This window comes from Lysinibacillus sp. KCTC 33748 (genome assembly GCF_002237755.1).
In the GTDB taxonomy this organism is placed as follows: Bacteria; Bacillota; Bacilli; order Bacillales_A; family Planococcaceae; genus Lysinibacillus.
The window spans coordinates 1-115343 of record NZ_MWSJ01000010.1; the positions used below are offsets into that span (position 1 = coordinate 1).

117 protein-coding genes, 5 pseudogenes and 2 riboswitches (1 of these 124 running past the window's edge) are annotated in these 115343 nt (G+C 36.7%); of the genes and pseudogenes, 89 read left to right on the top strand and 33 right to left on the bottom strand.

Translation table 11 applies throughout. The features are described 5' to 3' along the window. Together B1B04_RS13465 and B1B04_RS13470 are read right to left on the bottom strand one after the other, a co-directional pair. The coding region (locus B1B04_RS13465) for a hypothetical protein (protein ID WP_205756644.1) at positions 1-274 on the bottom strand (274 nt) is incomplete at its 3' end. A 12-nt stretch (positions 275-286) separates the two neighbouring features. Continuing rightward, positions 287-626 (bottom strand): annotated as a pseudogene (locus B1B04_RS13470) (IS1595 family transposase); the annotation flags it as partial. A 242-nt stretch (positions 627-868) separates the two neighbouring features. On the opposite strand from B1B04_RS13470, the gene pdxR reads away from it, so the two are divergent. From pdxR to B1B04_RS13490, 4 genes are all read left to right on the top strand, one after another. After that, positions 869-2299 (top strand): MocR-like pyridoxine biosynthesis transcription factor PdxR, encoded by a 1431-nt coding sequence (gene pdxR, locus B1B04_RS13475; RefSeq protein WP_079561967.1) that lies wholly within the window; start codon positions 869-871, stop codon positions 2297-2299. 447 nt (positions 2300-2746) lie between these two features. Then, a complete protein-coding gene (locus tag B1B04_RS13480; RefSeq protein ID WP_079561968.1) occupies positions 2747-3193 on the top strand; it encodes a YfmQ family protein in 447 nt (148 codons plus the stop codon). A gap of 453 nt (positions 3194-3646) precedes the next feature. After that, a complete protein-coding gene (locus B1B04_RS13485; RefSeq protein WP_079561969.1) occupies positions 3647-3931 on the top strand; it encodes a hypothetical protein in 285 nt (94 codons plus the stop codon). A 323-nt stretch (positions 3932-4254) separates the two neighbouring features. Continuing rightward, on the top strand, positions 4255-5382 hold the full coding sequence (locus tag B1B04_RS13490) for a DUF4261 domain-containing protein (RefSeq protein ID WP_170938983.1): 1128 nt from the start codon (positions 4255-4257) through the stop codon (positions 5380-5382). 173 nt (positions 5383-5555) lie between these two features. On the opposite strand, the gene B1B04_RS13495 is transcribed toward B1B04_RS13490, so the two are convergent. Genes B1B04_RS13495 through B1B04_RS13510 form a run of 4 tightly spaced genes read right to left on the bottom strand, consistent with a single transcriptional unit; the run spans position 5556 to position 8654 of the window. Next, the gene (locus tag B1B04_RS13495; protein ID WP_079561971.1) at positions 5556-6116 is read right to left on the bottom strand and encodes a ribonuclease FAU-1 family protein; all 561 of its coding nucleotides are present in this window, start codon (positions 6114-6116) and stop codon (positions 5556-5558) included. Between the two features lie 15 nt (positions 6117-6131). Beyond that, entirely contained in the window at positions 6132-6986 is an 855-nt protein-coding gene (locus B1B04_RS13500; protein ID WP_079561972.1) for an SDR family oxidoreductase, read from the bottom strand. Beyond that, positions 6983-8011 (bottom strand): polysaccharide biosynthesis protein, encoded by a 1029-nt coding sequence (locus B1B04_RS13505; RefSeq protein WP_079562096.1) that lies wholly within the window; start codon positions 8009-8011, stop codon positions 6983-6985. The genes B1B04_RS13500 and B1B04_RS13505 overlap by 4 nt, the downstream gene beginning before the upstream one ends. A 43-nt stretch (positions 8012-8054) precedes the next feature. Then, positions 8055-8654: a glycosyltransferase family 2 protein gene (locus B1B04_RS13510; protein ID WP_079561973.1), complete on the bottom strand. Its 600-nt coding sequence runs from the start codon at positions 8652-8654 to the stop codon at positions 8055-8057. A 295-nt stretch (positions 8655-8949) separates the two neighbouring features. Between B1B04_RS13510 and B1B04_RS13515 the strand changes: the two genes are divergently transcribed. After that, on the top strand, positions 8950-10050 hold the full coding sequence (locus B1B04_RS13515; protein ID WP_079561974.1) for a glycosyltransferase family 4 protein: 1101 nt from the start codon (positions 8950-8952) through the stop codon (positions 10048-10050). Between the two features lie 284 nt (positions 10051-10334). On the opposite strand, the gene B1B04_RS13520 is transcribed toward B1B04_RS13515, so the two are convergent. The 5 genes from B1B04_RS13520 to B1B04_RS13540 all read right to left on the bottom strand — a co-directional run bounded on the left by B1B04_RS13520 (position 10335) and on the right by B1B04_RS13540 (position 16749). Further along, a complete protein-coding gene (locus B1B04_RS13520) occupies positions 10335-13826 on the bottom strand; it encodes a S8 family peptidase (protein ID WP_079561975.1) in 3492 nt (1163 codons plus the stop codon). Positions 13827-14118: 292 nt separating this feature from the next. Beyond that, positions 14119-14955 carry an energy-coupling factor ABC transporter ATP-binding protein gene (locus B1B04_RS13525; RefSeq protein WP_079561976.1) on the bottom strand — a complete coding sequence of 279 codons (837 nt, stop codon included), beginning with the start codon at positions 14953-14955 and terminating at the stop codon, positions 14119-14121. After that, positions 14952-15725 carry a cobalt ECF transporter T component CbiQ gene (cbiQ, locus tag B1B04_RS13530; protein ID WP_079561977.1) on the bottom strand — a complete coding sequence of 258 codons (774 nt, stop codon included), beginning with the start codon at positions 15723-15725 and terminating at the stop codon, positions 14952-14954. The genes B1B04_RS13525 and cbiQ overlap by 4 nt, the downstream gene beginning before the upstream one ends. A gap of 3 nt (positions 15726-15728) precedes the next feature. Further along, positions 15729-16001 (bottom strand): energy-coupling factor ABC transporter substrate-binding protein, encoded by a 273-nt coding sequence (locus B1B04_RS13535; RefSeq protein WP_079561978.1) that lies wholly within the window; start codon positions 15999-16001, stop codon positions 15729-15731. A gap of 1 nt (position 16002) precedes the next feature. Then, positions 16003-16749: an energy-coupling factor ABC transporter permease gene (locus B1B04_RS13540; protein WP_079561979.1), complete on the bottom strand. Its 747-nt coding sequence runs from the start codon at positions 16747-16749 to the stop codon at positions 16003-16005. Positions 16750-16896: 147 nt separating this feature from the next. Next, positions 16897-17081, bottom strand: a riboswitch (cobalamin riboswitch). A 224-nt stretch (positions 17082-17305) separates the two neighbouring features. Further along, a riboswitch (cobalamin riboswitch) is annotated at positions 17306-17488 on the top strand. A 139-nt stretch (positions 17489-17627) separates the two neighbouring features. Between B1B04_RS13540 and B1B04_RS13545 the strand changes: the two genes are divergently transcribed. The 18 genes from B1B04_RS13545 to rnz all read left to right on the top strand — a co-directional run bounded on the left by B1B04_RS13545 (position 17628) and on the right by rnz (position 34390). Then, complete coding sequence (locus tag B1B04_RS13545; RefSeq protein ID WP_079561980.1) at positions 17628-17999, top strand: (2Fe-2S) ferredoxin domain-containing protein; 372 nt, start codon at positions 17628-17630, stop codon at positions 17997-17999. A 4-nt stretch (positions 18000-18003) separates the two neighbouring features. Next, on the top strand, positions 18004-19674 hold the full coding sequence (cobJ, locus tag B1B04_RS13550; RefSeq protein ID WP_079561981.1) for a precorrin-3B C(17)-methyltransferase: 1671 nt from the start codon (positions 18004-18006) through the stop codon (positions 19672-19674). A gap of 14 nt (positions 19675-19688) precedes the next feature. Further along, positions 19689-20573, top strand: coding sequence for a sirohydrochlorin chelatase (locus tag B1B04_RS13555; RefSeq protein WP_079561982.1), 885 nt, complete (start codon positions 19689-19691; stop codon positions 20571-20573). Next, a complete protein-coding gene (gene cobK, locus B1B04_RS13560) occupies positions 20570-21331 on the top strand; it encodes a precorrin-6A reductase (RefSeq protein WP_079561983.1) in 762 nt (253 codons plus the stop codon). Before B1B04_RS13555 ends, cobK begins: the two co-directional genes overlap by 4 nt. A gap of 12 nt (positions 21332-21343) precedes the next feature. Continuing rightward, positions 21344-22003, top strand: a complete 660-nt coding sequence (locus tag B1B04_RS13565; RefSeq protein WP_079561984.1) for a precorrin-8X methylmutase — start codon at positions 21344-21346, stop codon at positions 22001-22003. Beyond that, the gene (locus B1B04_RS13570) at positions 22003-23136 is read left to right on the top strand and encodes a cobalt-precorrin-5B (C(1))-methyltransferase (protein ID WP_079561985.1); all 1134 of its coding nucleotides are present in this window, start codon (positions 22003-22005) and stop codon (positions 23134-23136) included. The genes B1B04_RS13565 and B1B04_RS13570 overlap by 1 nt, the downstream gene beginning before the upstream one ends. Continuing rightward, positions 23093-24313 (top strand): precorrin-6y C5,15-methyltransferase (decarboxylating) subunit CbiE, encoded by a 1221-nt coding sequence (gene cbiE, locus B1B04_RS13575; RefSeq protein WP_079561986.1) that lies wholly within the window; start codon positions 23093-23095, stop codon positions 24311-24313. Before B1B04_RS13570 ends, cbiE begins: the two co-directional genes overlap by 44 nt. Then, positions 24306-25013 (top strand): precorrin-2 C(20)-methyltransferase, encoded by a 708-nt coding sequence (cobI, locus tag B1B04_RS13580; RefSeq protein ID WP_079561987.1) that lies wholly within the window; start codon positions 24306-24308, stop codon positions 25011-25013. Before cbiE ends, cobI begins: the two co-directional genes overlap by 8 nt. Then, positions 25013-25798 carry a precorrin-4 C(11)-methyltransferase gene (gene cobM / locus B1B04_RS13585; RefSeq protein ID WP_079561988.1) on the top strand — a complete coding sequence of 262 codons (786 nt, stop codon included), beginning with the start codon at positions 25013-25015 and terminating at the stop codon, positions 25796-25798. The genes cobI and cobM overlap by 1 nt, the downstream gene beginning before the upstream one ends. Then, complete coding sequence (locus tag B1B04_RS13590; RefSeq protein ID WP_079561989.1) at positions 25791-26912, top strand: cobalt-precorrin 5A hydrolase; 1122 nt, start codon at positions 25791-25793, stop codon at positions 26910-26912. Before cobM ends, B1B04_RS13590 begins: the two co-directional genes overlap by 8 nt. Before the next feature lie 11 nt (positions 26913-26923). Beyond that, a complete protein-coding gene (locus B1B04_RS13595) occupies positions 26924-28291 on the top strand; it encodes a cobyrinic acid a,c-diamide synthase CobB (RefSeq protein ID WP_079561990.1) in 1368 nt (455 codons plus the stop codon). Further along, positions 28284-28922, top strand: a complete 639-nt coding sequence (locus B1B04_RS13600) for a precorrin-2 dehydrogenase/sirohydrochlorin ferrochelatase family protein (protein ID WP_079561991.1) — start codon at positions 28284-28286, stop codon at positions 28920-28922. Before B1B04_RS13595 ends, B1B04_RS13600 begins: the two co-directional genes overlap by 8 nt. Next, positions 28919-29686, top strand: a complete 768-nt coding sequence (gene cobA / locus B1B04_RS13605; protein WP_079561992.1) for a uroporphyrinogen-III C-methyltransferase — start codon at positions 28919-28921, stop codon at positions 29684-29686. Before B1B04_RS13600 ends, cobA begins: the two co-directional genes overlap by 4 nt. 39 nt (positions 29687-29725) lie before the next feature. Continuing rightward, entirely contained in the window at positions 29726-30286 is a 561-nt protein-coding gene (locus tag B1B04_RS13610) for a nitroreductase family protein (RefSeq protein WP_079561993.1), read from the top strand. A 14-nt stretch (positions 30287-30300) separates the two neighbouring features. Continuing rightward, entirely contained in the window at positions 30301-30837 is a 537-nt protein-coding gene (locus B1B04_RS13615; protein ID WP_079561994.1) for a cob(I)yrinic acid a,c-diamide adenosyltransferase, read from the top strand. Between the two features lie 188 nt (positions 30838-31025). Beyond that, a complete protein-coding gene (locus B1B04_RS13620; RefSeq protein WP_079561995.1) occupies positions 31026-32525 on the top strand; it encodes a cobyric acid synthase in 1500 nt (499 codons plus the stop codon). Then, positions 32522-33358 (top strand): class I SAM-dependent methyltransferase, encoded by an 837-nt coding sequence (locus B1B04_RS13625; RefSeq protein WP_079561996.1) that lies wholly within the window; start codon positions 32522-32524, stop codon positions 33356-33358. The genes B1B04_RS13620 and B1B04_RS13625 overlap by 4 nt, the downstream gene beginning before the upstream one ends. 99 nt (positions 33359-33457) lie before the next feature. Beyond that, positions 33458-34390 (top strand): ribonuclease Z, encoded by a 933-nt coding sequence (gene rnz, locus B1B04_RS13630; protein ID WP_079561997.1) that lies wholly within the window; start codon positions 33458-33460, stop codon positions 34388-34390. 129 nt (positions 34391-34519) lie between these two features. Here rnz and B1B04_RS13635 read toward each other — a convergent pair whose 3' ends face one another. After that, complete coding sequence (locus tag B1B04_RS13635) at positions 34520-35059, bottom strand: TetR/AcrR family transcriptional regulator (RefSeq protein WP_079561998.1); 540 nt, start codon at positions 35057-35059, stop codon at positions 34520-34522. Between the two features lie 163 nt (positions 35060-35222). Here B1B04_RS13635 and B1B04_RS13640 point away from each other — a divergent pair, with 163 nt between their 5' ends. Beyond that, positions 35223-36653 carry a DHA2 family efflux MFS transporter permease subunit gene (locus B1B04_RS13640; protein WP_079561999.1) on the top strand — a complete coding sequence of 477 codons (1431 nt, stop codon included), beginning with the start codon at positions 35223-35225 and terminating at the stop codon, positions 36651-36653. A gap of 211 nt (positions 36654-36864) precedes the next feature. On the opposite strand, the gene B1B04_RS13645 is transcribed toward B1B04_RS13640, so the two are convergent. Continuing rightward, a complete protein-coding gene (locus B1B04_RS13645) occupies positions 36865-37203 on the bottom strand; it encodes a hypothetical protein (RefSeq protein ID WP_079562000.1) in 339 nt (112 codons plus the stop codon). A 292-nt stretch (positions 37204-37495) separates the two neighbouring features. Further along, complete coding sequence (locus B1B04_RS13650; protein WP_079562001.1) at positions 37496-37771, bottom strand: hypothetical protein; 276 nt, start codon at positions 37769-37771, stop codon at positions 37496-37498. 277 nt (positions 37772-38048) lie between these two features. Between B1B04_RS13650 and B1B04_RS13655 the strand changes: the two genes are divergently transcribed. After that, positions 38049-38279, top strand: coding sequence for an acyl-phosphate glycerol 3-phosphate acyltransferase (locus B1B04_RS13655; RefSeq protein ID WP_079562002.1), 231 nt, complete (start codon positions 38049-38051; stop codon positions 38277-38279). Positions 38280-38322: 43 nt separating this feature from the next. On the opposite strand, the gene B1B04_RS13660 is transcribed toward B1B04_RS13655, so the two are convergent. Next, the gene (locus B1B04_RS13660) at positions 38323-38751 is read right to left on the bottom strand and encodes a hypothetical protein (RefSeq protein WP_079562003.1); all 429 of its coding nucleotides are present in this window, start codon (positions 38749-38751) and stop codon (positions 38323-38325) included. 230 nt (positions 38752-38981) lie between these two features. Here B1B04_RS13660 and cdaS point away from each other — a divergent pair, with 230 nt between their 5' ends. From cdaS to B1B04_RS13685, 5 genes are all read left to right on the top strand, one after another. Next, a complete protein-coding gene (gene cdaS, locus B1B04_RS13665; RefSeq protein WP_094075106.1) occupies positions 38982-39602 on the top strand; it encodes a sporulation-specific diadenylate cyclase CdaS in 621 nt (206 codons plus the stop codon). A 98-nt stretch (positions 39603-39700) separates the two neighbouring features. Then, a complete protein-coding gene (locus tag B1B04_RS13670) occupies positions 39701-40144 on the top strand; it encodes a MarR family winged helix-turn-helix transcriptional regulator (RefSeq protein ID WP_079562004.1) in 444 nt (147 codons plus the stop codon). Positions 40145-40197: 53 nt separating this feature from the next. Beyond that, complete coding sequence (locus B1B04_RS13675) at positions 40198-41139, top strand: ring-cleaving dioxygenase (protein WP_079562005.1); 942 nt, start codon at positions 40198-40200, stop codon at positions 41137-41139. A 14-nt stretch (positions 41140-41153) separates the two neighbouring features. Continuing rightward, positions 41154-42209, top strand: coding sequence for an LLM class flavin-dependent oxidoreductase (locus B1B04_RS13680; RefSeq protein WP_079562006.1), 1056 nt, complete (start codon positions 41154-41156; stop codon positions 42207-42209). Positions 42210-42221: 12 nt separating this feature from the next. Beyond that, a complete protein-coding gene (locus tag B1B04_RS13685; RefSeq protein ID WP_079562007.1) occupies positions 42222-42788 on the top strand; it encodes an NADPH-dependent FMN reductase in 567 nt (188 codons plus the stop codon). Between the two features lie 72 nt (positions 42789-42860). On the opposite strand, the gene B1B04_RS13690 is transcribed toward B1B04_RS13685, so the two are convergent. Beyond that, a complete protein-coding gene (locus B1B04_RS13690) occupies positions 42861-43886 on the bottom strand; it encodes a DUF2332 domain-containing protein (RefSeq protein ID WP_079562008.1) in 1026 nt (341 codons plus the stop codon). A 123-nt stretch (positions 43887-44009) separates the two neighbouring features. On the opposite strand from B1B04_RS13690, the gene B1B04_RS13695 reads away from it, so the two are divergent. The 14 genes from B1B04_RS13695 (at position 44010) to B1B04_RS13760 (ending at position 54670) form a co-directional block, all read left to right on the top strand. Next, entirely contained in the window at positions 44010-44837 is an 828-nt protein-coding gene (locus tag B1B04_RS13695) for a LysR family transcriptional regulator (RefSeq protein ID WP_079562009.1), read from the top strand. Positions 44838-45291: 454 nt separating this feature from the next. After that, positions 45292-45966, top strand: a complete 675-nt coding sequence (locus tag B1B04_RS13700) for a response regulator transcription factor (protein WP_481817183.1) — start codon at positions 45292-45294, stop codon at positions 45964-45966. Between the two features lie 82 nt (positions 45967-46048). Continuing rightward, positions 46049-46972: an ATP-binding cassette domain-containing protein gene (locus B1B04_RS13705; RefSeq protein WP_079562010.1), complete on the top strand. Its 924-nt coding sequence runs from the start codon at positions 46049-46051 to the stop codon at positions 46970-46972. After that, positions 46965-47747: a hypothetical protein gene (locus B1B04_RS13710; protein WP_079562011.1), complete on the top strand. Its 783-nt coding sequence runs from the start codon at positions 46965-46967 to the stop codon at positions 47745-47747. Before B1B04_RS13705 ends, B1B04_RS13710 begins: the two co-directional genes overlap by 8 nt. A gap of 13 nt (positions 47748-47760) precedes the next feature. Next, the gene (locus tag B1B04_RS13715; RefSeq protein ID WP_079562012.1) at positions 47761-48645 is read left to right on the top strand and encodes a sensor histidine kinase; all 885 of its coding nucleotides are present in this window, start codon (positions 47761-47763) and stop codon (positions 48643-48645) included. Between the two features lie 339 nt (positions 48646-48984). Next, positions 48985-49311: a DUF5713 family protein gene (locus B1B04_RS13720; protein ID WP_276207760.1), complete on the top strand. Its 327-nt coding sequence runs from the start codon at positions 48985-48987 to the stop codon at positions 49309-49311. A 148-nt stretch (positions 49312-49459) separates the two neighbouring features. Beyond that, positions 49460-50053 (top strand): DUF6241 domain-containing protein, encoded by a 594-nt coding sequence (locus B1B04_RS13725; RefSeq protein ID WP_079562013.1) that lies wholly within the window; start codon positions 49460-49462, stop codon positions 50051-50053. 168 nt (positions 50054-50221) lie between these two features. After that, positions 50222-50473 carry a hypothetical protein gene (locus tag B1B04_RS13730; RefSeq protein WP_079562014.1) on the top strand — a complete coding sequence of 84 codons (252 nt, stop codon included), beginning with the start codon at positions 50222-50224 and terminating at the stop codon, positions 50471-50473. Positions 50474-50704: 231 nt separating this feature from the next. Beyond that, on the top strand, positions 50705-50950 hold the full coding sequence (locus tag B1B04_RS13735) for a hypothetical protein (RefSeq protein WP_079562015.1): 246 nt from the start codon (positions 50705-50707) through the stop codon (positions 50948-50950). A gap of 289 nt (positions 50951-51239) precedes the next feature. Then, positions 51240-51746, top strand: coding sequence for an imm68 putative immunity domain-containing protein (locus B1B04_RS13740; RefSeq protein WP_079562016.1), 507 nt, complete (start codon positions 51240-51242; stop codon positions 51744-51746). Between the two features lie 62 nt (positions 51747-51808). Continuing rightward, a complete protein-coding gene (locus B1B04_RS13745) occupies positions 51809-52345 on the top strand; it encodes a hypothetical protein (protein ID WP_079562017.1) in 537 nt (178 codons plus the stop codon). Between the two features lie 231 nt (positions 52346-52576). Then, complete coding sequence (locus tag B1B04_RS13750; protein ID WP_079562018.1) at positions 52577-53437, top strand: alpha/beta fold hydrolase; 861 nt, start codon at positions 52577-52579, stop codon at positions 53435-53437. 272 nt (positions 53438-53709) lie between these two features. Further along, positions 53710-54324 carry an Imm43 family immunity protein gene (locus B1B04_RS13755; RefSeq protein ID WP_079562019.1) on the top strand — a complete coding sequence of 205 codons (615 nt, stop codon included), beginning with the start codon at positions 53710-53712 and terminating at the stop codon, positions 54322-54324. Positions 54325-54391: 67 nt separating this feature from the next. Then, positions 54392-54670, top strand: coding sequence for a YuzB family protein (locus B1B04_RS13760; protein WP_079562020.1), 279 nt, complete (start codon positions 54392-54394; stop codon positions 54668-54670). Positions 54671-54746: 76 nt separating this feature from the next. Here B1B04_RS13760 and namA read toward each other — a convergent pair whose 3' ends face one another. Beyond that, the gene (gene namA / locus B1B04_RS13765) at positions 54747-55757 is read right to left on the bottom strand and encodes an NADPH dehydrogenase NamA (RefSeq protein WP_079562021.1); all 1011 of its coding nucleotides are present in this window, start codon (positions 55755-55757) and stop codon (positions 54747-54749) included. Positions 55758-55803: 46 nt separating this feature from the next. Continuing rightward, a complete protein-coding gene (gene proC / locus B1B04_RS13770) occupies positions 55804-56610 on the bottom strand; it encodes a pyrroline-5-carboxylate reductase (protein WP_079562022.1) in 807 nt (268 codons plus the stop codon). Between the two features lie 715 nt (positions 56611-57325). Here proC and B1B04_RS13775 point away from each other — a divergent pair. The 9 genes from B1B04_RS13775 to B1B04_RS13815 all read left to right on the top strand — a co-directional run bounded on the left by B1B04_RS13775 (position 57326) and on the right by B1B04_RS13815 (position 66285). After that, entirely contained in the window at positions 57326-58273 is a 948-nt protein-coding gene (locus tag B1B04_RS13775) for an MBL fold metallo-hydrolase (protein WP_079562023.1), read from the top strand. A gap of 8 nt (positions 58274-58281) precedes the next feature. Next, a complete protein-coding gene (locus B1B04_RS13780) occupies positions 58282-59037 on the top strand; it encodes an SDR family NAD(P)-dependent oxidoreductase (RefSeq protein WP_079562024.1) in 756 nt (251 codons plus the stop codon). Positions 59038-59641: 604 nt separating this feature from the next. Then, positions 59642-60832, top strand: coding sequence for an argininosuccinate synthase (locus B1B04_RS13785; RefSeq protein WP_079562025.1), 1191 nt, complete (start codon positions 59642-59644; stop codon positions 60830-60832). Positions 60833-60918: 86 nt separating this feature from the next. Beyond that, complete coding sequence (gene argH / locus B1B04_RS13790; protein ID WP_079562026.1) at positions 60919-62292, top strand: argininosuccinate lyase; 1374 nt, start codon at positions 60919-60921, stop codon at positions 62290-62292. Between the two features lie 212 nt (positions 62293-62504). Then, positions 62505-62882, top strand: a complete 378-nt coding sequence (locus B1B04_RS13795) for a carboxymuconolactone decarboxylase family protein (RefSeq protein ID WP_079562027.1) — start codon at positions 62505-62507, stop codon at positions 62880-62882. Between the two features lie 485 nt (positions 62883-63367). Continuing rightward, complete coding sequence (locus tag B1B04_RS13800; RefSeq protein ID WP_079562028.1) at positions 63368-63745, top strand: GntR family transcriptional regulator; 378 nt, start codon at positions 63368-63370, stop codon at positions 63743-63745. 7 nt (positions 63746-63752) lie between these two features. Further along, positions 63753-64832, top strand: a complete 1080-nt coding sequence (locus B1B04_RS13805; protein WP_079562029.1) for a DUF1648 domain-containing protein — start codon at positions 63753-63755, stop codon at positions 64830-64832. Positions 64833-64845: 13 nt separating this feature from the next. Further along, a complete protein-coding gene (locus B1B04_RS13810) occupies positions 64846-66129 on the top strand; it encodes an alpha/beta hydrolase (RefSeq protein WP_079562030.1) in 1284 nt (427 codons plus the stop codon). 12 nt (positions 66130-66141) lie between these two features. Beyond that, entirely contained in the window at positions 66142-66285 is a 144-nt protein-coding gene (locus B1B04_RS13815) for a DUF3784 domain-containing protein (protein WP_079562031.1), read from the top strand. A 494-nt stretch (positions 66286-66779) separates the two neighbouring features. Here B1B04_RS13815 and B1B04_RS13820 read toward each other — a convergent pair whose 3' ends face one another. Together B1B04_RS13820 and B1B04_RS13825 are read right to left on the bottom strand one after the other, a co-directional pair. Next, entirely contained in the window at positions 66780-67661 is an 882-nt protein-coding gene (locus B1B04_RS13820; protein WP_079562032.1) for a hypothetical protein, read from the bottom strand. Beyond that, the gene (locus B1B04_RS13825) at positions 67654-68199 is read right to left on the bottom strand and encodes a DNA topoisomerase VI subunit B family protein (protein WP_079562033.1); all 546 of its coding nucleotides are present in this window, start codon (positions 68197-68199) and stop codon (positions 67654-67656) included. Before B1B04_RS13825 ends, B1B04_RS13820 begins: the two co-directional genes overlap by 8 nt. Positions 68200-68573: 374 nt before the next feature. Between B1B04_RS13825 and B1B04_RS13830 the strand changes: the two genes are divergently transcribed. The 4 genes and pseudogenes from B1B04_RS13830 to B1B04_RS26205 form a co-directional block, all read left to right on the top strand. Then, the gene (locus B1B04_RS13830; RefSeq protein ID WP_079562034.1) at positions 68574-69158 is read left to right on the top strand and encodes a hypothetical protein; all 585 of its coding nucleotides are present in this window, start codon (positions 68574-68576) and stop codon (positions 69156-69158) included. A gap of 4 nt (positions 69159-69162) precedes the next feature. Continuing rightward, a complete protein-coding gene (locus tag B1B04_RS13835) occupies positions 69163-69504 on the top strand; it encodes a hypothetical protein (protein ID WP_139376976.1) in 342 nt (113 codons plus the stop codon). A gap of 129 nt (positions 69505-69633) precedes the next feature. Next, positions 69634-69834 (top strand): hypothetical protein, encoded by a 201-nt coding sequence (locus B1B04_RS13840; RefSeq protein ID WP_079562036.1) that lies wholly within the window; start codon positions 69634-69636, stop codon positions 69832-69834. A 639-nt stretch (positions 69835-70473) separates the two neighbouring features. Further along, a pseudogene (locus B1B04_RS26205) lies at positions 70474-71487 on the top strand (serine hydrolase domain-containing protein); the annotation flags it as partial. On the opposite strand, the gene B1B04_RS13850 reads toward B1B04_RS26205, so the two are convergent. From B1B04_RS13850 to B1B04_RS13880, 6 genes are all read right to left on the bottom strand, one after another. Beyond that, positions 71379-73607: an insecticidal delta-endotoxin Cry8Ea1 family protein gene (locus B1B04_RS13850; protein WP_139376977.1), complete on the bottom strand. Its 2229-nt coding sequence runs from the start codon at positions 73605-73607 to the stop codon at positions 71379-71381. The pseudogene B1B04_RS26205 and the gene B1B04_RS13850 overlap by 109 nt on opposite strands. Positions 73608-74362: 755 nt before the next feature. Beyond that, positions 74363-74887, bottom strand: coding sequence for a hypothetical protein (locus B1B04_RS13860; RefSeq protein WP_079562038.1), 525 nt, complete (start codon positions 74885-74887; stop codon positions 74363-74365). Between the two features lie 1139 nt (positions 74888-76026). Beyond that, the gene (locus tag B1B04_RS13865) at positions 76027-77436 is read right to left on the bottom strand and encodes a type 2 periplasmic-binding domain-containing protein (RefSeq protein ID WP_079562039.1); all 1410 of its coding nucleotides are present in this window, start codon (positions 77434-77436) and stop codon (positions 76027-76029) included. A 180-nt stretch (positions 77437-77616) separates the two neighbouring features. After that, on the bottom strand, positions 77617-78168 hold the full coding sequence (locus tag B1B04_RS13870; protein WP_079562040.1) for a hypothetical protein: 552 nt from the start codon (positions 78166-78168) through the stop codon (positions 77617-77619). A 323-nt stretch (positions 78169-78491) separates the two neighbouring features. Further along, a complete protein-coding gene (locus tag B1B04_RS13875; RefSeq protein ID WP_079562041.1) occupies positions 78492-79148 on the bottom strand; it encodes a hypothetical protein in 657 nt (218 codons plus the stop codon). A gap of 424 nt (positions 79149-79572) precedes the next feature. Further along, positions 79573-79758: a hypothetical protein gene (locus B1B04_RS13880; protein ID WP_079562042.1), complete on the bottom strand. Its 186-nt coding sequence runs from the start codon at positions 79756-79758 to the stop codon at positions 79573-79575. Between the two features lie 270 nt (positions 79759-80028). Between B1B04_RS13880 and B1B04_RS13885 the strand changes: the two genes are divergently transcribed. The 4 genes from B1B04_RS13885 (at position 80029) to B1B04_RS13905 (ending at position 83771) form a co-directional block, all read left to right on the top strand. After that, positions 80029-80475 (top strand): hypothetical protein, encoded by a 447-nt coding sequence (locus tag B1B04_RS13885; protein ID WP_079562043.1) that lies wholly within the window; start codon positions 80029-80031, stop codon positions 80473-80475. 39 nt (positions 80476-80514) lie between these two features. Next, entirely contained in the window at positions 80515-81006 is a 492-nt protein-coding gene (locus B1B04_RS13890; RefSeq protein WP_079562044.1) for a DUF3850 domain-containing protein, read from the top strand. Positions 81007-81732: 726 nt separating this feature from the next. Continuing rightward, positions 81733-82581 carry a MerR family transcriptional regulator gene (locus B1B04_RS13900; protein WP_079562046.1) on the top strand — a complete coding sequence of 283 codons (849 nt, stop codon included), beginning with the start codon at positions 81733-81735 and terminating at the stop codon, positions 82579-82581. An 86-nt stretch (positions 82582-82667) separates the two neighbouring features. After that, positions 82668-83771, top strand: a complete 1104-nt coding sequence (locus tag B1B04_RS13905; protein ID WP_079562047.1) for a C45 family autoproteolytic acyltransferase/hydrolase — start codon at positions 82668-82670, stop codon at positions 83769-83771. A gap of 101 nt (positions 83772-83872) precedes the next feature. Here the strand turns inward: B1B04_RS13905 and B1B04_RS13910 are convergent, their stop codons facing one another. Next, complete coding sequence (locus B1B04_RS13910) at positions 83873-84463, bottom strand: hypothetical protein (protein WP_079562048.1); 591 nt, start codon at positions 84461-84463, stop codon at positions 83873-83875. Positions 84464-84733: 270 nt separating this feature from the next. On the opposite strand from B1B04_RS13910, the gene B1B04_RS13915 reads away from it, so the two are divergent. The 11 genes from B1B04_RS13915 (at position 84734) to B1B04_RS13965 (ending at position 92437) form a co-directional block, all read left to right on the top strand. Continuing rightward, entirely contained in the window at positions 84734-85456 is a 723-nt protein-coding gene (locus tag B1B04_RS13915; RefSeq protein ID WP_079562049.1) for an ATP-binding cassette domain-containing protein, read from the top strand. Then, positions 85453-86202: an ABC transporter permease gene (locus tag B1B04_RS13920; protein ID WP_079562050.1), complete on the top strand. Its 750-nt coding sequence runs from the start codon at positions 85453-85455 to the stop codon at positions 86200-86202. Before B1B04_RS13915 ends, B1B04_RS13920 begins: the two co-directional genes overlap by 4 nt. An 8-nt stretch (positions 86203-86210) precedes the next feature. Further along, a complete protein-coding gene (locus B1B04_RS13925; protein ID WP_079562051.1) occupies positions 86211-86588 on the top strand; it encodes a group-specific protein in 378 nt (125 codons plus the stop codon). Then, a complete protein-coding gene (locus B1B04_RS13930; RefSeq protein ID WP_079562052.1) occupies positions 86569-87102 on the top strand; it encodes an RNA polymerase sigma factor in 534 nt (177 codons plus the stop codon). Before B1B04_RS13925 ends, B1B04_RS13930 begins: the two co-directional genes overlap by 20 nt. After that, complete coding sequence (locus tag B1B04_RS13935) at positions 87095-87343, top strand: hypothetical protein (protein WP_079562053.1); 249 nt, start codon at positions 87095-87097, stop codon at positions 87341-87343. Before B1B04_RS13930 ends, B1B04_RS13935 begins: the two co-directional genes overlap by 8 nt. 467 nt (positions 87344-87810) lie before the next feature. Then, positions 87811-89466: a sensor domain-containing diguanylate cyclase gene (locus tag B1B04_RS13940; RefSeq protein WP_079562054.1), complete on the top strand. Its 1656-nt coding sequence runs from the start codon at positions 87811-87813 to the stop codon at positions 89464-89466. 28 nt (positions 89467-89494) lie between these two features. Beyond that, positions 89495-90280 (top strand): nucleotidyltransferase domain-containing protein, encoded by a 786-nt coding sequence (locus B1B04_RS13945; protein WP_079562055.1) that lies wholly within the window; start codon positions 89495-89497, stop codon positions 90278-90280. 84 nt (positions 90281-90364) lie between these two features. Continuing rightward, on the top strand, positions 90365-90517 hold the full coding sequence (locus B1B04_RS13950) for a YpzG family protein (RefSeq protein ID WP_068984661.1): 153 nt from the start codon (positions 90365-90367) through the stop codon (positions 90515-90517). A gap of 137 nt (positions 90518-90654) precedes the next feature. Next, positions 90655-91533, top strand: coding sequence for a YwqG family protein (locus B1B04_RS13955; RefSeq protein WP_079562056.1), 879 nt, complete (start codon positions 90655-90657; stop codon positions 91531-91533). Positions 91534-91547: 14 nt separating this feature from the next. Continuing rightward, positions 91548-92021: a hypothetical protein gene (locus B1B04_RS13960; protein WP_079562057.1), complete on the top strand. Its 474-nt coding sequence runs from the start codon at positions 91548-91550 to the stop codon at positions 92019-92021. A gap of 77 nt (positions 92022-92098) precedes the next feature. Next, entirely contained in the window at positions 92099-92437 is a 339-nt protein-coding gene (locus B1B04_RS13965; protein ID WP_079562058.1) for a cupin domain-containing protein, read from the top strand. Positions 92438-92483: 46 nt separating this feature from the next. Here the strand turns inward: B1B04_RS13965 and B1B04_RS13970 are convergent. Further along, positions 92484-92952 (bottom strand): annotated as a pseudogene (locus tag B1B04_RS13970) (N-acetyltransferase family protein). Between the two features lie 93 nt (positions 92953-93045). Here B1B04_RS13970 and B1B04_RS13975 point away from each other — a divergent pair. Further along, entirely contained in the window at positions 93046-93474 is a 429-nt protein-coding gene (locus B1B04_RS13975) for an NUDIX hydrolase (protein ID WP_079562059.1), read from the top strand. Between the two features lie 63 nt (positions 93475-93537). Here the strand turns inward: B1B04_RS13975 and B1B04_RS13980 are convergent, their stop codons facing one another. Further along, positions 93538-94701 carry an aminotransferase class I/II-fold pyridoxal phosphate-dependent enzyme gene (locus B1B04_RS13980; protein ID WP_079562060.1) on the bottom strand — a complete coding sequence of 388 codons (1164 nt, stop codon included), beginning with the start codon at positions 94699-94701 and terminating at the stop codon, positions 93538-93540. A 2-nt stretch (positions 94702-94703) separates the two neighbouring features. Beyond that, complete coding sequence (locus B1B04_RS13985; RefSeq protein ID WP_079562061.1) at positions 94704-95819, bottom strand: methionine biosynthesis PLP-dependent protein; 1116 nt, start codon at positions 95817-95819, stop codon at positions 94704-94706. A 200-nt stretch (positions 95820-96019) separates the two neighbouring features. Here B1B04_RS13985 and B1B04_RS13990 point away from each other — a divergent pair, with 200 nt between their 5' ends. Together B1B04_RS13990 and B1B04_RS25700 are read left to right on the top strand one after the other, a co-directional pair. Beyond that, on the top strand, positions 96020-96235 hold the full coding sequence (locus B1B04_RS13990; RefSeq protein WP_079562062.1) for a Rossmann-fold NAD(P)-binding domain-containing protein: 216 nt from the start codon (positions 96020-96022) through the stop codon (positions 96233-96235). A gap of 164 nt (positions 96236-96399) precedes the next feature. After that, entirely contained in the window at positions 96400-96561 is a 162-nt protein-coding gene (locus B1B04_RS25700; protein ID WP_170938984.1) for a Rossmann-fold NAD(P)-binding domain-containing protein, read from the top strand. A gap of 79 nt (positions 96562-96640) precedes the next feature. Here the strand turns inward: B1B04_RS25700 and mscL are convergent, their stop codons facing one another. Continuing rightward, entirely contained in the window at positions 96641-97030 is a 390-nt protein-coding gene (mscL, locus tag B1B04_RS13995) for a large conductance mechanosensitive channel protein MscL (protein ID WP_079562063.1), read from the bottom strand. 171 nt (positions 97031-97201) lie between these two features. Between mscL and B1B04_RS14000 the strand changes: the two genes are divergently transcribed. Continuing rightward, a complete protein-coding gene (locus B1B04_RS14000) occupies positions 97202-97900 on the top strand; it encodes a lytic transglycosylase domain-containing protein (RefSeq protein ID WP_079562064.1) in 699 nt (232 codons plus the stop codon). A 179-nt stretch (positions 97901-98079) separates the two neighbouring features. Here B1B04_RS14000 and B1B04_RS14005 read toward each other — a convergent pair whose 3' ends face one another. Continuing rightward, positions 98080-98337, bottom strand: coding sequence for a GlsB/YeaQ/YmgE family stress response membrane protein (locus B1B04_RS14005; RefSeq protein ID WP_079562065.1), 258 nt, complete (start codon positions 98335-98337; stop codon positions 98080-98082). A gap of 216 nt (positions 98338-98553) precedes the next feature. Beyond that, positions 98554-99099 (bottom strand): cysteine hydrolase family protein, encoded by a 546-nt coding sequence (locus B1B04_RS14010; RefSeq protein ID WP_079562066.1) that lies wholly within the window; start codon positions 99097-99099, stop codon positions 98554-98556. A gap of 424 nt (positions 99100-99523) precedes the next feature. Between B1B04_RS14010 and B1B04_RS14015 the strand changes: the two genes are divergently transcribed. The 13 genes and pseudogenes from B1B04_RS14015 to B1B04_RS14070 all read left to right on the top strand — a co-directional run. Further along, positions 99524-100699: an amino acid deaminase/aldolase gene (locus B1B04_RS14015; protein WP_079562067.1), complete on the top strand. Its 1176-nt coding sequence runs from the start codon at positions 99524-99526 to the stop codon at positions 100697-100699. Further along, a complete protein-coding gene (locus B1B04_RS14020) occupies positions 100687-102009 on the top strand; it encodes a D-arabinono-1,4-lactone oxidase (RefSeq protein WP_079562068.1) in 1323 nt (440 codons plus the stop codon). Before B1B04_RS14015 ends, B1B04_RS14020 begins: the two co-directional genes overlap by 13 nt. 352 nt (positions 102010-102361) lie before the next feature. After that, complete coding sequence (ilvD, locus tag B1B04_RS14025) at positions 102362-104032, top strand: dihydroxy-acid dehydratase (RefSeq protein ID WP_079562069.1); 1671 nt, start codon at positions 102362-102364, stop codon at positions 104030-104032. 466 nt (positions 104033-104498) lie between these two features. Further along, a complete protein-coding gene (gene ilvB, locus B1B04_RS14030; protein ID WP_079562070.1) occupies positions 104499-106265 on the top strand; it encodes a biosynthetic-type acetolactate synthase large subunit in 1767 nt (588 codons plus the stop codon). Further along, positions 106262-106777, top strand: a complete 516-nt coding sequence (gene ilvN, locus B1B04_RS14035; protein ID WP_079562071.1) for an acetolactate synthase small subunit — start codon at positions 106262-106264, stop codon at positions 106775-106777. Before ilvB ends, ilvN begins: the two co-directional genes overlap by 4 nt. A gap of 97 nt (positions 106778-106874) precedes the next feature. Continuing rightward, positions 106875-107909 carry a ketol-acid reductoisomerase gene (gene ilvC, locus B1B04_RS14040; RefSeq protein WP_079562072.1) on the top strand — a complete coding sequence of 345 codons (1035 nt, stop codon included), beginning with the start codon at positions 106875-106877 and terminating at the stop codon, positions 107907-107909. A gap of 31 nt (positions 107910-107940) precedes the next feature. Further along, a pseudogene (locus tag B1B04_RS25405) lies at positions 107941-108081 on the top strand (hypothetical protein); the annotation flags it as partial. 282 nt (positions 108082-108363) lie between these two features. Further along, complete coding sequence (gene leuB / locus B1B04_RS14045) at positions 108364-109464, top strand: 3-isopropylmalate dehydrogenase (RefSeq protein WP_079562073.1); 1101 nt, start codon at positions 108364-108366, stop codon at positions 109462-109464. A gap of 679 nt (positions 109465-110143) precedes the next feature. Beyond that, positions 110144-110527, top strand: a pseudogene (locus tag B1B04_RS14050) (RNA-guided endonuclease InsQ/TnpB family protein); the annotation flags it as partial. Positions 110528-110711: 184 nt separating this feature from the next. After that, positions 110712-112112, top strand: a complete 1401-nt coding sequence (gene leuC, locus B1B04_RS14055) for a 3-isopropylmalate dehydratase large subunit (RefSeq protein ID WP_079562074.1) — start codon at positions 110712-110714, stop codon at positions 112110-112112. 30 nt (positions 112113-112142) lie between these two features. Continuing rightward, the gene (leuD, locus tag B1B04_RS14060) at positions 112143-112733 is read left to right on the top strand and encodes a 3-isopropylmalate dehydratase small subunit (protein WP_079562075.1); all 591 of its coding nucleotides are present in this window, start codon (positions 112143-112145) and stop codon (positions 112731-112733) included. Between the two features lie 350 nt (positions 112734-113083). Next, positions 113084-114250, top strand: a complete 1167-nt coding sequence (locus B1B04_RS14065) for a tetratricopeptide repeat protein (RefSeq protein WP_079562076.1) — start codon at positions 113084-113086, stop codon at positions 114248-114250. Positions 114251-114300: 50 nt separating this feature from the next. Continuing rightward, positions 114301-115343, top strand: the 5' portion of a protein-coding gene (locus B1B04_RS14070) for an MFS transporter (RefSeq protein WP_240518301.1). 136 nt of this gene lie beyond the right edge of the window; only the first 1043 of its 1179 coding nucleotides appear in the window; the start codon lies at positions 114301-114303; the stop codon falls past the right edge of the window.

The following is a 115343-nucleotide window of genomic DNA, read 5'->3' on the forward strand; positions in this document are numbered from 1 at the left end:
TCAGTGAATGTGGATTAGGATTATCAGATAGATATTGTTTCATTTTTTCTAATTCCCAAATAATTAACTTCCAAGTTTCTATATCTATTTCATTGGCATCATAATAATCGAATTTCTTATAGCACTTTTCGAAGGCAGGCATAATATAGCCAAAGTTTTCTTCTGTAAAGAAAATTGAAGATGTATTCCAACATTTTACTTTATACTTATCAGGAAGAATCTCTATATAACAATTGTCTTCCAAGGTACTTAAATCATAAGTTATTTCAATCATTTTATCACCCCTTTAAACAGTAAATCTCAATAATCTGAGCTTTTTATAAGTTGCATCTGTTGAGAATAGGCAACTATCAATCACCCTTTTTGCTTACCGAAATAGAATCATTACGGAATCTGATTACATCTAGGAATTGAAACCAACTCAAATAATGGTTGAGGTATTTTGTTGCCACACCATTAAAACGGTTCATCCAGCCTTTCAGACGGCTATGATAGTTATTGGCATTTTGGAAATGGTAAAGTCCTTTTACTCGTTCCTTTCCATCCGATTTGGAGGGATAATGCTCTAACCCTTTATCTTTTGCATAGGTTTTGAAAGCCCGCTAAGTATCTGTACAAAGGGTATTCGATTAGGATAACTTGGCACTTTTGTCCTTTTTTATATAACCATTATAGAACGAAGGTTCGTTTTATTCAAATATCAACATAAACGAAAATGAGGATTGATTTCTTTAGTGGATGGCTAAAATAACAAAAAAGTGGATGGTACATTACAATTGAAATAATATTAATATATAATTTTTTATCAGGAGTAACACTGTTATAAGAAGAAAATGCAAGTTTTAAGGAACTAATGAGGTGTATATATATGGATTGGAAACCTGATAGAAAAGCGAAAAAGGCGATCTATAAACAACTCGCAGAATATATTGAAAAGGGCATTGCAGATGGTACATTTCCACATGATAAACCATTACCATCAGAGAGATATTTAGCGAGTGCTTTAAATTTAAATAGAAGTACTGTCGTTCATGCATATGACGAATTAGAATCGATGGGGCTAATTGAACGGACTAGAGGAAGCGGTACTACCATTAGTAAAGATATATGGGGTATAACAAAAAAGCGGATTCCTAGTTGGAATAGGTATATTGAGGCGGGTTCTTTTTTACCGAGCCAACCTGTCACGCAAAAAATAAGAAAAGAAGCTGTTGAACATAAAATAATAAATTTAGCTTCCGGTGAATTGTCAGAAGAGCTTTTCCCAAAAAAAATTTTAAGCGAGATAACGTCAACACGTTCTTTTATTGGAAGCCTTGGATACGATCATCCACAGGGGAATGAAATCCTTAGAACTACTATTGCAAAACACGTGAAAAAAAGGCGAGGGATCGAAACTAATCCTTCTTCAATACTTATAACATCAGGAGCGCAACAAGCATTACATTTAATTGTGCAATGTTTGTTAAAGCCTGGAGATGCAATAGCAATAGAAGATCCTTCCTACAATTATAATCTTCCAATTTTCAAATCAGTAGGTATACAAATACATTATCTACCTGTCGATAAGGATGGAATAAACCCAGAAGATTTGGAGTTATTATATAAAAAACACCGAATCAAAATGATTTTTTTAAATCCATATTTTCAAAATCCAACGGGCTCCTTATTGAATAAAAAGAAAAAAGAAGCGATTTTAGACATATCCTCAAAGCTTGGAATTCCAGTAGTAGAAGATGATCCTTATAGTTTAACAGCTTTTTCAGGAGATAAAATCTCTACCCTAAAATCAATGGATAGGAATGGCAACGTATTATACATTAGTTCTTTGTCCAAAATTGTTGCCTCAGGATTAAGAATAGGGTGGATTATTGGCCCAACATCGGTGATTGAAAGGTTATCCGATGCGAAACAACAAATCGACTTCGGTCATTCTAGCTATACACAATGGGTAGCGAATGATTTTTTAGAATCAGAAAATTTTCAAATTCATATAAAAAGTTTAATTAAGGAATTAGAGAAAAGGAGAGATAAAATTATAGAAAGCCTCGATACTTATTTAAAAAATCAGGTGGAATATTCTATTCCTCAAGGTGGTATTCATATATGGTGCAAAATACTTAAAAATTATAATGAAACCCAATTGCTTGAAGAATCCATTAAAAGAGGCGTCATTTATGTTCCTGGTTCTACACTGGGATCCAAAGATGGTTTTGTTCGTTTTACTTTCGCGAAGGAAGATGAAGATTCAATCGATGAAGGAATCAAAAGGTTTGCAGAAGTCCTTAATAGTATATAGACAATTTGATGACTAAAAATGTGTTAGATTAGATGGCTAAAATATTTACAGGTGTGTTGGTTTGGAAAAAATAGGTTTATTATTGAGCGGTAAAAGGATTTTTTGTTACCTATTTGCTAATATATTTTCATTTTAACTGATTGTAGCGTAGGGCTACTCGACTCCCGTAGGAAAGCGAGTAGCCCGTAGCGGAAATCAGTCTCTTCGGGTGTATAAAAATGGCAAATCAACACACCAGATATTTTTATCCCTACGGTAAATGGATGGTCAAAAAAACATCGAATTGGATGGTTATAAAAAATAGTAATCCCTTATCATGAAGAGGTGAATGTTAAAGCATCGATATAGCTTAATTACTAATTATTCTTTATGAAACAATGTGCAATTAAGATAATAATATAGTAATTGCTACTAAAATGTTTAAATTATTGAAAGAGTTGATATGATATGACAACAGGTATGATTATTACGCTAGTGATTGGATCTATTCTTAAATTGATAATGAGCCCTCCCAGTATAGCTGTAGGATGGGGGGTAAGTAAATTTGAACTTCATAAAAAACTTGATTCAAAAGATGTTACGGTAACATTTAATGGAAATAATTTAGATGAGGAAGAAAAAAATAGATTTACAGACTATTTTAATAAAGCTTCCTTTTTGAAAAAACATTATATATTTCCAGGTAATGAAAAATTATTTTTACAACCAGAGACTAATGTTACCCCATTTATCATGAACGTAAAAAGAGGCAAAAAAGATGTTAATTTCTTTGTTTTTAGTTACGACAATCATGTTGATGTAGTCAAGAAGTACAAGGAGAAGGTTGTTTCATATAGTATTAGTTCTGAACATCTACAAAATTTCGCAGCTTTAACTACAAATGCAAATCATTAAAAAATTAGGGATTCGGTCACTGACGTAGAATCCCTTTTTAATACCCTGAACATTACGTCGAAATTATCTTCCACTTCAATTGAATGGAGGATTTTTTTATTACAAAAAAGTCGGGATTATATTACTACTCATCTTAGCACTTAATACTTGATGAAAAACTTCCTTAAACTTCTTTTAGCAAATGTTCGTAAAAAAGTTCTAAGAGGTTGTTAGTCTAAAGCCTTCGCTTCCATGCGATAACGTCAATCTGACCTGCATTTGTAAAAAACCTCCGACCTAAGGCAAACCGAATAAACCGAAATTGTGTCGTCCCTCATGCAAGCCTAGGCAAGAGTTTAAGATCCAGCTACCGAAGTGATAGGCAGATGAAGTTTGATTAGAAATGGTGAATTTATTTATAATTGGAATAAAAATTAGTCTGGAACGTATTAAAGTAAAGGGAGGCTTCCTAAAATGACATTAATCATTTTTATCGTTGTAGCACTTGCAATTATTACGTTTTCTTTAAGCCTAACTACAAGGAAAAAGAAAAAAAGAATAATAACGGGAATCGTTTTGTTGTTATCGGTTTTGACGTATCCACTTACTTTACCTTTGTTACACGAAACGAAGGTGATTCATGGTTTAGAAGGAACCGCTTCTTTAATTGTTTTTCATCTTCTTATATTGTTAGGTGGAATGATCGTAATCATTGCAGGTATTTTCACAAAAACGGAACCAAATGAAAGCATTGAATAATACTTCTATATTAACAAATTAGGGTTTTATTTCTTTGTTAAGAGCTGTAGATGAATGCGGATTTAAGCTTCTTTTCAGCGGGTGTTTAAACACTCGCTGAAATAGAGGAATCTCAGGCTAAGAACTTAACATCGTACTGTTATTGTTGTTGTTGCCGCTTCGCTTTCGCATGTAAGACATTTGTTGGCCTAAAGCCCCATGGGGAATAGAAGCAGAAATAGAAGTAAAATACTAATTTTTGGGGTAATTTTCGATTCATTATTCATCTTCCTAAAGTTGGTAGTATAATTGTAGAATCATACATTCATAAAGGAGAGAAATTGATGACAGCTCAACAACAGGCAGCAATGCAATCCATGATCGACTGGCTAGCAGATGAACACGAACTTGGGCAAGAGCCCAAGAAAATAGAAATTGCAGCAGAATTTGATTTATATGATATGCACTACTATATATTCAAGTATAAAAAAACTATTCTAGGAAAATGGCTCCTTGGCGTATGCGGAGGCTATGAGGATCCGTCTGACACTGAGCATTGCGGCCATGTATTCAGCGAGATGCAACCTTATGACCCTGCGACTGCAGAGCAAGAAGCTGTAAAGATGGTAGAATTAATCCGAGAATACTGGATGCAGCAGGCTGCAGCATATGAAGCTGCTCAATCCATGGAGGATGAGACGGAAACGCAAGATAATGGTTCTGGTATTTTTAACGGGTTCGTTCTGCTTAACTCTGCAGAATGTGATATTGATCAGATAAAGACCAACCTTTTGAATGATTGGAACATCACTTGCTCGTCAGTAGATGATGAGGAAAACGCCGAAGAAACAGAGGAAGGAACCTTGGTCTTTGAAGTAGACGACTGCATGTTAGCGGTTAGCTTTGTCGAAGCTCCCGTACCAGATGGTGAGGCTGAATATTATGCACAGGGAAATTACATGTGGAAGGAAGCCGTGGAGGTTACTCAAACGCATGTAGCTCAAATCATCCTAGCTGCATTTACCCGCTCCAGCTCCCCACTGGACAGTGGCAGGTTATACACTAAGCTGGCGGCAAGTTGTTTAAAGCTTCCTAACGCAATAGGGATCTATACATCTGGCACCGTATTCCAGCCTGAACTTTTTCAGGATATGGCTGAAGTCATGAAAAATGACGACATGTTTCCTTTACTGAATCTTGTTTATTTCGGCCTTGTCGGAACGGAGACCGGGGTAGATGGATATACTTATGGGTTAAAAGCCTTTGGAAAGGATGAAATTGAAATTTTGGACAGTCAAGCATCTCCTGCCGAACTGCGCGATTTTTTGATTACGATTTCCGGATATATTGTAGAAGAGAATGTCACGTTAAGGGATGGAGAAACGATCGGCTTCTCAGCAGAGCAAAAGCTACCGATTTCCCGTTCCGAGGCAGTTTATGTCGATGGGGATACTCTCAAAATCAAATACTAGTTTCATGACCAAAAGACACCGTAGCAGGTGTCTTTTTTGCTTCATAATCCCATTTCCAATTGTAAGTGAGGGGAGGGATACCATCTTTTTAACCTTTAAGATGTTAGCTTCATACAATGTTGAAATGTAGATACCTTTTACAATACAGCCTTTGGTCGTTCCGGATGTTGTGCTTATTTAAGCATCTTGTTCGCGTATGATTCATTTATTAAAATATTTTTATGTTGTATAGCAAGGTTAACTAACTTAAATTCAGCTTTGCGTATATCACCTTTGATGCTGTTTAGCTCGTTCCAAGCCAAATCATACAAAGATTTATCAATGATGCCATTCAAATAAGCTTCTTCTAATTCATCAGCATCTTTCTCAATCAACTCTCCTGATGGTAACAAAATAAGATCTAAAAATAGATCATCCATATAAGGAACATTATCTTCTATTGCGTTTCTATGGCAAATATCGATATACCATTGAATTATTTCTCCGTTAGCATTAAACATAGTTGTTACAGAATGGTTTTTTTTGAGGGGAAATTGTTGTAACCATATATAACCGTTATCAACAATACATAGTTTTTTCTCTCCATAATTCACGAATAAAGGTTCAGTAACTAGGACTGTTTTCAATAAAGTTATAAAACCCTTGAATTCTCTAGTGTCAAGGTATGACTGACTATACTTTCTTTCGATAACCCGCGACCATTCCGAACGGTCACCGAACTTTCTTTTAAGCATACTGAACCTCCAAACTCATTTTAAATAATGGGGATACAAATCTTTATGCTGCCATATCCAGTTTTTCATCTCAAGGATCATTTCTTCATAGCTCGGTACGGTAAATGAAAAATCTTTTCTTGTGTTGACTAGTGTTTTATCAATGTTTACGGGGGGATATGGCTGGATCGTTACTTTATTTTCCTTGAAATGCGTATTGAATAATTGCAGTAACTCAAATTTTGAAATACTGCTATTGTTGACGAGGTGGTAGAGGCCTGTTGTACCTTCAAGTGCTGCACGTTCAATTGCTTTTGCTAATGTTAGGGTCGTAACTCCGGTCCATATTGCACCCGTATAGCCGCGAATAGTATTATGTTGTTTCATAAACCAATTAAAAAGGCCAATACCATCCTCCTTCAAATCAGGACCGATGATAGAATTACGAAACGTTAGATGTTGAGTGCTTTCAATTTCTCCTAGCCCCTTCGTACGGTCGTAAAAGGTTTCCCCATCACGAAGGCTTTTTTCATGATAGGGAGCGGCTTTTCCTGAGAATACACAATCTGTACTTAAATGAATAAGCTTAGTGTTACTGTTTGTTAATAAAGATTCAATGACATGAGGCAAATAACTATTGAGATATACACTTTTCTCGCGGTCTGTTTCACAGGCGTCATTTAATACACCGATACAATTGACCGCAACATCATAGTCGTGATCTAAAACTAGTGCTTTTAAAAAATTTGTATCTGTAATATCTCCCGTAATATTATTTCCGCAAGAAAAGGCTGATCGCGAATAGGTTGTTACGTCATGCCCTTGGGCGTACAAATAGAGTGAAATCGTGTGGCCAGCCATTCCAGTAGCTCCAAGTACTAAAAATTTCAAGGTTTTCCTCCCATCCAATTTTGTAATTCTTCTTGAATGAGCGGAAGCTTTAATAATTTTTCTTTTATTTCAGCGACGGATAGTATTTTCGTATTAGTAGAGTTGTATTCGTCGGTTAACGTAATTTTAGGAGAGCCCTCATCAAGATATTTTCCATAATTTAAATCACGGTTATCTGCAGGGATTCTATAAAAATTCCCCATATCAATGGCCTTCGCAGCTTCTTCCTTTGTTAATAACACTTCGTAAATCTTTTCGCCATGCCGTGTTCCGATAGTTTGTATTTTATTTTGAGCTTGAAAAATTTCTAGTAATGCCTGTGCTAAATCCTCAATATAAGCAGCTGGTGATTTTTGCACCATAATGTCCCCGTTGTCAGCGTGTGAGAAGGCGTATAAAACTAATTCTACTGCCTCATCAAGGCTCATCATAAAGCGTGTCATTTTAGGATCGGTAATCGTTAAGGGCTTGCCAGCTTTAATTTGTTCGATAAATAAAGGAATTACAGAGCCCCTTGAAGCCATGACATTTCCGTATCGTGTTCCACAAATCAATGTTTTATCTGGATGAACCATTCTAGACTTAGCAATAAACGTTTTTTCCATCATAGCCTTCGAAATTCCCATTGCGTTTACTGGATAAGCAGCCTTATCTGTAGACAGGCAAATAATTTTTTTAACACCAGCTCGAATACCCGCGGTTAAAACATTATCAGTGCCTAGAATGTTCGTCTTAACTGCTTCTAGTGGAAAAAATTCGCAAGAGGGGACCTGCTTAAGAGCGGCTGCATGAAAAACAAAATCGACATCATACATCGCATTATGAATGCTTTGGATGTCACGTACATCGCCTATAAAAAATTTAATTTTAGGATGTTGATAGAGTTTCCGCATATCATCCTGCTTTTTCTCATCTCTTGAAAAGATGCGTATTTCCTTAATGTCGGTATTTAAAAACCTCTTTAATACTGCATTACCAAAAGAGCCGGTGCCGCCAGTAATGAGAAGAACTTTATCTTTAAACATTGTATTGTTAATTACACCTCCTGCATGCATGGAAATAAGGGCGTTATTTTAATCCTCTTCGATGTAAATCATATTCAGAATTCTCCCTTGGGAAGTTATACCAGTATGCCAATTCATTTGTATATTTACTTGTCGGGTTCCTATCCATTAAAGCACAATTAAAATCCCAATCCCCGGCAATATCTTTTCTTATGGTAAAGGTTGCATCACCAATAAAACTTCTTCGAATAATTTTAAATTGTCCAGGTAATGTGTATCGGTTTGATTCATCTTTTATAAATGCATAGCCTGCCTTTGTAAGCATGTTGTAGTAGTAAATATCAAACTGACCATCTACTTGGGCTAAGACGTTTCGAATAGCGGGTAAGTAGTGATCATCACTATCTATGATAGCTACATAGTCACCAGTAGCTTCTGCGATACATCGATTATAGGCTACACTAGCACCCAAATTAGTTGGATGAGTAATTATTTTTAAGGCAGGACAGTTTTTTTGATAGTCCTCTAATAGGGCTAAAGTATTGTCTGTTGAGCCGTCATCACAAACGATAATTTCATAGGCGTATTCTTTAGGAATACTTTCTAACAATGTCAATATCCACTCGTCACTATTGTAGGCTGGTGATAAAAAACTGATTTTCATATAAAACCTCGATTCTTTTATTGTTAGTAGAGATGTTCAATAGGCGTAAGTAGAAGTTTTATAAAGTCTATACTTTTTACTTTGATTGACATAAAGGATTCTTTATTACAATATGCGTTGCAAGAGTGGTTCTGTAGGCAATTGCTTACATTCGTTAGTTATTTAAAAGAGAGAAAAGCATTTTAAAATAAGGTGATTTTACTAGTGTGATAACGGTACTTATACTAATCTTTTCACATTATTAAACAAGAAATCATAATTTAATGAAACGCTTCATTTAAAAAAGGGGGATGTTATGTCAAAAAAGATAGCCTTCATATGTAGTGTGGAATCGTATAAGCTCTCCGACGCACATATTTTCAAAGATTTATGCCTTGTTCCTATTTTGTTAGGTGAATACTTAGGCTATGATGTCACAATTTTAACGACTGAAATGAATGAAGCATTATTGAAACAAACCTTTCCTTCTGTCACTTTTCAACATATTCCGTTTGAGGATGACTATGTTGCTAATATGAATAGTTATTTAATAGAGCATGCGAAGGACATAGATATTGCATTTGCGATAGGGCCTTATCCATCGTATTTACCGATCTTAAAAACTTATAAAAAGTTTAATCCAAACGGAAAAATTTATATGAAATTAGATGTTAATCGGTTTTGGTTAAGTCGATTAAAAACCTATCCATATTTTTCGGAGTTACTCCAGCTTTGTGATGTGCTTTCCTCTGAATGTGAATCCATTCAAAGCTCTATTCATGAATTTACCAATTTGGATATTAAACGTATTCCTAATGGCTTTTATGAACTGTTTCAAACAGAGCCTGTTCCATTTCAAGAGAAAAAAAATAGAATAGTAACGGTAGGTCGTTTAGATGCTCCTGAAAAACAAATTCTTTTAGCAGTCAAAGCATTTTTAGAAGCACAGCTTGCAGATTGGGAGTTTCGGTTAATAGGTCCAATGTCAGAGGCGTTTAGACAGGAGCTATTGAACGTGCTGGATGGAAATCCATTTGCAGCACAGGTCATAATGTTGGGACCGATTTATGATAAGATGCAATTGGAAGAGGAGTATAGAAAGGCTAAAATTTTTTGCCTTACCTCTTTAGTAGAATGCTACGCTCATGTATTTGCTGAGGCCGCAAAGAATGGTTGTTATATCGTTACGACTGATGTTGATGGGGCTGCAGATATTACCCATAATCAGCGCTTCGGGATAATTCATCCGACTCATGATTGGCAAAGTGTTGGGCGGACATTACAGCAAGTAACGAAACAGGAAGGGTTATTGGCAGATGCATGTGAACACCTCCAGACTTTCGCAAGAGCGGAATTAAATTGGAAACATATTGTGCAAAAAGTAGCCGAATATTTAGAGGAAAAGCCAATCGAATAAGAGGAGTATATAACGAGAATGGAGTAAAAACAGTGCGACCATTCGTCGCTAGAAGGGGAATAAAGAACGCTTCTTCGTGGCCAACACCTTTTAATAAGAACCCCTTGAAAAGAGTGTTTAGTTGGAGCGGAAATAAACCCATGTTATTGTGAATAAAACACGAATGCTTCATAAAAAATCCCCTAGAATTTTCATCATCTAGGGGATAATTCTTTTACACTATCTTCAACCGAAAACTCTATCTTTCTATTACGTTCATCTTCCAGTCAAAGGAGGTAAATATTTTATTTGATTTCAAGTGTATATGGTTGAGAACTAGCTTTGCCGTAATATTCACTTACTTCAATAAAGTAAGTTCCTTTATCCAGTGTGATTGTACCTACTTCAGCATCTCCAGCTCCGTAATAATCAAAAGTTTCTACTGTTTTTCCTTTTGCATCAATAATACGGATGACGCCATCTAGTGCTTTTTCTGTTTTAAGAGAGAAGGACACATCGCGTTTGCTGTCGTTTTTAAATTCGAAATAGTCTTTATCACCAAATTGAACACCGGCATTTAAATATTGATTAGCTACCCATTTACCGTCTTTTTTCGTAAGTACAGTCGGTTTTGTCGGTACACCGTTAACTATCTTGGAATCTGCATCTTCATCAGCTTTTTTATGATCAAACAAAGTTAAATTATACGGTTGGATTGATAATTGTCCATTATTGCTTCCGTTAAGAACAATAAAATATCCGTGAGCCTGTTTTGCTTTAAAAGAAGTATTTACATCTGTTGTCCCGCCAAGACCGAGTAGCATTTGGATGAGATCTTCACCTTGTCCAAATTGAATTTCTGTTGCCATTTCTTTTGGATCAATTTTTTTATTGCCATTCGTATCTTCTATAATGGAGCCTGAAAACTTCAAGTCATTTTGAAGTTCTTTTGGTAATTTATCTAGCTGTTCTTTTGTATATGGTACAGAAGAAATAAGAAGGCTTATGATTTCATCTTTGCCATATTGTTTATAATAGTAGAAATCTGTATTATCTTGATAAATGAGATGATCTTTGTAAGTTGTACCAGGTTGAATCTTAATAGCAGTCTTTGGTGTATTATTATTGATATTATCCTCTTTTGGAATAGCTGCCATTTTACTTGTTTTAAGTGTATACGGTTCAGAAGAACGGTCACCAAGATTCATTACTTTTACAATATAGGTTTTATCCTTTTTCAATGCAATTGTCTTCGCTTCGTTTTCATCAATTGATGACCCAAGAAGTAGACTAAGTAACCCCATATCGTTAGTTAATGAAGAAACTGGGATTAATTCTTTTGTTTCCTCATCGTATTCAAATATAGTACCAGCTGGTGATTGGTTTATACCTTTTTGAATGTTGAAACCATAAACGGCATTTTCTTTAGCTGTAAATTTGAAGTAATCTTCATCATCTTCAGTTTGGAAGTATGCTTTTTGATCTTGACCAATATTAAAACCAATCGCTTGTTCCATAATTTGCTCAACGTTTTCCGGCTGATCCATAGCATCTGGATTCATGAACATATTCATAAAATCATTCTTTTGATTACGTTTTTTTGCTGTATATTCATTAAAAGATAAAAGATCGTCATCGTCTTCTACGCTGCTTTCTAGCATTCCTTCTAATGAAAGGCCGTCTTCATCTTCAGGAAGGGTAACGACTTCACCTTTTAATGTGTAAGGAATGATGGATTCACTAACAGTTGCTTCAGTATCAATACCGCCGCTATAGAACATTTCAAGTGTAGAATTGTTACTGTTTTCATTAGAGACGCCGATTACATACTTTTCATTAGGCTCAGCATCGACAACTAAGCTTACTCCATCGCCTGTATCCGTGCCGTAAGACGCTCGGATTGGATATGCCCCATCTAATTCTTCAGCATCGTCTATCTCTGTTGGGAAGTCTTCCTTTAAATAAAGCTCCATGGATGCAGTAACACCTGGAATCCCAGTTAAATCAAATTTCAGTGTCGTTGGTTCATTTACTGAAAATGTAAAATAATCTTTGTCACCCAGATGATCTTTAGAAAGTAGGGTATAGTTTTTCCCTTCTGTACTGAATGGGAATTTTTCAATGTTCTCCATATGCTCCATATCTAATGAATCAATTGGTAATTCTTTAGTCGTTTGAGCTGTGAAGACATAGTTAGAATCACCTTTTGAGCTATAGTTGCCATTATGGTCTTTAACTCCAATTAGAAGGGTTCCTTTTTGATCTGCATTAAATAGGTATCCTTCTTGTTTGCCTACACGAACATCATTGACGTTAATTGGTTCTACTTTTTTATTAGAACCTTCAGGGTAGAAGTACAAATCAAATGCATAATCATATTTGTCTGCACCTTTTAATGTCAGTTGAGCATATTCATTTTCATCAAGATCAACCTTGTACCATTTCTTTTCGTCCGGTTGGCTGAATGAACCTTTTTCAGTATTTAATGTATCCTTTTTTAGGACTTTAGCGTTCTTCAAGCGCTCTTCTTTTGTTTCTGAATACTGTTTTGGTAAATCTTTTATATTAAACTGTAATGCATTCACAGGATCTACTAGACCATGTCCATATGTAAGATCATAGCCTGTCTCACCTAAATCCTTTGCAGTCTTTTCAAGAATAGCTTCTATTTCAAAAGGCTTTAAATCTGGATATTTTGATTTTAAAAGTGATGCTACACCGGCAACAACAGGGGATGCCATCGATGTTCCACTAAATTTTACAAAGGATGATCCTTTTTTCTCATCATGAACTGTACTGTAAACATCTTCACCTGGAGCTACTAGGTCAACCGATGGACCATAGTTTGAATAGCTTGATAATTTGTTTCGATCATTCGTAGAACCTACGCTTATAACGCCTTCGTAAGAAGCAGGGAAGGAGTAATTATCTGTCGATTCATTCCCAGCAGCAGCTACAATTGTAACTCCATTTTCAATCGCTTTCTGAACGGCTTCCTCCATTAATGGAGATTCACCATAGCCGCCAAGACTCATATTGATAACATCAGCGCCTTGCTCGATAGCATAAAGGATGCCTTGTGCAATGACGAAATCATTAGCACCATCTTTTCCGTTAAATACATCGATCGGAAGCAGCTTGGCCTTAGGATTAATCCCGTGTCCTCCAATACCATTATCTTTTGCAGCGCCAATAATTCCTGCTACATGTGTACCATGGTCACCAGGATAAGAAGTATTGGCAGGTGCTGCAGCATTATATGGAGGTAGTACTTGAGATTTTAAATCTGGATGTTTAAAGTCCACACCAGAATCGATAACTGCTACTTTTACATCATTTTTACCTGCTAATTGTAGAGCTTTATCAATTTGAAGTAGATTTAAATGGTACATATCCTGTTTCTTTGGATCTGTTTTCGTACCAAAGGAATGATACACATAGCTTGGGGATACACTTTTAACCCCTTTTTGCTGAGCGTAATATGAAACTGCTTTTTCTAAATTTGTACCTTTGTTAAGTTGGATAACATCGTAACCTAAAGAAGGAATAGAGCGGATCACTTTTGTTCCAATTTTGTTATGCACACTCTTATCAAGACCAGAATGTTTAACAATAATCGTATCCTTACTAATCCATTCTTTTTGATTTTTGAATGCTTGGTCCTTATTGCTAGCTACTTTCACTACATCTTGGTTCTTTGCTGTTTTTTGTGGAGCTTCAGCAAAGGCAGAAGCAGCAGGAACCATTAGTGCGGCAGATGCTACTAGAGCAACTGATTTTTTCGTCCAGTTTTTCAACTGTTTTCCCTCCTTGGGTCGTTAATTATTTGTGACATCTATACTATTACGAATAAGTAATAGAAAAGTTTCATAATTGAGGATATATTTTTCAAAGTTACCAATCTATATTTTACCATTATATTTTACTCATCGTAAAGATTTGTAGGAAGCTGATGGAATCTCCCTAGGATTACTAAAGAAAAATCATATCCTTTCCAGATAACGGCTACCATTTCTACTCGATCTGTTTTATTGGAGTAGAAGAGTGTATTAGCCATAGTGAGAAAAATAAAACTATGGAAAAATTACTTTAAAGCTGCTCTATAAGTTTGTGTAAATCTTCCTTAGAACGGGGGATTTTTATGCTTTTCTCAAATAGTTTTTTGTTTTGTAAAGCAATGGCCGTTTCGAAGACCCATGGACGTTCAAGATGGGCTCTTTCAAGCAAATCTGCTTGAAAGAACAGTTCAACTGGATCGCCATTATAAATAATTCTCCCAGCTTCCATGACGACTATTTGATCTGCCCATTCATAGGCTAACGGGATATCATGAGTTGCTAGTAAAATGGTTCGTTCACCGTTTTCTAACGTAGCTAAATATTGTAAAACTTGTGCACTATAATAATTATCTAGTCCAGCGGTCGGTTCATCTAATAATAAAACAGAAGGTTCCATTGCAAGTACTCCTGCCATTGCGACACGTTTTTTCTGTCCAACACTTAAAAAATGAATCGGTTTATCGAGCAATGCTTCAACTTCGGTTTGAGCGATAGCCCATGCAATTTTTTCTTCAATTATTTCAGTTGTCCAGCCAAGATTCAGAGGTCCAAATGCAATATCTTGTTTAACAGTGCCAGAAAAAAGCTGGTTGTCTGCATCCTGAAAAACAATACCAACCTGTTGACGTAATTCTTTTAATGCTTTTCTACTATAGTTAAGTGCTTTGCCTTGAAAGGATATACTTCCAGCTGTAGGCTTCAAAATTCCATTTAAATGCTGGAATAAAGTTGATTTTCCAGCTCCATTATGACCAAGTAAAGCTATTTTTTTCCCTTTTGGAATTTGGAGTGTAACGTCTGTTAAAGCATGAGTTCCGTCTACATAAGTGTAGGATAAATGTGTTAATTCAAAGTACAAATCTGTCATGAGAAAAAACCTCCATAAATGATGAGGAGTATAAAAATTGCAACAATACCTAGCCAATTTTTCATGTTATAGGTAATCTCCTCCTGCCAATAGACCGTCTCGCCACCACGTGCTTCCATCGCATTGTTTAGTTCAAGACTACGTTGGAACATCTCGACAAATAAAGCGGCAATCAGCATGGAGACCGAGCGAAGCCACTGTATAGGGGAGCTGTACCCTAGACGAGCCTGCTGAGCAAGATGAATTTTTTGCATACTATCTAAAAAGATAAAAATAAAACGATACGTTAGTTCTACTAGCTCTATGAATAGAGTGGGCAGTCGCCATTGTCGCAGGACATAACAAATAGATTGGACTGATGTCGTAAGAATTAAAAAATACAAACAGCTTATACTGCCAAGGACGATGAAAAAAAGCTGTTGCGCTGTCACTAAGCTCGTACTGCCAACAAATATTGTCCAATGATGAAAAGAAAATGACCAAATAGTTGGAGGTAGTGTGCTTGTTGCTGGCGCTATAGAAATTAAAATGGATGCTAGACTCGAAAGTAAAAAAAATCCGGGTAGCAATAGTAATTTTGCGTAATATTTAGCTGGGATTTTTGCACCTAAAATGATAAAAGCACTCATCACAATAAATGTAATGAGTGAAATTCGTTCATCTCTCATGATAAGCGACAATAAAAGCAATCCTAGGGATAACGTCATTTTTTCCAGCGGATGAACAGACGCTAGTTTATTCATATAAGCATACTTATCAATGAGTAACATCACTTATCCCTCTTTATGTTTACCACGCATTAAGCCGATGAAATAGCCAATAAATCCGGCTCCAATAGCAGCTTGTAGTGCGAATAATAAGCTTTCTATTTCACCACTTGGTGGCTCCCATAAGCTTTCAAACCAAGGCTCGTAGTTAGCATCTATTTCACCAATTGCTGCCTCCGCTTCACCATCAGCACCTTCAAAATCTGCGCCTTTTTGAATGAAGAGGGGAATGATTGCTAACAACACAACAATTGCTAAGAGCAGTAAATTTTTTTTCATGTTAGTGAGCCTCCTTTGCCGAGAAAACGCGTAAAGCTTTTAATTCACTCACATTGTATTTTTTCAAGAAATTCATAACGATCACTGTTAAAATGCCTTCACTAACAGCAAGAGGAATTTGCGTGAACGCAAAAATACTAGCAAACTTTGTGAATGAAGTCATAAAGCCTCCGACCTCAGAAGGGAAGGCAAGCGCTAATTGTACAGAAGTGACAATATATGTACCTAAGTCACCAAGCATTGCTGCTAAAAAGACGGCTACTGAAAATGATAATCCCATTTTTTGAGAACCCTTAAAAACATAATAAGCAATAATAGGACCAGCAATTGCCATAGAAAAGGCATTAGCACCTAAAGTTGTCAGCCCACCATGTGCTAAAAGTAAAGATTGGAATAATAATACGATTGTTCCGATAACGCTCATCGCTAATGGTCCAAAAAGAACTGTCCCAAGACCAACCCCTGTTGGATGTGAACAACTACCTGTTACAGAAGGGATTTTTAAAGCTGATAGTACAAAGGCAAAGGCACCAGATAGGCCTAAAATCATTTTTGTTTCAGGATTTTCATCAATAGTTTTACGAATAGAACGTAATCCTAAAATAATAAATGGAATCGATAAGACCCACCAAAAAATCGCCCATTCAATTGGCAAAAAGCCCTCCATAATGTGCATCGCAAATGCACGGTCTGGTACGAATAAAAATGCCAATAAGAAATAACTAAGCTTCCAACCTGAGAATTTCAAAAATTTCTCCTCCTCACATTAAAATAGTTCGAATAGTATGCGATACGAAATCAAAAAAGCACTTCTCCAATTGTGGAAAAGTGCATAGCTAAAAATGCAAATAAAATTCTAATTTGCTCAGCCGCACACCTATCCTCGTAGGTTCAAACGATCACATATTTTTCGGCAGGTCTCCTGGCTTTAGTTCAACGTTTTATAGGCCTTCCCATCCTTTGGACAGTGACATTATCTATAAAACTCCCTAGTACAGTGGCGGGACCGCGCCGGACTTAAACCGGCTTCCCTTTTAAGCGAAATGATGAACAATTCGCACCGAAAAAAGATGAAGTTGTGATTTCACGACAAAGTGTAACATGAATTTCCATATATATGCTATACTTTTTAAGAAAAAATTTTTAATTGAGTGTCTATGTCGAAAATTCGGATAAATAGAAAAGGAATGTCATATTTTTCATTAAAAAATTACTGAAAATGTCACAAATTTAGAAAGAAATATTGAAATTTTAAAAAAATAAGCTATGATAGAAACAGTTTTTAATTTTACAAAAAAATAAATTCATATAAAACATCCATAAGTGCTTGAATATTTTCAAGATAATAGGGAAATCGGTGAGAATCCGATACAGCCCCCGCTACTGTAATAGCTGATGAAATCGCGGATGCCACTAGTGAGAACTAGGAAGGCGCGAAAGTAAAAGGAAGCTTAAGTCAGGAAACCTGCTTATGTGATAATGCATGCAAACTTTTCGGAGGGAGAAGTTGAAGCGAGAGCGAGTACCTGTATATATTCGTTTTTATTTGGCTTCTACTAAACCTTTACTCTTCGTCTAGAGTAAAGGTTTTTCTTTTTCCTAAAAGCAAATGAGGGGAGAAAAACTATGACAACTTGGAATTTAGAAGGGATGAAAACACATCTTTTTATATGCAATGGTAGTAGCTGTATGAAAAAAGATGCTGAGGACATTACTCAGGCAATTCGTGATGAAATACAGGTACTGGAACTTGATAAGGAAATACATACGACAAGGACTCGCTGTAATGGTAGGTGTAAAGATGCTTGTGTTGTCATTGCTTATCCTCAAGGGAATTGGTACCGCGTGCCGACAACAGAGCATGCGAAGGCACTCGTACAAGATTTAAATCATGAATCTTTACATAATGAGCATGTCTTTACTTTACGTGAAGGATCTTTACAGCGTACAGCACAAACAACAGCCATTAAAGGTATTGAAAAGGTGAAAGAGGGGTAGCAAAATGGCGCAAAAAGGTAAGATTTTCGTAGTTGGCTTTGGCCCTGGAGACTTTAAACATATTACGACTCGTGCTGTAGAGGCACTACAACAAAGTCATATGATTATTGGTTATAAAACCTATGTTGAGCTTATTCAAGATTTAGTTAGTGCAAAGTCGATTATTAGTACTGGTATGACAGAGGAAGTTTCACGTGCACAGGAAGCTGTACGTCAAGCAGAGGCTGGAAGTATCGTATCGGTTATTTCTAGTGGTGATGCCGGTGTTTATGGGATGGCAGGATTAGTGTATGAAGTATTAATCGAGCTAGGCTGGACGGAAGCCACTGGTATCGAAGTAGAAATTGTTCCAGGTATTTCTGCTATTAATTCGTGTGCAAGTTTACTAGGTGCTCCTATTATGCACGACGCTTGTACTATTAGTTTGAGTGACCACTTAACACCTTGGAATTTAATTGCTAAGCGGGTAGAAGCAGCGGCAATGGCGGATTTTGTTATTGCGCTTTATAACCCAAAAAGTGGACGTCGTACGAGACAAATCGTAGAGGCTCAACGAATTTTATTAGAATATCGTTCGCCCGATACACCGGTTGGCCTTGTGAAAAGCGCGTATCGTGACCGTCAGGAAATTACGATGACGACTTTAGCAGAAATGCTTGAACATGATATCGGCATGTTAACAACCGTTATTATCGGGAATTCATCAACATTTTTCTATGACAATAAAATGATTACACCACGTGGTTATCAGCGTAAATATACACTTGGAGAAGAAAAACAGCCGTTACGACCACATCAACGACTGAAGGAAGAAAATGAACCATGGGCAATGAATCAAGAAACCGGGGCAGCGCGAAATGATTTTGCAACAGATCCGAATGCCAATCGTATAAAGCCCAGTTTAGCTATAACATCACAACCAAAGCCTAAAAAGTCATCGCTTGAAATGGCAACAGCAGCTCTGGCAAAGGTGAAGGGAACTAGCGCTGTGAAAGTAACACCTAAGCTCGTTCAACAAAAAATCGAATCGGTTTTTGAATTAGCTGTTAGTCCTGGGGTAGCCAATAAGTTTTTTACTCCTCAACAAATGATGACATTAGCTGAGGTAGTTGGTGAGGAAGGAACGATGGAGTATACACCAGACCACCAAATTCATTTGAAAATTCCTACGTCCGAGCCAGGAGAGATTACAGCAAAGCTTCGCGAAGTAGGCTTTTTACTAACACCAATTGGTGACGTACTTTCGTTAAAGGCTTGTGATTTCTGTTATGGAGAAAAAACTGATTCGATTCCATATGCGGAAGAGATTCAAGAAAAGCTTGGTGGTATGTCGTTACCGAAAACATTGAATATTGGTTTTAATGGCTGTGGTATGGCGTGTTATCGAGCCGTATTTGATGATATTGGCATTGTTTATCGTAAAAGTAAATTCGATGTTTTTATTGGTGCCAAGCCGGTTGGTCGGACAGCACATGCGGCTCAGCCTGTTGTTGAAGGATTAGAGCCTGAACAGCTAATACCGCTTATTACCGACATTATCGAAGAATATAAAGCAAATGCACATCCAAATGAACGTTTGTTTAAATACTTCAAGCGTGTGAAAAAGATCCTACATTTTACGTATCAGGATATGTCTTCAAAAATAAAAGTTGAGCCAGCTCCATGCGGCGACTAGTGAGGGGTAATGAGATGAAAGCAATTTTATTTGTCGGCCACGGGAGCCGTTTAGAAGCAGGAAATGAAGAGGTACGTACGTTTATCGAGCAAATGAAACCTCGTATTGATGAGAATTTTTTAGTAGAAACATGTTTTTTAGAGTTTGCCTCGCCGAACATTGAAGAAGGTATTACGAACTGTGTGAAGAAGGGCGCTACAGAGGTGCATGTTATTCCGATTATTCTTCTTCATGCTGGACATTCAAAAATGCATATTCCAGCAGAAATCGAACATGCGCGTGAGCATTATCCAAATATTACGTTCACATATGGTCAAACAATCGGTATCCATGAAGAAATATTTGCGATTTTAGAAGATCGTTTAGCAGAAATAGGCTTTAATGCTGAAGAAGAACATAAAGATACCGCGGTTTTATTAATTGCACGAGGCGGCAGTGACCCATATGCAAATGGTGATTTTTATAAAATTACACGCCTGTTATGGGAGAAACTCCCGGTTCAATATGTAGAAAGCGCATTTATGGGGGTTACAGATCCTCGTGTTGAAGAAGGAATTGAGCGCTGTGTGAAGCTTGGTGCTAAAAAAATCATTATGCTACCGTACTTTTTATTCACGGGTATCTTAATGGAACGAATGAATGGGATGTGTAAGCAATTTAACGAAAAATATCCTGACTGTGATATTCAAATTGCCAACTATTTTGGCTATCATGAGCGTTTACAAAATGTGTTATTAGAGCGCATTGAACAAGCTGTGAATGGTACATCAACAGGTATGCAAGATTTAGAGAACTATCGTGCTTATGCGGCAGTACATGGACATGCGCATCATCATCACCACCATGATCATGACCATGACCATGAGCACCATCACCATGAAGAGGAGCCAGTGCAATGATCTTCATGTTAGCGGGGACGAGCGATGCAAGGAATCTAGCACTTGAATTACAGTCAGCAGGTTACGCTGTGACAGCAACGGTCGTTACTGATTCAGCAGCCTCAAGCCTTGCAGAAGTAGGCCTACCACATTTAGTCGGTCGATTAACGGCTGAGGAAATGGCGACGATTATTACGGAGCAAGGAAACCGTTTAGTTGTAGATGCCTCTCATCCATTTGCTGAAGAAGCTTCAAAAAATGCGATGGCAGCAGCCGAGCAAGCAAATGTACCGTATATTCGCTATGAGCGAGCCCACGAGCATTATGCACATCCACTTATTACGATTGTGAAAGATTACGAGGAGGCTGCTTACTTAGCAGCTGAAAAACGTGGTGTTATCATGCTAACGACGGGCAGTAAAACGCTAGCGACCTTTACAAAGGTATTACATGGCTTAGAAAATACGCGAGTGATCGCGCGCATGCTTCCTCGACTCGATAATATGGAAAAATGCGAAGCACTCGGTGTGGCACAAAGAGATATTGTTGCCATACAAGGTCCGTTTTCAAAGGAATTAAACGAAGCACTGTTTCGTCAATATGATGTGACATTGATGATTACGAAAGAAAGCGGCAAGGTTGGCTCGGTGGATGAAAAGCTGGACGCTGCCCTTGCATGTGGCATTGAAACGATTTTAATTGCAAGACCAAATATCAAATACGGACAGCAATATTCTACATTTGAAGATGTATTGCAAGCTGTACAAAACACACATTAGGAGGCATTTTAGATGGACTTTAAAACAGATTTCAAACCATTAACAGTAGACCCGGAAAAAATTTACGATTACAGTTTCTCAATTATTGCAGAGGAAATGGGCGAGCATAATTTCTCAGAAGACGAGTGGAAAATTGTACGCCGCATCATTCACGCTTCTGCTGACTTTGAATTAGGACGTAGCGTTATTATTACACCGGGAGCGATTGAAGCAGGTATTAAATCAATTCTTGCAGGTCGCCATGTCATTGCAGATGTGCAAATGATTGAAAGTGGTTCAGGGAAAAAACGTTTCCAAAAGCATGGTGGCGATTTACACTGCTATATTGCAGATGAAGACGTTTCAATTGAAGCGAAAAAACAAAACACAACACGTGCGATTATCTCTATGCAAAAGGCTGCTAAATTACATGAAGGTGGTATTTACGCAATTGGTAATGCGCCGACAGCATTGCTTGAATTAATTCGTTTAATTAAAGAAGGTTTAGCGAAACCAGATTTAATTATTGGTATGCCAGTTGGCTTCGTTTCTGCTGCTGAATCGAAGGAAGAGCTATTAAAAATAGAAGGTATTCCGTACATTACAAATGTTGGTCGTAAAGGCGGTAGTACAGTGACGGTTGCCGCATTGAATGCTGTCTCACTTTTAGCGGATGAACAGGCGAAAAAATAATGGAGCGGAAGCCTAAAAAGGATCCAAAAGACATGCGTCACGGTTATACAACGGGATCCTGTGCGACTGCAGTTACAAAGGCTGCATTACTTGCCTTAATTACAAATGAAGAGCAAGAAACAAGTACCATTCATTTACCAATTGGGCGAGATGCAACCTTTACGATAGAAAAATGTACATTTCAGAACGAAGCTGTAAGCTGTGAAACGATTAAAGATGCTGGTGATGACCCAGATGCAACCCATAAAGCACTCATTGTTGGCACAGTAAGCTGGGCGGATAGTCCAGGTATTCATCTAGACGGTGGAATTGGTGTCGGGCGCGTAACAAAGCCCGGCTTACCAGTACCTGTCGGAGAAGCAGCTATCAATCCAGTACCACGAAAGATGATTCATAGTACTGTACAAGGCGTACTTGATGAATTTCAAATTAAACGAGGCGTTAACGTAGTTATTTCCGTCCCTAAAGGTGAGGAAATTGCTAAAAAAACGTTAAATGGGAGACTTGGTATTATTGGAGGCATCTCCATCTTAGGCACAAGGGGAACCGTCGTGCCTTTTTCGAGTTCCGCTTATATGGCTAGTATTGTTCAAGCGATTAGTGTTGCGAAAGAGGCTGGTTGTGAGCATTTAGTTGTTACGACTGGTGGACGTAGTGAAAAGTATGCGATGGCACAATACCCTAATTTGCCAGAGGAAGCATTTATAGAAATGGGCGATTTTGTAGGCTTTACATTAAAGCATTGTAAACGTCTTGGTATGAAGCAAGTATCGCTTGTCGGTATGATGGGGAAATTCTCGAAGGTGGCACAAGGTGTCATGATGGTGCACTCCAAAAGTGCTCCTATTGATTTTAACTTTTTAGCTCAATTAGCAGTGGATATAGGTGCAGATGAAGAAACCGTTACAAACGTACGAGAGGCAAACACTGCGTCACAGGTCGGAGAAATTATGGCAGAAAAGGGCTATGATGCATTCTTCAACCGCTTATGTGAGGCGTGCTGCTATTCATCAATACATCACATTAGGGGCGGTTTAACGCTTTCCACATCGATCTATTCGATGCAGGGACAATTATTAGGAAGGGCTGATGACATTGCATCGATCGATGAAATTGATTGGGATCGGGGATAACGGACAAGAAAGCTTACTACCACAATACGTGCAGTGGATTGAAGACTGTGAGGTGCTTGTTGGTGGAGAGCGTGTTTTAGAATTTTTCCCGAACTTTACCGGTGAAAAAATGTTGATTAAAGGTGGTCTTTCAGCGTTAGTTGAAAGATTGTCTGTGGAAACGAGAAATACAGTTATTTTAGCGTCAGGAGATCCATTATTTTACGGAATCGGTGGGTTTTTAGCGAAAAAGCTAGACATTGACGTTTATCCATATATGAGCTCAGTGCAGCTTGCTTTTTCTAAGATGGGAGAAAGCTGGCAGGATGCGTATGTCACAAGTATTCATGGACGCTCCATGAAAGGATTAGCACAACGTATTGATGGTAAAAAGAAAGTGGCACTGCTAACAGATGCAGAAAATAATCCGAATGAGTTGGCACGTTATTTAAAGCATTTTGGCATGACAGAATACCGTGCATTTGTGGCAGAAAATTTACAGGGTACAAATGAAAAATTCGGCTGGTATTCGCTAGATGAATTAGAAATGGCTGATTTTTCTCCTTTAAATGTAGTCATTTTACAGCAAACATCAGTACCGAAACGCTATGCACTCGGTATTGATGATGAAGAATTTTCGCAGCGTAAGCCCGATAAAGGTTTAATTACGAAAAAAGAAATTCGTGTCTTAAGTTTACAAGCAATGCAGCTACAAAAGGATAGTATCATTTGGGACGTTGGTACATGTACTGGTTCGATGGCTATTGAGGCCGGAAAGCTTGCCCCAGAAGGTCAAATATTTGCCGTAGAAAAAAACGCACCTGATTTGGATAATTGTTTGCAAAATCAGCAAAAGTTTCGTGTAGATATTACAGCTATTCATAGTAAAGCGCCAGCAGGACTTGAAAACTTCCCTGATCCGGATGCGATATTTATCGGCGGTACAGGAGGAGAAATGGTGGAGCTCTTACAATTATGCTGTTCACGCTTAAAGCCAAACGGTCGTATTGTATTGAATGCTGCAACTATTGAAAATTTATATAAGGCAGTCGAAGCGTTTAAATCTTGTGGCTTTGCTGTTGACATATTGCAGGCACAACTTGCACGCAGCAAACCAATATTAGATATGACACGTTTTGTCCCATTAAATCCGATTTACATTATTTCTGCATATCGAAAGGAAGAAAATCATGAGTAATCTTGGTATTTTATATGGCTTGGGCGTAGGTCCTGGCGATCCAGAGTTAATTACAGTTAAGGCATTCCGTGTCATTCAGGAATCGCCTGTTATCGCGTATCCGAAAAAATTAAAAGGCAGTAAAAGCTATGCACATCGTATCGTAGATGTCTACATTAACCCAGAAGAAAAGGATATGCTTGGCTTAGTATTTCCAATGACAAAGGATGAAGCTGTATTAGAACGTGAATGGACGAAATCAGTTCAACTTGTTTATGAAAAATTAAAAGAAGGTAAGGACGTCGCATTCGTAACAGAAGGAGACCCATTATTATATAGTACGTTCATCCATATGATGAAGCTAATGCAGGACATGCACCCTGAAGTTGAAATTCGAACAGTTCCTGGTATTTCTTCGTTCAACGGTTCAGCATCACGACTTGGAATTGCGCTCGCAGATGGCGATGACCGTGTTGCCATTGTACCTGCTCATGACGACTATGAGGCTATGCGTGAAGCGATTGAAAGTCACGATGCAGTAGTGTTCATAAAAGTAGCGAAGGTTATTGATTTAATGCTTGAAGTACTACGTGATTTAGATTTACTTGATAAAGCGTCAGTCGTAACGAAGGTAACATCCGATGAGGAAATCATTTGGGATGTACGCGAACTAGACGGTGTCGATCTAGAATATTTAACGTTAATGGTGGTGCGTAAATAATGAAGAAAATATATATTGTCGGCGCTGGTCCTGGTGATCCAGATTTCATTACAGTTAAAGGCTTACATATGCTACAAACAGCGGACGTTGTTATGTATACAGATTCTTTAGTAAGTGAGGACCTTATTGCAAAGGCACGACCAGATGCAGAGGTTATTCGTACGGCAGGTATGCATTTAGAGGAAATGGTAGCGGTTATGGTAGATCGTGTCAATGCGGGGAAAGTAGTAGCTCGTATGCATACAGGAGACCCTGCAATGTATGGAGCGATTATGGAGCAGGTGGCACTATTAAAAAAAGAAGGCATTGGCTACGAGGTTATTCCTGGTGTTAGCTCTGTCTTCGCTTCCGCAGCGGCAATCGGAGCTGAATTAACAATTCCTGATTTAACACAAACACTTATTTTAACGCGTGCCGAAGGACGTACACCTGTACCAGAATTTGAAAAACTACGCGATTTAGCGAGTCACCATTGTACAATTGCATTATTCCTGAGTGCAACGTTAACTAAGAAAATAGTAAAAGAATTACAGAATGCTGGTTGGGCAGATGATACACCGATAGCTGTTATTCAACGAGCATCTTGGCCAGATCAAAAAATTGTACGTACAACATTAATTGAACTGGATGAAGCAATGCGTGTGAACGGTATTCGTAAGCATGCGATGATTTTAGCTGGTTGGGCATTAGATCCGAATATTCATGATAAGGATCAATATCGTTCGAAATTATATGATGCTACTTTCACACATGGCTTTAGAAAAGGTGTGAAGACAAGTGATTGAGTTACAAGAGGGCGTCTTACCAGAGGTTGACCAACGAAATCCTTATGCAGTTGTCGCCATTACAAAGCATGGTGTTCAAATTGGACGTCGCTTGCAGCATACTTTTGCTGCGAGCGACTTATATTACATGAGTAAATTTGAACAGGGTGATGAAGCAGAAAAGCATATTCAAATGTTTACAGGTACTGTGCGTTTACTGCTCCCTACTCTTTTTAAGCAATATAAAGGCTTAATTTTAATCATCTCACTCGGTGCAGTTGTCCGCATGATAGCACCGATTTTAAAGGATAAAAAGACAGATCCAGGCGTAGTTGTTATTGATGATCGTGGTGAAAATGTAATTAGTGTTTTATCGGGACATCTTGGTGGCGCAAATGAGCTGACACATGAAGTTGCCGCAGCGCTTGGAGCAAATCCAATTATTACGACAGCTTCAGATGTGCAAAAAACGATTCCGGTTGATTTATTTGGGGCACGTTTTGGATGGGTATGGGATAGTGCCGATAAACTGACACCTGTGAGTGCGTCTGTTGTCAACGAGGAGCACGTCGCAATCGTTCAGGAAACAGGGGAACGTGACTGGTGGATGCGTGATACAGCGATGCCAGAGCAAATTAAGATTTATCCATCAACATATGCAGCGATTGAAGTGAAACCACATGCGACATTGCTCATTACTGACCGCATCATTGAACAAGAGGAAGAAGTGCTTCTTGAAAATGGTGTTATTTATCGACCGAAATCGGTGGTGCTTGGCATGGGCTGTAATCGTGGGACATCTGTGGAAGAAATTGAGCAAATCATTGATGAAACTCTTGCAGAGCTGAAGCTTTCGAAAAAAAGTGTCAAAGCGCTATGCACGATTGATTTAAAGAAAGACGAGGAATGCTTCCTAGAAATAACAAAGAAATACGATTGGGAATTTGTAACATATTCACCGGCGGAATTAAATGAAATTGATTTCCCATCACCTTCGGAAACCGTATTTAAATATACAGGAGCATACGGGGTGAGTGAGCCTGCAGCAATGCGTTATGCGCAGGTGGAATCGCTTGAGCTAGAAAAGAAAAAATCGGGCAATGCTACAATCTCTGTTGCTAGATTAACATTTTAAGGAGGAAGCCTATGCAAACGAATCGCTTTGTACTAGCTGGTACTGGCAGTGGTGTTGGTAAAACAACCTTTACCATTGGACTCATGAAAGCATTACAGGAAAAAGGCAAAATTGTGCAGGGCTTTAAATGTGGTCCCGATTATATTGACCCTACCTATCATACTGCCGTAACCGGACGGGTATCGCGCAATATCGATAGCTGGATGTTTTCACATGAAGCAGTGCGCGATATTGTCGCGCGCGCAAGCAAAGATGCTGATGTTTCCATTATTGAAGGAGTTATGGGCTTTTATGATGGCAAAAGTCCGTTATCGGATGCTGGCTCTGCAGCAGACATTAGTGTTGTAACAGAAAGTCCGGTTATTTTAATTGTCAATTGTGCAAGTATGGCGCGAAGTGTAGCAGCAGTTGTGAAAGGTTTTCAAATGTTGTCAGATCAACCGAATATCGTTGGTGTCATTGCCAACCAAGTCGGTAGTGTCGGTCATTATGAAATTGCAAAGGCTGCTATTGAGCAGGAGTGCGGTATTCCTGTGATTGGATATTTGAAGCGTGAGGAAGGTATTGATATTCCTAGTCGACATTTAGGATTAGTCCCTGCAATCGAACGAGGAGAACTCGATACATTTTTTGAAAAGCTAGGCTCTTTAATGGCAGAGACCATTGATTTAGATCAATTGCTTGAATTAACAAAGGCACCTGTTCTACAAGAATCAGGGCAACTATTTGCGGAACAACCATCTCAAAATATTTGCATTGCCGTAGCAAAGGATGCCGCGTTTAACTTCTATTATGAAGAGAATTTGAATCTGCTGCGTGCAAAAGGAGCAGAGCTTCAATTTTTCTCACCACTTGCAAATGAGCCTGTACCTGCTGAAGCAGACGGATTGTATATCGGGGGGGGCTTCCCAGAAGAATTTGCAGATATTTTAGCGGAAAATTCGAATGCTAAACAGTCTATTCGTGAAGCAGTTGCCAAAGGTCTACCAACATTAGCTGAGTGTGGAGGCTTTATGTATTTGACGGAGGCTATTACGAATAGCAACGGTGACTGTTATGACATGGTTGGTGTTATTCCGGGGGAAGTAGCAATGCAAACAAAGCTTGCTGCTCTTGGCTACCGAGAAATTTTTGGCACACAACATAATTTTTTAATTGGTACGGATGAAGAAGCTAAGGGACATGAATTCCACTATTCAAAATATAGCGGTTCACATAATACCCCGGCTTATGAAACGAAGGGGCGCTTTGGTAACAAACAAGAGGGATACCAAGCAGGAAATTTAGTAGCTGGCTATACGCATTTTCATTTCGTATCTAACCCAAAGCTTGTTGACAATTGGTTAACAGCTTGTAAGAAGGTGAAAAATCATGACTAATTATTTTCCTATTCACATTAACATTGAATATAAAACCGTAGTAATTGTTGGTGGGGGTCACGTTGCAACACAGAAGGTTGCATCATTACTACCGGCTAAAGCGAATATTGTCGTTGTAAGCCCTACTCTAGATAACTCATTGTTGCCACTTGCGGAATCCGGTCAAATTACTTGGCATGAAAAAGAATTTGAACCGCGTGATTTAGATGATGCATCGCTCATTATTGCGGCAACAAATGATACGTCAGTAAATGAGGCTGTACAAGAATCAGCCCAGCATTGGCAGCTTATCAACCGCGCAGATGCACAGGCTGAAAGCGACTTTATAACGCCAGCAACAGTGCGTCGTGGTCCTTTAGTGTTGACAGTTTCAACGTCAGGTGCAAGTCCAGCATTAGCACGTAAAATCAAGGCTGATCTCGAAGAGCAATTTGATGAGGTTTATGATGACTACGTATGCTTCCTACAGCAGGCACGTTTAATGATTGCTGCTAAGTTTGAAAAAGGCCCACAAAGACGTAAAGCTTTACAATCATTACTTGAACCGAGCCTACTAGAATGGACACGTAATGGAGAGATTGATAGACGTGAAGCATTTTTACAACAAATACTGATTGGAGAAGCGCGATGAAAGACGGAATAGTGTATTTAGTTGGAGCTGGACCAGGAGATCCAAAGCTCATTACAGTGTACGGGCTAGAATGTATTCAAAAGGCTGATGTTATTGCATATGACCGTCTTGTGAACCCAAAATTGTTAGAGTTTGCGAAAAAAGATGCTGAGCTTGTGTACTGCGGTAAATTACCTGGTAAGCATCACTTAATTCAAGACGAGATTCATACATTACTCGTCGAAAAAGCGCAGGAAGGCAAGATAGTCACACGTTTAAAGGGTGGCGATCCATTCGTCTTTGGTCGTGGTGCAGAGGAAGCGGAAATTTTAAAAAATCATGGCATTGCTTATGAAATCGTACCTGGTATTACAGCAGGAATTGCTGCCCCAGCGTATGCTGGTATTCCTGTAACACACCGTGATTTTGCGACAAGTTTCGCTCTTGTAACAGGACATGGCCGTGAGGAAAAAGGACAGGACTTTTTAAATTGGCCTGCACTTGCAACAGGTATCGATACAGTTGCCTTTTATATGAGTGTCGGCAATATCGCTTATATTTCTCGAAAACTCATCGAAAATGGTCGTAAGGCAACAACCCCAGTCGCTGTAATTGAGTGGGGAACAACAGATCAACAGCGTACCATTACAGGTCAGCTTGATGAAATAGCTACTATTATTGAACGAGAAGGCTACCATAACCCGTCCATGATTGTCGTTGGCGAGGTTGTCAATGTACGAGAGAAAATTCAATGGTTTGAAGAGCAAGGACTTGCCTTTACATAAGGGAATAAAACGTATTTGCGCATAAGGAGGAAATAGACCATGACAGTAATCGAGGCTTTAAAAAATCGTCGAGCGATTCGCAATTACACGACGCAGCCTGTTGAAAAAGAGAAAATCGAGCAAATTTTACAAGCTGCCACATATGCTCCAAATGACCGTATGCGTGAACCATGGCATTTTTATGTAATTCAAGATGATGCGATGAGACGCTATGAAGAAATGGCAAGTGCTTATTTGCAAGAGCGATTCCCAACTAAACCTAATTTAGTAGAGAGCTCGTTAAAGGTTGTTCAAACAACGCCAGTGGCCATTGTTGTGACAGCAGATATTGTAGAAGACGATGCAGATGCGACAGCAGATAATGTTTTTGCTGTATGTAGCGCCATCATGTCCATGTGGCTTGCAGCAGAGGAACTAGGGCTTGGCTTTGTATGGCGTACACGTGGTGTAGGGCTTGTTCATGATCCACGTATGCATACATTCATTGGCGCAAGTGAATCACAAAAGGTAGTAGGAACAATCTTTATTGGCTATCCAGAAGAGCAAGAGCTTAAAGACAAGAAACGTACACCATCTGAAGAAAAAACAACATGGCTTTAAGGGAGGCTTGAAAAATGGCTAGAAAAGGCTTGTTTTTAGTTTACACAGGTGAAGGGAAGGGCAAAACAACGGCTTCTCTCGGCGTCACATTGCGCGCAGTTGGTCGAGGACTTAATGTACGTTACATGCAATTTATTAAATCACCAGAGCGTACATACGGAGAGCAGATTGCTCTTCGTAAGCTTGGCGTAGAAATGGAGCAAATGGGCATCGGCTTTACTTGGACAAAAACCCCCGAGGAGCATCGTGCCGCTTTAGCAAAGGCATGGGAAAAAACAAAGGCCGCCCTGCAAGACGACAGCATTGATCTACTCGTATTAGACGAACTCAACAACGCACTTGCTATAACAAAATTCCCAATCGATGATGTGCTCCCATTATCCGAAGTCATCGAAGCCATTCAGCAGCGCCCATCTACCATGCATTTAGTAGTAACCGGACGTAGCGCCAACCCAGCACTTGTGGACATGGCCGATTTAGTATCAACAATTGATGCATCAAAGCACTATTATGACGAAGGCATACCAGCAGTTAAAGGTTTAGAGTTTTAATTGATGCGCAGCGCGTCGGAGGCTTACCTGTGTATTGGAGAAATACCCGCGGAACGAGGCGGAATACCCGCGATTTTGGGTGAAATACCCGCGCTTTGAAGTGAAATACCCGCGGAACGAGGAAGAATACCCGTGATTTGGGGTGAAATACCCGCACTTCAACAAAAAATAAGGAAGGGGAGAAGACTATGCCAGCAAAATCTATCATGATTCAAGGAACGGCTTCTGATGTAGGGAAAAGCATGATATGTACTGCGCTCTGCCGTATTTTATCTGATGATGGGCTAAAGGTAGTACCGTTTAAATCGCAAAATATGGCCCTGAATTCGTTTGTAACTCAAGATGGCGGGGAGATTGGTCGTGCACAGGGTGTACAAGCAGAGGCGGCACGTGTTGTCGCTACTACGGATATGAATCCGATATTGCTAAAACCTAAGCAGGATATGGTATCGGAAGTGATTGTTCATGGTAAGCATTTTTTAAATATGGACGCTAAGAGCTATCGCAATCAATTCGTCCAAGAAGCGATGCCAATCGTTGAAAAGTCGGTGCGAACTTTACAAAATACATATGATGTTATTGTCCTGGAAGGTGCGGGAAGCCCGGCAGAAATTAATTTGAAAGACCGTGATATAGCCAATATGCGCATGGCTCATCTAGCGGATGCTGCAGTTGTGCTAGTGGCAGATATCGATCGAGGTGGCGTGTTTGCATCGATTGTTGGAACGCTCGCATTACTTGACGATGCAGAACGCGCACGTGTAAAAGGTCTGATTATTAATAAATTCAGAGGAATGCGTGAGTTACTTGATGATGGCATTGAATGGGTAGAACGTGAAACGGGGATTCCTGTCCTTGGAGTTGTACCGTATGTAGAGGTCAATATAGAGGCTGAAGACTCACTAGCATTATCTTCATTACGCTTTAAAAAGCCTAAGCCTGGAGAGTTTGCAGTGGATGTGGCCATGATTCGCTTGCCGCGCATTTCAAACTTTACAGATGTGGATCCATTTTTCGATGAGCCAGAGGTTGGTGTACGTTTAATCGGCAATGTCAATGAGCTTGGTACTCCCGATTTACTTATTTTACCTGGAACAAAAAGTACAATGGATGATTTAGCTTGGTTAAAGGCACAGGGCTTCGATAAAGCGATCGCTAATTTACGTGCACGAGGGACAAAAATTATTGGCATTTGTGGTGGCTTCCAAATGCTTGGTGAAACGTTGCTAGATCCTGATGCAGTAGAAGGAAATGGCGAGTCAGGGCAAGGCCTAGCATTATTGCCAATGGAAACAGTATTTGTTGGCGATAAAAAGACAGTTCAAATGACAGGAACAAGAGGGCAGGATACGTTTACTGGCTATGAAATTCATCTTGGGCGTACAAAAATTTTACGCGATGAAGTATCACCATTTTTACAGCTTGCAGATGGGCGCGTAGATGGGGCAGTAAGTGCAGATGAATTAGTGGTCGGAACATATTTCCACGGCTTATTCCATAATCGCACCTTTACACGACAGCTCATCAACGACATTCGCTTGAAAAAAGGCCTCGCTGCTTTACCAAGTGATGTAAAAAGTGACGCAGAACGTAGAGAAGACGCATACAATATGCTGGCAAAGCATGTGCGTGCGAATCTTGATATGAAAAAAGTATACGAAATTATGAATTTAGAGGTACCTGTATGACAAGAAAAGGTCCGTTAGCTATTGATTATGAGGCGTTATGGCAGGAAGGTATGAAAGACTGGCATGGCCAAATGCCTGAGAGAATGGTCAATGATCAATTAGAGGAGCAGTTTTGGGCGCAGTCCATCGCCCGTAAAAAGGCTGGTCAAACAGATCCTTATGCTGCAAAAATTTTTCACGAAATTAAAAAAAGTATTCAACCCGAGCAATCGGTATTGGAAATTGGTCCAGGCTGGGGTAATTATACATTTCCGCTTGCTGATCATGTGCGAAAGCTAACTTGTGTAGATAGCTCAGCAAGTATCCTTAGTTATCTAGAAAATTGCATGGAAGATAGGCAACATGTTTCTTATCTTCATACAAAATGGGAAAACCTTGCTGAAGATGAAGTAGAAGCGCACGATATCGTCATCGGTGTCAATTGCTTTTATCGTATGTATGATATCAAATCAGCACTTTACCATATGAATCGTCTAGCTAAAAAGCGTGCAATTATTGGCATGACGACAGGGCCGATTCAACCCCATTATGAAATTTTATACGAAAAGTATGGCTACGATATTAAATTTCCGCGAAGAGATTATATAGAATTTTTAAATTTGCTGTATGAAATGGATATTTATGCCGAATGCAAAATCATCCCATTAGAACGAGTATATGAATATGACAGCTATGAGCAGCTTGTAACAACACAAAGTAAAAAAATATTAAATACTGATTTTAATAGAGCGCATGTCGAGGAGTCGCTTATGCCGTTTATTGAAGAAAAGAATGGACGTTATTATTATCGACATGATTTTCATGCTGCACTCGTAACATGGGAGCCGAAATAATTATTAAACCTTTGGACAAAACTAATGACCAAAGGTTTTTTTTATTGGGAGCGATAGGGTACAATAAAGCGATATAGATATAGAAGTGAGGTGGCATATGTGCAACTACATTTTTTAGGAACAGGCGCAGGAATGCCTTCAAAGGAACGAAATACAAGTGCCCTAATGGTAAAGCTTTTAGATGAATTGGGGGAAATGTGGCTTTTTGATTGTGGAGAGGCAACTCAACATCAAATTTTGCACACATCGTTAAAGCCACGTAAAGTAACGAAAATATTCATTACACATTTACATGGTGACCATATTTTTGGACTACCTGGCTTTTTAAGCTCTCGTTCATTTCAAGGTGGGGATGAACCATTAACAATATTTGGCCCTCAAGGTTTACAGCAATGGATTGAGCAAACCTTAGCCTTATCAAAGACACATTTAACATATCCATTACAATTTGTTGAAGTCCATGAAGGTGTTATTTATGAGGATGCACACTTCACAGTAAGTGCAAGTGAATTGCGACATGTAGTTCCATGCTTTGGCTACCGTATTGAACAAAAAGATTTACCTGGTGAATTGTTAATGGAAAAAGCACAGGTTCTAGGTGTTCCTAAAGGCCCGATGTTAGGACAACTAAAAGCTGGGAAAGATATTGGGCTTGCAGATGGCACAATTGTTTATGCAAAAGATGTCGTTGCTCCGCCGAAAAAAGGTTTTACGCTCACGATATTAGGCGATACAAAATACTGTCCAGAGGCTGTTTCATTAGCTAATGGAGCAGATATCGTTATTCATGAAGCGACCTTTGATGGCACTACGACAGATTTAGCAGCGAGCTATGGACACTCTACGAATGTTGAAGCGGCTAAGGTGGCACAACAAGCAGGCGCAAACTATTTACTTCTGAACCATTTAAGTGCACGCTTTTTACCACATGATTTACCGGAATTTTTAGCAGATGCACAGGAGATTTTCTCACAAACCTTCCTTACATCCGATCAAACAGTATTTACATGGAATAACAATAAGTTAATTTAACTTCTTTCATCCAAAAACGTAAAGTAGCTTTTAAATGACACTTCATTTAAAAGCTACTTTTATGTTTATTTAGCAAAGTTTTTTCTGCAAAAGCATGGGCAGAATAGGTGTACTTTAAATGAGACCTTTTTATCGATATAATTCAACGATTTGATTTGCTATATACTCGGAGCTAAAATGAACCCCATTTCTGAGCCACCACATAAGGATCCCAAGTATTGAAGAGGCGAGAATATCCATTGATAGTGTACTATCAGCACCTTCACTTTTACGTTGTATGACAATCAAGTCCTTTAATGTCATATGCATTTTTTTAATGAAACCAGGGTGCTCAAATAGCACAGCTAAAATTTTCCTATGCTTATAAAAATAATCTAAAAACGTAATTAGTTGTTCTTGATTATTTAAATTATCAATTTGTAAAGACGGAGACATTTTCGACAACAAGTCGTCGAAAATATCGTAAACAACTTGTTTTAATAAATCATTTATATCGACAAAATGTAAATAAAAAGTTGCTCGATTTAACTCTGCACGTTGGGCTATTTTTTGTACTGTAAGTTTCGAAATATCGGGGTTTTCAATTAATATATCTACGACAGCTTCTTTAAAGACCCGTTTAGAGCGAATTGCTCGTGGGTCTTGCTTTTTTTGTGTGGTCAATTTCATTCTCCTTTATCTATTAAATACAAATTTAATTAATAGTATTTTTATTTTTGTTGTTTAATTGACACTTCTTGAAAAATTGTAAATAGGAATGAAAAAATAAACGTGTTATTATCTATTTTATTGACATTGTGTTAATAAAACAAGTAGAAAGAGGCAGAATGAAATGTCGGAATCAATAAATAAAAAAGTATTATTAACAGTATTAATTTTCGGGTGTTTTTTATCTACTCTTAATCAAACGCTGTTAAACGTTGCATTGAGTAATTTAATGGGCGTTTTTTCCGTTTCTGCTACAACCGTACAGTGGTTAGCTACTGGTTTTATGTTAGTAAACGGGGTGCTAGTCCCTATTACAGCATACTTAATGAAACGTTTTTCAACTCGCCAATTATTTATCAGTTCAATGCTGTTTTTATTAGTAGGCTCTATTTTTTGTGCGGTAGCTCCGAACTTCACAACCTTATTAATAGGTCGTATGATTCAAGCGGTTGGAGCAGGAATTATTATGCCATTGCTAATGAGCATCGTCATGTTTATTTTCCCTCCTGAAAAAAGAGGCAGTATGATGGGGTTAATTGGGCTTGCTATGATTTTCGCTCCAGCCATTGCACCAACTTTAGCAGGCTTCGTTATAGATTATTATTCATGGCGTTGGTTATTTATCGGGATAATTCCATTTGTCGTGATCGTTATATTCATGGCAATGAAATATTTAATTAATGTTTCAGAAACTGCAAATACGAAGTTAGATGTAATGAGTGTTATTTTATCAACAATTGGCTTTGGTCTTATTTTGTATGGTTTTAGTAATGCAGGTAGCCATGGCTGGGATGATAACATTGTAATCGTCACTATACTTGTGGGGATAATGACTACTGCATTATTCTGTCTTCGACAAATGAAATCTTCTGATCCACTTCTTAACTTATCCGTTTTTAAAAATAAAGTATTTACGCTAACGTCCATCATCAACATTATTGTCACAATGATGATGTATGCGGATATGATTTTATTACCGATATATTTACAAAATGGAAGAGGGTTTACGGCATTAGATGCAGGTTTATTATTATTACCGGGTGCTCTTGTAAATGCCTTTATGTCTCCAGTGACAGGAAAAATGTATGACCGCTTTGGTGCAAAGCCGTTATTTATTATTGGTTTGATTTTTGTCATTCCTTCCATGTGGGTTGTAACAGATTTAACAGAAACAACAACATTTAGCTTTTTAATGATACGTACCATTTTTCTACGTATAGGGTTGAGTTTTATCACAATGCCGTTGAACACAGCTGGTTTGAATGCCTTACCTAAAACACTTGTCACACATGGTACAGCAGTGAATAATACATTACGACAAATTGCAGGTGCTATTGGATCTGCTGTCGTCATTACAATTTTTACAGCACAAACGGCAAACCATGCAAAAACATTGCTAGTAGGAACACCGAATGCCACGGCTGAAGGTATACGTACGCTTGCTTCCATTTTTGGTTCAAGTGATGCTTATTATTTCATGACAATCTTAGCGATACTCGCATTTGTTTTAACTTTATTTGTTCCATCTAAAAAAAGAGTAAACAATAGTTTGTGATTGTATATATTTCAACGAATGGAGTTTAGTTGTTTTACTTCAGAAGTCAACTTGGTGAGGCTTGTTGCATTTTAATTTCATACTAATGATAAAGAGCCTTACTACAATTATGTAGCAAGGCTCTTATTTTCAGGCTGTTTTCTCAAAGATGGTTGCTTCTTGTATCGTTATTTTCTAAAATAAAAGCACCCGTTTTGTTTAAGAAGAAAAATTACTTTTCTCTATATTTTCCATTTCTAATTGCTTTTCGATACTTTCCATCCTCCTCAATAGCAATCGCTTCTTCCGTATTAATGCCTTCTATCGAATAATACTTAGTCCCCTTCTTGTACTTATTTGAAAAGTTTCCTGGGTAAGTCCCTTCCTTATCCGAATGCTTGGTAACTTGACCAATCTCTTCATTTATTTCAATTACATATTCTTCACTGATTTCGTAAATATATCCATCCCGAATAACAAATGATGAATTCCAGTCAGCACTTGAAGAACAGCCTGCAATAACCTGAATAGAAAATATAAATATAATGAAAATAGAATGTTTAACCTTCACAATTTCACCACTTTAATTTCGAAATTCAAGTCTCATTCTTGAACTACCTGCTTGGTTAGTATAATAATAGTTAAAAAAAGAGCGTTAATCCTTCTTAGATCAACGCTCACATTAGTTGAAACACTACTACCCTAAAAATCGATATGTTTCACTTGTATTGGATAAAAAATTAATGCTACTTGTTCCAAATTTGTTTCTTCTTCAAACTCAAATCCCTTAACTTGCCCATTAAAAAATTTCAACTTAAATGAACCATTTCCAATTTCATTTATTACTACTTCAGATAACTGTCCTAAGCAACAATAAAGGAGCCTCTTTTTGCTAAAAAATGCTCAGGTTCAGTAATTTTATCTAATTTAAGTTCTTTTTTTTCGAACTCTTGGTGTAATCTAAAAAACTTTACCAAATGAAACAATGTTTCAATTATTAATGACTTCGAATATAACTGCTTCACCCCGAATAATTGTCCACCAATTTTTCCAAACCATAGTTCATCTTCTTTTACGTACACTTTATAATACTGATTTCTTGTTACAATATTTTGCTCAATCACATAAAAAGATTGCATTTAAATACTCCGTTAAATCTATATTTCCGCTTAGCCTCTAATAATACTATTATTTGTTAACCTTATTATACTATCCTGCTTACGTTAGTTGAATAGCAACAATCTTTTCGAAAACAGCCTATTTTTATAATTAACTTACATTATCTCAACCTATCAAGTGAAAAAAGAGCAAATAGAATGTAGAGGGAAATATAATATGAAGATTGAGAATATTGAAGAAAAATGATGCAGTAAGTAGTAGATTTTCGTATAATTGACTAAAGGGGAGTGGATTAATATGAATCAGCAAAAAATGCCACCAGCACTATTGCGTTTAATTGTTATTTTTCCAAATGTACTGAGCTATTTATTATTATTTGGACTTATCTTTTTTGTTATCTCTAATTATGACACGCTAAAAGCTACGGACAACTTAAATGTTTGGCTTATTTTTATTTTTGTGCTTGCGCCGGCTGCTGCCTACACAACATTTAGCATTATTAAGAAAATTCGTGCTGGACAAATGTAAGGTAAAAAAAGTGTATTCAACAGATAAGTTAATGGATACACTTTTAGAATTTTTTAATTCTGAATAATATAACACCAATTACAAATAGAATAACAACTGATATGAAGTAAATGTTAGAAATTACATTCATTATGTGAAAAGGGGCTTTATAAACAAAAACAGCTTTCACCCAGTGACGATCTTCTTTTACTGCAATTGCGCTGGAAGTGGATACCCCTTTTATTTCATAATAATTTGTCCCTTTTGGGTAATAGTTTGAGGAATTTCCGTAATAATTTCCTGTCATATTATTTGGCTTGGTCTTTACTTCTCCTATAATTTTACCGATTTTATTATCTTCAATTAATTCTTCTCTTTTAACTTCATAAACGTTTCCTTTCCAAACGACGAAAGGATAAGCCCAAGATAGTGCTTGCACAGATGGGGAAATCATAAGTAAAAGTAAAAACGACAACAACGTAATTCGTTTCAAAAAGCACCTCCAATAAGTAATCATTTTAAATTAATTATAAAATAAAAAAATGGGAATATTGAATAGATTTGAAAAAATTGAAAAGTAAAGTTATTTACACGATTCCTCATCACATTTTCGGAAACAATTATTTTAGAAAAATTGACATAATGAAATCCAAGACGAATAAAATAATTCCATCTAGAGAAACTAAAAAAATACATAAAAAATTTGAAAAGCGGGGTGTTTTTGTGGATCCAACTAATTGCGATATGTCACCAATGAAACAAACTTTAAAGGAAGAGCTTCTGCATGTCATTCATTCATTACAGCAAAGCGTAGAAGCGATGGATACTGATACAAATTGTCTTCTTGGGAACTTTGAAAAAATTAAAGAAAAATTTGTAGCGATTGAAATGAAAGCTGCAACATTTTATTTAAATTGCTATCTTTCTCCGTTTACTGAAAAATATCCTGAGCTTTCGCATTGCGTACAAAATATGTCTAAAAGGAGACATGGTGGACTAATTGTGATTGAACGGGAGGATTCTCTAGCAACCCTAATCCGGCCGGGTATTCATATTGGCGCAGAAGTAACGCATTCCCTAATAGAATCTATTTTTTTTCCTGGAAATCCACTGCATGATGGCGCAGTTTTAATAAGCCAAAATCTAATTGATTCAGCAGCAAATGTTTTGCCACTTTCAGACAGACATACGGGGGAAAAGAAATTAGGCACTAGACATCGAGCAGCATTAGGATTAAGTGAAGTAAGTGATGCGCTTGTTATGGTAGTGTCTGAAGAAACAGGGAGAATTTCTTTTGCCTTTAAAGGAAACTTATATCCGATTACGACGCATGGCATTATATAGTGTGAAGCTTCACACTATATAATATCTTGAATTCAAGATATTTTCCTTGCTTGTTTATCACTTGCGTGGTAAAGTGATGATTGAGAGGGGGAGGAAGCATGCGAAAACACACACTCGGATCACTGACATGGATTCGGATGATGCGCTTTACCAATCAAAGCAACCAGCTATCTAATGAGTTTTTAAAGCGCTTTGACTTAACGACTGCACAGTTTGATGTCCTAATACAAATAAAGACATATGCACCGTTAACGCAATCGCAGTTAGCAGAGAAAGTGACAGTGACGCAAGGTGGAATGTCTCGAATGCTTGCTCGTCTAGAAAAAGATGGACTTATTGAACGCAAGCAAAATTGGAAGACTAAAACAATTTCGCTCACAGCTAAAGGCGAGCAAATGATTGATGAGGCAACACCAAGTCAGCTACAGTTTCAATCTTCATTTTTTGAAGAAGTATTAACAGAAGAAGAAATGAAAAATTTAAATATACTAATGTCAAAATTAGAGAAGCATAGTCGTGGAAAAAAATTACCCCCAGCGTGATTTTTTTTGCAACATCACTTGCTTAGTCAAGTGAAAATGAGGAGGAAACATTCATGAACAAATTAAGTGGACATCATCATATATCAATGTTAACTAAAAACGGCAAACGTAATAATGATTTTTATACAAAAATTCTCGGCTTACGTCGTGTGAAAAAAACAGTCAACCTAGATTCGCCTTCTATGTATCATTTGTTTTATGGAGACCTAACAGGAGCTGCAGGTACAGAATTAACCTTTTTTGAAATGCCCCTAGCAGGACGGACAGTTCGAGGAACAAATGCCATTACACGTATCGGACTACTAGTGCCAAGCTATGACAGTCTGCAATATTGGAAAGATCGTTTTCAAGAATTAGAAGTTGAACATAGTGAAATAACAACTTATGCAGGTAAAGATGCATTATTTTTTGAGGACCATGAAGGGTTACGAATGGTGCTTTTAAATAATCATGGTCACGAAACACCTGCGCATTGGCAACCATGGGGCGGCTCTGATATCCCGGCGGAACATCGTATTTTAGGAATGGGTACAGTTGAAATGACAGTTCGTTACTTACAACGGACAGTAAGCTTATTAAAAGAGCTATTTAATTATACAGCTGTTATAGAAAGTGAAAAAGAGGTAGTATTGCAATCCATTCCTGGAGAAGTACTTGGAGAAATCGTCGTTAAAGAATTAGAAGGGCCAAGTGAGAAACCTGGTCGTGGTAGTATTCATCATCTTGCACTACGTGTTGGAACAGTGGATGAATTGCAAGAGTGGGATGCCAAAATTAAAGAGTGGGGCTTTGATAGTACTGGCGTTGTGGATCGTTATTATTTCCAAAGTCTTTATTTTAGAGACCGAAATGGAATTTTATTTGAAATGGCGACAGATGGTCCAGGGTTTACAGTTGATTCGGCAGTAGAGGATCTTGGTAAAGAACTTGATCTTCCACCATTTTTAGAAGAAAGACGTGCAGAAATCGAAGCTAATTTAGAACCACTAGATTAAGGAGAGGTTTAATTATGGAAAAATACCGCATTGACCAATCAAAAGGCATTGAATTTGGCCTCTATTCTTTAGGGGATCATATTCCAAATCCATTAACAGGCGAACGAGTTTCAGCTCAGCAACGAATCCAAGAGCTAGTTGAAGCAAGTCAGCTTGCAGAACAAGCAGGTATTGATGTATTTGGTGTGGGCGAAAGCCATCAATCGTACTTTACTACACAGGCACACACGGTTGTTTTAGGAGCAATTGCACAAGCTACATCAAACATTAAATTAACAAGCTCCGCTACGGTACTAAGTGTTTCTGATCCAGTACGTGTATATGAAGATTTTGCAACGATTGATTTAATTTCAGATGGACGCGCTGAAATAGTTGCTGGTCGTGGCTCACGAGTAGGTGCATATCAATTACTAGGCATTGATTTAAAGGATTATGAAGAAATTTTTGAAGAAAAACTAGAGCTACTGAAAAAAATAAATGACAATGAGCTTGTCACTTGGGAAGGGCAATTCCGTGCGCCACTTCACAATGCGCAAATTATGCCAAAACCTAAAAATGGCTCTTTGCCAATTTGGCGGGCTGTCGGTGGACCTCCTGCCAGTGCTATTAAAGCAGGCTATATGGGCATTCCAATGATGTTAACAACATTAGGTGGTCCTGCTGTGAACTTTAAGCCATCAGTAGATGCCTACAGAGAAGCAGCAGAGCGTAGTGGCTTTGATCCGAAAGATTTACCGATTGCTACAACAAGCCTATTTTATGTTGCTGATACGACGAAAGAGGCACTACAAGGGATGTATCCACATTTAAATGGTGGATTCCAAGCAATTCGTGGCGCGGGTTATCCAAAGCAACAATTTGCACAAGCGCCAGATACACGAGACGCTTTAATGGTCGGAAGTAAGGAACAGATTATTGAAAAATTACTATATCAATACGAGCTCTATGGCATGCAACGATTTATGGCACAAATTGATTTTGGCGGTGTGCCATTCGATAAATTAATGAAAAATATTGAAATTATAGGGGACGATATTTTACCTGCGATTAAAAAATATACAGTAAAATAGGGAGTGTTCAGCATGAAAATTGTTGCACTAGCTGGTTCAATTGTCGGTTCAAAAACAAAAACAGCCATCAGTAAGGTGGTTGAAATCATACAAAATCAATATCCAGAGCATGAGGTAGTGTTGCTAGATCTTGCTGAATACAAAATGGAGTTTAGTGATGGACGAAATTATTTTGAATATGATGGGGATACGAAATATGTGACCGAAACAATTATGGCTGCAGATGCAATTGTCATTGGAACGCCAACATTTCAAGCTTCGATTCCGGCAACGTTGAAAAATATTTTTGACTTACTACCTGTCAATGCGTTTCGCGATAAAGTGGTGAGTACGGTTGTTACAGCTGGCACATCGAAGCACTATCTAATGATTGAGCAGCAGTTAAAGCCAATTCTTGCTTATATGAAAGCTCATATCGTTCCGACGTATGTATTTATAGAGGAAAAGGATTTTTTACGGAAGGAAATTGTGAATGATGACGTCCTATTCCGCCTTGAACGTTTAGCTGAGGATACAGTGATGATAGGTGATGCGTTTGCAGAAATTCGTGCTAAAAAAGATGCGGAATATGATTTTTAGAGATTACTAATTTAATAAAATTTCGACGCTGTATAAGGGGGCAATCTTATACAGCGTTTTTTCGTGATATTTTTATTTTTGGTTGGACCACTTGAACCATCGAGCATGGCCATCAGGGCGCTCCATTGTCCGTATAGATTCTATTTCTCCTTGTTCAATGAAATCTTGATGCAGTTGCATATCAAATAAATTGTTATAGCAATGGTAGAGAGGTCGTTCTATGCTAATCTCTTTTAATTGCTTCATTAATTCAAGGCGTAACTCCATTGGGATTTGATTGGCCACATGTGTATGGTAAACAACTAACATCGCTTCTTCTTTAATTTCTCTACTAATATCTTTAATAAGTTTAATAGCATCTCCTTTTATCAGTTGTAAATCGAGCTCTTTTAAAATAGGGAGCGCTTGATTTAACAAAAGTCTACGTTCTTGATGCTCTGGCCAAATTAATGCTTGGAGCCATTGTAGCTCTTCCTCATTATGAATATCAATAGGATTTAAATCGATGCCCACTCGCTTACAAACAACTGGAGCATTTGAAATAGAAGTTGGAAGCAGCTGACCTTGATTTTCTGATGACAAAATGAAATCATTATTAGAATTGTTTATGTGAAGCTGTTGATTGTAGCAGTAATTGTATTGATCCATCCCAAGTTGAAGCCCTGCACTTGCACCAATTTCTATGAAGGCTAATGGTTTTTTGTGGTGTTCATAAATTTCTGTCATCATCGGATAAAGGTAAGAACAACGGCGAATTTCATTTGTCTGAACAAGTTTTTCTTGAAATAAAGTCTTCAATTCGTCTGAATGGGACAAGACGAATGCTTTAAAAACTGGGTACACTCCACTTATTGCTTTGGGTGCTGTCGTTAAAGATGGATAAAAATGAACTAAATCGTCCTTTGATGATGACAGTAAATACTGAACACCAGCTAATAAAAAATTAGGTACGGGTTGTCCTTGAGGTATAGACGCCGCAACTTTTAATAGTTCATCGTCATCAGCAATCTTATTCGCTAAATGTTCGTACAGTGGACTTGAGTTTTCACATTCATTTTTTGCAAAAGTACGGAATTGTTTCCTTAATTTAGCTAACATACGATTCTCCCCTTTGTGTAAAAGTAATCGATCTATTTTTAAGTTTATTATTATTGGATAATTTAGTGAATTAAATATAGATAATGAAGTTGATTAAAAACATTAATTGAAGGGGATGAGATATTGGATTATAAATGGATACAGTCTTTTGTAGTTGCAGCTAAATCCTGTAATTTTCGAATGGCAGCAGAAGAACTACATTTATCGCAGCCAAGTATCACTGTTCATATTCATCACTTAGAACAATTTTTGAATGTAAAATTATTTAAACGTGAAAAAAAACGTGTGCAATTAACGGAGGCAGGGCACCTTTTTCTAGTAGAAGCTCAGCAAATTATTCATCAATGGGATAAAAGTATTGAACGTTTTCAGTTAGCGACAAAAGGAATTGAAGAAAAGCTAATTATTGCAATGACTCCCTTAATGGTGGAAACGATATTACCTCATGTAATCTATCAGTTTATCAATGAACACCCGTCCATTGAAATATTGATTCTAGTGGAGGATTCAGCAAAAATTGAGGATTTAATCAATCGTGATCAGGCGCATATTGGTATTTCTTTATTGCCAACTCGTTATCGGCATTGGAACCAAGAACTTCTTGTAGAAAGTCCTTTAGAATTGGTTATTCCACTAGATGCCTTTGATGATGAGACGGGAGCTTATATTGACTATGAGGAATTATTACATAAGCTACAGGAAAAATATGTAGTTACCAAGCAAGTGTCCATATCTCAATCCTATGTGGTAAAGCGCTTAATAAAAGATGGGCTGGGTATGTCATTTTTACCAAGGATGATTGTTAGAAGAGAGCGGATGGAAGGTCGGTTTAATATCGTTCCCTTCGATGAGATAGCTTTACCAAGTGTTCCTGTATACCTTTTTTATAAGGAATCGATCCGAGTTCCAGAAGAGTTATTATGTTTATTTCAGACGAGGGATTATTTGTGAGTATCGTCAACAATTTCGTAATTATTTATCTAGGTCGTATCTTTATTAATGGTTCATATCAAAAGTAGGAAATCATTTTGTATATGCTATGTAAAGTTGATTGGAGTGGAGATTGGGCGACTCCTTGGAATTAGCGATAGAGGAGTGAAGGTGAAGGCTAAAACCATCACATCCTAGATGAATACTTTGAAGATTTATCGGAACCAAATCTCGTTTTATCGGAACAATTATAACTTTTATCGGAATAATTTCTGTTTTTAGCAACTAAGGGTGACTCAGCGAGTTGCCCCCAGAAAGCTTTGCTCTGCGCGAAAGCGAAGCGTTAGCAACAAAGCGCCCAGTCGGAACGGAAATCAACTACGATATGATGATAGCTATTAAAATTGTTTAATGCTGGATAACATAAAGTTTTATATAATAAGAACAGGAATAATTTAACAAAGGTGTGATTGTATTGAGAATTTTAATGGTTGAGGATCATGAAGATGTAAATGCAATGCTAACCGAATTGTTTGAGCAAGCAGATTATCAGGTAACCAGTGTGATGGATGGGGTAGAGGGTCATCGGGCATTTCTGCAAAATGAGTTTGATCTTGTGCTTCTTGACATCATGCTTCCCTATAAAAGCGGGGATGAATTACTGAAAGAAATTCGCGCTATTTCGGATGTACCTGTTGTTATGATTTCAGCTAAAGATTTAGTGTCAACAAAAATTGATTTGCTTCGTTTAGGAGCGGACGATTATATTACGAAACCTTTTGACCTTGGCGAGGTTCTTGCCCGTGTTGAATCTATTTTGCGTCGTGTTAAAAAACAAGCTACACCAATGAAGCAGCTCCAATATAAAGATATCGTATTGGATGATATCGCTAAGCGAGTTAAAGTTAATGGTGTAGAGGTCTTGCTAACTGCAAAGGAATATTTATTGCTCGAATTGTTTATGACGAACCAAGAGAAAGTATTTACGAAAGCAAATTTATATGAATCCATTTGGCAAGAAGAATACTTAGGGGATGAACATATTATTAAAATTCATATTAGTAATCTTCGTCAAAAATTAAAGACAATAAATCCACAGGCGGATTATATCGAGACGCTTCGAGGGCTTGGGTACCGTTTGCGTCTATAAATTATCCGTAATCTATACGCCATCTTTACTTTATCTATACCTTTCATGAGTAATCTATGAATATGAAAGGGAGGTGCTAAATATGGGGGAAACCATATTAAAAACGAATCAATTAACTAAAATATATAAAAAGCAAACAGTACTTCACGACGTATCAATCGAATTAAAAGAAGGACGTATTTATGGGCTTATTGGTGAAAATGGTGCGGGAAAATCAACCTTAATGAAGATTATTTCTGGGATTAGTTTTCAAACAGAAGGTTCATTTGAGTTATTTGGAAGATCAGCTGACAAGGAGATCCAACAGCAACGAAAACGTATTGCCAGCATGATTGAACAACCAGCGATTAGCCCTGATATGACTGCAAAAGGTAACCTTAAATATCATCGATTAATGCGGGGGATTCCGAATGAGGAGCTCGAGGATGAGATACTGCAATTGGTTGGATTGACAAGTACAAACAAAAAGAAAGCGAAGCATTTTTCGCTAGGAATGAAACAACGATTAGGTATAGCCATTGCGTTATTAACGAACCCAGAGCTATTGATTTTAGATGAGCCAGTAAATGGGTTAGATCCTATAGGTGTTGTTGAAATTCGTCAGCTTTTAACACGTCTTTGTGAAGAGCGACAGATGACGATTTTAATTTCGAGTCATAATTTACCGGAACTTTATCAAACAACTACTGATTATATCATTATTCATAAAGGGAAAATTATGAAACAAATGACTCAACAACAGCTCGACGAAGAATGTAGACATTATATTCGCATTGGTTGTACAGCTCCAGAAAAATGTGCACATGTATTAGAAACTATTCTTAAAACACAAAACTTTCAAGTCATGCCTAATAGAATGATTAAATTGTATGATTTCTTAGAAGATCTTGGGGATGTATCAACAGCATTATTTGAAAATGGAATAACACTTACGGAGTTTAGTCTACAAGGAGATACATTAGAGAACTACTTCCTTACGCTAATTGGAGGTGAGCGACATGTTTAATTTAGTACGTGCTTACCTCTATAAAACAACTAAATCCAAAATATTTTGGGTCTTACTGGCTCTTACAACATGTTCTGCAATCGCAATGTTTAGTATTGCCTATGGTATCGGCAATAACGCAATTAATGAAAGCATCAGCAACGTTGGTTTTTTATTATCTGATATGAATATGATGTCCATAGTAGGCGCAGTACTTGCCACTACACTAATTTGTTCAGACTTTGACACAAAAAATATCCATCATCCTATTATAAGCGGCTTTGCAAGAATCCAAATTGTCATAAGTAAAGCGATTGTTTTCTGGATCTTACTTATTGTTCTTGTAAGTCCTTATATCATCGTGACTATCATTGGGCTATCAATGGACAGCACGTTTAGTATGGGCGGGAAAGCAGCAGGTTTTTTAAGCATTTTAACTTTGACTACTAGTGGTATCTTTGGTGAATACGTAACAATAGTGATCACAATGATGATGGTCTACCTTGCTCAGTTAACGATTTGTATTTTACTTGCGTTTGCCTTAAGAAAATCGGTGCTTGTAGTAGCTGCGTATTATATGATGTCCATGTTCTTTGGGCAGGTGGCAAGCTTCCAAAATTCATTTGAGATGATGAATAAAATATTATCCTTTACACCCTATTCAGTGGAGTATATTACGCTTAATTTAAGCATGAGTAAAGGGGATATAATTTCGGCCGTTTCCGTTTGTGCCATGTTTATAGTAGTAGTGTTGTATTTAACATACATGACATTTAGAAAAGCAGAAATCAGATAAGGGGATGTAGGAAATGTGGATTGTGGCAATTGTAGTCATTGTAGGATTACTGTTTTATATTTTTTATATACAAAGGCAACTACGATTGATAAATGTACAATTGTCACAACGTCTACATGAGCAATATACGCAGCCAATTAGTGTCGAACTTTTAAACAAAGAAGTAAATCAACTTGTGGTAAATATAAATCGTATTTTAATAGAATCGCAAAAATCAAGGTCGTATATTAAACGGGAAGAAAAATACTATAAAGAAATGATTTCTAATATTTCTCATGATTTTCGTACCCCACTAACGGCAATCAAGGGCTATCAACAAATGCTTTTAAAAGAACCCTTAACAGAAAAGCAGCTCGCAAAGCTTGAAGTTGCACAAAAACATGTTGGAAGACTGGAGCAATTAGTAGAAACATTTTTTGAATATTCCTATTTGCATAGTAATGAAGATCAACCTAAAAAGAATCGTATCAATATATCAAATATTGTATTTGAAGAGATTGCCGGTGCCTATGCACAATTTGAAGAAAAAGGAATAGCCGTCAATTTGCCTAATTTTGAGCCACTCATTATAAACTCTGATGAAGAAATGCTTTTACGTATTGTGCAAAACTTAGTACGAAATAGCATTATGCATGCGCAAGGTGATGTAACTATCAAGCTATGGTTAGAAGAAGAACATGCCTATATCTGTTTTCAAAATCCGATTGACGAAAATATTCAACTAAATCCTAACCAGCTTTTTGATCGATTTTATACAACAGACAGTTCCAGACGTAAAAGCACTGGTTTAGGGCTATCTATAGTCAGGCTGCTAGCAGAAAAATTAGGTGGAAGTGCAACGGCCAATATAGAAGATGGCATGATTGAGTTTTTAGTGTGTTTAAAAAAGAATATGTAATATTAGTAGCCAAGAAGCTTAGTGCATCTTGGCTACTAATATTACTTAAAACATCTATATCGAAAAGCTGGAAAAAACAATGACATAATCCTTATGGAAAACTATATCTATTTATGGTAATTATAGTATATGTTGTAGTGGTTATGATTACGGCAATCAATAATGATGGTCAAATTGAACAGATTGGGGCTTTTAAGACTTTAACCGCAAAAATAAACGATTTTAATTCTTGTTTAAGATGTGTCTCTATATCTACAAAATGCAGAAAAGGCAAGGTTTATAGTATGAAAAGATAATAGGATAGGTACAAATAGCTTAGATTTAAAAGGAGGAAAAATTGTGAAGAAACTTGATTCTGAATTCAACTATCTAGAGGATATGTATGAAGATTCTTTCTTTCCATCATTTTTAGTCGATAAACTTAAATCTCATATTGTTAATGTAGTACATTTTATTGAGGAGAACAATTATACAATAGAAGAGATTCAAGAAAAATTAGACGAAATGACTATAGCGATCAATGAGCTACAAAATGAGTTTTATGAAAATGACAGTGAAATTGAAACGTTTGCACGAGATTCAATCGGATTAACAGTAGAAAAAATTTTACAATATTTTGAGATTGACATCGATATTGAAGAAGCTCTTAGAGAACGAGATTGGTGAAAAATTTTTATGTGATTTGAATTCCTTTTGTATCAACGGGTTTTAGAAAAGTATCGTTTGTTGACATCTGATAAGGCTCCATCTGGTCTGTTATTGTGCTGATGTTTACATAATGTTAGGGATAATTATTTATAAAGGTGGTAAAAAAATGAAGAGAATGCATGTTTTAGGTATGGTTGTTTTAACCGCATTATTGAGTGTAAGTGGGACGTTTTTGATTATGAAAAAGAACGATGAAAGCGAAAACTCTAAAAGTGCCGAGAGTGATTTAACTAGCGGTCAATCAATTTCAAAAGAACATGTTAAGGAAGAGTTTGTATCGACAGTGGATACGAATTTTGGTTGGGAAAATACTACGTATTCCAAAAAGATTGATGAATGGAAAAGTGGGGATGAACCCTTTATTGATAACCTAATGCAAGAAGTTATTCAAGAAATGTCACATCAAAAGATTATTGCAGATGAGAAAGAATCATCCATTATGATTACACCGAAAAGAATTGAACTTTTACTACAAATGGTAGAGGAAAATAAAGATGGATACGAACACAGTAATAAATATTTAGATATATTAAATCGTTGGAAACAAGGTGATTTTAAATCTGTTGATAAAGACCATAATGATATGTGGTTTATTCAAGGGACAAAAGAAGGTGGTATAGCCACTGGGATTTCTACAAAAGAACAAGAGAAAGATTATATATTCCAAGTCTTTAGTATTCCAATAGAAAAGCAGAGTTAATTTCTGCTTTTTTTGCGCTTGAAATTAGAGATAATTATTAATTGGTTTAGAAAAAAGATTTAAAAGAAACAAATAATATCTCACTACATTTCCTGCTGGAACGTAATTTAAGGTGAGTAGCAAAATTCTTTATCTAAGATACAAAGTAAATAGGGAAAGTGATAAAGTGTGAATAAAGAATGTAATAATCAAAAATTGGAAACCTGCATTCGCTATGGCTTAATCAATCATTTCAAATTTTTTGATTTACATAAAATCCTTAAAGAATATAAAGATGCCGGTGGTAAGCAAAATGATGCATATGTAGTGTTAGAAAGTTTAAGAGGAGACTTTAAGAAGGATTCTTCTGAAGATCTACTACTCGAATTATTAGATGTTGTAACCGGATTTTGTTCACCTCATCTATGGATATGGAAATGAAGTGTCTGAAAACCAATAGAAAACGAGATGCTCGTTCTTTCTCGGGATAGTTGTAGAAACATAGTAATTGAGTGTCTGGTGAGCCGGGTGTGTAACTTCAATAAAATACACTGTTTAGAAAGAGGTAGGTGTCATGACAAAGGTATTATTTAGGGAATCTATTTTTAGAGTTTCTAAACAGGGCGTTAGAAAAACACAACTTTGAAGGGCTTGAAAAAGAGATGTTCATAAGTGACATTACAATGTAAGCTTCCCCTTTTAAATCAAGCACTTTCGGAATGGTACAATGACCTACATAAATCTAAAGACATAATGTTTTATTGGACCAACGACTTCTATTTAATCGGTAAAAAAAATAGTCGTGATGACTATCGGAGTATTACGATGAAAACAGATTTATTTATAAAAGAGTGGCTTAAGCTTCTGCAGCAACTACGACAGATCTTGGGGGAAACCGGATACAATGTACCAATCTAGTAGATTTCTATTTGCTTGAAAATCTCGAAATATTTTATTCTTAATATATCTTTTAAAGTAGTAAGTAAAAGTTGTTGAAAGTTTAGGCGCTACAGTTTTGCCCCATTGGGTTCGGAAAAAGGGAAAAGATGAAGATAACAGATATTTTAAAGGCATTAGAGAACAGTGCCGAGATAAATAAGAAGAATTTATCATATTGCTGCGATACATAAAGGGGATGGAGGAACAATTACAACTAGTTTTCCAAATTTGCTGAACAAACAAGATTTTTGAGGAGGCCAGAAAAGCGATGATGTACATTGAGAAATGGTGGGGTAACTATATTGGAGGAACCGATGATACATTTACTTTAATCGACTATTTAGTTGACAGAGAATTTGAGTCGGATATTCCAACAGAAATAAACGTTAAAAATATTTTCCAAGACTTTCAACTGAATAATACTAGGGAAATAAAAGACTTACGCCAAACGAAAGACATTTACCGTATTATAGAAAAAGAATTTTTTCAAGATATAGGCTGCGTGATCAATTTGTTGATCGATATTACGGCTATTATTCTGGAATGTCAAAAAAACGGTAAGGTTCCTCTAACGGATTTAGGTGGCGGCATCATGGACAAAAATGCTGTTATTTCATTAAAAGTAGAAAAAGAAGAAATGGCTTTTTTGAGGGGAGTATTGGAAGATTTTATACATTACCCTTTAAGTTATGATTTGGCGGAGTTTTGCCCTGAAAATGATATGCGAGAAATTGCAAAGATATGCAAGGAGATTTTAGAAGAACTAAACATGTAAAATCTCAATTGAAATAGCGAAGAAAGAGAAATCAGAATTCTAATTCCGAGAGAGGTGTAACTATGAGTATTGGATTGAATGAGATATGGGATGGAAAAATCCCAGCAGATGAAATGAATTTAGCAGAATTATCCGATAAAATATGGGAGATCGGCGAACTGGATGCCATCCAAGAGAAGGTGTCGCCAGAGTTATTTCAACTTCACATCGCCATCAATACGATCGGTAACTGGCAGTGTGATGGCTGGGACGGTATCATCGCGTATCAGCCGCATCTTGTTCCGTATATTTCCGAGGTTTTAGCGAAATTTGGTTTACAGCATTTGCAGAATGCTTTTGACGAAGTTATTGCGATTTTCCCAGATTTCATTACGTTTGAGGATGACTCACTTTATTGTGACATGATCAACTTCCTGCATAATATGCGACTTAAGGTAAGTGACGAACGTTTGAATGCGTATACGCAAGAAGAGCGTCAAGCCATGGTGACAAAATATCAGGAAAAGCTCAATCAATTGGATGAAATGACGGGACCTCTATGGGGATATGGTAGCCCTAGGGACGGTTGGGCCGTGATCTTTGATTACATAAAAAAATAGAAACGTTATATAAACAGCCCTTCGAAAAATGAAAATAGGTTGATGGGAATGATTACGCGCGATGGCAATATTCCTAGTTGTTATAAGTGATAGGATTCAAGCAAAGGATGTAAAAATTATAGAGAAGTCTATTACGTGGTCTCAAAATCATCCGATGTAGTTGGAGCGTTTAATGGAACATCTGCATCGTAATTAAATTAATGGATGAGATAACTTAAAAGAGAGGGTCATATGGGTATATACAAGACACAATTTGGAAGAGAAATGTCACTAAAGCTTTATGATAATCAATTGAAAAAATTGGAATATTCATATAAGGATGTTTTCGTTCATACTCGTTTTGGAAGAACACATATCATTGAAATTGGCAATCTATCGGGTGAACCATTGTTAGTATTTCATGGAGGGAATAGTACGACTGCCTATAATTTATTAATGTACAGATTTCTGCTTAAGGATTTTCATATCTATGCGGTTGATATTATTGGCCACCCTGGAAAAAGTGATGAGGTTAATCTCTCTCCTCGTAATGATGATTATGGAAAGTGGGCAAATGATGTGATAACAGCGCTTGGATTTGACAAAATAGCTTGTTTTGGGGTTTCGTTTGGAGGCGGAGTTCTGGCAAAACTGATGTGTACCGCACCAGAGAAAATAAAAAAATCCGTATTAATTGTGCCATCAGGTATTAACAATGCCTTTCCAATCAGTACTCTAAAAATGATGATACCACTACTCAAATATAAACTAACAAAGAAAGAAAAATATATAAAAAAAACAGCTTTATTTATGGCTATTAGAGAAGAAGTTCTTGATAAAGATACTTTGGATATGGTGAGAGATAGTTTTGATCATGTAAAAACAAAAGTAGGGATGCCATCCAATGTGAGTGAACAATTAATGCAACGGTGTAAAGCACCGACGCTTATTATGGCAGCAGAAAAAGATTGTTTATTTCCAGCGAAAAAAGTATTATCAAGAGCCAAAAGAATTATACCAAATAACACTGCTCATATGTTAAAAGGATGCGGACACATGCATATGATGCCAGATCTAGAAAAGAAAATGATCGTTGATTTTTTAAGTGTTTAGTAACTTTAAAGTCCGATCATTTCTTCCGAAACCTTCTAATTGTAGTATCGGCCATTCTTTTTTAAGACAGGCTGGCAAAGAGAAACCTTTAACGAATGGTTTAATAGGTGTGAAAAAAAGATGCCATCTAAATAAGAGAAGGCGTTAAAGAAAATGCTGATGAACTCTTTATTTAATTACAAAGTACGACAATAATTTGCTTTATTAATGCTGTTGCTCATCATGTAGTAGAGTGGTAGATTATCTTAAATGAAAGGAATGACGTTTTATATATGGGAAATACATATGCGATTTTTAAAAAAGAAGGTATTTTTTGTCCTACTTACCTAGAGGGGATTATGCATACAGAATTCTTTGAAAAAGATCCTTTTGAAGCAAGAGACTCCGATGATGGGGAATGGAGGAGCTCAAGAAATATTGTGACAGAGTTGCCAGAGGAAATATGGTTTGTTTCAAAAGATATAAAATATGATTTTGATTTAAGATGTGAGGTTGGTGAATTTTTTGTATCGTTAGAATTTCTAAACCTATTGCAGAAATTTGGAATTAACAATTTTCAATACACTAAAGTATATATGGTGAACAAGCATAAAGAAAGTATATCTTCAAAGGAATACTTTTATGTGCGTTTTTTTGATAAGTTAGAAGATGTAATAGATATGGAGAAATCAAATATTGAATTTTATAGGCAAAATGGACGTTTTAAAAAAATATGGGATTTACAATTGAAAGGTACAATTACTTTTCCTGACGTGTTTCTAATTAATAATATTAGACTATACAGTATGATGTTTTGTTCAGAAGAATTTAAAAAAGAGGCTGAAAAACTTAAATTGAAGGGAATTACCTTTGTCCCCTCAAATGAAGCTGATGTGTATAAGCCTTAGTATTATAGCGACTATTTTTCAGGAAAGTTCGAAAACTTTTGTTTGAGAGAGGAGGGGAGATCAAAAGATGGTATTTTCTCTTTTTAAGAAAAAGAAAGAGCCGCAGCAATTGAAAAATAGAGTAGAGTTTTGTATGACAAACTTATCACTTGGTGCGGCAGATGCCTATGATGTACTAGTTGAAAGATCTGATATTGAAATAGAAGAATCGGGCTGTACATCACATTGTGAAATTTGTGAGCAAGAGATCTTCGCTATTGTCAATGGAGAAATCGTTACTGCAGATGATGCAGAGACGTTAGTGAAGGCAATTGATCAAGAAATTATACAAAATCCTCTTTATTGAATGAAAACAGCTTGTTAACATAAATCAACAAGCTGTTTTTTACTTTATGATGAATAGCGGTTATCTCCCGTTATTTTTACCAACCACGTACGTATTGCACTGGAGGTGTAACATCTTCTCCTATTTCCTTAGCAGCATGAAGTGGCCAATAGGGATCGCGAAGGAGAACGCGTGCTAGGAAAATTAAGTCAGCACGATTGTTTTGTAAAATTTCCTCTGCTTGAATGGCTGTTGTAATAAGTCCGACCGCACCAGTTGGAATATCAGCTCCATGCTTAATCGCTTCTGCATGAGGCACTTGGTAGCCTGGAAAAACGTTTATATGTGCTTGCACGACACCACCAGTAGAAACATCCACTAAATCAACACTTTGTGATTTCATCCAACGACTGAAGACGATAAAGTCATCCATTGTTGTACCATCTTCAGCATAATCTTCTGCGGAAACACGCACAAGCAAAGGACCTTCCCAAACACTGCGAATAGCATCGATGACTTGACGTAGCAATCGATAACGATTTTCTTGGGAACCACCGTATTGGTCATTACGTTTATTCGTTGCTGGTGATAAAAATTCACTAATTAAATAGCCGTGTGCACCATGGATTTCGAGAACATCAAAGCCTGCTTTAGCTGCTCGGACAGCTGCATGTTTAAAAGCTTCTATTACATATTCAATGTCTTCTAATGTCATCTCAGTAGGCGTTTTATAAGCATCGCTAAATGCAATGGCTGACGGTGCGAATATTTCACCATCTACAGTTGCTTTACGTCCAGCGTGTGCGAGCTGGATGCCGGTTTTTGCTCCGTATGCCTTCATTCCTTGAACTAATTGACGTAAACCTTCGATATGAGCATCATCCCAAATTCCAAGATCGTTACTAGATATACGACCTTCTGGAACAACACCCGTAGCTTCGGCGATAATTAAACCAACTTGACCAGCAGCCCGGGTTGCATAATGTACTTGATGGAATGGTGTGACAAGCCCATCCTCCTGCGCCGAGTACATACACATCGGTGCCATTACAACACGATTTTTTAATAAGATATTTTGTAATTGGTAAGGTTCCAGTAATTTAGACAAAATAAAGCCCCCTAATCCCTAGTGATATACTTTTATTTTGCACCCATTATTTACTATTTGCAAGTAAACGAGATCGAGCTTCTGCTTCTTTAATACATGCTTCTATCGCTTCATTAAATTGATATTGTTCAAGAGCCTTAATTCCAGCTTCTGTTGTACCACCTGGACTTGTTACTTTACGGCGTAATACATCAGGTTCATCGACGGATTGCTTCAGCATTTCTGCAGTACCGGCAAGCGTTTGCGTCATTAATAGTCGTACTATATCCTTCGAGAGACCGACCTTTGTACCAACTCGTTCAAATGCCTCCATTAAATAATAAATATAAGCTGGGCCACTCCCTGAAAGTGCCGTTACAGCGTGTAATTGATCCTCTTCCACCTCAATAACTGAACCGACCGCCTCTAAAAGCTGTAAGAACATGGAGCGCTGTTCCGAAGTCACTTTGTCATTAAATGCAATTCCACTTGCAGACATCCCAATAGTAGCGGAAGTGTTAGGCATAACGCGAGCGACTGGGCGAGCCCCTAAATGTTCTATAATAGTTGCAATACCGATACCGGCTAAGATAGAAAGAACGGCTGACTGTTCTGTAATTTTAGGCTTTAGCTCACGCATCGCTGCAATGGCATCTTTAGGCTTCATCGCTAAAATAATTAAATCAGCTTGCTGGTAAATATCATGGTCAATATTGCAATTTACACCATATGTGTCGTGTAAAAAATGTAAGCGGTCTTTGTCTGAGCGATTGGTGACGTAAATTTCTTGCGCTGTAAATACTTTTTCTTTTATCCAGCCCTGAATCAATGCCTCTGCCATAGAGCCTGCACCTATAAATAGTATTTTTTTCATGATAAAACCTCCAGTTCAAATTCAATTTCGCCTTGGCGTAACTGCGTCAGGATTTTGAATTGTGCTAAGGCCTGCACGACGCAGGTCAGTTAGCCATTGTCGCAGGAAGCGACGGTTTTAGGCTAACATCCTTATATTCATTCCTTTGAAAATCCGTGACATCCGCCGGAGGCTTTGGGCCAACAAGATGTTGGTCACTCAGTCGTGTGTTGCTGCCGCTTCGCTTTAGCACAGATAAATTGCCACAGGACGTGGCGTTCTTAGACTGAGTTCCTCTATTTCAGCGGGTGTTTGGATATTTGTAGCTGTCGCTTCGCTTTCGCTACTAAAAAAATTGCTGAATGAAGATAAAAACAGCGCTCCCGTCCTTATAAAGAAGGACGAAAACGCTGTTGTTTCCGCGGTACCACCTTTGTTTGCCAATTGGCACAACTCATAGCCCTTTTATCGCAAGGGAGACGGTTATGTTTTCATAACTGCTCAGAAGTAGGTTCGGTAATGGGAGTGGGTGATGTTACTTTCAGCAAATGTAACACTCTCTAAGACACCTTCACCAATTACGTACTTGGCTTCATCAACGCATAAAAATAATTAGATTATTCAAAATTATATTGGTAAGACGTCAACCTGTCAACAGGAGGGTGACGAAAAGAAGAAAAACTTGTAAAATAGAATGAATCGGTGTTCACTAGTTGCATAAAGGGGGAAACAGCTTTTGTCTACATACAAAATAGAAATACCAACACCCTATGATGTAGGAGATGTAAATGCATTTGTTGTCAAAGGCGATGCATTGACAATTTTTGATGTTGGTCCAAAAACAATGGAAGCCTATGACGCGCTAAAATGGGGGATTCGCGCAGCGGGCTTTGACATGCGAGATATTGAACAGGTTGTGTTAACCCATCATCATCCAGATCATGCAGGTTGGGTGGATGCCTTTCCAAACGCAGAAATTTTAGGGCACGCCTATAACGATAAATGGCTTTGTCATGACGAGGATTTTTTACGTTACCATGTGCAGTTTTACAGTGAATGCTTATTTGAGCACGGTGTTCCTCAACAATATATCCAGCCGAGTGTACATGTCCGCCGTGAAATAGAGCTTGTAGGTGAACGACCATTAACACAAATTCTTAACGATGGGGATGAAGTGCCAGGACATCCTGGATTAAAGGCTATTGAAACTTTAGGACACGCACAAAGTCACTTAATCTTCTGGGATGAAAAAACGCACGATGTAATTGGTGGAGATTTATTGCTTGAAAAAATAACACCAAATCCGTTAATTGAGCCACCACTAGACCGTACATTAGGACGTACGAAATCGTTACTACAATATAATGAATCGCTAGAAATATTACGACGATTACCAGTTAAAACAATGTATACAGGACATGGCGCAGAGTTGCACAATATTCCTGATTTAATTGATAAACGATTAGAACGTCAGCATCAGCAAGCTTTGAAGGTTTGCGAATTATTTGGTGATGAATCATTAACTGCTGTACAAGTAACGAAGCGCTTTTACCCAGCAGTTTTTCAACGACAGCTTGGACTGACACTGTCTAAAACGCTCGGTTATTTAGATTACTTAGAGGCCAACAATTTGATTACATCTACAAAATCTGAAGAAGGTATTTATTTATTTCATAGAAAGTAGGTGTAAACATGAGCGTGAATAAAAAGACTATCTTCGTGACCGGTGCAACAAGTGGTGTTGGACTGAAAATAACAGAATTATTAGTAGCACAAGGCCATTCCGTTTATGCGACAGGCCGCAATACAGTGGCATTGAAAGCATTAGAACGCGTAGGGGCAAACGTGATCCAAGCAGATTTAACTGATTTAGCTACTATCGACGAAGTATGTGCACAGCTACCGCCTCTCGATGTAGCTATTTTATCTGCTGGGGTAGGTAAATTCGGTATTGCACCTGAATTAACAGATGAAGCTATTAGACAAATGGTAGAGCTAAATGTTAGTGTACCGATGTATTTAGCAAAACGTCTAGCAGCGCCTATGATACAACGTCAGCAAGGTCAGCTCATCTTCATCGGCTCGCAGGCAGGAAAGGTAGCGACACCTAAGGCAAGTGTTTATGCTGCTACTAAGCATGCGATTGTTGGCTTTACAAATGGGCTTCGCATGGAACTAGCTCCGTATAATGTGACAGTCACAGCGATACATCCAGGTCCAATCGATACACCTTTTTTAGACAAGGCGAGTGATGAAAGTGGTTATCGAGAGTCTTTAGGGAGATTTTTATTAACAGCTGAAGAAGTGGCTCAAGCTACGATAAAAACAATCGGGCGCCCTGTGCGAGAGGTAAATTTACCGCGGATCATGGGGTTAACAAGTAAGCTATATGCAATGGCACCTGCAACCGTTGAATTTTTAGGTAAATCATTTTTTAATAAGAAGTAACGAAAAACTCAATTAAATAATATTAATCAAACTGTAAACATACTTTATGGCTCTACATGATAGAAAGAGCTTGTTTTTCGATAAAAGCCCAAAAAGTTTCGATAAAATGAGATTTTGTTTCGATAAAAGCTCAAATAGTTTCGATAAATCTTCAAAGTATTCCTATAAAACGAACGAAAGGAGCTTTAGCGATTCTGTTTTGCGGCTCGACATTAAGAAAAGGGTTGTCTCTTGCGCTGAGACAACTCTTTTTTGTATGTGGGCGTTAGGATATGCGAACCACTAGCTAAGTGCAATGGTGTCCAATCGCGCAAAAAACATCTGTTGCTCCGACCCCAAAGAAAGTGCACATCCGAAACGGAAATTAATACTATATACATTCATGTTGCGAGTAAAAAATCGTTTTTCCGAGTAAAAATATTGATCGTTTGTACAAGCACTTAAAGTATTGGAATGACACACTTTTTACAATAAACATAAAAGTCTATTAATTTATAAAAATACACTTGTTTTTATTTTTATAACATGATACTATTCGTGTATAAACTTTTAAGTGGATGTATAAACATACATATCTTATAGATTAAATGGAGGCGCATTTCTTATGGCGAATAAAAAAGTAGTATTAGCATATTCAGGAGGTCTTGATACTTCTGTAGCAATTCCGTGGTTAAAAGAACAAGGTTGGGACGTTATCGCAGTTTGTCTTGACGTTGGTGAAGGTAAGGATCTTGAATTCGTAAAAAATAAAGCTCTTCAAGTAGGAGCAATTGAATCATATATGGTAGATGCGAAAGATGAATTCGCTGAAGAATATGCATTAATTTCATTACAAGCGCATACTTGGTACGAACAAAAATATCCATTAGTATCGGCACTTTCTCGTCCATTAATTTCAAAAAAATTAGTGGAAATTGCGAATCAAGTAGGTGCGGACGCAGTAGCTCATGGTTGCACAGGTAAAGGGAATGACCAAGTTCGTTTCGAAGTTTCCATCAAAGCGTTAAATCCAGATTTAGAAGTATTAGCTCCTGTACGTGAGTGGGGCTGGAGCCGTGATGAGGAAATCGAATATGCCATGAAACATAATGTACCGATTCCTGCAACATTAGATTCACCATTCTCTATCGACCAAAACTTATGGGGCCGTGCAAATGAAGCGGGTGTAATGGAAGATCCATGGGTATCTCCACCAGAAGAAGCATACGGTTTAACAGTTTCTGTTGAAAACGCTCCAGATGAAGCGGAATACGTAGAACTTGAATTCGTTGCTGGTAAGCCAGTAGCTTTAAACGGTAAGGAAATGAAGCTTGCTGATTTAATCCAAGAGCTAAATGCTGTAGCTGGAGCACACGGTGTTGGGCGTATCGATCACGTAGAAAACCGATTAGTTGGTATTAAATCTCGTGAAGTATATGAAATTCCAGGAGCAAAAGTGCTATTAACGGCACACAAAGAGCTTGAAGACTTAACACTTGTAAAAGAGTTAGCACACTTCAAACCAGTTATTGAGAAAAAATTATCTGAATTAATTTATGATGGTTTATGGTTCTCTCCATTACGTGTAGCACTGGAATCATTCCTAGCTGAATCACAAAAATTTGTTAACGGAACTGTGCGTGTGAAGCTATACAAAGGTCATGCAATTGTGGAAGGACGTAAATCTCCAAATTCACTTTATAGTGAAAAGCTAGCAACATATTCTAAAGAAGACCAATTCAACCATGCTTCAGCAGTAGGCTTCATCGAACTATGGGGTCTGCCAACAGTGGTCAACTCTTCTGTAAATAAATAAAATTTAATTTTGACAAGCAAGGTGTAGTATAGACTTGTGCTGTGCTGCACCTGTTCAAAAAGTAATGAAGGAAAAGGTGAGCTGTTATGACAAAACTTTGGGGCGGACGTTTCCAAAAATCAGCAGAAGCATGGGTGGACGAGTTCGGCGCATCGATTGGCTTTGACCAACAGCTTGTTCTAGAAGACCTTGAAGGCAGCGTTGCACATGTTACGATGCTTGGTGCAACAGGAATTTTATCAGCAGCTGACGTAGAGACAATTCTCGGTGGACTTGCACAATTACAAGAGAAAGCAATCGCAGGTGAGCTTGAATTTACAGTTGCTAATGAGGATATTCACTTAAACCTAGAAAAAATGCTCATTGATTTAATTGGTCCTGTAGGTGGTAAGCTTCACACAGGCCGTAGCCGAAATGACCAAGTAGCAACGGATATGCATATTTTCTTGAAAAAACGTGTGGAGGAAGCAATCGGTTTAATAGAGACATTCCAAAAGACATTGCTAGAAAAGGCAGAGGAGCATGTGGAAACAATTGCTCCAGGCTATACACATTTACAACGTGCACAACCAATCTCATTTGCGCATCACTTAATGGCCTATTTCTGGATGTTAGAGCGTGATAAACAACGTTTTACGGAGTCACTTAAACGTATTGATATTCTGCCATTAGGTGCAGGTGCCATGGCGGGTACAACTTTCCCAATTGATCGCTTAAAATCCGCTGAACTTTTAGGCTTTAGCGAGGTATATGCGAATTCTATGGATGCAGTAAGTGACCGTGATTTTATCGTTGAATTTTTAAGCAATTCATCATTATTAATGGCGCATTTATCTCGTTTTGCAGAGGAAATTATTTTGTGGTCGACAGATGAATTCAAATTTATCGAATTAGATGATGCCTTCTCAACAGGTTCTTCTATTATGCCACAAAAGAAAAATCCTGATATGGCGGAGTTAATTCGTGGGAAAACAGGGCGTGTTTACGGGAACTTAATGGGCTTATTAACAGTTCTTAAAGGAACACCGTTAACATACAACAAAGATATGCAGGAAGATAAAGAAGGTATGTTCGATACAGTCCATACAATTCTTGGTTCTCTAAAAATCTTTGAAGGTATGATTCGCACGATGACTGTCAATACAGAGCGTTTGCAGCAGGCAGTACACTCTGACTTCTCAAATGCTACGGAGCTTGCAGATTATTTAGCAACAAAAGGTATGCCTTTCCGTGAAGCACATGAAGTGACTGGAAAACTTGTATTCACATGTATTCAAAAGGGCATCTACTTATTAGATTTACCGCTTGAAGACATGAAAAAAGAAAGTGAACTTATCGAAGCGGATATTTACGATGTATTAGCACCTGAAGCTGCCGTTCGTCGTCGTCATTCATTAGGTGGTACAGGATTTGATCAAGTAATCATCCAAATCCAAAAGGCAAAAGCTTGTCTAATTTAACAATTATTTTAGCGTGCATGTCCTTGTGACTTTTGCATAGATATTCATTAAAGCTGTCCAGTGAGGCACTATGATAAACCATTCTCCTTTTTCGTTAGAGCCAGAGGGTGAAACGTAAAAGAGCCCCTTACATAGGTGAAGGACAATCCCCAATTCTGGAGACGCGGAATTGGGGTTTTTGTGTAATTAAATGATAATGGGAGGTGTTTTCAATGAATGAGCGTTTTACAAAGGGGTTCGAAACAATAAAGCATTATGTGACAACGGAAGAAGCAGTAAAAATGATTGAGGCGGATGCACTAGCCGACATCGCACCAGATTTACGAAAAATGATTATTGAATTTGCCTATGGGGATATTTATTCACGCCCTGGGCTAGATGCAAAAAAACGTGCACTTGTTGTCATTACATCAGTCGTAACTCAAGGTGCTGCCCCACAAACGAAAACACATATTAAACGAGGTTTACATGCAGGTTTGACTCAAACAGAAATTGTGGAAGCACTTTTACAATTAGTGCCCTACATAGGTTTTCCGCTTGTACAAAATGCATTAACTATAGCTCAACAGGTCTTTAAAGAAGAAGCTTAGATTTCTTGGCGTTTTACGCTATCTTAAGGCACTTTAATAAAAGCACGCATTACATGAATAAACTCCTGTGAAACGGTTCATATTAAGAGCGGAACCACTTATTAATCTAATATGATTAGGAGGATGTAGAATGAGTAGTCAAACACCCAAAGACCAGGAATCTCAGGAAAGTCCGCCACAACTGTATAGGGTGAGCTTCTAAAATCTTAAGGAAAAGGTGAGGCAGAGGATATTCTGTTTTGCTGTATCTTAAGAAGAAGCAATAACCGATACAAATAAAATCAATAGAAATAAGTGTTCTTGGATCCAGAATTTTTCTGGGTCCTTTTTTTATCTCGCATAATTGTCATAAAGCCAGAGTAATGAAGAAGAACCACAGATTAATTTTTACTTTATAGAAAAAATTGACTTTTTCGAAAAACTGTCTTACTCTAAGTATGACAGATTTCTGTTTGGTGATAAGCGATACAGATTGGAGCGGTAAGATGAATATTCATTTAGATCCAAGCAGTGAATTACAGCTCTATAAACAGTTAGCAAATCAGTTAATTGAGTTGATTGCTAAGGGAGAGCTTAAAAATGGTGATACATTACCTTCAGTTCGTTCAATGGCTGCAGATTTAGGGATTAATGTTAGTACGGTAAGTAAAAGCTATCATGAACTTGAAGAAAAAGGGTTAATTGAATTAAAGCCGAAAGCAAAGGCTCTCATTATCGGTGGTCAAAAGAAAGAGCTGGAAGAGACGGAAGTTGAAAAAGTAGAAAATGCTTTAAAGCCAATTATGGCAGAGGCATTTGCACGTGGCCTCGAAAAAGATCAGATGACAAATTTGTTTCATCGAATTTTAAAACAATGGAAGTAGGGGAAATATGCTTTTTATAATAAGCATCTTCATCTTTGTAGGCGTACTGGAAACAGTAACACCATTTTTGTCTAGAAAAACAACAGTGTTTGGTGTTTCAATTCCTGAGCCCTATGTGCAACATCAGCAATTACAATTATTTAAAAAGCATTATTGCATGCTGGTAGGGAGCATAGCAGCTACATTTCTTTTAGGCCAAATTTTACTATTATTGACGTCCATTCAGAAAGAAAAATTTGTTTTACTATCCTTTATATTGCTATATGTCATGCTACTCATATCAGCAGCTCTTTATATGTCTTATCATATAAAAACAAAAAAACTAAAAAAACAAGAAGATTGGGAAGCACATGTCAAAACTGTATATGTGACGGATTTAACTATACGAGATAGAGATGAAGTGCTCTCACCTACATTTTTCACATTACCAATTATTATCACTTTAGCATTGATTACCTTTACCTACATGAATTACAATGCCATCCCAGATGTATTTGCTACCCATTGGAATGCAGCAGGTGAGGTAGACGGTTGGACTGAAAAAACCTGGATTTCAGTAATAGTAATGCCGCTTATTTTACTAGGGACACAAATTAGCTTTTTCATCATCAGTATTGGTATGAAAAGTGCCAAAATACAATTGAGCGCACAGGCGAAAGAAGCTTCGGCCAATAGAGAGCTTGCACAGCGTAAATATGGTAGCTGGTACTTAGCGGTGATTAATTATAGTATGACCATTCTTCTTGTTGTTTTACATTACACGACAGTGATTTTAGAAGATCAAACAGCTCCTTACTTCTTCCCTCTTTTTATTGTTTTTATGATCGTCTCTTTAGGTGGACTTATACTCTTCATTTGGAAATTAAGTAAAAGTAATGAGCGCTTTGATGATTTACATACAAACGAAACAGCTTCAGCCGATGATCGCTACTGGAAATGGGGTATTTTTTATTTTAATAAAAATGATCCTTCACTATTAGTACAAAAAAAATACGGTGTTGGTTGGACTGCGAATTTTGCAAATAAATGGAGCTTTATCATTATACTTGTCATATTTTTACCAATCTTGTTAGTCATTTTCAAATAGAGGGAGAGATTTTATGAAAAAACTAATCTTTTTATGTTGCGCACTCTTATTATTAGCAGCATGTGCTCAGAAGGAAGATAACGTAAAAGAGAAAGAGACGAAAGGGGACAATAAAATGAATGAACAGCTAGTAGGTAAATGGGAAGGTAATATTGAGATACCAAATGGAGCACTTCCGATTATTGTTGATTTGCAGAAAGATAGCGGGAAATTATCAGTACCAGCGCAAGGATTAACCAATCATCCATTTAAAAGCATTAAATATAATGGTGATCAAGTGAATGTTTCAATCAACTTAAATGGCTCGGCTGTTGAAATTAATGGAACATTAAAAGATGGGCAAATTGACGCAATATTCCAACAAAATGGCGGCAAATTCCCACTTATCTTAAAACCATTCAAAGAGCAACCCGTTACGTATGAAACGTTGAAGGTTCCCGTTCAAAATGGTGAGTTAACAGTGGCCCTTCAAAAGGCAAGCAACGAGCCATCTCCAGTTGCACTTATTATTGCAGGCTCTGGTCCAACTGATAAGAATGGAAATTCGACCGTGGCTGGTAATAATGATAGCTTAAAAATGATTGCGGAAGGGTTGGCGAAAGATGGTATTGCAACTGTCCGCTATGATAAACGTGGACTTGGCGATAACAAGTCCCTTTTAACAAAAGAAGAGGATATCACTTTTGACCAATACGTAGATGACGCAGTTCAAGTAATTAATACCCTTTTAGCGGATAAAGCATATTCAAATGTTCATATTATTGGACATAGCGAAGGCTCACTGATCGGTTTGCTAGCAGCACAAAAAGCAAATGTAGAATCTTTTGTTTCCATAGCAGGTACTGGAAGACCAATAGATGAAGTTCTGTTAGAGCAATTAAAAGTTCAGTTAACACCAGCGCTTCTAAAAGAATCAACAAATGCTCTTGCATCGTTGAAAAAAGGTGAGCAAGTTAAGAACGTTTCACAAGAATTACAGTCTCTCTTCCGTCCTTCCATTCAACCGTATATGATTTCATGGTTAAAATATAACCCTGCAAGTGAATTAGCAAAAGTGAATAGCCGAGTATTAATTATCCAAGGAACAACCGACTTACAAGTAGGTGTAACTGATGCAGAAGCGTTAAAGAAAGCAAAATCAGATGCCGAGCTTGTATATATGGACGAAATGAATCATGTGTTAAAAAATGCTCCAGCAGATCGCGCGAAAAATTTTGCGACGTATTCAGACCCAACATTATCACTTCATAAAGAATTGTTGCCAGCCATCCAGCAATTTATTCTAAATGAAAAGTAGAGACTGATCATCATGTATGCCGTTGTTTGGTTGATCATAACTATTCTGATCCTAATCTTTGCAATTGTTTTATCACAAGGAAAAGGCGCATTTTTACTAGCAGGCTATAATATGATGTCTGACAGCGAGAAAGAGAAATATGCGGAAGCAAGGTAAGTCCGCGGAAGCAAGGTGAATACCCGCGGAAGGAAGGTGAATACCCGCGGAAGGAAGGTGAATACCCGCGGAAGGAAGGTGAATACCAGCGGAAGGAAGGTGAATACCAGCGGAAGGAAGGTGAATACCAGCGGAAGCAAGGTGAATACCAGCGGAAGCAAGGTGAATACCAGCGGAAGTAAGGTGAATACCAGCGGAAGCAAGGTGAATACCAGCGGAAGCAAGGTAAATACCCGCGGAAGTAGGATAAATACCCCAGAAGCAAGGTAAATTCCCACGGGAACAAGGTAATGCGCATATGAAACAAGTTAGTATACAACGAAAAGAAGTATGTTCAAATCATGAACACACTTCTTTTCGTTTTTAGGCATCCTTTCACCTTTTGTATTTGAGCAAGTTATCGCTATAGTTATTGAAACGTATACATAAGAGTGAAAGCTGATTAATGAGACTTAAAGCGGGGCGTTCACCACCTCACATACATCTTTTCACTATTAACCATTAAAAAATGAATGTGTATCTAATATAAGTTGCTCAGGGTAAGCTTCGAGTAGTTCTAGTAATTCATTTATTAAATCTTTATCTAAATCATCTTGAATAATAATTTCAATTTTTCTGTGTTTCTCTAGAAGATTTTCAATTTCTGAAATTGTATCAAAAAAGTTGTGTAAAGATAGGTTTAACTGATAATTAATTTGTTCAAATGATGGTAAAACATGTAGATTATTATTTAAAGAAAGTAAAAAATCATCAGTTAGCTTTTCTAGAATGCTTTCATTGCTTATTAAATTTGACCAATATTTATCTTTTAATGATGAACTTAAATACCTGAAACCATTAGTTGGACTATCAGTAATAAATACATGAGTTGCAATTGATAATAAATCCTTATATTTTTGCATTGCATGAATCGAGTTAAAACATAAGATTATCTGCTTATTTAAAGAACGTGCAAAGCCTAATTCAAATATAGTACCAAAAGGATTTGAATCTTTAGCATCTAGCCAGCAAAATATGTAATCTGATTTTGAAACTTGGTGTAAACATATGTCTTTTATATGCTCTGATCTAAGTGTGGATCTGTAGTCGTCTCCATTATAGTAGTTAGGCTGCTCGATATCTGTACCTAATGCATGAAGACTAATTTCGTTATGATAACTGCCATGGTCATTGGACATAAAGAACGGACCAGTTATAGTTAAATTCTTTGATATAGAGGGTAACTCTGTGTTTTTTAAGTGATTTATTTTTTCCCATCTATTTGGGATACCGTACCCACGGCTGGAAGTAACATAAGAAGCTTCGCGTAGGTTAGGAACAATGTCATGACGCCAGCAGTTTTTTACGATTTTGCCAGCGAGATATATTTTATTCATTTAGCAAAGCCTCCTTAAATTTTTCTAAAGTTGAATTTAAATCAGTTGCAGTTAAATTTAATGCATGATTAATTAATAAACCTGCAGCTCCTTTAGTTAAGGTTTCGATTTGAAAGTTAAAATCGTTTTGCAGTACATCTTTTAAATATTTGTTTTTCTTTTGCTTTAATAAGGCATTTAAGTATTCTATTTGCTTTACAGTAATTAAATTCTCTTTAATTCTTTTGTGTCTGAAATGTTCATTTAAAATTTCATTGGCCTCTTCCAATGAAGTCGGTTCTTTAGAAATAAACCATTCTGTACCATTTAAACTAAACCAAATATCATCAAGGCATGATTCAAGTGTTAATGAAATTAGAGCAATATAATCTATATTAGAGCCTTTTAAAAAGCCTAATTTAAGTAAGCTTTTATGAAGATTATTTTCTTCAATATAAATGACTATCTTACCGTTACCACTAACATAATTTAAAGGATTATTTACAATGTCATCCCATTGAAGATGATTAAAATGATTGGAACTATCAATATAAAACATTTAACCTCTCCTTGCTATAAATTGATATAATTGTAATTTTAATTGTACATATAAATAAGATATATGTAAATTTGAACTACTTACTACTTAACACCCCGGTCGTTTGAAGTGGGTGCTTCTTGGCCAAGTAGGTACTTTTATCTGATTAAGTTGTTTTAACAGAGTTCTAAGTATATAGACAAGGCATGAAGCGGTATGTATCTATACAACAGCTTCTTTTGCTTATAAAGAGGTAGGAGAAACTATTTGATTAAATTGTATCAACTCTAAGTAAGTGCTAATATTTGAACTATATCTACTTAATACTCTTATAAGTTGTTTGAAGTGGGGGAGTTAGGTGGAAGAAGAAAAAAATATATATAAGGAGTGTAACAATGATTTACGGATATGATTCAGAGTTAATTACAATGTTAGCCAGAACGTACATAAAATATGGTTTAAATACTGACGAATTTATAGTGTTAAATGCGGCAATTGCTTTAAATGCTTATGAAGAAAAACTGAATTTGTTAGAAATAAGTAAATCGACTAGTAAAAGTCCTGATGAAATTGAAAAAATACTAACCACTTTATTAGATAAAGGTAAAATTAAGAGCGTTGGAGGAAAGATTGATAGACAAGCATTATATAGCGACCTGAACAGTATAATTCGTTCTGAAATGACTCTGCCAGATTTAATAATGGAATCAATGGAAAATCATCAAAGAGCAGGTTATGAACAGGAATGGGTTCACATGGGACAAGTGGAACTCGTTCCTGTTGATATAAATGAAAAGGTTCAGGGCATTGCAATAAAAGAACAATCAGATTTTTGGTCAGTACCAGAAATGTGGCCGAAAAAAAGAATGGTTGAATTAGCTAAATACATTTTAACGTTTACTGAATACGTAGATGATCAATGGATTAATCAGTATAACACTAAGTCTTATGAACAAAGAGAGAAACAAAAAAGAAATTGAAAAGATGAAGGAAGAAGAGCGTAAAGAGCAGAAGAAAAAGCGTGATATACCTAAAAGTGGTTATATAATTTTATTTAGGCTGTCTGATGGGATGTATAAGTTTTCATATACTACCTCATTATTATTGGAGCAGAAAATTATAAGTATAAAAAGGGAATATGGAGATAATGTTCAAATTATACATACTTTAGAAACGTTTGATACTATGAAATTTTATCATAAATTTATTAAAACACAATTTTCTAATCGATTAAATGGGGATAAATATGAATTAAATGATGATGATGTAATTTATATTAAAACTGAGAAGTTTCCTTCAAATGCTATGCAATGGTTTGAAGGATAATCAAACTTATACCTCGTTTAAACCGACATTCTATCATGAATCGAAAGTAAGCCCGTAATCAAATAACGCATATAAATAACCAGGCACCTCCGGTACGATAAATGTAACAATTAGAGGAGGTGCTTCCTTATGTCAACTACCAAACTAACAATTGTTCCTGTGACACTAGATCCGATCACTGACAACTCCTCATCAACAACTTCACCTCAAAACTCTCCTGAGCCGAGCTGCATCATTAAAACAACTTGTGCTGAAATTTGCTTCTTTAATGGCGTAGATGAGCGCATATGGAGCAAGTTAGTGGAAGAAGGAATATGTCTTCTCAAATAGGGGGAGCATCACATCGCCATCAAGCTAAGGTTTTAATATACCCCCTAAATGAACATTTTCTTTTTCTACAGGTAGTCACTTTGAATAGTCAGCTTATTTCTTCGTTTTGATAGCGTTTATTTTTCTTAAACTGATGGATATGGAGTCCCCCTTAGGTTAAATAAATTTCGGTTTAGAAACAAGTGATTTTAACAATGTTCGGAGTAAATCAATCTTTAATAATAAAAGGACGAAAAAAGAAGCATAGAAGTGAAAAACTTTTGTGTTTCTTTTTGATTAATATATTTATTGGAAAAGCATTTTCACAGATGCTTCTGCTATCTCTATTATAGAAGCTATTTGAACGTAAGAAATTTGTAAGCAATGGATAAGAAAAAAGAAATTTTTATTGTGTAGGATAAAAATATAAAGAAGAGTGGAAGGTGGATTTTTATGTGAAAAACAAACTAGTCATAAGAGTGTTCTAAAGAAAAGAAGTAATTTCTGGGGTTAACATACTTGTGAAAAAAGAGGGATTCTCCGTTTTGTTAGGGCAAAAATAATCATTATGAAGATAATTACGAATTCCATGTTGCCCTTTTGCCATTGGTGGAGATGATAGCTGTGTAGTTAATACGAAACAACAAGCAACCAAACAATATGAATAGAGGAGAGGAATGCCTTATGAAAACACGTAGTCAAATTACATTTAGCACTCAACGAGATCGTAATTCCGTCAAACAAGCAATGGGGGATACATTGCATCTTGGATTCCCGGGGATACTTGTTAAAACTTCTGAGGGTGGAAAAACGTGGGGTTATGCCGCTGGGGTAGCGAATCTGAGCACCAAGAAACCAATGAAAACAGATTTTCGCTTTCGTATTGCCAGCGTGACGAAGACGTTCACCGCAACGGTTGTACTTCAATTAGCTGCAGAGAACCGCCTTAATCTAGATGATTCCATTGAAAAATGGTTGCCTGGTGTCATTCAAGGAAACGGGTATGATGCTAAACAGATTACTATCCGGCAGATATTGAACCATACGAGTGGTATCGCTGAATACTCTAGGTCAAAAGAAGCTGATTTTTTTAAGAATACAAAAAAATCGTTTACTGCTGAAGAGCTAGTGAAGATTGGACTTTCGCTACCCCCAGACTTTGCCCCAGGAAAGGGCTAGTCTTATTCAAACACAGGATACGTATTACTGGGTATCCTTATTGAAAAAGTAACCGGAAACAGCTATGCGGAAGAGATTGAAAATCAGATTATTGAACCACTTGAATTGTCGAATACATTTCTACCTGGAAATACAAGCGTTATTCCAGGCACCAACCATGCCCGTGGATATTTCCAACCAGACGGAGCAAGTGAGCTAAAAGAAGTTACTGATTATAACCCAAGTATAGGTAGCTCGGCTGGAGATATGATTTCTACTGCTGACGACTTAAACAAATTCTTCTCTTACTTACTCAGTGGTAAATTACTGAAGGAACAGCAACTAAAACAAATGCTTACTACAGTTCCTACAGGAAGTGCTGAACTCGGCGGATATGGTCTTGGAATCTATGAAACTAAGCTTCCAAACGGTGTCTCGATATGGGGACACGCAGGTGGCATTCCAGGGTTTAGTACTTTTGCTGGAGGTACACTTGGAGGTAAGCATACGTTAGCAGGCAATGGTAAAGAGTTAATTGGTCTAATATAATGATGTGAGTTATTACGAACCAATCCAGCTTTACCTGTCATACCTCCATCAACAGGATTAGACATAGTAGGAGGATTCCATATAAGAGAACGCTGATTATCAAAATTATCCTGGGCTACAACCTTATCCTTTGTTACTGGTTCTAATTCAATTGAAGCTAAAGAAAATTTGCCTTGTAAATTTTCTAGTTTCAACTCATTACTTCCTTTTTTTAATTTAACAGTCGGTCCATCTACAGTCTTGTAATATCCATATTCACCTTTAATAGTATCTCCTGCGTGTCCTGTAATGGGAATTGAAGTTTCTTGTGTTGTAGAATTATTTGAAAGTCTAATTTTTGCATTCTGGTTAACTGCAATCTTATATCTTATTTTATATTCTTGTTCTTTAGGACTTACTACATCATATGCTAAATAAGAATTAACCGTTTCTGTCTTCATTGCCTTTTGCTGTGCATGTATAGATTCAACTTGTGGTGTAAAGTTATTCTTTCCTTTATTATACATTTCAGCTGGTATTGAACTTATCATATTTGCCATTAAATCATGTGTATTACTTAGGTTTTTGTTGCTATATCCAAAAACTACAGCATCTATACCTTCAAATCCAGCTTGAGTACTTTTGTTAAATGCATGAACAAGAGATACTTTTTGATCAGGAAATTCAAAAGTAGAGTCTGTATATTTAGGGGGCGCAGATAGGGTTGTACCATATCTAGGGTAAGACTTTCCGCTTGCATCAGTAATATCAAAAAAGAAAGGAGTAATTTCATATCCCATTCTAATTTTAGTTAGAGGAATTGAAGAAATATTAGTAATGTTATTTAATTTCCCCCCACTTGTATTCCCAACCCATCCAGGAGTATATTCTATGCCAGTCTTATTATACCATGGTTGAATGGCATCAATCCGATTACCACTTCGAATATCAAGTTTTGTAAGTACACCTTTATATTCTTGAGAATCCAAGATCTTTTGTATGTCTTGCCACGTTGTTTCTTTTGGTTGAAGCTTTCCCGCAATTTCTGAATAAATTTGCCTAGAATTTTTCTGTACAGTTCCTATAGAATATTTACTTGGTTCTGTATATGGAAACAGTGCTACGAAGTCTAGAACACTTAACGTATATTCTCTAACAAATTCATTTATATGATTCCATCGATCAGTATTTTTATACTTATCAGTGGAATTGATTTGTTCAGCTTCTTTTTTTCTTTTCTCCAATCCATCATTATATACTTTCATAGCATAATTCGTATATTCTTGAATAAGCTGTTTCTGTTGATCCTTATATCCTTGTAATTGGTTTTTATCTATTCCCCACTCTTCACCGTATAAGATTATATCTCTCAGTAATAGAAGGTGAATATTGGCAGCTTGTACAAAAAATGGAGCTGTTAATTGTTGATATACTGAATCTTCGCTTTTTTCAGGAGTTTGAATAATGGTAATAAACTTTTTTAAATCTCTATCCGCGTCACGAACAGCTTCGATTACAGGTGTTCCAGGTTCTTCAACCTTTGCTTTTAAACTATTTTTATATATTTGTAGAACACGTTGATACTCTTTTATCTTTGTCATAGAACCTTTTAATTCGGCCCCCATAAGATATTGATGATAATCGTTTATTTTAATATCAATATTTTCTGCAACATACTTTTCTATTTGGAGCCAAATATCATCTTGGACGCTATTACCTGCCAAAAATACATCAAAAATACTTCCTAATAGACTAGCTGGTGGTGGTAGTAAAGCAATTCCTGTATTAAGTATGCCGTGTAAAAAAACTAAACTTGCATCAGCACCATTTTTTGCATGTATTTGAGTTAACAGAGGTTTAAATGCATTACTATTAAACGCACTAATAAAATCCCCAAATTTTACTCCCAAAAGAGTTGAATCAAACAAACCACGTGAATCAAATTGATGATCTTGTTGAACGCTAAATTTCGTTTGATTTACTTTAAGTTCTTCTTTTTCTATAGTTTCTGCAAATACCATGGGTACAGTTGGTAGGTACGTACTAGCAAGTACAGCTGAAGCAACTGCTATAGATATTACTTTTTGTAATTTTTTTTTCTTTTTCATATAGGCTCCTTTTCTTAATAAAATATTTGATATTACTAGGAGGAAATAATACGAAAAATCCTGTCTATTAGTTAATAATTCCTACTCGTTGTCTTTCAGCAACTCCTTTCCATATTTAATTTTGGGGCAATTTTTATTTTAGTATCTGTCACACAATTACACAATTTGATAAAAAACTACAGATTTTGTTGTGAATATTGAATAAATTTTAGTTGTATTTTCAAATATATAGACTTAAAATGTATTCATCTAGTTAATTTATTAGATAATTCAGTTTATTTAAGATTGAATTGTTAATTATTTTGTCATAAATAGAGAACAATGTCATTTTTAAAACAAACATGCAAACAAGTGTGATAGATTATATGGTTATAGTTAGATATGCTCAGAAAAGGAATTTCTCTCTATAATATAATTAAGAGGTAACTAGATAGAGGTTTCAAGGAGGTTGGCAATCAAATTTCCACATATTTTCTTCAAGTTATTGAAGGGAAAGGAGTTTATGCCAATTATTTACCAGTTGCTCATTTTCAAACTACACAATAAATCAAACTTTATAAAATGTAAATTAGTGGAAGGTGTCACGATGGAATTAGCCCCCGAATTAATAAGCAAATTAACACAGAAATTGAAATAGAAAAATGCTCGGAGCATAAAGGCTCTGAGCATTTTTCTATATATCGATTTATTGAACTAAAGCCCGTTATGGCCTGAATACCAATGATAAGAACCTTTCAAATTGGGTCATTCGTGCATTACACTCTTGGAGCTATGCAGCATCCCCCATACTGGTCACAGTCGTATTCGAGATCCCCTAGGTCTGGGCCTCTTAGCTTTTGGTCGCAGTTCGGGCAGATGGGAATTAAAGTGGGGTTGGCTTGAAAGAACATTGAGTTCTTCAGATTGAAGACGCCTCTTACGGAATTCACTCCATGATCGCGGATTCCCTGTTGCAAGAACTCAAACCCTCCATATATATGTCCGCACTCACACTGGATTGGGCTAAAGCGGAAGGAATGGACTTCGATCCCCAGTTCATCCTTAATCCTGGCCTTTTCGTCGTTCGATATGGGCTGGATTTTGGAAGTTTTCATTCGTTCCGGCGACCAGTACCACGCCTTGACCGCTTTGGCTTGGTCATTGGTCAGGTAGAACGATGCGGACCTTCCGCTATTGATTGTCTCCTTTACGATTTCTACAACGGTGGACTCATTCGCAGAAATTATGACCTTTCCGCTGCCCGCAACAGCATCGATGTGGGTCAACATTGATTCATACATTTGAATAACATCCCTCCATTTTTAGTTTTCAGCTCAACTGACTTTCATCTTTCACTATCTAACATTTCCATAAATGGGATTTTATAAACGATAACAGAAACGGACGATTGAACAGTTATTTTTTTATAGTCTCCCATCTTAGCTTGAAATAGTTATATTGCTATTGAGTAAGTGGTTCAAGATAGCACTGTTTGAAGGGAGATAATAACTTCTGTCAATCTGTTAAATAAGGTGAGAATTCTGATGTTATTCAAGCTTAATTTTGTCCGAAAAACCTGTCAAATCAACAAAAAGAAGCGGCTCAAAGTGTTTTTATCGAAAGTACATAGCAAGCCAGAACATATGAAATACATAGAAGAACAAATTAAGCTATTGTATGCTAAACTGACTGAATAGCTTTTTTACTTTTATGAATATTGGTAGAAATGAATACTTATAGTAAAAAACCAACCATGTACGAATTATACTCGGACATGGTTGGTTTTTAAATTGTATATTTTGATGTTTGGAGTAATAAGAATTTCATAAAATTAATCATTATTTGTAGCTTCTGAATTAGGTCTGATACAGATTGCTCTATTTCAGTTTACAACTTTATTGAAACTTATCGAAGATTAAAGAGAGCTAGATGGCCATAGTTAAATATGTTCAGAAAAGGTATATATTCTTATATTATGATATAATTATGAGGTAATTAGATAGAGGTTTCAAGGCGGTTGGCAATCAAATTTCCACCTATTTTCTTCAAGTGATTGAAGGGAGAGGAGTTGATGCCATGACTATTTTTGAAGCGATAACTATAAATTTTGCAATTCTTATAGTGTCAGTAATTGCCTTGTCATTTACTTTTACACAAAAAAAGTAAACCGCCTCTGCTGCCTCGCAAGCATGTGAGATTGGTTTACTTCTTTTCTCATTGCAAATCGCCTTTGAAGCGATTCGTCTTATATTTTTTATATACATCTTCAATAAGAATTATAACATGTAGATACGAGTTTATTCAAATAGAACAATTTTTTACTCAAAATGTGTAAGGAAGGGGGATATAATGAATAATGAACTATGGGAAATTCAAATATAGCGATTTAGTATAGTGTCCTATGGTGCAGGAAAAGGACAGATTTTTAAGTAAACCTATATTACTCTTTGTATAATCTGAAAATATATTTATATGATTCATCAATTGTTTTGTCATTATAGTAAACATCAGTAAGAGCCTCATTAACAGCCTCATCAAAAACATTATAATTATCCGGAATAGGATACGTCTCAACAGCAGTTCCATCTTGCACATCATAAAACATTGAAACATCAAAGTTTTCATTATAAGTCTGATTTAAAACAGATAATGTTTTATCGTTATAAAAAGTTGGATATGAAAGAGGATAGTTACTAAAATGATTATAATTCCCTCTAGATTCGAGCATTTTTAAAGTGTATTCTTCACTAAATATATAGTTCATTATTTGTAAAAGAGTATCTGCATTTTTACTTTCTTTAACCAAAGCTAATGAAGATTGTCTTATATTTTGTATTTCATCTCCATCTTTATTAGGCAAAAAGGAAACTTTTATGGGGAAATCTGCATCTAGTTTCGTTGGAGATTTTGCATTCCAATCCCTATGGAACTCTTTATTTAAATATATCTCCATGTTAAATGAATTAGAAATCATCATCGCATAGTCGCCGTCAGAAAAAATATTATCACCAGGGTAGGTTCCGTCTTCATACTCTTCGTATCCTTTTCCATAATCTTTAACCATCGTAGCAAAAAATTTATATAACTCTCTCCATTCATTATTCATAAGCTTCCCATCTTTATAAAAAGGTGTGTCTAAATTGTAGCCAAACATCCTTAACTGGTCTCCGATAAATAGATCATCTTCTCCAATATTCTTTACTGCAAGTGCTATAGGGCTATATGTGTCATTTTGTTCTTTAGAGGAGGATTTTAATAGATTCAATGTATTCAAAAAGTCGCTGTAACTAGGATACTTAGGTAATAAATCAACGCCTAAATCATTAAAAATCTCTTCGTTCTGCAAAACAAAATACATTGTTTTTATAACCGGAGAAATATAATATATCTTCCCATTCCCACCTTTTACGCTGCTATTTAATACGCCTTTATGTAAATTATTCTTATTTTCTATATGATCAGTTATATCCAATAGTAAATTATCATTAACAAGAGGAGTTAGTTTATTTGGAGTCAACCCAATAATTAAATCTAATTCACCATTTTTTACTTTTTTATACGTATTATCAATAATCTCTTGCTCTGTTAGGGACTCATTTGAAGACTTAGGATACAACTCTACTAAGTTTACCAATATGTTAAATCTCTCCTCTAAATCGCTTTTGAGTTGTAAATAATTATACTTAGAATTTCCTTTATCGGGTACTCCGATAGAAATAGTGGTTTTCTCGCTACTATTTTTCTCTCTACTATTATCTTTATTAAATGTAAGATGTAATACTAAAAAAATAGTCAATAAAAGAAAGAAAAATACCGTAAATAGTGACTTTTTGGATTTGAAAATATTCATGAGAATAACAATCCTTTCTCAAATAAGTTTAATCTAAAGATTAGAAAGACGAGTTGAAGTGTGCATAGACTGAGGATGAAAATGAAAGACATCTGCATATCTGTATCGTTGTAAGTACAACCAAACAACAACTGGATATGGCAGACGCCTTTCACTATAGCATAAATATTTTTTTAGAAATTACCAATTAAACTTGCCTGAGGCAGACGCTTCATTACCAGTAAAATTGTGCAAATATGCATTTACCGATGTGTTTTTTTGTACTTTAGTTGTAAGAGTGACTTTAGCAGTACTTTGATTTCCTGACAAATTCTTTCCGGCTAATACATCACCACTATTAGCATCTAAAGTCTGGTATGAAATTTGTACACTTTCTCCAGGATTCACATTTCCCTGAGCAACGCTGCTAAATTGAGCATAGCCTACACTATCCAACGAGAATATCGTTGGTTTCGACGATCCACCTACATATACGCCAGTGAAGAAACTCGAGGTACTGTAGGATTTAGTCGAAGCAGTAGCTGCTGCAGATAACATTCCCTCATCTGTCGTAGCCAACTCGTCAACACCATCAGCAAGAGGAAATCCGGGACCAGGTGAATATAAAGCGTTAAGATCATTAGTAAGCGAGGCTTCAGAATTAGGTAAAGATGATGCAAATGCACTCCCCGAAAATGAAGCCATTAAACAAGTGGACAACACCAAAGTAGCAATTTTATTTCTTTTTATCATAGTAAAACCTCCTTCTTATATTTACCAATATCATACTCTATTACCAATTAATTTACAAGTTATAATTTGGAATAAAAATGCACTAATGTAATATATTAGAAATATATAAGTTTGTTTGTATCATTCGATCTACTACCAATATAAATTTGTAATTGTAAAACCTAAAACAAGCATAACCCTTTCCTAAAAATAGGACGGAGTTATGCTTGTCTAATTTTCTAAATATGAGATGCTAAGCTTCCATCTCATCTTCCTACGTTCAATTAATCATTCGCTCCTATAATCTCACGTGGAGATAATAAGGCCTTAAATACACCATTTATTCAACCAAATATCAGTCCCAAAATATTCAAATTTATCACGATTAAAGATAATATTATGGATATTGGTAGAATAATCAAAATTTGAATTTTGTTTTTCGGAATGATAAGAAACAAAACTACTATCATTATTAGATATACTCCCACAAGCCATGGTATTAAGTAGTAATGAGTGTGAACAGGTAAGTAAGCGTTACGTAATTCAAATGCTTCTGACAGCAATACTGTTATTGGAAGGGCGGATATAATATTAGAAAACAATCCACTTCCACGCGCATACCACATTATATAAGCACAAGGCGGAGATACCGCCCCGCATATACCCCAAAAAATAATTTCTCTTTCCGGAAAAAAATGTAGCACAAGTATTGTATAAACATAATAAACGGTAAGCATCGACCCGAAAAAGGCAAATATTTTTAAAGCAGCTAATTTTGGGGAATTACTGAAAACTGATAAAAGTGTTGCAACAAATACCCAAATACCCAGGCGACCACCCAAATTATCAAAAAAAGGGTTTATATTAGGACTATCTGCAAGTTTTGCTGCTAAACCCAAAATAATCCCGATAATAATTGCATTTACTATTGAAATTACTTTTTGTTTTGTAGTTGATGTGTTCGCAACTCTAATCCTTATCAACTTATTATAAATATCCATATACTCCTCCAATCTTCTGCACTTAGAACCCTCATGATCCAACATTACATCGCAATACCCAAGAACGATAAATTGGAAAGAGCGATATATTGTAATTATGGATTCGGAACATCAAGATAAAAGATTAAGATAATATAACCATTTTTTAACAAGTCAGTCAAGAAGCTCCTACCTCGAGTAAGTTTGTAAGAGATACTAAAGTGGGTAGCTTACTCCTAAGCGATATTATAGATACCAAGTGAGCCTCTTTCATCAACTAAGAGGAATGATCATTGTAGACAGTTCTAAATGTAACATGAAGGGAAAAGATAAAGAGAGAATTATTAGGGTCGAACGTATTTGATAAAATAAAAAATCCGCTTCAAAAACCATTTATAAAGGTTTTGAAGCGGATATATAAAATTAGTTTTTCTTTACCAAACTATCAATTAAATCTGTAACTTTTTTTATTTCCGACGCTATTATCTATAACGTTATAAAGATAACCATTCTTGTTTAAAGCTTCAAAATCGGCTGCCATATCAGGACTTTCGAATTCTGCAGCTTCACCTGGCTTAAGTGCTCGTAAATGTAATAATAGGTTTAATTCACGTTCGGTTAAGTTTTCCATCATATACCTCCGATAATCTAATGTCGTATTTGATAACTATCTACTATCTTGTTACATTTTAATATATTTGGTAAAATAATAGCGATTAATTAGCTTACGGGAAGAACCCGCTTCAAAAACCATTAATCCATGGTGTTTTAAACATGGCTCAATGGCGTTTAAAGCGGGTTTTATTTATTGTTGGCATGGGAAGTTCCCGCTCACTGTAATAGATGAATGTTTTAGTTAAGGAGGGGCTTAAGCAAAACTTAGTACGAAGGGGGGATTATTATGAATGAACTAGCCTTAAATATACTACCACCACAAATAAAGACTGTTGATACACATTTCGCTATGGAAGTCTTAAGATATGAATACGGTTGGGAAGTTGACGAATATGGAGACAGAGAAATAGTTGATACATCAAATTCCTACAAAGTAAAGGCTAAGGTACCGAGAATATCTTTTCTTGAATGGATCGATACCTTGTGTAACTTGAAATACAATGGTGTATTAGCGACTCATTTATATACTCGAGAACTATTACCTTATGTTTCACTTGATAGTTCTGTTTGGAAATATTTCGATCAAGTAGAAGGCAATTTACTAACTAATGGTTCTACATATAGGAATGCGGACAAGGTAAGAATATATGTATATTTCATTGAAGAATTTAATCATTTTGTAATTCTTAGGCTTCTCAGCCACCATGATATTGTTTTTTATAAAAAGATATGATGCTGCTTATTTAAGTTACTTTTCACAGTGGGGGTATATATGAAATTCTTAAGCAAATTATTTAGAAGAAATAACACCAAGAGACAGCCAGTAAATGGTCTTGAAAACATACCAGGACTATTCGAGTTAGATCCTAAAGAATGTAACCGTATCTTTATAAGAGATAAATCATCACCAGTAGGTTCAGTTGGTTCTATATCAGGTACTTCACATAACTCAATAGCTACAGCAATAGCCACAGCTTCACGTTCTGTTTTAGTACCTAAAATAAAGAAAGTACATGAAATTGATATAGAAACTGAGCATTTTATTGAAATTAAAAGTCTGCGTAGAACATTTGAAATACAAAACAACGAAGTTGATTATAAACCAGGGGATGTAATAAATTATCGAGAGAAGAAAGAAGGCGAATACACAGGATATAATGCAGTTTTCACCATTACCTACATTACGTCTGAGAAACAGAAAGATGGCTTTATAGTGATGGGAAAAATACCATACTCAGAGAAACCACGGTGCGTGATGGCATGATTATAGGGTTCTAAGCGTCTTGCAAAAATAGTAAAAGATATGGACTAAATCTTATAGGATTGTTCAGTATTGAGATGTTTGATAAAATAATAGCAATTAAATTAATCATCGGGAAGAACCCGCTTCAAAAACCATTAAGTCATGGTGTTTTAAACATGGCTATTAATGGTGTTTGAAGCGGGTTTTATTTATTGTTGGCGCGGAAAGTTTCTGCTTACCATTGTACGAGCTATAAATAAGTACCAGATGGAGAATTAAAAATGATGGTGAGATATTTGCCATCGATATGTTATCTAAGAAGGGAAGATAGAAGAAATGCCTTTACTAACCATTGTAATGAGTGTTTTATATCAATGCTTAAGGTTGAAGTTTAACACGACTATAACCATGAAGAGTGCAAGAAAAGAAAATATGTTGTTGTTAATTGGCCAATTATTACTATTACTTTCTGCAGGCATCTATATATGGCTGCCGCTTCAGTTGAATTTTTACATTCCATTCATAGTCATGAGTGTTTTCCTGATCGATTATATTAAGCCGTGGTTAATGAATGAACGTCCATTAAGCAAAATAGCTATTTTTTTGCTAGTCGTATCTACATTAAATTTGAAACAATTACTACGATTTTATCGTACAATAACTATGCAAAGAGGGTGTACTTCCATTCATTCAAGGTGAATGAAATAGCATGATGAATCAAAACTAAATTGAAAAGAAGGTGCTTTTTTGTATAGTATTGGGAAATTTTCGAATCTGTGTAATGTTCCTGTAAAGACTATTCGTTACTATAGCGATATTGGATTACTCGAACCATCCTTTATAGATGAAGTGACCGGCTATCGTTATTATGATTACGATAAAATGAAAGAGCTGAATACTATTCAGGTTCTAAAAGATTGTCATTTTTCATTAAAAGAAATTGAACAGGTTATAAAAAGGGAAAATGATAAGCAAGATTTAGAGCTAAGATTACATAATAAAGTTCAGGAGTTAGAGCACCAACAAGAAATAATCGCTGAACAAATTCAAAATATTGTCCAAGTAAAAAATTCTATAAAGAACGCTGAGACATTTAATCCAAAGCCAACATTATCAAGTTGTTACATAGAAGAACGACCAGAAATACAGGTGCTTTTCATTCGGGGGAAAATCAATATTATTGAAATGGACAGGCTAGTACAAAAATTATTTGAACGAATTTATGCATATCAATTAGAGGTAGTTGGGGAGCTTACTGCAATTTTTCATCAACAGGATAGGAAGCAAAATGTAGCAGATGTTGAACTACTGTTGCCAGTAAAAGTAACTCAACCGGCAAATTATATTAAACTAATACCAGCAGGCAGATATGCTTGTATAAATGTAAAGGGACCGTATTCAGAGTTGAATTTTGGCTATAGTCGCTTGCAGGAATGGTTGACGGAGCAATCTCTTGAGACAGAAGGGGTGTTTATGGAGCAATACATAAAGGGGTTAATTCCATCTGAAGTAGTAAATCCAATTAATATTAGGCCAAATATTGAGATCCATCCAAACGATTTTTTGACAACAGTGTTTGTGAAAATAAGAAACTAGCTAAAGTCTCCAGTAAATGGAGACTTTATTCTGTAATTAGCAAGGTAACAACGTCTTGCTAGTAACATACAGAATGGAGTACATCAATGACAACAAATACAGGACAGTTTGCATTTCTTAAAGGTAGTTCGTATGAGATTGGACATCAACAAGCGCGAGAATTTCAAAAAAACCCTTTTGCGAAATCTCTATTCTTTACGGAAAAATTAGCTTCGGACAAAGCTTATTTTCAAATGAAAGCACAAATAGAGCAGTATTGCCCAAGTTTAAATAAAGAATTGGAAGGCTTTGCAGAAGGCTTTGGCTATAAGCCCGAGCAACTACATTTTTATCAAAATGCGTGGTTAATTCCTGGAGGATGTAGTTTAGGGGCTATTTTGCCTGGAAAAATGGCGGATGGTAAAACATATGTCATAAGAAATTATGATTTATCGCCCTCTATTTCAGATATGCGTTTATGTACGACAGTCGTCGAAGGGAAATATACTCATACAGGATTTTCTGTTTCTACATTCGGTCGAAGCGAAGGCTTAAATGAGAAAGGGCTATGTGTTGCGTATGCATCGTGTGGTATGCCCATTGGCAAATATCCTGGTATGAGACCACCAGTAGTACCTGGGTTTCAGTTTATGGTTATTGTCAGAGCTCTATTAGAAAATTGTAAAAATGTAGAAGAAGCTATTTATATGGTAAACAATATGCCAGTAGGAACGAATATGAATTTACTGATAGCTGATGCAAATGGCGACGCAGCATTGATTGGAACATATGACGGAATAAAAGAAGTGAAACGTGCAGAACTAGATTATCTTATTGCCACTAATCATGGTCTATTTTCTTCAATACAAAAAATGGAGCCTGGTAAGCTCGAACATTCTCAATTAAGATATGATATTTTAGAGGGAAAATTGAAGGAAAGTGGCAAAAGATCTGTTAATGAAATCCAAGAGCTTCTTTTTACAGAGTTCCCTAAAGGATTATCCGTCCATAATTACAACGAAAGCTTTGGAACCGTGCATTCAATTATGTTTAACCTTACTGACTTACAACTGGAATTTTCATTTGGCTCACCATTACAAAATCAGGTAAACAAGATAGAAGTCGGAGACAACTTGGCAAAAACACAAATACCTGTTGAATTTACTAATAATAGCTATGGAACGGAATTTTGGAAAATAATAAAATCCTAACTAACAAAAAGACCTCCCACCGTGAGAGGTCTTTTTGCTGTACCCGAAAGGTAAGGCATATTGTGTCCAACTGAAATAGCACTTGCCAATTACACACTTATTTAATAACTTAATTCGTACGTTACTACTTCGATAAATTTATCTCGATCTTGTGATTCAAAAATAGTAATCCCTTTATCTCTAGAAAGTTGTAGTAACTTTTGAATATTAGCTTCATCTTTCTCCATAAAGGCTTTTTTTACATATTTTAAATCTTGCAAGATATGATGAATAAATGTATCTCCTTCTCTTTTTATATCTATAGCAATAAAGTCGAAAGATAATTTTGTTTTAGGTGGAGTAATAATTGTATCAAACAAATAGTTTAAAGCTTTAAAGGGGACATAAGGGATACCTTTTTTATATTCATATTTCTCTATAATAGGTAAAACCTTATCAATAAATTTTTGTATTGTATCAATATTGTAAAGCTTTGTATCTTCTAAATTATTCCTCTTAATAATTTGTTGTATTTTTTCATATTGCTTTTGTTCTAGCAGTTCTTTCATATATAAAAGTTCTTTTTTGAATTTTGATCGTTCTTTTTTACTTAATTGTCGATGTTCAATAACAGCGTATTCGATTAGCTCCCATCCTATTTTTAAACCAAAATGAGGTTCTAAAAAATACTTAAGTTCTTCAAAATCGCGCACTTAGGTAACTCCTTTTAAGTTAGTATTATTAATCTTGTAGGGAAAATAAGATAAAAATTTCTTGCCTTAACCGCTCATCAAACATCTTGTGTCAGAGCCATATTAAGATAATATTCCTTTTCCTTTACTTAATTCCCAATAATTATGTATTTTACATAAAAAAATTTTATAGAAATATATAATTTTATTTCATTTTTTTAAAAAATAAAATGAACCTTTTCCATTTGCCGTTTGTATAGTCATTGAACATAGAGATAAGGAGGGATTATTTTGGAGCTTATAGTGAAGGATATTGTGAAAAAATATAATGGTGTGAACGTTTTGGATGGTGTGTCGGCCACATTTGAAATGGGGTATTGTTATTTATTATTAGGTCAAAATGGAGCGGGTAAATCTACATTATCAAAATGTATAGCTGGAGATGTAAAACCTGATGCAGGTACTATTGTATTCAATGAAGCGTCTCAACATGTACAAGAACAAGTTGCGCTACAGTACCAATTTTTTTCGAGTTATCAGCATCTGAAAATTCGTGAAGTGATCACTCTTTTTACTAAATTGACGAACAATAAAGTTGATTTGGGAGAGCTATATGAAATATTAGGGTTACCGACTTATGACCACATCTTATTGAAAAATGCGTCAGGCGGTCAGAGAAAAGCAGTATCGATTTTCCTTTCATTTTTATTAAATAAACCAATTATCATTTTAGATGAGCCATTTGCTGATTTAGATTTAACGAAGAAAAAGCAATTGATGTTTTACTTACAAGGTGAAATTCGTCAACGTAACAAAATGATTATTATTATTAGCCATGAGGTAGCAGGATTAGAATCTTTATTTGATTATGTAGTGATTTTAAAAGACGGAAAACTCATTGAAAATAGCACACAGGATGAACTTTATAGAAAATACGCAGAGGCGAAATTGCCGGGAATCGAAGGTCTCTACTATGAAGTGACAGGCCAAATTTTAGGAGGAAGAGCAGGATGATGAAGCAAATTGCACGCATGTATATGTTAGAAAATATTCGTAGCCTAGGAATGACTATTGGGAATTTGTTACCAGCTTATATCTTTTTAGGAATATCATTTTTTGCTAAAAGCGCGATGACTGAAGAATCATTTGATTTTTTGATTAAAGGTCAGTTTTTACCGATTTCTATAATAATGTTAATCTTCTTCTTTTGTTTTTCCAGTGCTACAATCTATTTAACAGATATGAAAGCCAATAAAACCCTCCAATGGGTGCAGCGTACAGGCATTAAGCCACACACTTACTTTATAGGGATGGGAATCGGTGTTTTTACTTTATTAAATCTATTCTTAGTGTTGCTACTCATTGGCTACTCTTTTATTATTGATATTTCATTATCTTCATTTTTGCTAATTATTTTAATGAGTAACTTTGTGTTACTGGCATTATATCCATTGAGTTTTATATTGGCCGGTCTATTTAAAAATGAAAAAGTGGCAACAAGTATGTTGCAACCGATTATGTTGATATTTATGTTTTCAATACAAATGTCAACGATGTTTTTAACATTAGCGAAAAAAAACCCCCAGGATTATTTTATTTTCTTAATCTGGAATCCGATGCTATATTTATTTGATAGCTTGCAAGTGTCTTTAAATTTAATAGGCGAAACTTGGCTTCCGCAATATCAGTATTTTATGATTTTAACAATTCTTAGCTTGGTGCTAGCAGCTATCGCTAAGAAAGTATATACCAGTAAGTAGGTGATTTTATGGGAATTGGATTTATTGTATCTTTAATTGCAAATGTAGTTTTGACTATTATTATTTTGGGAATTACAATCCCGATGGATAAAAAATATGTTGTACGCGAAAATAGAAAAATTAATTATAAAAAAACAACAATTTATTTACGTTGGAATGTATTTGATACTTTAACGCTCGTTTTAGCCATTTATACAATACTTTGTGTGCAGGCAGTTTTCATACTTTTGACTTCCTCTCAAACAATCGAAAATCCATATTTGCAGTTTTTTGCAAATCAATCGTCAACATGGGTCATTGTAATAGTTGGATACTTAGTTTCACGTCTTTCTATGACATTAAAGTCCATTAAGGCTCATTGGGGGGATGAGCAAGATGATGAGTAATGAAGAGTGGATGGAGGCCTATAAAAACGGCGATGTCGAGGGCTTTGAACAGCTCTATAGTCGTTTGTATGAGCCATTATACTGCTTTTTATTTCGCTATACTCGAGAAGATCAGCTAAGCATAGATATTGTGCAAGATACCTTTGAGCGTTTACAATATATAAAAGAAGATTTTGATGAGCAAAAGGGTACAGTGAAAGCATTTTTATTTCAAATCGCCTATCGCTTAATGATTAATAAATTGAATCGGCGCAAAAAATGGCGTACGCTGTTCCCGTTTTTAGTACCGACGTCCAGTCATCGAATGTCTGCTGACGAGAAATTAACGATACAAGAAGCGATTCTTCAATTACCCGAAAAGCAACGGGCTGTTATTTTGCTTGTCTATTATCATGATTTACCGCAGGAGGAAATTGCACAAATTTTGTCCATTCCCCTTGGTACAGTTAAATCAAGGCTACATAATGCGATAAAGACTTTAAAGGAAGAGCTAAAGGAGGATTTCGATGCTTAAGGATGAATTTCAAAAGGAACAATGGTTAAAAGACAACTTAGATCAAGATAAAGTGGAGATACCTAAGCAGCTAATGACATACAAGAAAAGTCGCTGGCAACGTTTTCTTCAATATTTAGCTTCACCAACGAAGGATCCGTTAGAGCCAATATGTACATCTTCAGTCGGCTATACCTCTTTAAAAATAGTGCCCATTGTTGTGGCTGTATTTATAACAATTCTCCAAATTTTATTGCAATAATTTTTATCAACTAATCAATTATGCCTTGGCATAATTGCGTCCGGAATCGGCTTTGTGCTTAGGCCTGCACGAGGGCCGACACGATGTCGGTCATTTCGGTAGTGCCACAGGACGTGGCGTTAATTACCGATGCAGGTCAGTTTGCCGTTATCGCATGGATGCGATGATTTTAGGCTAACATCCCCTAAGAACTCCTTTCTGATTTCGTGACATCTGCCGGAGGCAAACTTCTTTCATTTAGATGTATGGACACCCGCTGAAAAGTAAATGAAACACGCATTCATCTCACCGCTTATAGAGGTGGGAGACTTCTGTAGCTGACGTTTTACTTTTACTACCAAAACATTTGCTGAAAAAAGTTAAATTTCTCACTGCCACAATCATTCGGTTGTGGTATTTTTAATGAATAAAATACTATTTATTGCCCATTTTTAGGAAATGTTTAGATTAATTTGGAGGTTGGTGCTTTGAGGGTTTTGAAAAAATTTCCACGACCAAACGCGATAAAAGGTCAGCTACATCGAGCGCTTTTATGGATTACTTTTATTATTGGTCTATGTATTTTTATTCCAACGCTTTACATTGAATATCGGCAAACTATTCAGCATCAGAATGAAGAGATGACGCATTATTTGGATGCTCAAACATATTTTTTTGAAAGCTGGTTATCAGAACGATCCAGTGATATACATACAATAGCTAATTTAGATTTTGTAAAGAATTATAATTATGAAAAATCGCAAGCTTTTTTTCTAGATTTTAAAGAAAAAACAGATTTTACAGACTTAATATTCGTTAATAGAGAAGGCATCGTACAATTTGATACAGTTACTAAATATAGTACAACTGGTGTTGGTGTTGGAATGGATGTAAAGAATCGTAAGTATTTTCAGGTTGCTACAAAAACGAAACAACCATATATAACAGATATTTTAATTAGTAAAGTTACGAAGAAGCCTATTCTTGTATTTGCTTCACCGATTCTAAATGCACAACAACAATTCAATGGTGTAGTTTTTGGTGCAGTAAATTTAGACACAATCGATCAACTGCTACATGAATCAAGAGTTGGCTTTTTAGGAAAAGCTTATATAATAGATCAGAAAGGTACTATGCTCACCGAATTTAATAATAAACAGCACCGGACTTCTAGCAAATATTTAGTGGATGAGCATATCTTGAACGCAGCTAAAAAAAATACAATAAGTGACCTAGAGCTTTATAAAGATGCGAATAATAAGCGAGTTCTTGCTAAAAGTAAGCCTATAAATGAAGGAAAATGGTTTATCATCTCAGAAATAGGTCTGTTTGAGGCGTATCAGCCATTAATCATTAGAATTTTATTGATAACCTTATGTTTAGTTGTAGGTTCGTTTTTTACGATTAAAATGATGTTACATCTTTCTAAAAAAATTGAAGAACCAATCCAACAGCTTCTTACAGGCGTTAGAAAAGTAGAACAAGGATTTTATGATTATCAAATAGATGAACAACAGCTGGCACCTTATGCACATGAATTTCAGGAGCTCTGTTCGTCCTTCAACGAAATGAGTGCTAAGGTGAAAACAGATACTATCTTACTGAAAGAATTATCAGTTACTTGTCAGTTGACGAAGCTGTATAATCGCCGTTATTTGATTGAACATGGGGAGCTTGTTTTTCAAAAATGTTTAGAGGAACAAAATCATTGTTCATGTATAGCGATTGATATTGATTTTTTCAAAAAGGTCAATGATACATATGGGCATTTAATCGGTGATGAAGTTCTAAAACACGTCGCAAATATCATTACAAATTCTGTGCGAGGAATCGACATTATTACAAGATATGGGGGAGAGGAGTTTGTCATTTTATCTCCAAATACTACGTTAGAGAGCGCAGTAAAGATAGCGGAAAGAGTTCGAAAGCATGTTGAACATCATCCTTATTATGCGGACGATGTTGAGATCAATGTGACAGTGAGTATTGGCATCGCAGGGTACGGTCATTCTAAAAACATTTCAACATTTTATGAGTTACTTGACAAGGCGGATCAAGCACTTTATATTGCAAAGGAAAGCGGTCGAAACCAACTGAGAGTATGTGATTATACTGGTAAAGTTGATTCAAACCAGATGGTTTAGAAGACTAAATTTGGAAAGTGGTATTTACATGAAGGAAATTATACTAAGTAAATTAAAAGAAATTGAAAAAGAGTATCAAGTGAAAATTTTATATGCAGTAGAATCAGGTAGTCGTGCTTGGGGATTTCCTTCCAAGGATAGCGATTATGATGTTCGTTTCATATATATTCATCAACCTCAGTGGTATCTTTCAATTGACCCTCAAGGAATTGGTGCTAAGAGGGATGTTATAGAATTACCTATTAATGATTTGTTGGATATTAGTGGATGGGAAATAACAAAGGCATTAAGGCTATTTCGCAAAAGTAATCCACCTCTATTAGAATGGTTACGAAGCAATATTGTGTATGACCAACAATATTCATTTATTGACAATGTACTATTACTGGAAAGTGAAGTTTTTTATCCGAATGCAAGTTTATATCACTATTTAAACATGGCTAAAAACAATTATCGAGAGTATTTACAGGGATCAGAAGTGAAAATAAAAAAATATTTCTATGTCCTCAGACCAGTTTTAGCATGTAAATGGATAGAGAAAAACAATACGGTTCCACCAATTGATTTTCAGGAATTGTTAAATGCAATTATTTCTGAAGGTCCTTTAAAAGCCGAAATTGAGCAACTTTTGCAGAGGAAAATGGCTGGTGACGAACTAAATATGGAGCCACGTATTGAAAGTATTAATGAGTATTTAGATAAAGAAATAGAACATATTGAGACATACTGTAAGAGTCTTCACGTTAAAGTCGATGATCCTACACAAAAATTAGATGTGTTATTTAGAAGAACATTGCAAGAAGTGTGGGGATAGAAAACTGAATAATTTTAAATCGCAAGGTCATACTAAAAAAGGTTTCACTTATGAAATCTAATATTGATGAGGAGGATGGCGCGAATGAGTAGGTTCGAACATTTAGACCCAAAATCTCAAAAAATCCACCGCAACTGGTCAAGGATTAAGCATTCAAAATCTCAAGTAAATGGTGAAACGGAGATTACTCTCCATAACCGTATCTTGAGAAGTGAAGCAAAAGCCCGACAGTTTTAATCATGCTAGAAAAGTAAGTGTCATCAAGCCCAGAACATATTCTGGGTTTTTTTGTTTGTTGTTTACGGGGTTCTTCATTCTTGTTTTGATAAAATGAATATATGAAAAATAAATACAATTTTAGGAGGGGAAAGTAAATGAGCAGCGTAGAAAAACTAAAAAAGGGATTAAAGGAATTTGGCCTAGAGCATAAAACGGAGGAATTATTACCTCTCGCAAAGGAATCCATTCGAATGATGGTAAATCAAATACCTGAAGAAAAAATACAGATTGGCGTCTCCAAAGTTGGTGGCTGTCCGGATGTACCATCTGATTTCTCATGGCCACATATAAACGACAATAGAGCGTTGTATTTTCTTTGCCAACTAAATCTAGTAGAAATCAAGCCTTATGATACAAACAGCTTATTACCTGTGGATGGTGTGCTATCCTTTTTCTATGATGCTGTCGAGCAACCTTGGGGATACGATCCGAAAGATTATGATGGCTTTAAAGTTTTCTATTTCTCTCAAGAGACTAGTAGCCTGAATAGAATGGAAATTCCTGTATCATTACTCGAGCATGGTAACATCGACAGCGCGGCGCTACAATTTAAGAATGAATTGACACTTCCATCATGGGATTCGCCATACTCGATGTATTTAGAAGAGATATTAAGTGAAGAAGAAGCTGATAAATACAGAGATTTTGAATATGAGTGGATGGAGGAAGGTGATTTGTCTATGGCTACTCACCGGATAGACGGATATCCAGATGCGATTCAAGGTGATATGTATTTAGAATGCCAACTGGTGACAAATGGTTTATATTGTGGAGACTCAACAGGATATAGCGATCCTTTACGAAAGGAATTAGAGGAAGGCGCAACTGATTGGCGATTATTACTCCAATTTGATACGGAGGATGATCTAGGGCTTATGTGGGGCGATAGTGGCAGATTGTACTTCTGGATACGTGAGGAAGATTGTAAAAATAAACAATTCGATAAAGCATGGGTTGTTTTACAGTGCTTTTAAAGGAGACTGATGGAATGCGTGATATTACATTTATTCAAAACTATTTAACGAATCTTGATGATGAACTATTAGAGGAACACGTTTTTTGGATTGACTGGTGTGAAGACAATGCTGATATTGTCCATTATAGCGAGAAACTATTACACACAGGGAAGCTAACGTATGAGCGTGTTGTAAACAATGAGAGAGGTGTTGATTTATATATTATCTATGGTGATAAAAAATCCCTTGTGGTGATGGAGACGGATGATAGCTGTGATCCAACTATCATTGCCTTAAACGAGATTTTACAGCCTGATTATGAAATACGCATGTGGATGGAATCAATAGGCTCAGATACACTAGGCTTTATTTTCCTAACGCCTGATGAATGGTCAGCCCTTGAACAGCAATTCGGATTAGAAAACGTAAAAGAGTATTTTATGAGTATTACGGCTGATACAAAAATATTCCGACTTACCTATGATGATGTCGAGCAGCTATTGTAGAATTTATTTTAATGTATAAAATGGTTCGCAAATAATAAATTTTTGCTTTTGATAAGAGGAAGGAGCATGCAAATTACATGAAAAAATATAATTTTACACAAGAATTGGCCAATCAAATCAATAATTATCAATCGATAGATGCTTTTTATACGAAAATCATGAAAACGGTGGAGCCTGCTAATATTGGCTTCATTTATATAGAACCTGGTGGTGTTGTTGGGATGCACGAGGCGCCCGTACCACAGTTATTTATTGTAATTCAAGGCGAAGGATGGGTTTGTGGTGAGGACCAAGAGAAAATAATTTTAAAGGCTGGGGAAGGTGTTCTTTGGCAAACAGAAGAGGCACATGAATCTGGGAGTCAATCAGGCTTGACAGCACTTGTCATCCAATCCGAGCCAATCCATCTTGCATAGATTACATATAAAATGTTTTAACGGAGTAAGTTTTAACTCCGTTGCACTAAGCAGTAAGAGTTAAGCAAAGTTTAACTGTTTTCAAGAAGTGTCCATCAAATAACTCGTCAAATTCCTCTATTTTTTTAAAAGCCCTTAACCTCGTAAAAGTTCATACCAATCGTATTTTCCTTTTCTACACATACTAAAAGGGATGTTAAATCTGGAAGCATTTTGATCCCTTCCTGTAATAGAGCTGTACCAATTCCTTTGCCCTGAGTTTCAGGAAGTAAATATATTGAGAACAGTTCTGCCTCTCCATTTACAACATTTGAAAAATTGGCAAAGCCTACAATCGTTTCTCCAATTATAGCAACTAAGAATAAACTTTTTTCCAAACGACCTTGCAATCGGTCTCTACTATAAGCGGCTTGTAAAAAACGATCTTGAACCTCATGAGGGATAATTCCTTCATATGTTTGGTGCCAACTCTTTTTGGCAATTTCTTGCACAGAAATGATGTCATTCTTTTGCATATGTCGTATAATAATTGAACTCAATACTTTTTCACCTACAATTCCAATTTTTCTATTTATTGTAACGTAAATCACGAGAAGGGGGATGACTTCATGCAAGTTATTGAAAAAGCATTTGGCTATATTACGAGAGAGCATGAGGGTCAGTTACAAGTGCTAGTATTTGAGCAAAATATAGCAGGAGCAGGGATTCAAATTCCGAAAGGCACGGTAGAGGAAGGGGAAACACCGCTAGAAGCAGTAACACGGGAGATGTTTGAGGAGACGGGGTTAAACTATTTAGTAGTGAAGGGGTTAATTGCCCAAGATTATTTTAATCATCATTCAGGGGTATTACAAAAGCGCTATTTTTATCATTTAACGGCAAATGAAAAAAGAGATTCATGGAGGCATTGTCCGACAGGTGTAAACGAGGCAGACTTAGAATTTTCATTTTACTGGATATCAGATGAACAAGAAGTAACACTAGCAAAGGGACATGGAGATTATTTATATCGAGTACTAGCTCGTGTGAACAATTGAATCATCTAGAAGGTCCATAATAAATAAAACGCGTTTCCGAATTTAGGAAACGCGTTTGTTCTATTATATTGTCTTTGCGGCAACCTCTAATGCTTGAGCGAAATCTGCAATCAGATCGTCAACATGCTCAAGCCCTACTGAGAAACGTAATAAACCATCAGTAATACCACGTTTTGCACGTTCCTCAGGCTCCATTGCTGCATGACTCATTTTAGCAGGGTAGGATAAAATCGATTCTACGCCACCTAGAGAGACAGCGAACACTGGAATTTTCATCGCTTCTACAAGTACTTTTGCGGCTTCATAGTTTGGTAGGCGGAAGGATAATACTGCACCTGTACTAGTTGACTGATTTTGATGAATTTCATAACCAGGATGTGATGCAAGCCCAGGGTAGTATACTTGCTCGACGAGTGCATTTGTGTCTAAAAACTCCGCAATCTTTTGTGCCGATTGAGTAGATCGACTAAAACGCACATCTGTTGTTTTCATGTTTTGCAATAAAGTAAAGCAGTCCTGTACACCTAATATATTGCCGAATGAATTTTGGATAAAGTAAAGATCCTGACCGATCTTTTCATCAGCAGTGACTGTTAATCCTGCAATAATATCGGAATGCCCAGATAAAAACTTTGTAGCACTATGAATAACAACGTCAACACCTAGTTCAAGTGGACGTTGGTGTAAAGGTGTCATAAAGGTATTGTCTAAAAACGTTAAGCAGTTATGCTGCTTGGCAAGTGTTACTACTCCACGAATATCTGTGATGCCAAGTGTTGGATTCGACGGTGTTTCCATATAGAGTAGCTTTGTAGCTGGTGTAATGGCTGCTTCTATCGCCGCTAAATCTGTGAAGTCGACGAAAGTATGTGAAATACCGAAGCGTGGTAAGACTTTTGAGACGAAGCGGTATGTTCCTCCATAAACATCCTCTGTAATGACTATATGATCACCCTGTGATAATAGCATTAATGCTGCAGATACTGCGGCAATTCCAGAAGAATATGCATGAGCTCTGACCCCACCTTCAAGCTCTGCTACTGCTTTTTCTAATGCATCCCGCGTAGGGTTGCCAGAACGTGCATAATCATATTCGCCGAATTCATCGATACGCTCCTGATGGAAAGTAGATGATAAATACATAGGTACATTGACTGCACCTTTTTTATTTTCATAACCGTCACGAACACCAGCGTGAATTAAGCTTGTTTCAATATGCTGTTTCATCATTAAGCCTCTTTTCTAAGGGTATCGAATACTTGTTTTAAATCCGCAATTAAATCTTCAGCTTCTTCAACGCCAATAGAGAAGCGGAGTAATCGGTCACAAACACCACGTTCAATGCGCTCTTCATAAGGCATATCCGCATGTGTTTGAGTAGCAGGATATGTAATAAAACTTTCAACACCACCAAGACTTTCAGCGAATGTAATTAATTTCAAGTTTCGAAGGAATGGATCTATCCACTCGGCCTTTTTCAAACGGAATGAAAGCATACCACCTTTTCCTGTGTAGAGCACGTCTGTTACAAGCTCTTCTTCTTCTAAATAGGCAGCAATTGCTTTTGCGTTTGCATCGTGTTGCTTTAATCGAAGATGCAATGTTTTTAATCCACGAATAAGTAACCAGGAATCCATCGGACCTAATACCATACCGCTACCATTGTGAATAAAGCCAATGCGTTCTGCTAATTCAGCGCCCTTAGCGACAACTAAACCAGCTAACACATCATTATGACCGCCAATATATTTAGTTGCTGAATGAATGACAATGTCTGCACCTAATTCGATTGGACGTTGGAAATAAGGTGTATAGAACGTGTTATCGACAATTAACCATGCCCCATGCTTGTGAGCTAATTCTGCATATAATTGCAAATCAAATTCCTGCATAAGCGGATTTGTCGGCGTTTCAATAAATAGGGCACGCGTATTGTCGGTGATTAATGCTTCTACCTGTTCAACCGATTCGAATTTTGAGTAGACAGGCTTAATATTATATGTTTCTTCAAAGAAATTAAAAAGTCGATATGTACCACCATATAAATCATCAGGCACCACTAATTCATCACCAGGCTTAAACAATGATAAAACTAATTGAATCGCCGCCATACCAGAGCTACAGGCAAAGCCCATATCTCCGCCCTCTAAATCCGCAATTCCGGCTTCTAATAGGGCACGAGTTGGATTTTTTGTTCGTGTGTAATCAAAACCAGTGGATTCACCGATACCTGTATGTTTGTAAGCTGTCGATAAATGGATTGGTGGGTTAACAGCACCTGTTAACGGATCACTTAAATTGCCAAGTTGTACAAGTTTTGTTTCAATACTTCTGCTGTTTGTCATGTCGTCACTCTTTTCTTCATCATAATAATGGGGAGTCAAAATATCTAAAAGATTAGAACTTCTTGTCCCAATATTCTCAATAATAGTTACCAATTTAACATGTATACTAAAGAAGAACAAGATGATTTCAGAAAATTAGAGAGATTATTTAAATTTAATCATCTAGGAATAGTAGGAGATAAGTGAGGGAGGAAAATAAAATGAAAAAATGGTTAGTGATAGGTGGGACAGGAATGCTAAAGGATGTTTCTTTATGGCTTATACAGCAAGGTAATCATGTAACCGTTATCGGGAGACAACAAAAGAAAATGCAAAATTTGATAGATGAAAATAAAAATGGTTCGAAATTGTCAGCTATATTAGTTGATTATACGAATTACAATCGCTTTAAATTGGCCTTAACAGAGTCTCAGTAAAATAATGGATCTTTTGATTGTATTATTGCTTGGATTCATGGCTCTGATAAAAGAGTGTGGGAGTCACTTTTAGAAGCAATTCCTACTACAAAAAATAAGATTTTATACCATATAAAAGGCAGTAGCTCTTTCATAAAAAATGACGGTATAAAAAGTTATTTACCATGGTTTATCGAGAAGTGAAACTTGGATTTGTCATAGAAAAGAACAACTCTTCAAGATGGCTAACAAATAGTGAAATTGCAAAAGGAATTATTGATGCAATAAAACAAGAAATACCGGAAAAACATGTGGGCGTATTTGAACCATGGAGTTTGCGTCCATAAATAAATCTCTTCAATAAAAAAGAATCTGCCCATTACCTCGGCTTATCCGTGGTAATGGGCAGATTTTTTTGAATATGGTTTAAGCTTGTTCTTTTTTTAATAAATCTCGAATTTCTTTTAGAAGCTCTTCTTTAGAATCTAATTCTGGTGCTGGCTCTTCCACAACAGCCTCTTCTTTTTTGCGAGATAGTTTGGTCATAATTCGTAATGCCATGAAAATTGCAAAGGCGATAATTAAAAAGTCAAGAATCGACTGTAAAAATACGCCTAACTGAATTTGAGCTTCACCTGAACCATACTTAAAGCTTTTTGTTAAATCAATACCACCAGTTAAGATACCGACTAATGGCATAATGATATTTTCAACTAAGGAGGTAACAATTTTACCGAAAGCACCACCGATTACTACTGCCACTGCTAGATCGACAATATTGCCTTTCATAGCAAACTCTTTAAAGTCTTTCCACAAAACAAATTCCTCCCTATAATTATCCATAAAATTAATCGAATTATATTTTACTATATTTTTCCCTATCTTTTCAACTACTAAAATAGTGGTAAATATATTCGGAAAAATCTACTACATATAACGGTAATTTTGGTAAAATAGAAATAGTATTAGAGAGATTAGGTGTGACATATGGCGAATAAAAAGAAGAAAAAACAACCGAAGCTATCGCCTTCCGTTCAATTAGGCATGATAGCTTTACTAATACCAATTGCGATAACTGTTTGTGTTTTCGCCTTTTTTGCATGGAAGGAGCTACAAACATTAACTATATTTGAAAAATTAGCAAAGCAAAAAGAACTAGAAGAAATTCAACAAAATTTCGATCTGAACATTCCTGAGAAATATATTCCCATCTATGTAGCAGCGGAAGAGAAATACGGTGTGCCTTGGACGTTGCTGGCCGCCCATCATAGAATTGAAACACGCTTCTCTACTATGAAATCGCTCGTTTCATCAGCTGGTGCAGAAGGGCATTTGCAATTTATGCCTTGTACATTTGTCGGCTGGAAACATTCATCCTGCTCGGGGTTAGGGAAAGGGGATATTTCGAAGTCTGAATTAATGAATCCAGAAATCATTCAAAAATATGGTGGATACGGAGTAGATGCAAATGGAGATGGTATAGCAGATCCTTATGATATTGAGGACGCTATATTTAGTGCCGCGAATTATTTATCGAAAAATGGTGCAGCAGATGGTCATATTCAGCAGGCGGTCTATACATACAATCACAGTGAGGAATATGTTGATAAGGTGTTACATTATTTCAATTTGTATAATGATTATCATGATGAGCTTAAAGAAGTAGTCCTATATAAAGAAAAGTAACTGCTCGTATATAATGGCTTTATTCTTTCGGCAAAATGAATGGTTGATTTCCGTTCCTCTATTGCTGATCCCCAAGGAGTCGTGCAGTCTCCACTCCAATCAACCACAACATTTACCTCCGAAATGTTTTTTTACAACAAGTAAAGAGCCATCAAAAATGATGGCTCTTTATTACATATTTAGGTTGCTTTACGCATACCTTTTAAAATAAGGCTTACGATGAAGATCAGCACGACAGCACCAATTAATGCTGGGAATACGTAAAAATTACTAACTCGCCAACCCCAGTTGCCAAGAACCATACTACCGATCCACGAACCGACAACCCCTGCAACAATATTTCCAATAATGCCGCCAGGTACATCTTTACCTAAAATTACGCCAGCTAACCAACCTAAAACTCCGCCGATGATTAAATACCAAATGAAGCTAATCATTTTTTTCATCTCCTTAAACTAAGATATAATGGCGATTGCTTAGTTATGCCCTGAATGGAGTATATTAAACGCGCCTCGCTTCTTTAGTAATTATTACAAATTCACAAGAAGGTTTTATCTCTATTTAGCTTATGCTGATACCTCATTTTTGTGCAAAAAACATTTGTAAGTGTTTTCTGTAGCGAAGAAACTACAATTACGCTAACGCGAAATGGATTACTTAATAACAGTTGTACCTAATGTATATTCAAAATGACGCAATGCCCATTCATGACCTGCAGCATCAAAACTTGCAACACCATCTGCATAAATGATCGTTGAAATGCCCAAATTATAAGCATCAACCGCAGTGTGTAAAATACAAATATCAGTACAAACACCAACTAAATGAATTTCTTTAATCCCTCGCTCATTCAATAAAATCGATAAATTGGTTCCGGCAAATGCGCTATAACGCGTTTTATCGAGCCACATCACTTTATCTTTGTGAAGGTTATACAGTTCACCAACTTGCCCGTATAAATGGCGTCCTTTAGAGCCACGAATATTATGAGGAGGAAAGAGTTTGGTTTCAGGGTGGAATGGGTCATCTTCCTCATGTAAATCATTCGCAAAAACAACAAATTCTTTTTCAGCAATAAATTGTTGAATTAAAGAAGAAATTTTTTGATCTAATGCTTGACCGGGCTCTCCACATGTTAGTTTTCCATCAGAAGCGACAAAATCATACGTATAATCAATTACTAATAAAGCCTTTTTCAACCTTTTCACACTCCTTATAGGTATAATTTCACTTATTATCATGCCATATTTGGGCCTGTTTGTCAGAAAAATGAATCAAATTTAATATTACGAATAGTTTGAAAATTGATTTTTCTGAGCGTATAATGTGAAAAAAGGAGAGTGGTCTATATGAATATGACAGCTATGAAACGTTTAAATCGCCAAGGATTTCTTATTGCAGGCTTGCATCTGCTAGTGTTATTAAATTTAGCAGCGGATTTTATATTCTCCTCGTAATCTCTTAAAAAATAGAAAGGTGAGTTAAATGCTTGTCCATTATTAAAACAACCGTGAAGGCATATTTTATTACATGTCCACGGTTGTTTTTTATTTGTTCTCATAGAATTAAATGGAATTTCTACGGTAAATGTCAAAGACAAAATACAAACAAAGGAGGGGTAGGATGACCATTAGATTTGATCGAGCGTTCCATGAGCTAGAGCGCCCTTTTGCTTGGTTGGACTTTGATGCACTGGATCACAATATAGCGACTGTTCATGACTCCTGTGGACAGAAAAATATACGTATTGCTACGAAATCGATTCGTTCTATCGAGATATTACGCTATATACAAAATAATCTCCCCAATGTGAAGGGATTTATGACATTTACTGCGTCAGAAACAATATTTTTACTTCAACAGCATTTTGATGATTTACTGCTCGGATATCCGGTGATGGAAGAGGCTGCTGTACGTCAGTTATTGCACTTCGTAAAAGCAGAAAAAACTGTCACTTTTATGGTCGATAGATGGGAACATGTCCGATTTTTGGCGGAACTAGGGCGAGAGCTTGGCGTTCGTGTGCGAGTATGTATTGATATTAATGTATCCACTGATTTTAAGATGCTTTATTTTGGTACAAAACGCTCTTCGCTCCATTCACTTGAGACACTAACACCATTCCTCGAATATATTAAAAATCAAGCTTTTATTGAAGTAGTTGGAGCGATGGGCTACGAGGCTCAAATTGCAGGAGTTGGTAATCGTCCAGCTAATGCTGTGAAAGGAAAATTTATTGAAGCTATGCAATTGCAAGCTAAAAAGCAAGTTACTCAGTTTCGTAGATTAGCCATTGCACATATAAAAGCATATTTTCCAAGCTTGCACTTAGTAAATGGTGGCGGTTCAGGAAGTATGGCATACACAGCACAACAAAAGGAGGTAACAGAAATTACGGTTGGCTCTGCATTTTATGCACCTGCTTTATTCGATCAATTTTCGCATTTACAGCTGGAAAAGGCAGCTGGATTTGCTTTAAGTGTCACAAGAAAGCCAGAAAAAAATATTGTTGTTTGTCACGGCGGAGGCTATACGGCGTCAGGGGCAATTAGTGCTGATCGCTTACCGGTATTCTATGACCCAACCTTTTTTTCATATCTTAACCTAGAAGGCGCAGGAGAAGTTCAGACACCCGTTAAGGTAAAACATAAAAATGTTCATGTAGGGGACACGCTTTATTTCCGGCACGCGAAGGCTGGAGAACTTTGCGAAAGATTTCAAGAACTACATGGAGTTAGAGGAGACAAGTATGTAGGAGCTTATACAACCTATAGGGGGGATGGACAGTGTTTTCTATAGATAAGTGGAAAAATGGTGAGAAGTGGACAAACTGGGCAGGTAATGTAATCTCTTATCCATCTGAGATGTACTTACCACGATCGATTGAAGAGGTTACAAATATCGTGGGGCATGCACGTGAATTTGGAAAAACGATTCGTGTCACAGGTGCAGCTCACTCCTTTAGTGCTGTTGCGATGCCTGAGCATATAGCATTGTCTTTACATAATATGCGTGGGCTTATAGCGGTGAATGAGGAGAAACAAGAAGCGACTCTTTGGGCCGGAACATATTTATATGAAATAGGCCCATTACTTGCGAAGCATGGCTTTGCTCTAATAAATATGGGCGATATTCAAGAGCAAACGATTGCAGGAGCAGTGTCAACAGGGACCCATGGAACTGGTGTAACACTCGGCTCGTTATCCTCAGCTGTAATAAAGTGGGGTTTTGTAGATGGTACAGGTACTTATAGGGAACATATGAGAGGAATGGATGATTTATCTGAAGCTTTACATGTTTCATTAGGGATGCTTGGTGTGCTTGTGAAAGTGACGATCAAAGTAATCCCTCTTTACAGTTTACATTATGTAAGCACAAGAGATACTTTAGCAAATGGGCTGGCGAAATTTGCTGAAGATATTCGACTGCATCGACATGTTGAGTGGTTTTATTTCCCTAGTAGTGAAACAATTCAAGTAAAGCGTATGAACGCTATAGAGCCTGTTTATCAGAGTGAATGGAGTAAAAGAATTGAAACATTGAAACTTCAAATAGTAGAGAACGGTGCTTTTTTTGCTATGTCAGAACTTTGTAAATGGAAACCATCGTTTAGTGGTGCTATGAGTAAGTTAGCTGCAGCAAATGTTGTAGAAGGGGAGAAAATGGGGATAAGCTATGAAATTTATCCGTCTCCACGTAGCGTAAAGTTTCAAGAAAGTGAATATGCTATTCCATTAATGCAATTTGAGTCATGTATGGAGGAGATCCATGCAACTTTTAAAAGTGGAATTTTTAATGTGCATTTTCCGTTAGAATGTCGTACAACAGCAGGTGAAGCAGGTTTTTTAAGTCCTACCCAAGGTCAAGAATCAGCGTTTATTGCCTTTCATATGTATAAAGGAATGCAGGAAGGGCCTTATTTTGAATGGGTCCATACGATGATGAAGAAATATAAGGGGCGACCACATTGGGGCAAACTAAATCATTTAGCTGCTAATTATGTATACGAGCTATACCCGGATGTTGAAAAATTTTTAGCCATTCGAAGTCAATGTGATCCTGATAATGTGTTTTTGACAGGGTACTTAAGAAAATTATTTACATTATAAGCGCTATTTCTTTAATTGCAGTTCATCTCTTTTGATAGATTAAGCAAAAGTGTTAAAAGATTATTAAAAAAATTAAAATTTGAACGAAATGTCAAAATATTCACGGAAGCGAGATAAAAACGACAATTAGTCAGCATGAAAACGATTTCAAATTTTGTGTATTATTTAAATTGTTTAGATAATTCAAAAAATACTGTTGACGAGACCTTTTTTTCGTACTATGATAACAACAATTTAACAAGTTCGTTACATCAATTAGTTGCCTTAGGCGATTAACATATACGCAAAAATAAAATAGACAGAACATTTCGTATATAGCAACGAACATAGCAATAAATGAGGGGCGTTTAAAATGAGAAGTGACATGATTAAAGTAGGCGTAGATCGTGCGCCACATCGAAGTCTTTTATATGCAACAGGCAAAGTAAAAGCGAAAGATTTAGGCAAGCCATTTATCGGGGTTTGTAATTCTTATATCGACATTATACCAGGTCACGTTCATTTACGTACATTTGCTGATGTTGTCAAAGAGGCCATTATTGAAGCGGGTGGAATTCCATTCGAATTTAACACAATCGGTGTAGATGATGGTATTGCAATGGGGCACATTGGTATGCGTTACTCGTTACCAAGCCGTGAAATTATCGCAGACTCTGCTGAAACAGTTATTAATGCACACTGGTTTGATGGCGTATTTTATATTCCTAACTGTGACAAAATTACACCGGGGATGTTAATGGCAGCAGTTCGTACTAACGTACCATCAATTTTCGTATCTGGTGGTCCAATGGAGGCAGGTACTTCTGCTACTGGCAAGCAACTTTCATTAACTTCAGTTTTTGAAGGTGTAGGAGCTCTTAAATCAGGCAAAATGTCATCTGAAGAGCTGTTAGATATTGAAAACAATGCATGCCCAACATGTGGTTCATGTTCAGGAATGTTTACTGCAAACTCTATGAACTGCTTAATGGAAATGCTAGGAGTAGCTTTACCTGGTAATGGAACAATCCTAGCTACTTCTGATGAGCGCCATAAGCTTATTAAAGAAGCTGCTAAACAATTAGTCCATATGATCAAAGAGGACATCAAGCCTCGAGACATTATTACTAAAGAAGCAATTGATGATGCATTTGCACTTGATATGGCGATGGGTGGTTCGACAAATACAGTCCTCCATACATTAGCAATCGCCAATGAAGCTGAAATCGATTATAACATTGAAGATATTAATAAAGTAGCAGAGCGTGTTCCGTATCTAGCGAAAATTATGCCTGCTTCAGATATTTCAATGGATGATATAAATAAAGCGGGTGGCGTTAGTGCCATTATTAATGAATTAGTATCTATTCCAGGTGCTATTCACCCAGATCGACCAACAGTTGCAGGAGTGACAATGGGCGAACTTGTAAAGGATTATCATATTACAAATGATGAAGTAATTCGTACGAAAGATAATCCTTATAGCCCAGTTGGTGGTTTATCGGTTTTATTTGGTAATATCGCGCCAGACGGTTCAGTTATTAAAGTAGGAGCTGTAGACCCTTCTATCAAAGTATTCAAAGGTGAAGCAATCATCTTTGATTCACAAGATGCTGCACAGGAAAATATTGATAACGGAACTGTAAAAGAGGGTCATGTAGTCGTCATTCGCTACGAAGGACCAAAAGGTGGCCCTGGGATGCCTGAAATGCTAGCACCAACCTCTGCAATTCAAGGTCGCGGTCTTGGTACAAAGGTTGCGTTAATTACGGATGGACGCTTCTCTGGTGCATCTCGCGGTATTTCAATCGGACATATTTCACCAGAGGCAGCAGAAGGCGGTCCTATCGCTTTAGTAGAGAATGGCGATGTGATCACAATTGATCTACCAAATCGTACGATCAATTTAGAAGTTTCAGATGAAGTATTAGCGGAGCGCCGTGCAAAATTACCGGTATTTGAGCCGAAAATTAAGCGTGGTTGGCTAGCAAGATATTCAAAATTAGTAACAAGCGCCTCTACAGGTGGCGTTATGAAAATTTAAAAAGTTAAAACGTTGATGAGGTTAAAGGTTCTAGAGCCTTGTATTTACCAGAGAGCCGGTCGTGCTGGAAGCCGGCGATACAACTAGATCCGACATCCCCTCGGAGTGAGCTATTAAACGCGTGTACGCAATTAGATAGCTCCGGGCATAATCGAAAGTGCTCGTTATTAATGAATAAATGATTTATGACATCGTCTTGGATGCGAGTGATTTCGCATGGGTGCATAAATAGTTACATTTATTCGCGAGGTAGCAATTATTTGCTATAAAAAAGGGTGGTACCATGGAAAGTCTTTTTCATCCCTACGCAAGGTAGTTCTTTGCGTGTGGAGAAAAGGGCTTTTTATTTTTTTAAACGACGTTTGAAAGAGTCTGTCATCTCTTTTCAAGGAGAGAACCAGCTAGTAACACTTCAATGATGCGCATTACTGATGTGAAATTGAATGATAAGAAGGAGGCATATTTGATGAGTACGAATGTTTCTATCAATGAAAAAGAAGAATTAGCAACATCAGCAAAAGCTGAACAAACCTATCAAGCGAAAGATGGTGCCGACGTATTAGTTCAGGCACTCCATGAGCAAGGTGTTGAAATTATTTTTGGTTACCCAGGTGGAGCGGTACTACCAATTTATGATGCCATTTATAAAAATCCGATTCGTCATATTTTAACTAGACATGAACAAGGTGCAATTCATGCTGCGGAAGGTTATGCACGAGTTTCCAATAAACCTGGTGTTGTTATTGCAACTAGTGGACCAGGGGCAACGAACTTAGTAACTGGTATTGCCGATGCGATGATTGATTCTATTCCATTAGTTGTTTTCACAGGTCAAGTTTCAACGGCTGTAATTGGTACAGATGCTTTCCAAGAAGCGGATATTATGGGGATTACGACACCAATTACGAAGCACAATTATCAGGTGCAGGATGTTAATGATATCCCGCGTATTGTTAAAGAGGCATTCCATATTGCAAGTACTGGTCGAAAGGGTCCTGTTGTAGTTGATTTTCCGAAAAACGTATCTCAAATGCTATTTGATGTAGAGACACCACCACAGGCTCCGGAAGAAATATATTTACCAGGTTATCAGCCAACGTACAAACCAAATTATTTACAAATTCAAAAGGCTATACAGGCGATTTCATTGGCCATAAAACCAGTTATTTTAGCTGGAGCTGGTGTTCTTTTTGCAGATGCCAAAGAAGAGTTAACAGCATTCGCTGAAAAATACGAAATTCCAGTAGCAAACACTTTACTGGGACTTGGTTCAATCCATGGAGAGCATGAATTATTCATCGGTATGGCAGGAATGCATGGAACTGTAACAGCGAATACAGCTATTACAAAATCAGACTTATTGTTGAATATCGGAGCTCGCTTTGATGACCGTTTAACTGGTAATTTGGCGACATTTGCTCCAAATGCGACAATCATACACATCGATATTGATCCAGCGGAAATTGGAAAAAACGTGCCGGCAGACATTCCAATCGTTGCAGATGCTAAAGAAGCTTTAAAAGGATTATTGAAAAAAGACTTCGATGGTCCGGATACAGCAGAATGGTTAACATTCTTAAATAATCATACAAAGGAATATCCATTATGGTACAGCAAGGAGCCGGGGGACAAAGAAGTATTACCGCAGGAAGCATTAGAGCTTGTGCATAAAATTACTGAAGGTGATGCAATTGTCACGACAGATGTTGGTCAGCATCAAATGTGGGCTGCACAATATTATCGATTAAACAATGATCATGGATGGGTAACGTCTGGTGGACTTGGTACGATGGGCTTCGGCTTCCCAGCTGCAATTGGCGCCCAGTTTGCGAAGCCAGACAAAAAAGTTGTTTCCATTGTAGGTGATGCAGGATTCCAAATGACTGCGCAAGAGCTTTCTATCCTGCAAGAATTCAACTTACCGGTAAAAATTGTGATTATAAATAACAGCTGTTTAGGAATGGTTCGCCAATGGCAAGAAACATTTTATGAGGAGCGCTATTCATCTTCACTTATGCCGATTCAACCAGATTTTGTTAAATTAGCTGATGCATATAATTTGAAGGGCTATCGAATTAACACAATAGATGAAGCTGAAAGTATTTTCCGCGAGGCACTACTTTCTGATGAGCCGGCGTTAATTGATTGTCGTGTAAAACAACTTCAATGTGTATACCCAATGGTAGCACCAGGCAAAGGCTTACATGAAATGATTGGGGTGAAAAAGAATTGAAACGAGTAATTACAGTAACAGTGATTAACCAAAGCGGTGTTTTAAACCGTGTAACAGGTTTACTTATGAAGCGTCAATTCAATATTGAATCAATCACAGTTGGTCATACTGAACAGCCAAACTTTTCGAAAATGACCTTTGTTGTAAACGTAGAGGATGAGCGTAAAATTGAACAGCTAGTGAAGCAATTATCAAAGCAAATTGATGTGTTAAAGGTCAATGACATAACAGATAAATCAATCGTGCTACGTGAGTTAGCGCTTGTAAAGGTAATTTCACCACCAAATTTACGACTGGAAATGAATTCAATTGTTGAACCATTCCGTCCACAAATTATTGATACAGCGAAAAATGTTGTCACCTATCAAGTTGTAGGAGATCCAGATAAGATTGATGCTTTTATTGAACTTATTCGACCTTATGGTATTAAAGAATTAACGCGTACAGGGGCTACTGCATCTGTTCGTGAAACACAAAAAATCTCAAATTCGCAGCTCTCTATTTTAAAATAGTTTGCATATAAAATGAAAGCTTTGGATACATAGCCCTTAGTGGTTTACTGGCATCCGAAGTTTAAAAAAACAAAACAAAAATTAGGAGGAAACAACAATGGCTACTATGTATTATGATCAAAACATCAACGAGGAAGTATTAAAAGGGAAGAAAATCGCAATCATCGGTTACGGTTCACAAGGTCATGCACATGCCTTAAATCTTAAAGAATCAGGATTCGATGTAGTAGTAGGAGTTCGTCCAGGCGGATCTTTCGATGCAGCAAAGGCGGATGGAGTAGATGTAAAGACTGTTGCTGAAGCAGCGCAAGAAGCAGATGTTATCCAAATTTTACTTCCGGATGAGCGTCAAAAAGCCGTATATGAGGCTGAAATCGCTCCACATCTTGAAGCAGGTAAAGCACTTATGTTTGCACATGGCTTCAACATTCACTTCGGTCAAATTACACCACCAGCAGATGTGGACGTATTCTTAGTTGCACCGAAAGGTCCGGGACACTTAGTTCGTCGTCAGTTCCAAGAAGGTGCTGGTGTACCAGGATTATTCGCAATCCATCAAGATGCAACTGGTCAAGCAAAAGATTTAGCTCTAGCTTACGGTAAAGGAATCGGTGCAGCTCGTGGCGGTTTACTTGAAACATCATTCAAAGAAGAAACTGAAACTGATTTATTCGGTGAGCAAGCAGTACTTTGCGGTGGTGCTACACAATTAGTAAGAGCAGGTTTTGAAACATTAGTAGAGGCAGGCTACCAACCAGAGTTAGCTTACTTTGAAACACTTCACGAACTAAAATTAATTGTTGACCTAATGTTTGAAGGTGGTATGGCAACAATGCGTTACTCAGTATCAGATACAGCTGAGTGGGGTGACTATGTTGCAGGACCACGTATTATCGACGACTCCGTAAAAGCTCGTATGAAAGATGTTTTAACGGATATCCAAGATGGTACATTCGCTCGTCGCTGGATTCAAGAAAACGAAAACGGTCGTCCAGACTATACAAAATTCAAAGAAGCTGGTGCAAATCACCAAATCGAAGAAGTTGGGGCTAAACTACGTGCTATGATGCCATTCATCAATGAAGGTAAAGAAAAAGTTGTGAGAGAAGTGGCTACAAGTGCGAAACATTAATATTTTCGATACAACACAAATAGCCAAGTAACTGAAGCACCTAGGAGTGACAATTATTGAAGCAGGTTTTCCTGCTTCGTCACCCGGTGACTTTGATGCGGTACATCGTATTGCAGGAACAGTGAAAAACTCTACCGTACCAGGATTAGCCTGCTGTGTACAAAAAGATATCGGCACAAATTTGGGAAGCAATCGGCAAAAGCTTATTTAAATGCCATTAACCGTCATTTGATACAAAGCCTTCGTGCACAGCCTGTAAGTTAATCGATCTTCAAGCTTCTGTGTAAATATCGCAGGTTTTGATGGTAGTGTATGGAATCAGCATAATGCACATTCCAAACGCAATTATGCCAATAACGTGTAGTCGTAATATTGATGACCTCACCTATTAAAATAGGTGGGAGTCTTACTAAAATAGCGTAGTCAACGCTATACAAAGAAAGGTGTTTTGACGATGGAGAAAAAAATTACAGTACTTCCTGGTGACGGAATTGGGCCAGAGGTTGTTGCTTCTGCTGTACGTGTATTACAGGTGATTGGTAAGCGATTCAACCATACATTCCATTTAGGTTATGCAACAATCGGAGGCGCTGCCATCGACCAACACAATAATCCACTACCAGATGAAACAATTGAGATGTGCGAAAACAGTGATGCAGTTTTACTTGGAGCGGTAGGTGGTCCGAAATGGGATAACAACCCACCTGAATTACGTCCAGAAAAAGGTTTGCTACGTATTCGCAAACATTTTGACTTATTCGCAAATCTTCGTCCAGTAAAGGCGTTCCCGAGTTTACTAGATGCTTCCCCATTAAAGCGTGAAGTAGCTGAAAATGTCGATTTAATAATTGTACGTGAATTAACAGGCGGCGTATACTTCGGGGAACCACGTATGCGTACTGAAAATGGCGCGATTGATACAACGGTTTACTCAACTGCAGAAGTTGAGCGTATCGTTGAAAATGCCTTTGAATTAGCACGTTTACGTGGAGGCAAATTATGCTCTGTTGATAAAGCAAATGTACTTGAAACAAGTCGTTTATGGCGCGAAGTAGTAGAAGCGAAGAAAAAGGATTATCCAGATGTGCATGTAGAGCATAATTTAGTTGACTCAGTTGCTATGAAATTAATTACAAATCCTAGTCAATATGATGTGGTAGTTACTGAAAATATGTTTGGAGATATTTTAAGTGATGAAGCATCTGTTATTACAGGCTCTTTAGGCGTACTACCTTCTGCGTCCATTCGCGGAGATAATTTTGGTCTATATGAACCAGTACATGGCTCAGCACCAGAAATTGCAGGTCAAGGTGTCGCTAACCCAGCAGCAACAATTCTTTCAGTTGCTATGATGCTACAATATTCATTTGGCTTAAAAGAAGAAGCAGCAGAAATTGAACGTGCTGTAAGTGCAGTATTTGATGATGGTTATTTCACTGCAGATCTTGCACGTGACGGCGCTCGTATAATGTCGACAAATGAATGGACAGATAAAGTAATTAACGAAATAGATACAAGCTTTGTTTCAGAAAGCATTATGACAACATACATTTAAGAAATGAGTGAAGATAATGGGAAAAAATATAATTGAAAAGATTTGGGTAACTAAACTGTTACAATAAATTTAGACAAAACTATACAAACCTGTATAGAAGCATAGATTTATAATAGAATACCCTTCGTATCAAGCGATTGGTGCGAACTCCACGTTAATTGCTTTTAACTCCTAAAGCCTTGTGACCAAAGCGGAGCTGGAAACGGCAGACGTAACGGTGCGAAAGCAGAAAAAACAACAAGGATGGCATAAGCTGAAAAAAATCACTCAGTGTCCGTAAAGGATCATCGTGACAATGGAAAACGGTGGCGCTAAGTGCTTTGGCAATGGATGTTTAGCAGCGAAAGTCCTAAATCTCTACTGAGACAAGGAAGACGTTCAACGACTATCTCCTTGAGGGAGAGTAAAACCGCAAGCGAATGGCGGAAGAAAAATGTGGCTCTTATTAGAAGATAAGATGAAGATATAGTCTGCGCTTATGTGAAAGCTTAAGAGGTCTACTCGTGAGAGAAAGACTGCATGAAGGGTTGCGCCTTCGTGTGAACAAGAAAAATATATACAACTATAAAAATGTTAACAACCTCTCTAAATAGGGTAAAACCCTAGTGAAAGAGAGGTGGTATGCATGGAATTAATGTCCATTGGGAAATTTGCGAAACATGTTGGTGTAAATGTTGTAATCCGTAATTTATATAAGCGACTTCATGACATCCGAACAAATCATTTACATCAATGTTCTAATGAGATTGTGAAAACCAAACCATCTCGTATTGTTATGGAACATTTAAATGTAAAAGGGTTGATGAAAAATAAACATCTGGCGAAGGCGGTAGCCGAGCAGAAGTTATATGAATTCAAACGGCAAATTCAATACAAATGTGAAAAATATGGAGTTGAATTTGTTGAAGCCGACAGATGGTTTCCTTCATCAAAAACTTGTTCTAGTTGTGGACAAATCAAATCCGGTTTGAGACTGAAAGACAGATTATTTATCTGCTCTTGCGGATTAAAACTGGATAGAGATTTGAACGCAAGCATTAACTTAGCAAATTATTCAATCTAAGGAGCTTAACTGAAACTAAGTCTTAGATGTGTACGCAACGATACTGCGGAATTTAAGCCTTTGGAGAGTCATATTAAATGGTAATAGCTTCGGCGAAACCAGACTCGTAGAATAAGGAAGACACAAAACGAAATTCGGAAGATATAAGTTGTGTCACTGTAGAGGTGTTAACATTTCTTAAGAGATGTATATATTTTTCGTATCGGATAAACACGTCGTTTATCAGGAAGAGGGCAAACCGGACCTGTTATATATAGATCTCCATTTAATTCATGAAGTCACTTCTCCGCAAGCTTTTGAAGGTTTACGTTTGAACGGACGTCAAGTGCGTCGTACAGATTTAAGCTTTGCGACAATGGATCATAACGTGCCTACAAAAAATCTACCGACGATTCATGATCCAATTGCACGTAATCAAATTGAGACGTTAGCTAAAAACGCTGAAGAATTTGGCGTCGAGCTTGCAGGAATGGGGCACCCAGACCAAGGTATTGTTCACGTAATTGGACCTGAGCTAGGTTTAACTCAACCTGGCAAAACGATTGTTTGTGGGGACTCTCATACGTCTACACATGGAGCGTTCGGAGCGATTGCCTTCGGTATTGGTACATCTGAGGTAGAGCATGTATTGTCAACACAAACCCTATGGCAAAACAAGCCAAAAACAATGGAAATTCGTGTTGAAGGTGAGCTCCCTGTAGGCGTAGCTGCAAAAGATATTATTCTAGCGATTATTTCTAAATTCGGTATCGGTGTAGGCACAGGACATATTGTGGAATTCACTGGAGAGGCTATCCACAAACTTTCTATGGAAGAACGGATGACAATTTGTAACATGTCGATTGAGGCGGGTGCAAAGGCAGGGTTAATTTCTCCTGACGAAACGACTGTTGATTATATCCGTGGACGTAAACATGCACCTCAAGGAGAAAACTTTGAGGAAGCGGCAAATTATTGGTTAAGCTTAGCATCCGATGAAGATGCGACATATGATACAGTTCGAATCATTCAAGCAGAAGACATAGAGCCAATCATTACTTGGGGAACGAATCCGTCAATGGGTTCAGGTGTGTCAAGTCATGTTCCAACACAAACAGATTATGAGGATGAATCAGATAAAGCTGCTCTTCGAAAAGCACTTTCTTATATGGGCTTAGAGGAAGGTCAACCATTAATATCAATCGATATTCAACACGTATTTATCGGTTCCTGCACAAATTCACGCATTAGTGATTTACGTGCAGCAGCAGATGTCATCAAAGGACGTAAGGTGCATGAAAATGTAACAGCGATTGTTGTACCTGGCTCCTATTCGACGAAACAACAAGCAGAAGCAGAAGGATTAGATAAAGTCTTTACAGATGCTGGATTTGAATGGCGTGAGACAGGTTGCTCTATGTGTCTGGCGATGAATGATGATGTAGTACCAGCTGGTGAACGATGTGCATCAACATCAAACCGCAACTTTGAAGGACGCCAGGGAGCGGGTTCTCGTACACACTTAGTTTCACCGCCAATGGCAGCAGCGGCAGCAATTGCTGGTCATTTTGTGGATGTTCGTGAATTCGTAAAGAAAACTGTGTAAATTCCATTTACACGGAAGGGATGATTGCAAATGGAACCAATTAATATCGTAAAAAGTGTGATAACACCACTTGATCGTAAAAATGTCGATACAGACCAAATTATTTCGAAAGAGTTTTTAAAGCGTATTGAGCGTACAGGGTTTGGACAGTATTTATTTTACCATTGGCGCTTCGACGCAGAGGGTAATGAAATAAAAGACTTTGTGTTAAACAAACCTGAATTCAAAAACTCTAAGATTTTAGTAGCACAAGATAACTTCGGCTGTGGTTCTTCTCGTGAACATGCACCGTGGGCAATCTTAGATTACGGCTTCAATGTAGTGATTGCACCATCATTCGCAGATATTTTCCATAATAACTGCTTCAAAAATGGGATATTACCAATCAAATTAACTGAAGCAGAGTGTGATGAAATTTTAACAAAAGGCTTAGAAAAACCATACGCGATGGAAGTCAATCTGGAAGCACAAACAGTAACGGGTGAAGATGGTGTAGTTTATAAATTTAACATCGATCCTTACTATAAGGAAACATTGCTGAATGGTTGGGATGAGATTGCTCTTACCTTTAAATACGAAGAACAAATCGCTGCTTATGAAGCAAAACGTATTGCTTTTTAATTGATGTAGCGATGAGTTTTAGACTGAAGACATACTAGTTGTCTTCAGTTTTTTTAATGCTGAGAAAAGGAATTATGATTCGAAGGACAAACATTAAGAGGCCAAGAAAATATCACTTCCCCTCCAGTACCGATATTCTTGTGTATATGTTTCAAATATTAAATATTCGAATGTTTATTTTTAGTAAAATTACACAATAAATTGATGCAATATTTTGATAAAATAAAATTAGAGGAGGGGAAATGAATGATAGCTTTTTTAGAAATATAGGGCAGTTAATTAAACATCAACGATAAAAACAGCAGATTAAACAAGATGATCTGGCAATAGGTATATGTACATCTTCGTATTTGAGTCGTATTGAAAATGGTCTAGTGGTTGCTGATAAAGCAATTTATGAATTGTTACTACAACGATTAAATATTGATTTACATCAACATACCGAAAACCAAGAACAGATAAATGAACAGTCGGAGCTGATTTGGGAGAAAATCATTCTTCATCGACCATTAACTTCAAAAGAATATGAGAAGATTATTGCATATCCAAAAACTGAGTATATAGATGAAATACAACTAAAATATGCAATTGTACTTTGTTGTTATTTCCTTTTTGACAACAAGATGATGGAAGCCGAAAAGCTTTTAGAAAAAATTATGCCGTTTATTGATTGGGAATCCAATCGCATCACGCAAATGTATATTTTAACAATCGGTAATTATTATTTAAAAACTGAACAATATGCAGAACTAATTAACATGAATCAACAGTTTGATGTCGAGCAATATTATAAAAATGGAAAAAGCTTCGAGTATGCCTATTGTTTATATAATTTAGCGTTTGCTTATAACCGAGAATATCAAAATCAGGAAGCACTTAATTATATTGAAGCTGCGAGTAATGTATTTACACATTATTACGCACCATTATTTCAATTGAATTTATATTTAATGAATGCAGTTATTTTAAATTCACTATATCAATTTGAAAAAGCAATTAAAGAATATGAAGCTAGTTTAGATTTAGTTGAACATGTTGTAGATTTACAAACACCAAATCAAATGAGTTCTATTTATAATAATTTAGGTTATTGCTACGAATGCCAGGAATTATTTGAACAAGCCATCGAGAATTATGAAAAATCTTTAATTTTTGAATGTCAGTCACTTACTGTTGTAAATTATATTCGAACTTTATATCGTCATAATAACCTTGAAAAGATGAAGCAAATGATTGAATGTTTTAAAGATTTATCTTTTCAAAAGAGGCATGAAAAATATCAATTTGAAGTACTTAGTTTTATTTCTAACGAGAAAATTGAACAATTGTCATTAAAAGCATTAGAAGAAAAAACATTATGTTATTTTGAACAACAAAAATATTATTCTTTAATTTTGTTTTATGCACCATTATTTGCTGAACTTTATAGAACTCTTCTTACATATGAACAAGCAAGTAATTGTTATGAAAGAGCATTTATGGCAAGTGAAAAGGTTCGAATAATAATGAGTAGTTAACATAAGGGGGGAATAGCATAAAACTCATTCGAAAATACAGCTTGTTAATTGTGGGCTTAGGTTTTTCTAAATTAGGGGACTGGATTTACCTTGTAGCGCTCAATTTATTTGTCTGGCATTTAACACCATCGCCGGCAGCGATGGCTGGAATCTTTATTGTCGGACCAGTTGCAAGAGTTTTAACAAGTTTGGTAGCTGGTTCTTTCATTGATCGTATGAATAAACGCAAGTTGATGATTACAACGGATATTATCAGAGGCTTGATTGTTTTTTGTATGCCGTTTCTGGAATCTATTTGGCTCATCTATACGCTGTTATTTATTGCGAATATAGCAAGTAGTTTCTTTGGACCTAGTAGTACATATTATATTACAAAGTTTGTTCCTTCGAAAGATAGACAACGTTTTAACGCAATACTTGGCACGTTCAATTCAGGCTCGTTTTTAATAGGTCCAGCACTAGCAGGGCTCCTCATCATTCTTTTTAATACAACAGTGACGATTTGGTTCAATAGCTTTACATTTTTGGTTTGTGCTTTGATCATCTCCTTTTTACCAGATGTAGATGATATGAAGGAAATTTCACGGCAACGTATTACGTGGCAACTATTAAAAAGTGACTATCTAGCTGTACTAGCTTTCATTCGACAAAATTTATTATTTATAACGATATATTTACTCTTTCAAAGTGCATTAATGATTGCATTTGCGTTAGATTCTCAAGAAGCCACATTTATCAAGCAAGATTTAGCTTTATCTGATAGCTTATATGGGGCCTTTGTGAGTAGTGCAGGAGCAGGAGCGATTTTCGGTGGGATAGTTGCCGCAAGCTTCGCCAAAAAATGGTCCACTCGATCATATATAGCTTTTGGTTTGTTTCTGACAATGCTATTTTACACTGCCTTTTATGCCTCGACATCAAGTATTTTGGCATTTGTAAGTTTAGTTTTTCTAGGATTTTTTATGGCATTTAGTAATTCTGGTTATGAAACATTTTATCAGCAAAATGTACCGCCTGAAATAATGGGTAGATTCGGTAGTTTTGCGAATATATTTCAAAATATTTTGCAAATCTCCTTAACCTTATTATTAGG

Bases quoted from the DNA above. Each gene is read 5' to 3' on its own strand.
- B1B04_RS13545 (WP_079561980.1), top strand. From the start codon at position 17,628: ATGACAACTTGGAATTTAGAAGGGATGAAAACACATCTTTTTATATGC.
- cobK (WP_079561983.1), top strand. From the start codon at position 20,570: ATGATCTTCATGTTAGCGGGGACGAGCGATGCAAGGAATCTAGCACTT.
- B1B04_RS14015 (WP_079562067.1), top strand. From the start codon at position 99,524: ATGACCATTAGATTTGATCGAGCGTTCCATGAGCTAGAGCGCCCTTTT.
- B1B04_RS13635 (WP_079561998.1), bottom strand. From the start codon at position 35,059: ATGAAATTGACCACACAAAAAAAGCAAGACCCACGAGCAATTCGCTCT.
- B1B04_RS13965 (WP_079562058.1), top strand. From the start codon at position 92,099: ATGAAAAAATATAATTTTACACAAGAATTGGCCAATCAAATCAATAAT.
- B1B04_RS13935 (WP_079562053.1), top strand. From the start codon at position 87,095: ATGCTTAAGGATGAATTTCAAAAGGAACAATGGTTAAAAGACAACTTA.
- B1B04_RS13505 (WP_079562096.1), bottom strand. From the start codon at position 8,011: ATGTTTAAAGATAAAGTTCTTCTCATTACTGGCGGCACCGGCTCTTTT.
- B1B04_RS13740 (WP_079562016.1), top strand. From the start codon at position 51,240: ATGATGTACATTGAGAAATGGTGGGGTAACTATATTGGAGGAACCGAT.
- cobI (WP_079561987.1), top strand. From the start codon at position 24,306: ATGAGTAATCTTGGTATTTTATATGGCTTGGGCGTAGGTCCTGGCGAT.
- B1B04_RS13565 (WP_079561984.1), top strand. From the start codon at position 21,344: ATGGACTTTAAAACAGATTTCAAACCATTAACAGTAGACCCGGAAAAA.
- B1B04_RS13680 (WP_079562006.1), top strand. From the start codon at position 41,154: ATGGAAAAATACCGCATTGACCAATCAAAAGGCATTGAATTTGGCCTC.
- B1B04_RS13960 (WP_079562057.1), top strand. From the start codon at position 91,548: ATGCGTGATATTACATTTATTCAAAACTATTTAACGAATCTTGATGAT.
- B1B04_RS13785 (WP_079562025.1), top strand. From the start codon at position 59,642: ATGGCGAATAAAAAAGTAGTATTAGCATATTCAGGAGGTCTTGATACT.
- cobJ (WP_079561981.1), top strand. From the start codon at position 18,004: ATGGCGCAAAAAGGTAAGATTTTCGTAGTTGGCTTTGGCCCTGGAGAC.
- B1B04_RS13920 (WP_079562050.1), top strand. From the start codon at position 85,453: ATGATGAAGCAAATTGCACGCATGTATATGTTAGAAAATATTCGTAGC.
- B1B04_RS13905 (WP_079562047.1), top strand. From the start codon at position 82,668: ATGACAACAAATACAGGACAGTTTGCATTTCTTAAAGGTAGTTCGTAT.
- B1B04_RS13985 (WP_079562061.1), bottom strand. From the start codon at position 95,819: ATGACAAACAGCAGAAGTATTGAAACAAAACTTGTACAACTTGGCAAT.
- B1B04_RS13670 (WP_079562004.1), top strand. From the start codon at position 39,701: ATGCGAAAACACACACTCGGATCACTGACATGGATTCGGATGATGCGC.
- B1B04_RS25700 (WP_170938984.1), top strand. From the start codon at position 96,400: ATGGTTTATCGAGAAGTGAAACTTGGATTTGTCATAGAAAAGAACAAC.
- cbiQ (WP_079561977.1), bottom strand. From the start codon at position 15,725: ATGTTACTCATTGATAAGTATGCTTATATGAATAAACTAGCGTCTGTT.
- cobA (WP_079561992.1), top strand. From the start codon at position 28,919: ATGAAAGACGGAATAGTGTATTTAGTTGGAGCTGGACCAGGAGATCCA.
- B1B04_RS13755 (WP_079562019.1), top strand. From the start codon at position 53,710: ATGGGAAATACATATGCGATTTTTAAAAAAGAAGGTATTTTTTGTCCT.
- pdxR (WP_079561967.1), top strand. From the start codon at position 869: ATGGATTGGAAACCTGATAGAAAAGCGAAAAAGGCGATCTATAAACAA.
- proC (WP_079562022.1), bottom strand. From the start codon at position 56,610: ATGAAAAAAATACTATTTATAGGTGCAGGCTCTATGGCAGAGGCATTG.
- B1B04_RS13495 (WP_079561971.1), bottom strand. From the start codon at position 6,116: ATGCTTAAAAGAAAGTTCGGTGACCGTTCGGAATGGTCGCGGGTTATC.
- B1B04_RS13930 (WP_079562052.1), top strand. From the start codon at position 86,569: ATGAGCAAGATGATGAGTAATGAAGAGTGGATGGAGGCCTATAAAAAC.
- B1B04_RS13975 (WP_079562059.1), top strand. From the start codon at position 93,046: ATGCAAGTTATTGAAAAAGCATTTGGCTATATTACGAGAGAGCATGAG.
- B1B04_RS13865 (WP_079562039.1), bottom strand. From the start codon at position 77,436: ATGAATATTTTCAAATCCAAAAAGTCACTATTTACGGTATTTTTCTTT.
- cbiE (WP_079561986.1), top strand. From the start codon at position 23,093: ATGACATTGCATCGATCGATGAAATTGATTGGGATCGGGGATAACGGA.
- leuC (WP_079562074.1), top strand. From the start codon at position 110,712: ATGTATATATTTTTCGTATCGGATAAACACGTCGTTTATCAGGAAGAG.
- B1B04_RS13835 (WP_139376976.1), top strand. From the start codon at position 69,163: ATGAAGGAAGAAGAGCGTAAAGAGCAGAAGAAAAAGCGTGATATACCT.
- B1B04_RS13860 (WP_079562038.1), bottom strand. From the start codon at position 74,887: ATGTATGAATCAATGTTGACCCACATCGATGCTGTTGCGGGCAGCGGA.
- cobM (WP_079561988.1), top strand. From the start codon at position 25,013: ATGAAGAAAATATATATTGTCGGCGCTGGTCCTGGTGATCCAGATTTC.
- B1B04_RS13525 (WP_079561976.1), bottom strand. From the start codon at position 14,955: ATGACAGATTTGTACTTTGAATTAACACATTTATCCTACACTTATGTA.
- B1B04_RS13880 (WP_079562042.1), bottom strand. From the start codon at position 79,758: ATGGAAAACTTAACCGAACGTGAATTAAACCTATTATTACATTTACGA.
- B1B04_RS13555 (WP_079561982.1), top strand. From the start codon at position 19,689: ATGAAAGCAATTTTATTTGTCGGCCACGGGAGCCGTTTAGAAGCAGGA.
- B1B04_RS13685 (WP_079562007.1), top strand. From the start codon at position 42,222: ATGAAAATTGTTGCACTAGCTGGTTCAATTGTCGGTTCAAAAACAAAA.
- B1B04_RS13870 (WP_079562040.1), bottom strand. From the start codon at position 78,168: ATGATAAAAAGAAATAAAATTGCTACTTTGGTGTTGTCCACTTGTTTA.
- B1B04_RS13850 (WP_139376977.1), bottom strand. From the start codon at position 73,607: ATGAAAAAGAAAAAAAAATTACAAAAAGTAATATCTATAGCAGTTGCT.
- ilvB (WP_079562070.1), top strand. From the start codon at position 104,499: ATGAGTACGAATGTTTCTATCAATGAAAAAGAAGAATTAGCAACATCA.
- B1B04_RS13485 (WP_079561969.1), top strand. From the start codon at position 3,647: ATGACATTAATCATTTTTATCGTTGTAGCACTTGCAATTATTACGTTT.
- B1B04_RS13795 (WP_079562027.1), top strand. From the start codon at position 62,505: ATGAATGAGCGTTTTACAAAGGGGTTCGAAACAATAAAGCATTATGTG.
- B1B04_RS13980 (WP_079562060.1), bottom strand. From the start codon at position 94,701: ATGAAACAGCATATTGAAACAAGCTTAATTCACGCTGGTGTTCGTGAC.
- B1B04_RS13990 (WP_079562062.1), top strand. From the start codon at position 96,020: ATGAAAAAATGGTTAGTGATAGGTGGGACAGGAATGCTAAAGGATGTT.
- B1B04_RS13925 (WP_079562051.1), top strand. From the start codon at position 86,211: ATGGGAATTGGATTTATTGTATCTTTAATTGCAAATGTAGTTTTGACT.
- B1B04_RS13480 (WP_079561968.1), top strand. From the start codon at position 2,747: ATGACAACAGGTATGATTATTACGCTAGTGATTGGATCTATTCTTAAA.
- B1B04_RS13800 (WP_079562028.1), top strand. From the start codon at position 63,368: ATGAATATTCATTTAGATCCAAGCAGTGAATTACAGCTCTATAAACAG.
- B1B04_RS13950 (WP_068984661.1), top strand. From the start codon at position 90,365: ATGAGTAGGTTCGAACATTTAGACCCAAAATCTCAAAAAATCCACCGC.
- B1B04_RS13515 (WP_079561974.1), top strand. From the start codon at position 8,950: ATGTCAAAAAAGATAGCCTTCATATGTAGTGTGGAATCGTATAAGCTC.
- B1B04_RS13490 (WP_170938983.1), top strand. From the start codon at position 4,255: ATGACAGCTCAACAACAGGCAGCAATGCAATCCATGATCGACTGGCTA.
- ilvC (WP_079562072.1), top strand. From the start codon at position 106,875: ATGGCTACTATGTATTATGATCAAAACATCAACGAGGAAGTATTAAAA.
- B1B04_RS13945 (WP_079562055.1), top strand. From the start codon at position 89,495: ATGAAGGAAATTATACTAAGTAAATTAAAAGAAATTGAAAAAGAGTAT.
- B1B04_RS13745 (WP_079562017.1), top strand. From the start codon at position 51,809: ATGAGTATTGGATTGAATGAGATATGGGATGGAAAAATCCCAGCAGAT.
- ilvD (WP_079562069.1), top strand. From the start codon at position 102,362: ATGAGAAGTGACATGATTAAAGTAGGCGTAGATCGTGCGCCACATCGA.
- B1B04_RS13805 (WP_079562029.1), top strand. From the start codon at position 63,753: ATGCTTTTTATAATAAGCATCTTCATCTTTGTAGGCGTACTGGAAACA.
- B1B04_RS13510 (WP_079561973.1), bottom strand. From the start codon at position 8,654: ATGAAAATCAGTTTTTTATCACCAGCCTACAATAGTGACGAGTGGATA.
- B1B04_RS13820 (WP_079562032.1), bottom strand. From the start codon at position 67,661: ATGAATAAAATATATCTCGCTGGCAAAATCGTAAAAAACTGCTGGCGT.
- argH (WP_079562026.1), top strand. From the start codon at position 60,919: ATGACAAAACTTTGGGGCGGACGTTTCCAAAAATCAGCAGAAGCATGG.
- B1B04_RS13570 (WP_079561985.1), top strand. From the start codon at position 22,003: ATGGAGCGGAAGCCTAAAAAGGATCCAAAAGACATGCGTCACGGTTAT.
- B1B04_RS13890 (WP_079562044.1), top strand. From the start codon at position 80,515: ATGAAATTCTTAAGCAAATTATTTAGAAGAAATAACACCAAGAGACAG.
- B1B04_RS13640 (WP_079561999.1), top strand. From the start codon at position 35,223: ATGTCGGAATCAATAAATAAAAAAGTATTATTAACAGTATTAATTTTC.
- B1B04_RS13690 (WP_079562008.1), bottom strand. From the start codon at position 43,886: ATGTTAGCTAAATTAAGGAAACAATTCCGTACTTTTGCAAAAAATGAA.
- B1B04_RS13535 (WP_079561978.1), bottom strand. From the start codon at position 16,001: ATGAAAAAAAATTTACTGCTCTTAGCAATTGTTGTGTTGTTAGCAATC.
- B1B04_RS13625 (WP_079561996.1), top strand. From the start codon at position 32,522: ATGACAAGAAAAGGTCCGTTAGCTATTGATTATGAGGCGTTATGGCAG.
- B1B04_RS13885 (WP_079562043.1), top strand. From the start codon at position 80,029: ATGAATGAACTAGCCTTAAATATACTACCACCACAAATAAAGACTGTT.
- B1B04_RS13955 (WP_079562056.1), top strand. From the start codon at position 90,655: ATGAGCAGCGTAGAAAAACTAAAAAAGGGATTAAAGGAATTTGGCCTA.
- B1B04_RS13780 (WP_079562024.1), top strand. From the start codon at position 58,282: ATGAGCGTGAATAAAAAGACTATCTTCGTGACCGGTGCAACAAGTGGT.
- B1B04_RS13675 (WP_079562005.1), top strand. From the start codon at position 40,198: ATGAACAAATTAAGTGGACATCATCATATATCAATGTTAACTAAAAAC.
- B1B04_RS13825 (WP_079562033.1), bottom strand. From the start codon at position 68,199: ATGTTTTATATTGATAGTTCCAATCATTTTAATCATCTTCAATGGGAT.
- B1B04_RS13840 (WP_079562036.1), top strand. From the start codon at position 69,634: ATGTCAACTACCAAACTAACAATTGTTCCTGTGACACTAGATCCGATC.
- B1B04_RS13615 (WP_079561994.1), top strand. From the start codon at position 30,301: ATGGCTAGAAAAGGCTTGTTTTTAGTTTACACAGGTGAAGGGAAGGGC.
- B1B04_RS14005 (WP_079562065.1), bottom strand. From the start codon at position 98,337: ATGATTAGCTTCATTTGGTATTTAATCATCGGCGGAGTTTTAGGTTGG.
- B1B04_RS13810 (WP_079562030.1), top strand. From the start codon at position 64,846: ATGAAAAAACTAATCTTTTTATGTTGCGCACTCTTATTATTAGCAGCA.
- B1B04_RS13750 (WP_079562018.1), top strand. From the start codon at position 52,577: ATGGGTATATACAAGACACAATTTGGAAGAGAAATGTCACTAAAGCTT.
- B1B04_RS13595 (WP_079561990.1), top strand. From the start codon at position 26,924: ATGCAAACGAATCGCTTTGTACTAGCTGGTACTGGCAGTGGTGTTGGT.
- B1B04_RS13875 (WP_079562041.1), bottom strand. From the start codon at position 79,148: ATGGATATTTATAATAAGTTGATAAGGATTAGAGTTGCGAACACATCA.
- leuB (WP_079562073.1), top strand. From the start codon at position 108,364: ATGGAGAAAAAAATTACAGTACTTCCTGGTGACGGAATTGGGCCAGAG.
- B1B04_RS13620 (WP_079561995.1), top strand. From the start codon at position 31,026: ATGCCAGCAAAATCTATCATGATTCAAGGAACGGCTTCTGATGTAGGG.
- B1B04_RS13655 (WP_079562002.1), top strand. From the start codon at position 38,049: ATGAATCAGCAAAAAATGCCACCAGCACTATTGCGTTTAATTGTTATT.
- B1B04_RS13610 (WP_079561993.1), top strand. From the start codon at position 29,726: ATGACAGTAATCGAGGCTTTAAAAAATCGTCGAGCGATTCGCAATTAC.
- B1B04_RS13710 (WP_079562011.1), top strand. From the start codon at position 46,965: ATGTTTAATTTAGTACGTGCTTACCTCTATAAAACAACTAAATCCAAA.
- B1B04_RS13715 (WP_079562012.1), top strand. From the start codon at position 47,761: ATGTGGATTGTGGCAATTGTAGTCATTGTAGGATTACTGTTTTATATT.
- B1B04_RS13760 (WP_079562020.1), top strand. From the start codon at position 54,392: ATGGTATTTTCTCTTTTTAAGAAAAAGAAAGAGCCGCAGCAATTGAAA.
- B1B04_RS13830 (WP_079562034.1), top strand. From the start codon at position 68,574: ATGATTTACGGATATGATTCAGAGTTAATTACAATGTTAGCCAGAACG.
- B1B04_RS13600 (WP_079561991.1), top strand. From the start codon at position 28,284: ATGACTAATTATTTTCCTATTCACATTAACATTGAATATAAAACCGTA.
- B1B04_RS13815 (WP_079562031.1), top strand. From the start codon at position 66,142: ATGTATGCCGTTGTTTGGTTGATCATAACTATTCTGATCCTAATCTTT.
- leuD (WP_079562075.1), top strand. From the start codon at position 112,143: ATGGAACCAATTAATATCGTAAAAAGTGTGATAACACCACTTGATCGT.
- B1B04_RS13650 (WP_079562001.1), bottom strand. From the start codon at position 37,771: ATGCAATCTTTTTATGTGATTGAGCAAAATATTGTAACAAGAAATCAG.
- B1B04_RS13725 (WP_079562013.1), top strand. From the start codon at position 49,460: ATGAAGAGAATGCATGTTTTAGGTATGGTTGTTTTAACCGCATTATTG.
- B1B04_RS13705 (WP_079562010.1), top strand. From the start codon at position 46,049: ATGGGGGAAACCATATTAAAAACGAATCAATTAACTAAAATATATAAA.
- B1B04_RS14000 (WP_079562064.1), top strand. From the start codon at position 97,202: ATGGCGAATAAAAAGAAGAAAAAACAACCGAAGCTATCGCCTTCCGTT.